At 66.7% G+C, this 113083-nt stretch carries 99 protein-coding genes and 4 tRNA genes (1 of these 103 running past the window's edge); 39 read left to right on the top strand and 64 right to left on the bottom strand.

Annotation, left to right across the window (positions count from 1 at the left end):
• Window positions 1–206: 206 nt before the first annotated feature.
• The 3 genes from PSm6_RS24170 to PSm6_RS24160 all read right to left on the bottom strand — a co-directional run bounded on the left by PSm6_RS24170 (window position 207) and on the right by PSm6_RS24160 (window position 14291).
• Complete coding sequence (locus tag PSm6_RS24170; protein ID WP_265168444.1) at window positions 207–13229, bottom strand: non-ribosomal peptide synthase/polyketide synthase; 13023 nt, start codon at window positions 13227–13229, stop codon at window positions 207–209.
• 83 nt (window positions 13230–13312) lie between these two features.
• A complete protein-coding gene (locus tag PSm6_RS24165) occupies window positions 13313–14071 on the bottom strand; it encodes a thioesterase II family protein (RefSeq protein WP_021220747.1) in 759 nt (252 codons plus the stop codon).
• 1 nt (window position 14072) lies between these two features.
• On the bottom strand, window positions 14073–14291 hold the full coding sequence (locus tag PSm6_RS24160) for an MbtH family protein (RefSeq protein WP_021220748.1): 219 nt from the start codon (window positions 14289–14291) through the stop codon (window positions 14073–14075).
• A 312-nt stretch (window positions 14292–14603) separates the two neighbouring features.
• Between PSm6_RS24160 and PSm6_RS24155 the strand changes: the two genes are divergently transcribed.
• Window positions 14604–15182, top strand: a complete 579-nt coding sequence (locus PSm6_RS24155) for an RNA polymerase factor sigma-70 (protein WP_043244691.1) — start codon at window positions 14604–14606, stop codon at window positions 15180–15182.
• A 267-nt stretch (window positions 15183–15449) separates the two neighbouring features.
• On the opposite strand, the gene PSm6_RS24150 is transcribed toward PSm6_RS24155, so the two are convergent.
• Together PSm6_RS24150 and fusA are read right to left on the bottom strand one after the other, a co-directional pair.
• Window positions 15450–16448, bottom strand: coding sequence for a GNAT family N-acetyltransferase (locus PSm6_RS24150; RefSeq protein WP_265168443.1), 999 nt, complete (start codon window positions 16446–16448; stop codon window positions 15450–15452).
• Between the two features lie 174 nt (window positions 16449–16622).
• Window positions 16623–18725 carry an elongation factor G gene (fusA, locus tag PSm6_RS24145; RefSeq protein ID WP_043244693.1) on the bottom strand — a complete coding sequence of 701 codons (2103 nt, stop codon included), beginning with the start codon at window positions 18723–18725 and terminating at the stop codon, window positions 16623–16625.
• A gap of 246 nt (window positions 18726–18971) precedes the next feature.
• Here fusA and PSm6_RS24140 point away from each other — a divergent pair, with 246 nt between their 5' ends.
• From PSm6_RS24140 to PSm6_RS24120, 5 genes are all read left to right on the top strand, one after another.
• Window positions 18972–19619: a DsbA family oxidoreductase gene (locus PSm6_RS24140; protein ID WP_043244695.1), complete on the top strand. Its 648-nt coding sequence runs from the start codon at window positions 18972–18974 to the stop codon at window positions 19617–19619.
• 55 nt (window positions 19620–19674) lie between these two features.
• Window positions 19675–20307 (top strand): acrylate utilization transcriptional regulator AcuR, encoded by a 633-nt coding sequence (acuR, locus tag PSm6_RS24135; protein ID WP_043244697.1) that lies wholly within the window; start codon window positions 19675–19677, stop codon window positions 20305–20307.
• A gap of 38 nt (window positions 20308–20345) precedes the next feature.
• Window positions 20346–21329: an acrylyl-CoA reductase (NADPH) gene (gene acuI / locus PSm6_RS24130; protein ID WP_043244699.1), complete on the top strand. Its 984-nt coding sequence runs from the start codon at window positions 20346–20348 to the stop codon at window positions 21327–21329.
• 150 nt (window positions 21330–21479) lie between these two features.
• Entirely contained in the window at window positions 21480–21719 is a 240-nt protein-coding gene (locus tag PSm6_RS24125) for a hypothetical protein (RefSeq protein WP_265168442.1), read from the top strand.
• Between the two features lie 587 nt (window positions 21720–22306).
• Entirely contained in the window at window positions 22307–22534 is a 228-nt protein-coding gene (locus PSm6_RS24120; protein ID WP_021220756.1) for a hypothetical protein, read from the top strand.
• Between the two features lie 460 nt (window positions 22535–22994).
• Here the strand turns inward: PSm6_RS24120 and PSm6_RS24115 are convergent, their stop codons facing one another.
• From PSm6_RS24115 to PSm6_RS24090, 6 genes are all read right to left on the bottom strand, one after another.
• Window positions 22995–23852: an SDR family oxidoreductase gene (locus PSm6_RS24115; RefSeq protein ID WP_043244704.1), complete on the bottom strand. Its 858-nt coding sequence runs from the start codon at window positions 23850–23852 to the stop codon at window positions 22995–22997.
• 80 nt (window positions 23853–23932) lie between these two features.
• On the bottom strand, window positions 23933–26497 hold the full coding sequence (gene ligD, locus PSm6_RS24110; RefSeq protein ID WP_265168441.1) for a DNA ligase D: 2565 nt from the start codon (window positions 26495–26497) through the stop codon (window positions 23933–23935).
• Window positions 26498–26525: 28 nt separating this feature from the next.
• Entirely contained in the window at window positions 26526–27407 is an 882-nt protein-coding gene (gene ku / locus PSm6_RS24105; protein ID WP_265168440.1) for a non-homologous end joining protein Ku, read from the bottom strand.
• A gap of 20 nt (window positions 27408–27427) precedes the next feature.
• Window positions 27428–27670 (bottom strand): hypothetical protein, encoded by a 243-nt coding sequence (locus tag PSm6_RS24100; protein WP_021220760.1) that lies wholly within the window; start codon window positions 27668–27670, stop codon window positions 27428–27430.
• Window positions 27671–27738: 68 nt separating this feature from the next.
• Window positions 27739–28233, bottom strand: coding sequence for an MgtC/SapB family protein (locus PSm6_RS24095; RefSeq protein WP_031288210.1), 495 nt, complete (start codon window positions 28231–28233; stop codon window positions 27739–27741).
• Window positions 28227–28379: a PSPA7_2676 family Cys-rich small protein gene (locus PSm6_RS24090; protein WP_021220762.1), complete on the bottom strand. Its 153-nt coding sequence runs from the start codon at window positions 28377–28379 to the stop codon at window positions 28227–28229. Before PSm6_RS24090 ends, PSm6_RS24095 begins: the two co-directional genes overlap by 7 nt.
• Window positions 28380–28565: 186 nt before the next feature.
• Here PSm6_RS24090 and PSm6_RS24085 point away from each other — a divergent pair, with 186 nt between their 5' ends.
• The gene (locus PSm6_RS24085; RefSeq protein ID WP_265168439.1) at window positions 28566–29195 is read left to right on the top strand and encodes an NAD(P)H-binding protein; all 630 of its coding nucleotides are present in this window, start codon (window positions 28566–28568) and stop codon (window positions 29193–29195) included.
• Window positions 29196–29234: 39 nt separating this feature from the next.
• Here the strand turns inward: PSm6_RS24085 and katE are convergent, their stop codons facing one another.
• Window positions 29235–31370: a catalase HPII gene (gene katE / locus PSm6_RS24080; protein ID WP_043244713.1), complete on the bottom strand. Its 2136-nt coding sequence runs from the start codon at window positions 31368–31370 to the stop codon at window positions 29235–29237.
• 145 nt (window positions 31371–31515) lie between these two features.
• Window positions 31516–31689 (bottom strand): con-10 family general stress protein, encoded by a 174-nt coding sequence (locus tag PSm6_RS24075; RefSeq protein ID WP_081672301.1) that lies wholly within the window; start codon window positions 31687–31689, stop codon window positions 31516–31518.
• A gap of 381 nt (window positions 31690–32070) precedes the next feature.
• On the opposite strand from PSm6_RS24075, the gene PSm6_RS24070 reads away from it, so the two are divergent.
• Both PSm6_RS24070 and PSm6_RS24065 read left to right on the top strand, forming a co-directional pair.
• Entirely contained in the window at window positions 32071–32328 is a 258-nt protein-coding gene (locus PSm6_RS24070) for a hypothetical protein (protein ID WP_265168438.1), read from the top strand.
• Window positions 32325–32750, top strand: coding sequence for a hypothetical protein (locus PSm6_RS24065; protein ID WP_265168437.1), 426 nt, complete (start codon window positions 32325–32327; stop codon window positions 32748–32750). The genes PSm6_RS24070 and PSm6_RS24065 overlap by 4 nt, the downstream gene beginning before the upstream one ends.
• A 386-nt stretch (window positions 32751–33136) precedes the next feature.
• Here PSm6_RS24065 and PSm6_RS24060 read toward each other — a convergent pair whose 3' ends face one another.
• Both PSm6_RS24060 and PSm6_RS24055 read right to left on the bottom strand, forming a co-directional pair.
• The gene (locus PSm6_RS24060) at window positions 33137–35605 is read right to left on the bottom strand and encodes a glycogen/starch/alpha-glucan phosphorylase (RefSeq protein WP_043244714.1); all 2469 of its coding nucleotides are present in this window, start codon (window positions 35603–35605) and stop codon (window positions 33137–33139) included.
• Between the two features lie 32 nt (window positions 35606–35637).
• The gene (locus tag PSm6_RS24055) at window positions 35638–36033 is read right to left on the bottom strand and encodes a DUF2513 domain-containing protein (RefSeq protein ID WP_021220768.1); all 396 of its coding nucleotides are present in this window, start codon (window positions 36031–36033) and stop codon (window positions 35638–35640) included.
• Between the two features lie 329 nt (window positions 36034–36362).
• On the opposite strand from PSm6_RS24055, the gene PSm6_RS24050 reads away from it, so the two are divergent.
• The 6 genes from PSm6_RS24050 (at window position 36363) to PSm6_RS24025 (ending at window position 39734) form a co-directional block, all read left to right on the top strand.
• Entirely contained in the window at window positions 36363–36740 is a 378-nt protein-coding gene (locus tag PSm6_RS24050) for a Rho termination factor N-terminal domain-containing protein (protein ID WP_043244715.1), read from the top strand.
• Window positions 36741–36811: 71 nt separating this feature from the next.
• Complete coding sequence (locus tag PSm6_RS24045) at window positions 36812–37072, top strand: hypothetical protein (protein WP_021220770.1); 261 nt, start codon at window positions 36812–36814, stop codon at window positions 37070–37072.
• 39 nt (window positions 37073–37111) lie between these two features.
• A complete protein-coding gene (locus PSm6_RS24040) occupies window positions 37112–37537 on the top strand; it encodes a hypothetical protein (protein ID WP_021220771.1) in 426 nt (141 codons plus the stop codon).
• Between the two features lie 27 nt (window positions 37538–37564).
• A complete protein-coding gene (locus PSm6_RS24035) occupies window positions 37565–38677 on the top strand; it encodes a DUF3182 family protein (protein ID WP_043244716.1) in 1113 nt (370 codons plus the stop codon).
• Entirely contained in the window at window positions 38664–39434 is a 771-nt protein-coding gene (locus PSm6_RS24030) for an alpha/beta hydrolase family protein (RefSeq protein WP_265168436.1), read from the top strand. The genes PSm6_RS24035 and PSm6_RS24030 overlap by 14 nt, the downstream gene beginning before the upstream one ends.
• A gap of 78 nt (window positions 39435–39512) precedes the next feature.
• A complete protein-coding gene (locus PSm6_RS24025) occupies window positions 39513–39734 on the top strand; it encodes a DUF3203 family protein (protein ID WP_021220774.1) in 222 nt (73 codons plus the stop codon).
• Window positions 39735–40042: 308 nt separating this feature from the next.
• Here PSm6_RS24025 and PSm6_RS24020 read toward each other — a convergent pair whose 3' ends face one another.
• The 6 genes from PSm6_RS24020 to PSm6_RS23995 all read right to left on the bottom strand — a co-directional run bounded on the left by PSm6_RS24020 (window position 40043) and on the right by PSm6_RS23995 (window position 48093).
• Window positions 40043–41491, bottom strand: a complete 1449-nt coding sequence (locus PSm6_RS24020; protein WP_043244719.1) for an outer membrane protein transport protein — start codon at window positions 41489–41491, stop codon at window positions 40043–40045.
• A 195-nt stretch (window positions 41492–41686) separates the two neighbouring features.
• Window positions 41687–42172, bottom strand: coding sequence for an alkane oxidation protein activator PraA (praA, locus tag PSm6_RS24015; protein WP_031288216.1), 486 nt, complete (start codon window positions 42170–42172; stop codon window positions 41687–41689).
• A gap of 1285 nt (window positions 42173–43457) precedes the next feature.
• Complete coding sequence (locus PSm6_RS24010; RefSeq protein ID WP_021220777.1) at window positions 43458–44711, bottom strand: efflux RND transporter periplasmic adaptor subunit; 1254 nt, start codon at window positions 44709–44711, stop codon at window positions 43458–43460.
• The gene (locus PSm6_RS24005) at window positions 44701–46188 is read right to left on the bottom strand and encodes a TolC family protein (RefSeq protein WP_021220778.1); all 1488 of its coding nucleotides are present in this window, start codon (window positions 46186–46188) and stop codon (window positions 44701–44703) included. Before PSm6_RS24005 ends, PSm6_RS24010 begins: the two co-directional genes overlap by 11 nt.
• Entirely contained in the window at window positions 46181–47392 is a 1212-nt protein-coding gene (locus PSm6_RS24000) for an ABC transporter permease (RefSeq protein WP_265168435.1), read from the bottom strand. The genes PSm6_RS24005 and PSm6_RS24000 overlap by 8 nt, the downstream gene beginning before the upstream one ends.
• Complete coding sequence (locus PSm6_RS23995; RefSeq protein ID WP_031288220.1) at window positions 47389–48093, bottom strand: ABC transporter ATP-binding protein; 705 nt, start codon at window positions 48091–48093, stop codon at window positions 47389–47391. Before PSm6_RS23995 ends, PSm6_RS24000 begins: the two co-directional genes overlap by 4 nt.
• A 426-nt stretch (window positions 48094–48519) precedes the next feature.
• Between PSm6_RS23995 and PSm6_RS23990 the strand changes: the two genes are divergently transcribed.
• The 5 genes from PSm6_RS23990 to PSm6_RS23970 all read left to right on the top strand — a co-directional run bounded on the left by PSm6_RS23990 (window position 48520) and on the right by PSm6_RS23970 (window position 52817).
• The gene (locus PSm6_RS23990; RefSeq protein ID WP_021220781.1) at window positions 48520–50373 is read left to right on the top strand and encodes a type VI secretion system family protein; all 1854 of its coding nucleotides are present in this window, start codon (window positions 48520–48522) and stop codon (window positions 50371–50373) included.
• A complete protein-coding gene (locus PSm6_RS23985) occupies window positions 50370–51002 on the top strand; it encodes a DUF2931 family protein (protein WP_265168434.1) in 633 nt (210 codons plus the stop codon). The genes PSm6_RS23990 and PSm6_RS23985 overlap by 4 nt, the downstream gene beginning before the upstream one ends.
• A gap of 88 nt (window positions 51003–51090) precedes the next feature.
• Window positions 51091–51723 carry a DUF2931 family protein gene (locus PSm6_RS23980; RefSeq protein WP_265168433.1) on the top strand — a complete coding sequence of 211 codons (633 nt, stop codon included), beginning with the start codon at window positions 51091–51093 and terminating at the stop codon, window positions 51721–51723.
• Window positions 51724–51799: 76 nt separating this feature from the next.
• Window positions 51800–52270 carry a hypothetical protein gene (locus tag PSm6_RS23975; RefSeq protein WP_265168432.1) on the top strand — a complete coding sequence of 157 codons (471 nt, stop codon included), beginning with the start codon at window positions 51800–51802 and terminating at the stop codon, window positions 52268–52270.
• A gap of 37 nt (window positions 52271–52307) precedes the next feature.
• The gene (locus PSm6_RS23970) at window positions 52308–52817 is read left to right on the top strand and encodes a demethoxyubiquinone hydroxylase family protein (protein ID WP_265168431.1); all 510 of its coding nucleotides are present in this window, start codon (window positions 52308–52310) and stop codon (window positions 52815–52817) included.
• A 129-nt stretch (window positions 52818–52946) separates the two neighbouring features.
• On the opposite strand, the gene PSm6_RS23965 is transcribed toward PSm6_RS23970, so the two are convergent.
• Together PSm6_RS23965 and PSm6_RS23960 are read right to left on the bottom strand one after the other, a co-directional pair.
• Entirely contained in the window at window positions 52947–53276 is a 330-nt protein-coding gene (locus tag PSm6_RS23965) for a BRO-N domain-containing protein (RefSeq protein WP_021220783.1), read from the bottom strand.
• 461 nt (window positions 53277–53737) lie between these two features.
• Window positions 53738–54961: a DUF1444 domain-containing protein gene (locus PSm6_RS23960; protein WP_265168430.1), complete on the bottom strand. Its 1224-nt coding sequence runs from the start codon at window positions 54959–54961 to the stop codon at window positions 53738–53740.
• A gap of 208 nt (window positions 54962–55169) precedes the next feature.
• Between PSm6_RS23960 and PSm6_RS23955 the strand changes: the two genes are divergently transcribed.
• Window positions 55170–56072 (top strand): hypothetical protein, encoded by a 903-nt coding sequence (locus PSm6_RS23955; protein ID WP_265168429.1) that lies wholly within the window; start codon window positions 55170–55172, stop codon window positions 56070–56072.
• 385 nt (window positions 56073–56457) lie between these two features.
• Here the strand turns inward: PSm6_RS23955 and PSm6_RS23950 are convergent, their stop codons facing one another.
• The 6 genes from PSm6_RS23950 to ptsP form a co-directional block, all read right to left on the bottom strand.
• Window positions 56458–57594, bottom strand: coding sequence for an IS481 family transposase (locus PSm6_RS23950; RefSeq protein WP_265168428.1), 1137 nt, complete (start codon window positions 57592–57594; stop codon window positions 56458–56460).
• A gap of 167 nt (window positions 57595–57761) precedes the next feature.
• A complete protein-coding gene (locus tag PSm6_RS23945; protein WP_021222880.1) occupies window positions 57762–58157 on the bottom strand; it encodes a GFA family protein in 396 nt (131 codons plus the stop codon).
• 22 nt (window positions 58158–58179) lie between these two features.
• Window positions 58180–58998, bottom strand: coding sequence for a shikimate 5-dehydrogenase (locus PSm6_RS23940; protein ID WP_021222879.1), 819 nt, complete (start codon window positions 58996–58998; stop codon window positions 58180–58182).
• A 108-nt stretch (window positions 58999–59106) separates the two neighbouring features.
• Window positions 59107–60822, bottom strand: coding sequence for a fructose-specific PTS transporter subunit EIIC (locus PSm6_RS23935; RefSeq protein WP_265168427.1), 1716 nt, complete (start codon window positions 60820–60822; stop codon window positions 59107–59109).
• On the bottom strand, window positions 60819–61775 hold the full coding sequence (pfkB, locus tag PSm6_RS23930) for a 1-phosphofructokinase (protein WP_265168426.1): 957 nt from the start codon (window positions 61773–61775) through the stop codon (window positions 60819–60821). Before pfkB ends, PSm6_RS23935 begins: the two co-directional genes overlap by 4 nt.
• Window positions 61775–64645 (bottom strand): phosphoenolpyruvate--protein phosphotransferase, encoded by a 2871-nt coding sequence (ptsP, locus tag PSm6_RS23925; protein WP_265168425.1) that lies wholly within the window; start codon window positions 64643–64645, stop codon window positions 61775–61777. Before ptsP ends, pfkB begins: the two co-directional genes overlap by 1 nt.
• A gap of 210 nt (window positions 64646–64855) precedes the next feature.
• Between ptsP and cra the strand changes: the two genes are divergently transcribed.
• A complete protein-coding gene (gene cra / locus PSm6_RS23920) occupies window positions 64856–65845 on the top strand; it encodes a catabolite repressor/activator (protein WP_265168424.1) in 990 nt (329 codons plus the stop codon).
• A gap of 818 nt (window positions 65846–66663) precedes the next feature.
• On the opposite strand, the gene PSm6_RS23915 is transcribed toward cra, so the two are convergent.
• From PSm6_RS23915 to zwf, 5 genes are all read right to left on the bottom strand, one after another.
• A complete protein-coding gene (locus tag PSm6_RS23915; protein ID WP_265168423.1) occupies window positions 66664–67065 on the bottom strand; it encodes a DUF4952 domain-containing protein in 402 nt (133 codons plus the stop codon).
• Window positions 67065–68687, bottom strand: coding sequence for an NADP-dependent glyceraldehyde-3-phosphate dehydrogenase (locus PSm6_RS23910; protein WP_265168422.1), 1623 nt, complete (start codon window positions 68685–68687; stop codon window positions 67065–67067). Before PSm6_RS23910 ends, PSm6_RS23915 begins: the two co-directional genes overlap by 1 nt.
• 106 nt (window positions 68688–68793) lie before the next feature.
• Window positions 68794–69471: a bifunctional 4-hydroxy-2-oxoglutarate aldolase/2-dehydro-3-deoxy-phosphogluconate aldolase gene (locus PSm6_RS23905; protein ID WP_263403051.1), complete on the bottom strand. Its 678-nt coding sequence runs from the start codon at window positions 69469–69471 to the stop codon at window positions 68794–68796.
• Window positions 69472–69487: 16 nt separating this feature from the next.
• Complete coding sequence (pgl, locus tag PSm6_RS23900; RefSeq protein WP_265168421.1) at window positions 69488–70204, bottom strand: 6-phosphogluconolactonase; 717 nt, start codon at window positions 70202–70204, stop codon at window positions 69488–69490.
• Window positions 70191–71660: a glucose-6-phosphate dehydrogenase gene (gene zwf / locus PSm6_RS23895; protein ID WP_021222870.1), complete on the bottom strand. Its 1470-nt coding sequence runs from the start codon at window positions 71658–71660 to the stop codon at window positions 70191–70193. The genes pgl and zwf overlap by 14 nt, the downstream gene beginning before the upstream one ends.
• Before the next feature lie 174 nt (window positions 71661–71834).
• On the opposite strand from zwf, the gene PSm6_RS23890 reads away from it, so the two are divergent.
• Complete coding sequence (locus tag PSm6_RS23890; protein WP_021222869.1) at window positions 71835–72704, top strand: MurR/RpiR family transcriptional regulator; 870 nt, start codon at window positions 71835–71837, stop codon at window positions 72702–72704.
• 578 nt (window positions 72705–73282) lie between these two features.
• On the opposite strand, the gene PSm6_RS23885 is transcribed toward PSm6_RS23890, so the two are convergent.
• The 7 genes from PSm6_RS23885 to PSm6_RS23855 form a co-directional block, all read right to left on the bottom strand.
• Window positions 73283–74179, bottom strand: a complete 897-nt coding sequence (locus PSm6_RS23885; RefSeq protein ID WP_265168420.1) for a D-hexose-6-phosphate mutarotase — start codon at window positions 74177–74179, stop codon at window positions 73283–73285.
• 22 nt (window positions 74180–74201) lie between these two features.
• On the bottom strand, window positions 74202–75422 hold the full coding sequence (locus tag PSm6_RS23880) for a maltoporin (protein ID WP_371876965.1): 1221 nt from the start codon (window positions 75420–75422) through the stop codon (window positions 74202–74204).
• Window positions 75423–75505: 83 nt separating this feature from the next.
• The gene (locus PSm6_RS23875; protein WP_021222509.1) at window positions 75506–76666 is read right to left on the bottom strand and encodes an ABC transporter ATP-binding protein; all 1161 of its coding nucleotides are present in this window, start codon (window positions 76664–76666) and stop codon (window positions 75506–75508) included.
• Between the two features lie 46 nt (window positions 76667–76712).
• Window positions 76713–77558 (bottom strand): carbohydrate ABC transporter permease, encoded by an 846-nt coding sequence (locus PSm6_RS23870; RefSeq protein WP_021222508.1) that lies wholly within the window; start codon window positions 77556–77558, stop codon window positions 76713–76715.
• Window positions 77551–78459 carry a carbohydrate ABC transporter permease gene (locus PSm6_RS23865; RefSeq protein WP_263403046.1) on the bottom strand — a complete coding sequence of 303 codons (909 nt, stop codon included), beginning with the start codon at window positions 78457–78459 and terminating at the stop codon, window positions 77551–77553. Before PSm6_RS23865 ends, PSm6_RS23870 begins: the two co-directional genes overlap by 8 nt.
• Window positions 78460–78602: 143 nt before the next feature.
• Window positions 78603–79856, bottom strand: a complete 1254-nt coding sequence (locus PSm6_RS23860) for an ABC transporter substrate-binding protein (RefSeq protein ID WP_021222506.1) — start codon at window positions 79854–79856, stop codon at window positions 78603–78605.
• Window positions 79857–80004: 148 nt separating this feature from the next.
• The gene (locus PSm6_RS23855) at window positions 80005–80901 is read right to left on the bottom strand and encodes a helix-turn-helix domain-containing protein (RefSeq protein WP_265168419.1); all 897 of its coding nucleotides are present in this window, start codon (window positions 80899–80901) and stop codon (window positions 80005–80007) included.
• A 136-nt stretch (window positions 80902–81037) separates the two neighbouring features.
• On the opposite strand from PSm6_RS23855, the gene PSm6_RS23850 reads away from it, so the two are divergent.
• Window positions 81038–81991, top strand: coding sequence for a phytanoyl-CoA dioxygenase family protein (locus PSm6_RS23850; RefSeq protein WP_265168418.1), 954 nt, complete (start codon window positions 81038–81040; stop codon window positions 81989–81991).
• Between the two features lie 20 nt (window positions 81992–82011).
• Here PSm6_RS23850 and PSm6_RS23845 read toward each other — a convergent pair whose 3' ends face one another.
• From PSm6_RS23845 to edd, 4 genes are all read right to left on the bottom strand, one after another.
• Window positions 82012–83430, bottom strand: a complete 1419-nt coding sequence (locus tag PSm6_RS23845; protein ID WP_021222503.1) for an ATP-binding protein — start codon at window positions 83428–83430, stop codon at window positions 82012–82014.
• A 16-nt stretch (window positions 83431–83446) separates the two neighbouring features.
• Window positions 83447–84178 (bottom strand): response regulator, encoded by a 732-nt coding sequence (locus tag PSm6_RS23840; RefSeq protein WP_021222502.1) that lies wholly within the window; start codon window positions 84176–84178, stop codon window positions 83447–83449.
• Window positions 84179–84368: 190 nt separating this feature from the next.
• Complete coding sequence (locus tag PSm6_RS23835) at window positions 84369–85328, bottom strand: glucokinase (protein WP_021222501.1); 960 nt, start codon at window positions 85326–85328, stop codon at window positions 84369–84371.
• Window positions 85325–87151 carry a phosphogluconate dehydratase gene (gene edd / locus PSm6_RS23830; RefSeq protein ID WP_265168417.1) on the bottom strand — a complete coding sequence of 609 codons (1827 nt, stop codon included), beginning with the start codon at window positions 87149–87151 and terminating at the stop codon, window positions 85325–85327. Before edd ends, PSm6_RS23835 begins: the two co-directional genes overlap by 4 nt.
• 281 nt (window positions 87152–87432) lie before the next feature.
• Between edd and PSm6_RS23825 the strand changes: the two genes are divergently transcribed.
• Window positions 87433–87597, top strand: coding sequence for a hypothetical protein (locus PSm6_RS23825; protein ID WP_021222499.1), 165 nt, complete (start codon window positions 87433–87435; stop codon window positions 87595–87597).
• A 19-nt stretch (window positions 87598–87616) separates the two neighbouring features.
• Here the strand turns inward: PSm6_RS23825 and PSm6_RS23820 are convergent, their stop codons facing one another.
• The gene (locus PSm6_RS23820) at window positions 87617–88423 is read right to left on the bottom strand and encodes a dienelactone hydrolase family protein (protein ID WP_031288956.1); all 807 of its coding nucleotides are present in this window, start codon (window positions 88421–88423) and stop codon (window positions 87617–87619) included.
• A gap of 168 nt (window positions 88424–88591) precedes the next feature.
• Here PSm6_RS23820 and PSm6_RS23815 point away from each other — a divergent pair, with 168 nt between their 5' ends.
• Entirely contained in the window at window positions 88592–89605 is a 1014-nt protein-coding gene (locus PSm6_RS23815; protein WP_021222497.1) for an MBL fold metallo-hydrolase, read from the top strand.
• A gap of 59 nt (window positions 89606–89664) precedes the next feature.
• The gene (locus tag PSm6_RS23810; protein WP_265168416.1) at window positions 89665–90132 is read left to right on the top strand and encodes a copper chaperone PCu(A)C; all 468 of its coding nucleotides are present in this window, start codon (window positions 89665–89667) and stop codon (window positions 90130–90132) included.
• 15 nt (window positions 90133–90147) lie between these two features.
• Here the strand turns inward: PSm6_RS23810 and PSm6_RS23805 are convergent, their stop codons facing one another.
• A complete protein-coding gene (locus PSm6_RS23805) occupies window positions 90148–90771 on the bottom strand; it encodes a trimeric intracellular cation channel family protein (protein WP_021222495.1) in 624 nt (207 codons plus the stop codon).
• 7 nt (window positions 90772–90778) lie between these two features.
• Window positions 90779–92137, bottom strand: a complete 1359-nt coding sequence (gorA, locus tag PSm6_RS23800; protein WP_265168415.1) for a glutathione-disulfide reductase — start codon at window positions 92135–92137, stop codon at window positions 90779–90781.
• Between the two features lie 95 nt (window positions 92138–92232).
• On the opposite strand from gorA, the gene PSm6_RS23795 reads away from it, so the two are divergent.
• Window positions 92233–92655, top strand: coding sequence for a VOC family protein (locus tag PSm6_RS23795; protein WP_265168414.1), 423 nt, complete (start codon window positions 92233–92235; stop codon window positions 92653–92655).
• Between the two features lie 95 nt (window positions 92656–92750).
• Here PSm6_RS23795 and galU read toward each other — a convergent pair whose 3' ends face one another.
• The 3 genes from galU to plzR all read right to left on the bottom strand — a co-directional run bounded on the left by galU (window position 92751) and on the right by plzR (window position 95373).
• Window positions 92751–93590, bottom strand: a complete 840-nt coding sequence (galU, locus tag PSm6_RS23790; protein WP_021222492.1) for a UTP--glucose-1-phosphate uridylyltransferase GalU — start codon at window positions 93588–93590, stop codon at window positions 92751–92753.
• A 49-nt stretch (window positions 93591–93639) separates the two neighbouring features.
• Complete coding sequence (locus tag PSm6_RS23785; RefSeq protein ID WP_265168413.1) at window positions 93640–95001, bottom strand: UDP-glucose dehydrogenase family protein; 1362 nt, start codon at window positions 94999–95001, stop codon at window positions 93640–93642.
• Window positions 95002–95088: 87 nt separating this feature from the next.
• A complete protein-coding gene (gene plzR / locus PSm6_RS23780) occupies window positions 95089–95373 on the bottom strand; it encodes a PlzR type 4 pili assembly inhibitor (RefSeq protein ID WP_021222490.1) in 285 nt (94 codons plus the stop codon).
• Window positions 95374–95713: 340 nt separating this feature from the next.
• On the opposite strand from plzR, the gene PSm6_RS23775 reads away from it, so the two are divergent.
• Window positions 95714–95902: a carbon storage regulator gene (locus PSm6_RS23775; RefSeq protein ID WP_021222489.1), complete on the top strand. Its 189-nt coding sequence runs from the start codon at window positions 95714–95716 to the stop codon at window positions 95900–95902.
• A gap of 178 nt (window positions 95903–96080) precedes the next feature.
• Complete coding sequence (locus tag PSm6_RS23770) at window positions 96081–96392, top strand: hypothetical protein (RefSeq protein ID WP_184490247.1); 312 nt, start codon at window positions 96081–96083, stop codon at window positions 96390–96392.
• 184 nt (window positions 96393–96576) lie between these two features.
• Here PSm6_RS23770 and PSm6_RS23765 read toward each other — a convergent pair.
• The 8 genes from PSm6_RS23765 to PSm6_RS23730 form a co-directional block, all read right to left on the bottom strand.
• A tRNA-Leu gene (locus PSm6_RS23765) sits at window positions 96577–96663 on the bottom strand.
• A gap of 223 nt (window positions 96664–96886) precedes the next feature.
• Window positions 96887–96960, bottom strand: a tRNA-Cys gene (locus tag PSm6_RS23760).
• A gap of 43 nt (window positions 96961–97003) precedes the next feature.
• Window positions 97004–97079, bottom strand: a tRNA-Gly gene (locus PSm6_RS23755).
• Window positions 97080–97147: 68 nt separating this feature from the next.
• Window positions 97148–97708, bottom strand: coding sequence for a CDP-diacylglycerol--glycerol-3-phosphate 3-phosphatidyltransferase (pgsA, locus tag PSm6_RS23750; protein ID WP_021218990.1), 561 nt, complete (start codon window positions 97706–97708; stop codon window positions 97148–97150).
• Between the two features lie 32 nt (window positions 97709–97740).
• On the bottom strand, window positions 97741–99564 hold the full coding sequence (uvrC, locus tag PSm6_RS23745) for an excinuclease ABC subunit UvrC (RefSeq protein ID WP_031287553.1): 1824 nt from the start codon (window positions 99562–99564) through the stop codon (window positions 97741–97743).
• 1 nt (window position 99565) lies between these two features.
• On the bottom strand, window positions 99566–100210 hold the full coding sequence (gene gacA / locus PSm6_RS23740; RefSeq protein ID WP_031287554.1) for a response regulator transcription factor GacA: 645 nt from the start codon (window positions 100208–100210) through the stop codon (window positions 99566–99568).
• 740 nt (window positions 100211–100950) lie between these two features.
• Window positions 100951–102105, bottom strand: coding sequence for an alpha-hydroxy acid oxidase (locus PSm6_RS23735; RefSeq protein ID WP_265168412.1), 1155 nt, complete (start codon window positions 102103–102105; stop codon window positions 100951–100953).
• An 84-nt stretch (window positions 102106–102189) separates the two neighbouring features.
• Window positions 102190–103113, bottom strand: a complete 924-nt coding sequence (locus tag PSm6_RS23730; RefSeq protein WP_265168411.1) for a LysR substrate-binding domain-containing protein — start codon at window positions 103111–103113, stop codon at window positions 102190–102192.
• A 203-nt stretch (window positions 103114–103316) separates the two neighbouring features.
• On the opposite strand from PSm6_RS23730, the gene PSm6_RS23725 reads away from it, so the two are divergent.
• Complete coding sequence (locus PSm6_RS23725; protein ID WP_371876961.1) at window positions 103317–104345, top strand: ABC transporter substrate-binding protein; 1029 nt, start codon at window positions 103317–103319, stop codon at window positions 104343–104345.
• A gap of 109 nt (window positions 104346–104454) precedes the next feature.
• Entirely contained in the window at window positions 104455–105234 is a 780-nt protein-coding gene (locus tag PSm6_RS23720) for a hypothetical protein (protein WP_265168410.1), read from the top strand.
• A 110-nt stretch (window positions 105235–105344) separates the two neighbouring features.
• On the opposite strand, the gene PSm6_RS23715 is transcribed toward PSm6_RS23720, so the two are convergent.
• A tRNA-Ser gene (locus PSm6_RS23715) sits at window positions 105345–105432 on the bottom strand.
• A gap of 130 nt (window positions 105433–105562) precedes the next feature.
• Between PSm6_RS23715 and PSm6_RS23710 the strand changes: the two genes are divergently transcribed.
• The 7 genes from PSm6_RS23710 (at window position 105563) to PSm6_RS23680 (ending at window position 109794) form a co-directional block, all read left to right on the top strand.
• On the top strand, window positions 105563–106231 hold the full coding sequence (locus tag PSm6_RS23710; protein ID WP_265168409.1) for a Bax inhibitor-1/YccA family protein: 669 nt from the start codon (window positions 105563–105565) through the stop codon (window positions 106229–106231).
• A 105-nt stretch (window positions 106232–106336) separates the two neighbouring features.
• On the top strand, window positions 106337–106729 hold the full coding sequence (tusD, locus tag PSm6_RS23705) for a sulfurtransferase complex subunit TusD (protein ID WP_021219002.1): 393 nt from the start codon (window positions 106337–106339) through the stop codon (window positions 106727–106729).
• 1 nt (window position 106730) lies between these two features.
• On the top strand, window positions 106731–107090 hold the full coding sequence (gene tusC / locus PSm6_RS23700) for a sulfurtransferase complex subunit TusC (RefSeq protein ID WP_265168408.1): 360 nt from the start codon (window positions 106731–106733) through the stop codon (window positions 107088–107090).
• Window positions 107090–107392 (top strand): sulfurtransferase complex subunit TusB, encoded by a 303-nt coding sequence (gene tusB / locus PSm6_RS23695; RefSeq protein ID WP_265168407.1) that lies wholly within the window; start codon window positions 107090–107092, stop codon window positions 107390–107392. Before tusC ends, tusB begins: the two co-directional genes overlap by 1 nt.
• The gene (locus PSm6_RS23690) at window positions 107389–107724 is read left to right on the top strand and encodes a TusE/DsrC/DsvC family sulfur relay protein (protein ID WP_021219005.1); all 336 of its coding nucleotides are present in this window, start codon (window positions 107389–107391) and stop codon (window positions 107722–107724) included. The genes tusB and PSm6_RS23690 overlap by 4 nt, the downstream gene beginning before the upstream one ends.
• The gene (locus PSm6_RS23685) at window positions 107721–108704 is read left to right on the top strand and encodes a glycosyl transferase family protein (protein ID WP_265168406.1); all 984 of its coding nucleotides are present in this window, start codon (window positions 107721–107723) and stop codon (window positions 108702–108704) included. Before PSm6_RS23690 ends, PSm6_RS23685 begins: the two co-directional genes overlap by 4 nt.
• 88 nt (window positions 108705–108792) lie before the next feature.
• Window positions 108793–109794, top strand: coding sequence for a glutathione S-transferase family protein (locus tag PSm6_RS23680; protein ID WP_265168405.1), 1002 nt, complete (start codon window positions 108793–108795; stop codon window positions 109792–109794).
• On the opposite strand, the gene cysG is transcribed toward PSm6_RS23680, so the two are convergent.
• The 4 genes from cysG to PSm6_RS23660 all read right to left on the bottom strand — a co-directional run.
• Entirely contained in the window at window positions 109782–111176 is a 1395-nt protein-coding gene (cysG, locus tag PSm6_RS23675) for a siroheme synthase CysG (RefSeq protein ID WP_265168404.1), read from the bottom strand. The genes PSm6_RS23680 and cysG overlap by 13 nt on opposite strands.
• A gap of 116 nt (window positions 111177–111292) precedes the next feature.
• Complete coding sequence (gene serS, locus PSm6_RS23670; protein ID WP_021219009.1) at window positions 111293–112573, bottom strand: serine--tRNA ligase; 1281 nt, start codon at window positions 112571–112573, stop codon at window positions 111293–111295.
• Window positions 112574–112589: 16 nt separating this feature from the next.
• Window positions 112590–112964: a fluoride efflux transporter CrcB gene (gene crcB / locus PSm6_RS23665; RefSeq protein ID WP_021219010.1), complete on the bottom strand. Its 375-nt coding sequence runs from the start codon at window positions 112962–112964 to the stop codon at window positions 112590–112592.
• Window positions 112961–113083, bottom strand: partial view of a replication-associated recombination protein A gene (locus PSm6_RS23660; RefSeq protein WP_021219011.1) — the final stretch only. The gene runs 1200 nt beyond the window's last position; only the last 123 of its 1323 coding nucleotides appear in the window; its start codon lies beyond the right edge, outside the window — the gene reads right to left on this strand; the stop codon is at window positions 112961–112963. The genes crcB and PSm6_RS23660 overlap by 4 nt, the downstream gene beginning before the upstream one ends.

Raw genomic sequence — 113083 nt, 5'->3', positions numbered from 1 at the left:
GTGGCCACAGGCATTGTCGGCGTCCGGTCGGCAATCGACCGGGCACGGACGCAGGGCCGTCCCCTGCTATCGGCGTTAGCACGTTCTTCTTAAGCGGTTTATCAGCCATTTATGTGCGGGCGTTCAGGTATTTTCTGAAAACACCGTGCACCACTCGTCCGGCCCGAGCACGCGGAGCCCTCCCCGCTCCGCGTGCCCTGCTGCCGTTACAGCATCTCCAGCTTGGCCATCAGGTCTTCCAGGCGTGCGGCCTTTTCTTCGGTGACGACGCTGCCTTCCAGCGAGTCGATGTAGCTCGCCAGTTCCTCCACCGTGCAGCACTCGAACATGGCCCGCAGGGGCACGTTGCGTTGCAGGGTTTTCTGCACGCGGGAGGCGATCTGGGTGGCGAGCAGGGAGTGGCCGCCGAGTTCGAAGAAGTTGTCGCGCACGCCGACCCGTTCGACCTTGAGCACCTCGGCCCAGATGCCGGCCAGAGTGGTTTCCAGTTCGCTGCGCGGGGCCAGGTAGTCCTGGGCCTGCAGCGGGCCGAATTCCAGGGGTGGCAGGGCCTTGCGGTCGAGCTTGCCGTTGGCGTTCAGCGGCAGGCGCTCGAGCACGAGCCAGTGCAGCGGCACCATGTAGTCCGGCAGGTCGCCACGCAGTTGCTGCTTGATGGCTTCGAACCAGGCGCCCTCTTCCGCCAGGCGGCTGGCCGGCGAGCTGGCGCTGGCGAAGCGCTCGGCCTCGCGTGGCACCAGGTAGCCCACCAGGTATTTGCCGGTGGGGCCTTCCTGCACGCTGACGGCGGCGTCGCGCACGTCCGGGCGTTCGAACAGGCGGGCTTCGATCTCGCCCAGTTCGATGCGGTAGCCACGGATCTTCACCTGGTGGTCGACGCGGCCGACGTACTCCAGCACGCCATCGGCGCGGCGGCGGGCCAGGTCGCCGGTGCGGTACAGGCGCTCACCCGGCGCGCCGAAGGGGTTGGGCACGAAGGCCTGGGCGGTGCGCAGCGGGTCGCCGACGTAGCCACGGCCGACACCGGTGCCGGCGACGCAGAGTTCGCCCACGGCGCCCAGGGGCGCCAGTTCGAAGGCGTCGTCCAGCAGGTACAGGCGGTTGTTGTCGGTGGGGCTGCCGATGGGCAGGTAGGTGCCTTCGGTGGAGGCGGCGTCGACGCGGAAGAAGGCCACGTCGTCCGAGCACTCGGCCGGGCCGTAGGCGTTGACCAGCCCCACCTGCGGGTAGCGCTCCAGCCACTGGCGCGCCAACTCCGGCGGCATGGCTTCACCGGTGGGCAGCATCCAGCGCAGGGCGCCGAGTACGGCAAGGGCCTCGGCGAGCATGCCCTGGATCAGCGAGGGCACGCTCTCCAGCACCGTGATGCCGCGCTCGCGCACATGGGCCAGCAACGCCTGCGGGTCGTGGGCGATGGCGTTGGGGACGATCTCGGTGCAGGCGCCGAACAGCGGTGCGGCGAGGAACTGCCAGACCGAGATATCGAAGCTCTGCGAGGCGGTCTGGGCGATCACGTCCGCCTCGGTGAGATCCAGGTACGGCACCTTGCTCAGCTGGTTGTTGAGCATGCCGGCCTGCTCGACCATCACGCCCTTGGGCAGGCCGGTGGAGCCGGAGGTGTAGATGACGTAGGCGAGGTTGGCCGGGCCGCTGTGGATGCCCAGGTCCTGCTCCGGCCAGGCGCCCTGCAGCACGTCCTCCCACACCAGCAGGCGCGGACGCTGGCCGCAGCCGAGCTCCTCCAGCAACGCCATCGCCTGGTCGCGGCAGGCGCGGGTGGCCACCAGCGCCGGGGCACGGCTGAGTTCGAGGATGCGCGTCAGGCGCGGGGTGGGCAGCGCCGGGTCCAGCGGCAGGTAGCCGGCGCCAGCCTTGAAGGTGCCGACCATCATGCCCAGCAGGTCGAGCCCACGCTCACCCAGCAGCGCCACCGGCTGGTCGAGGCTGACGCCGGCGGTGCCCAGGGCGTGGCCCAGGCGGTTGGCGTGGCGGTTCAGCTCGGCGTAGCTCCACTGGCGGTCGAGGCAGCGGACGGCGATGCGCGCTGGGTGCGCGGCGACGCGGGCCTCGAACAGGCGCACGTAGCCCTGCTCCAGCGGGTAGTCGCGGGCGCTTTCATTGACGCCGTTGAGCAGCAGCTCGCGCTCGGCCTCGCCCAGCAGCGGCAGCTCGCTCATGTCGCCTTCGATGCGCTCGCCGAGGGCCAGCAGCAGGCGTTTGAATTCGCCCAGCAGGCGGTCGATGGTCGCTTCCTCGAAGTAGCGCTGGTCGTAGGACAGGTGCAGGCCCAGGTCATCGCCCGGGTAGCAGACCACGGTGAGCGGGAAGTTGGTGTGGGTGCGGCCGGAATCCGAGCTGGCGGAGAGGCTCTGCGCACGGTCCAGCACCGCGACTTCCACCGGCGCGTTTTCGAACACGAAGAGGCTGTCGAACAGCGGCTGGCCCTTGGGCAGCTCGCTGCATTCCTGGATGGCCACCAGCGGCAGGTACTCGTGCTCGCGCAGTTCCAGGTTGCTGGCCAGCAGCCCCTGCAGCCAGTCACGCACGCTCAGGCGCTGACCCGGCGCGGGCAGCTTCACCCGCAGGGCGATGCTGTTGATGAACAGGCCGACGGTGCGCTGCATCTCCGGCAGGCCCACCGGGCGCCCGGCCACGGTGACGCCGAACACCAGGTCGCGCTCGCCGCTGTAGCGCGCCAGCACCAGGGCCCAGGCCGCCTGGGCCAGGGTGTTGATGGTGAGCTGGTGACGCTGTGCCAGTTCCCGCAGGCGCGCGCCGTCGGCGGCGTCCAGGCGGGTGATGCGGTCGCCCACCTGCATGCCGCCGCTGTCGTTGGCGTGCTCGCGGAGGATCGGCCGGTCGCTCGGCAGGTGGGTGGTGCGTTCGAAGCCCGCCAGGTTGCCCTGCCACCAGGCGCGGGCCTGGCCCAGGTCCTGGCGCTGCAGCCAGCCGATGTAGTCGCGGTAGCGCGGCGCCAGCGGCAGTTGCGGCTCGCGGCCCTCGCCGAGGGCGGCGTAGACCTCGAAGAAGTCGCTCATCAGCAGGCCACGGCACCAGGCGTCGATGAGGATGTGGTGGTTGCTCATCATGAACCAGTAGCGCGCCTCGCCCAGGCGGATCAGGCGCAGGTGGAAGGGCGGCTGGTGCAGCAGGTCGAAGCCGGCCTCACGCTCCGTGCGGTGCAGCGCCTGCAGGCGCTCCTCGTGGCCGTCCTCGGGCAGGTCGCTCCAGTCCAGCAGGTCCACCTCAGTGGTGCCGGGCTTGTGGATCACCTGCAGCATGGTTTCGCCGGCGTTCCACACGAAGGAGGCCCGCAGCGCTTCGTGCCGCGCCACCACGGCGCGCCAGGCGCGGGTGAAGCGCTCGACGTCCAGCGCGCTGTTGATGCGGTAGCGGTCCTGCATGTAGTAGATGCCGGTGCCCGGCTCCAGCAGGGTGTGCAGCAGCAGGCCTTCCTGCATGGGCGTGAGCGGGTAGATGTCGTCGATGGCGGCGGCCGGTACCGGCAGCTGGTCGATCTGCTCCTGGGCCAGGTGCGCCAGGGGGAAGTCCGACGGCGTCGGGCCACCGGCGCCCTCCTCCAGGCAATGGGCGACCAGACCCTGCAGCTCGGCGATAAAGGCCTCGCCCAGGCCCTGCACCGTGGCGCGGTCGTAGCGCGCCTGGCTGTAGGTCCAGTTGAGCAGCAGTTCGCCGCCGAACACCTGGCCGTCCACGCTCAGCCAGTTGGGCAGCGTGGCGTCGGCGTCGTGGGCCGGGCCGGCGCTTTCTTCCAGCGGGCGCAGCAGCGCGCCCTCGGCGAAGCTGCCGTCGAACTGGCCCAGGTAGTTGAAGGTGATGCGCGCCGGCGGCAGCGCGGCCATGGCGGCACGGGTGACCGGGTCGGCCAAGTAGCGCAGCACGCCGAAGCCGAGGCCCTTGTGGGGCACCTGGCGCAGCTGCTCCTTGATCGCCTTGATGGAGGCACCGAGCCCGTCGGCGGGCGCCAGGCGCAGCGCATAGGCACTGGTGAACCAGCCGACGGTGCGGCTGAGGTCGATGTCGTCGAACAGCGGTTCGCGGCCATGACCTTCCAGTTGCACGAGCACCGAATCACGCGAATCCCAGCGGCACAGCACACAGGCCAGGGCGGTGAGCAGCAGGTCGTCGACGCGGGTGCGGTAAGCGGCGGGCGCCTGTTGCAGCAGTTGGCGGGTGCGCTCGGCATCCAGGCGCAGGGTGATGCGCTGGGCGTCGCGCTCCAGGTCCTGTTCGGCGTTGCGGTCGCAGGGCAGCGGCGCGTCCTGGCCGCCGAGCTGCGCCTGCCACCAGCCCAGTTCCTCGCGCAGGGGTTCGCTGCCGGCATAGGCCGCCAGGCGTTCGCCCCAGTGTTTGAAGGCGCTGGTACGCGCCGGCAGCGCCAGGGGCTGCCCGGCCTGCAGCTGGCGATAGGCGGTTTGCAGGTCGTCCAGCAACACGCGCCAGGAGACGCCGTCCACCACCAGGTGGTGGATGGCCAGCAGCAGCTTCTGGCGCCCGTCCGGGCCTTCCAGCAGCAGGGCACGCAGCAGCGGGCCCTGGGCCAGGTCGAGGCTGCGCTGGGCATCGGCCAGCAGGGTTTCCGCCTCGGCGAAATCGTCCACCTGTGCCTGCCACAGCAGGCCGTCGGCCTCGCTGGCGGGGGCGCGGTGCTCGGCGTGCCAGGTGTCGCCGTAACGGCTGAAGGACAGGCGCAAGGCGTCGTGGTGCTGCACCAGGCCTTGCAAGGCCTGCTCAAGATGACCCGCATCCAGGCGCTCGCCGGCTTCCAGCAGCAGCGACTGGTTCCAGTGGGCGACGTTCTCCGGCGCCTGCTGGAAGAACCAGTGCTGGATGGGCGTCAGCGGCATGCTGCCGGTTACTGGCCCCTGGTCCACCTGGGTCAGCGCCTCACGCCGGGCGACGGCAGCCAGGGTCTGCACCGTCTGGTGCTGGAACAGGTCGCGCGGGCTGAAGTGGATGCCCTGCTGGCGGGCACGGCTGACCACCTGGATGGAGAGGATGGAGTCGCCGCCCAGCTCGAAGAAGTTGTCGGCGAGCCCGACCTGCTCGACGTTGAGCACCTCCCGCCAGATGGCGGCCAGGCTTTGCTCCAGCTCGCTGGTCGGTGCCAGGTACTGCTGGCGGTTGTGCTCCGGGGCCGGCGCGGGCAGCGCGCGGCGGTCGAGCTTGCCGTTGGGGGTCAGCGGCAGGCTGGCAAGCAGCACCAGGTGCGCGGGCACCATGTGCTCCGGCAACTGGGTGCGCAGGTGCGCCTTGAGGGTTTCGCGCAGGGCCTGTTGTGCATCGGCACCCTCTTCTGCGGCGGCACAGGCCACGTAGCCGGCCAGTTGCTTGCCGCTGGGGCTGTCCAGGGCCAGCACCACGGTTTCGCGCACCGCCGGGTGTTCCAGCAGGCGTGCTTCGATCTCGCCCAGCTCGATGCGGAAGCCGCGCACCTTCACCTGCTGGTCGATGCGGCCGAGGTATTCCAGCTGGCCGTCGTCGCGCTGGCGCACCAGGTCACCGGTGCGATACAGGCGCCCGCCGTCGGTGGCGAAGGGGTTGGGCACGAAGCGCTCGGCGGTGAGGCCCGGGCGCTGGTGGTAGCCACGGGCGAGCCCGGCGCCGCCGACATAGAGTTCGCCGATGGCGCCCGGTGGCACCAGCGCCAGGTCGGCGTCGAGGATGCAGGCCACCCGCGCACCGACCATGCGGCCGATGGGGACGCTGGCGGCGCCCTCCTCCAGCTGCGCCGGGGCCAGGGCGGCCAGCGGCATCACCACCGTCTCGGTGGGGCCGTAGGCGTTGAAGAAGGCCTGGGGCGCGAAGCCCGCGCGGATGCGCTGCAGGTGCTCGGCGGTCAGCGCCTCGCCCCCGGTGATCACCAGGCGCACCGGCAGGGTTTCGCCCCGGGCGCCGAGCCACTGGGCCAGCTGGCTGCCGTAGCTGGGGGTGAAGCCGAGGATGGTGACGCCCTGCTCGCGGATCAGCTGGCAGATATCCTCGGCGCCCCACTGGCCCTGGGCCCGCAGCACCAGGCGCGCGCCGCACAGCAGCGGCGTCAGCAGGCGCTCGCTGGCGGCGTCGAAGTTGATGGAATAGAAGTGCAGCTCGCAGTCGTCGGCACGCATGCCGAAGCGACGGATCACCGCCTGGCAGTGCATGGCGATCTCGCCGTGGCTGACCGCCACGCCCTTGGGCTTGCCGGTGGAGCCGGAGGTGTAGATGAGGTACGCCTGGTGTTGCGGCAGCGCGAGGTCGACCGGTGCGTGGGCGGGGTAGCCGGCCAGTGCGGCCTCGTCCTCCTCCAGGCACCAGCGGCCGACGCCGGCCGGCAGTTCACCGAGGGTGTCGAACAGCGCAGCCTGGCCCAGCAGCAGGACGATGCCGCTGTCTTCGATCATGTAGTGCAGGCGTTCGGTGGGGTATTCCGGGTCCAGCGGCACGTAGGCGCCGCCAGCCTTGAGGATCGCCAGCAAGCCGACCACCATGGCCGCCGAGCGCTCCAGGGCCAGGCCGACGCGCACCTCGGGGCCGACGCCGCGCTCGCGCAGCAGGTGAGCCAGGCGGTTGGCGCGGGCGTCCAGGGTGGCGTAGTCGAGGGTTTCCCCGGCGAAGGTCAGCGCCGGTGCCGTGGGCGTGCGCGCGGCCTGCTCGGCGAACAGGCGGTGGATGCTGCCGTCGAGGCGGTGCTCGCCGGGCTCTTCGCCCAGGCTGGCGAGCTGCGCCAGGCGCTCGTCGTCACTTAGCAGCGGCAGTTCGGCCAGGCGTTGTGCGGGGTCGCCCAGCAGCGCTTCCAACAGGTTGCACAGGTGAGTGGCCATGCGCGCGATGCGCGGCTCGTCGAACAGGTCGGAGCTGTAGGTGAAGCAGCAGCCGAGGCGATGGTCGAGGTCGGTGACCTCCAGGTTGAGGTCGAACTTGGTGGCGCGGGCGTCGTTGGCGATGTACTCGACCTTCATCCCGGCCAGCTCGCGGGTTTGCTGGAACTCCCAGCGCTGCACGTTGCACATCACCTGGAACAGCGGGTTGTAGGCGCTGCTGCGCGGCGGCTGCAGGGCCTCGACGAGCTGGTCGAAGGGCAGGTCCTGGTGCGACTGGCCCTCGATCACGGTGTGGCGCACCTGCTCCAGCAGCGCGGCGACGCTCATCTGCCCGTCGAGCTGGCAACGCAGCACCTGGGTGTTGAGGAAAGCGCCGATCAGCCCTTCGCTTTCCGGGCGGATGCGGTTGGCCACCGGCGCGCCGATGCGCAGGTCCTGCTGGCCGCTGTAGCGGTGCAGCAGCACAGCCAGGGTGGCGGTCATGGTCATGAACAGGGTCAGGCCGTTGGCCGCGTTGAAGGCGCGCACACGCTCGGCCAGCGCGGCCGGCAGGTCGAAGCGGTAGAGCTCGCCCCGGTGGCTCTGGGCCGGCGGGCGTGGGCGATCCGAGGGCAGTTCCAGCAGCGGGTGCTCGTGGCCCAGCTGGGCCGTCCAGTAGTCCAGCTGGCGCTGGCGTTCGCCGGCTTCCAGCCATTGGCGCTGCCAGGCGCTGTAGTCGAGGTACTGCACCGGCAACGGCGCCAGGGGCGACTCACGGTCATCGAGGAAGGCCTCGTAGAGCGCGCCCAGCTCACGGGCGAAGATGTCCATCGCCCAGCCTTCGGTGACGATGTGGTGCAGGGTCACCACCAGGTGGTGCTCGCGCTCGCCGCCCTTGACCATCACCACCCGCAGCAGCGGGCCGGTCTCCAGGTCGAACGGCCGATGGGCCTCGTCATCGGCCAGGGCCTGCAGGTGGGCCTGGCGGGTGTCGGCATCCAGAGCGGAGAAATCCTCCCAGCCCATCACCAGGGACGATTGCTCGGCCACCTGCTGGCGGGCCACGCCGCTCTCGCTGGGGAAGGTGGTGCGCAGGGTTTCGTGGCGCTGTACCAGGGCCTGCAACGCGGCCTCGAAGCGGGCCACATCCAGCGGGCCGCTGAGGCGTGCCAGGCCACCGACGTTATAGGCGGGGCTGTCCGGCTCCAGCTGCCAGAGGAACCACATGCGTTGCTGGGAGTAGGACAGCGGCACCGGGCGGCTGCGGTCGACATGGGCGATCACGCCCTGGCTGTCCACCTGGCCGCTGGCTTGGATGCGCGCCACCTCGGTGCAGAAGCCTTCCAGGGTGCTGGCTTCGAACAGCGCGCGCAGCGGCAGCTCGACGTCGCAGGCCTGGCGGGTGCGGGAGACGATCTGGGTGGCCAGCAGCGAGTGGCCGCCGAGGGCGAAGAAGTCGTCGTCCAAGCCCAGACGCTGGATGCCCAGCACCTCGCGCCAGATGGCGGCGACCTGCTGCTCCAGTGCGCTGACGGGCTCGCGGTGCTCGGCCTGCTGCCAGGCCGGCTCGGGCAGCGCGCGGCGGTCCAGCTTGCCGCTGGGGCCGACGGGCAGTGCTTCCAGGCGCATCAGTTGCGCCGGCACCATGTAGTCCGGCAGCTCGCCGCGCAGGGCCTGCAGCAGGCGTTCGGTCTGCCGGGCTTCATCCTCGGCAGCGCCGTTGACGCAGTAGTAGCCCACCAGGCGCGGGCCGCCGGGGCCGTCGCGCAATACCACCACCGCCTGGCCGACACCGGGTTGGGCCAGCAGGCGGGCGCGGATCTCTTCGGGCTCGACGCGGAAGCCGCGCAGCTTCACCTGGCTGTCGAGGCGGCCAAGGTACTCCAGGGCGCCATCGGTGCCCCAGCGGGCACGGTCGCCGGTGCGGTACAGGCGTGCGCCCGGTTCGCCGAAGGGGTCGGGTACGAAGCGTTCGGCGGTCAGCGCCGCGCGGCCCAGGTAGCCACGGGCGAGGCCGGCGCCACCGATGCACAGCTCGCCCGGCACACCGACCGGCAGTGCCGAGAGCTCGGCATCCAGTACGTGGCAGAGCACATTGCCCAGGGGCTGGCCGATGGGCGAGCGCTCGCCGTCATCATTGCGGCATTGCCAGTGGGTGACGTTGATGGCGGTTTCGGTGGGGCCGTAGCGGTTGTCCAGGCGCACCGCCGGCAGGCGCTGCAGCACCCGGTCGCGCAGGGCGGCGGGCAGCGCCTCGCCACCGGAGAACAGGCGGCGCAGGGAAGTGCATTCGCTAACCCCCTCCTCCTCGATGAACAGCTGCAGCAGCGGCGGCACGAAGTGCAGCGTGGTCACGCCGTGCTCGCGCACCAGTTGCACCAGCCGACGCGGGTCGCGGTGCTCACCGGGCGCGGCCAGCACCAGGCGTGCCTCGGTGACCAGCGGCCAGAAGCATTCCCAGACGGACACATCGAAGCTCACCGGCGCCTTCTGCAGCAGCACGTCGCTGGCATCCAGGCGGTAGTGCGCCTGCATCCAGGCCAGGCGTTCGACCAGGGCCGCGTGGGTGTTGCCGACGCCCTTGGGCTGGCCGGTGGAACCGGAGGTGTAGATGACGTAGGCGAGGTTGTCGCCGTGCACGCCGGAGGTCGGCGCGCGCTCGGGCCAACCGCCCTCCTCGCGGTCCAGGGCGATGGCGCTGACGCCGTCGTGGATGGGCAGGCGTTCCACCAGGTGCGACTGGGTCAGCAGCAGGCGCGCGCCGCAGTCCTGCAGCATGTAGGCGATGCGTTCACGGGGGTAGTCGACGTCCAGCGGCACATAGGCGCCGCCGGCCTTGATGATGGCCAGCAGGCCGACCAGCAGTTCGGGCGAGCGCTCGGCGGCGATGGCCACCGGCACGTCGGGGCCGACGCCGAGGGCTTGCAGGCGGTGGGCCAGGCGGTTGGCGCGGCGGTGCAGCGTGGCGCTGTCCAGTTGCCCTTCGGCCCACTGGAGGACAATGCGCTGCGGGTCGGCGGCAGCCTGCCGTTCCAGCAGCTCGGGCAGCCAGCGGCTGGCGACGGGCTGCGGTGCGCGGGCCCAGCCGGCCAGTTGGCTGCGCTCGGCCTCGTCCAGCAACTGGATATCGCCCAGGGCCCGCTCAGGTTGCTCGACCACTTGGCGCAGCAGGCTGACGAAGCGCTCGGCCAGGCGGCGCACACTGCCGGCGTCGAACAGCTCGGCGGCATAGTCGAAGGCCAGGGTCAGGCGGCCACGGGCGTCTTCCTCGCTGTGCAGCTGCAGGTCGAACTTGGCCTCGCGGCTGTGCCAGGGCAGCTCGTCGGCGAGCAGGCCGGGCAGGCGCCGCAGCGCCGAGAGGTCACGCTGCTGGTGGTTGAACATGACCTGGAACGGCTCGCCGCCGAGGGCGTCCACCAGGCGGTCGAAGGGCAGGTCCTGGTGCGCCTGGGCGCCGAGGGTGGCCTCGCGGGTCTGGGCCAGCAGTGCACTGAAGGTGCGGCGGCCGTCGAGCTGGCCACGCAGCACCAGGGTGTTGATGAAGAAGCCGACCAGGCCCTGGGTTTCCAGGCGCTGGCGGTTGACGCCGGGCACGCCGACGCGGATGTCCGCCTGCCCGCTGAGGCGGAACAGCAGGCCCTGGAAGGCCGCCAGCAGCACCATGAACAGGGTGGAATGCTCGGCCTGGGCCAGCCCGCGCAGGGCCTTGGCCAGGTCGTCGTCCAGGCGCAGGCTGTGGCGCGCGGCACCGTGGCTGCGCTGGGCAACGCGCGGGCGATCGGTGGCCAGTTGCAGGGCCGGGGCCTCGTCGCCCAATTGTTCGCGCCACCAGGCCAGCTGGCGCTCGGCCTCGCCGTCGGCCAGCCACTGGCGCTGCCAGGCGGCGAAGTCGGCGTAGCCCAGGGGCAAGGGCGCCAGGTCCACTGCGGGGCCACCGCAAGCGGCGCCGTAGAGGCGGGAGAATTCGTCCAGCAGCAGGTTCAGCGACCAGCCGTCTGCGACGATGTGGTGCAGGGTCAGCCATAGCTGGTGCTGTTCATCGTCCAGGCGCACCAGGGTCAGGCGCAGCAGCGGCCCCTGCTCCAGGTCGAAAGGTACCTGGGCTTCCTCTTCACGCAGCTGGGCGACACGGGCGTCGCGCTCGGCGCCGTCGAGGTGGCTGAGGTCGATGCGCGACAGGCTCAGCTCCAGGGACGGCAGGATGCGTTGCAGGGCGACGCCGTCCCGTTCGAGGAAGCGGGTGCGCAGCGCTTCATGGCGCTGCACCAGTTGCTGGAAGCTGCGCAGCACGGCGCCTTCGTCCAGCTCGCCACGCAGGCGCAGGCCACCGGGGATGTTGTAGGCGGCGCCTTGCGGGTCCAGCTGCCAGAGGAACCAGAGGCGGTTCTGCGCCGGGGATTGCGGCAGGTCCTGGTTGCGCGGCAGGCGCGGGATGGCGCCCTGGCGCGGCACACCGGCGGCCTGCTGGGCTTGCACGGCAGCGGTGAATTCGGCCAGGGAGCGGGCTTCGAAGAGCTGGCGCAGTTCCAGCTCCAGGCCCAGTTCGTCACGCAGGCGCGCCATCACCTGGGCGGCGCCGATGGAGTTGCCGCCCAGCAGGAAAAAGCTGTCGTCGGCATTCACTGCCGGCACCTGCAACTGCTCGGCCCAGAGGGCGGCGATGCGCTGTTGCAGCTCGCCGGCGGCTTCGGCCGGGGCAGTGGATGCTGTGGTGGAGTCGATGGCGGGGAAGCAGGCGTAGGCGTCGAGGCTGCCGTCTTCCAGGCCACTGCGGCAGGCGGAGCGTTGCAGCTTGCCGCTGGAAGTCTTGGGCAGCGCGCCGGGGTTGAGCAGCACCACCACGCGCGGCGCCTCCTGGCAGGCTTCGGCCACGGCCTGGCGGATCATGCGGATCAGGGTTTCCGGCGCATGGGCCTTCTGCACGCTGCGGCCGATCTCCACGGCGATGCCGATGCCCTCCTCGCCGTCCTGTTCGACGGCGAAGGCGGCGACGCGACCCTTGCGCACCAGCTCCACCTCGGTCTCGACGGTGCGCTCGATGTCCTGCGGGTAGAGGTTGTGGCCACGGACGATGAGCATGTCCTTGAGGCGGCCGCTGACGAACAGCTCGCCGTCGCGCTTGAAGCCCAGGTCGCCGGTGCGCAGCCAACTGGTGCCGTCGCGGTCGACGAAGGCCTTGGCGGTGGCTTCCGGGTTGCGCCAGTAGCCGTGGGCGATGCTCGGCCCGCTGGCCCAGATCTCGCCCACCTGGTTCTCGCCGAGCGCGGCGCCGGTGGCCGGCTCGACGATCATCACGGCGTGCTCGGGCTGGCCGAAGCCACAGCTCAGCAGCAAGCTGTCGGCGCCTGGTTCGATGCGGTTCTGCGCCAGCGCGGCGCCGTCCACGCCAAGGGCGGGAATGCCCTGGCCACGCACGCCGCCGGTGACGAACAGGGTGGCCTCGGCCAGGCCGTAGCAGGCGAGGAAGCTGGCGGCGTCGAAGCCGCAGGCAGCGAACTTGCCGGCGAAGCGTTCGAGGCTGTCCTGGCGGATCGGCTCGGAGCCGGAGAAGGCCACGCGCCAGCCGCTGAGGTCGAGGCGCGCCAGGGCCGCCGCACTGACCCGCTCGCAGCACAGGCGATAGGCGAAGTCGGGACCGCCGCTGACGGTGCCGCCGTATTGGGCAATGGCTTCCAGCCAGCGCACCGGGCGTTCGAGAAAGTAGCGCGGCGACATGAGCACGCAGGGTACGCCGCTGAAGATGGGTTGCAGCAGGCCGCCGATCAGGCCCATGTCGTGGTAGAGCGGCAGCCAGCTGACGATCACGTCGTCGGCACCGATGCCGAAGCCGCGGCGGATCAGCAGTTCGTTGGCCACCAGGTTGCCGTGGCTCACCTGCACGCCCTTGGGCAGCGAGGTGGAGCCGGAGGTGTACTGCAGGAAGGCGATGTCGTCGGCGGCCAGCACCGGTTCGCGCCAGGCAGCGGCCAGCTCGGCTTGCAGGCCGTCGACACAGAGCAGCGCGGGACCGGCAGTGCCCAGGTCGGTGCTCAGCTGCTGCAGGGGTTCGCGCAGGGCGGCGCTGGTCAGCACCAGGGCCGGCTCGGCGTCGTCGATGATCGACAGCAGGCGCAGCTGGTGATGGCGGCGCGCGGACTCCGGCGGGTAGGCCGGCACGGCGATGACGCCGGCGTAGAGGCAGCCGAAGAACGCCGCGACGTAATCCGGGCCGCTGTCGAACAGCAGCACCGCGCGGTCGCCGAACTCCGCTTCCGCCTGCAGGGCGGCGGCGATCACGCGGGCGCGCTGGTCCAGCTCCCGGTAGCTGATGACCACGCCGTCGCCTTCGTCCTCGAGAAAACGCAGGGCGATGCGTTCCGGCTGCTCGGCAGCGCGGCGCTGCAGGGCCTGGACCAGGGTGCTGGGGAGTTCGAAGGCGTCCATCATGTTGTCGTCCTGCCTAGTGCGGCTTGAATTCGGGGTTCGGAACAGCGAAGGGGCGCAGCCGGCAGACGGCCGCGCCAGGCGGCTCAGCCGGCCGCCAGTGGTACCTGGCGCAGGGTGCGGGTGCGCAGGCGCAACAGGTGCTGCTCGGCGTAGCGCTTGAGGGTGCGCAGCACGGCGGCTTCCTGTTGCTGGAGGAAGAAGTGGTGCCCCTCGAACATGTCGAGGGAGAAGCCGGTGGCGGTCTCTTCCTGCCAGTCCAGCAGTTCGTCCACGCGCAGTTCGTCGGCCTTGCCGCCGAGCACGTGGATGGGCGCCTGCAGCGGCTGGCGCCGGCGGTAGGCGTAGCTGCCGGCGACGAGGAAGTCGGCCCGCAGGATGGGCAGCGTCAGGCGCAACAGCTCCTCGTTGGCGAGGGCCTCCTCGGGGGTGCCCTGGAGGTTGCGCAGCTTGGCGATGAGTTCGGCGTCGCTCTTGGCTTCGCGGTAGTCATCGACGTTGCGCCGAGCCGGGCCGGCGGTGGCCGAGGGGAACAGCGCCAGGGGCTCGGGCAGCCCCTTGTCACGCAGGGCGTGGGCCAGCTCGAAGGCGAGCAACCCGCCCAGGCTGTGGCCGAACAGCGCGTAGGGCTGCTGCACCTGGGGCGCGACTTCGCGGGCGAGCTGCGCCACCAGCGTGTCGAGCCGGGTGTGCAGCGGCTCGTCCATGCGCATGCCGCGCCCGGGCAGCTCCAGCGGCTGCACCACCAGCCAGGCGGGCAGGATGCGCCGCCAGCGGTTGTAGGTCATGGCGCTGGCGCCGGAATACGGCAGGCAGAACAGACGCAGGCTGATCGGCGCGTCCACCTCAGGCCACCACTTTGTCCTGGTCCATCTTCTGCCGCAGGCTCAGCGGGCGCATGTCGGTCCAGTTCTGCTCGATGAACTCGAGGCAGTCCTTCTTCAGGCCGCTTTTGCCGGCGGCGCGCCAGCCGGCGGGGATGGCCTTGTAGTCCGGCCAGATCGAGTACTGCTCCTCCTGGTTGATGACCACCTGGAAGATCACATCGTCACGATCGAAAACCATGTCGTTCTCCTGTCTGCGAAACCGTTGCAGCGGGGCCAGCTGCCCGCGCTTTCACAGAGGAGAACGGATGGAGACGGAAAATAATTAACGGAATTACCCGGGGCCGGGAGCGCTTTCACCGTCGATCGGAAGGGTCTTCGCGGGGCGGAGCTGCAACAGCCCTGAAGCCTTTCCGTGCTCTTCTTCGGATATATGCATATTAATTATTCATCGCATTTGACAATGATTATCATTGGACATAATTTGTTACCCCGCTGAACAGGTCGCCCTTTTTCCGGCGCCCTTTGCCTACCCAAGCGCAAGGTGATTTCCATGACGGATCAACTGTCCACAAGCAGGTGCGATTCACCCTTACTCCAGGCATTCATCGATAACCGCACGATCCTTGTGAAGATCGCCGCGCGTATCACCGGATGCCGCTCCCGCGCCGAGGATGTGGTGCAGGATGCGTTCTTCAGGCTGCAGTCGGCTCCGCAGATCACCTCGTCGTTCAAGGCGCAGCTCAGCTACCTGTTCCAGATCGTGCGCAACCTGGCCATCGACCATTACCGCAAGCAGGCGCTGGAGCAGAAGTATTCCGGCACCGAGGAGGAAGGGCTCAACGTGGTGGTCACCCAGGGTGCTTCGCCCGAGACCTCGCACATCAACTACGCGACCCTCGAGCACATCGCCGATGCCCTGGCCGAGTTGCCGGCGCGTACCCGCTATGCCTTCGAGATGTATCGCCTGCACGGCGTGCCGCAGAAGGACATCGCCAAGGAGCTGGGCGTCTCGCCGACCCTGGTCAACTTCATGATCCGCGACGCCCTGGTGCACTGCCGCAAGGTGACCCGTGCCGAAGCCGAGAAGGCCGCCGGCAACGACCAGGAACGCAGCGAAAAATCCGCCTGACCTCTCCCCCGTTTTCCGCCCCGGGCGCGACTCGTGTCCCGTAGCCCGGACTTCAGTCCGGGGACTCCTTCGACGCCGATCCCGGGCTGAAGCCCGGGCTACGCACAGACTCGATATCCACCTCGGGCATACGCAGCGGCTTTGCCGGAGCCTTGCCGGACACACCCCTGCCGATAGAACCCCGTAGCCCGGACTTCAGTCCGGGGATTCCTGCGACGCCGGTCCCGGGCTGAAGCCCGGGCTACGCATTGAGAACGCGGCTCGGCCTCAGGCCAGCACGCAATGATCGAAGAAGCGTTCGCGGCCGATGGCCATGAGCGCGGCGCGCTTGTGCGGGAAGTCGAATTCCTTCTCCCGGTAGTAACCCAGGTTCTGCATGTGGCCGATCATCCGCGCGTTGTCGGCACGGGGTTCGGCCACCACGCGGCGGGTGCGCGGGTCGTCGAGGAACAGGAAGTGTGTCAGCGCCGACAGCCAGCTGGTCACCTTGTGCGGGCCGCGGTGGCTGTCCTCGCCCACCAGCATGTGGATGCCCCGGTCGTAGTCGTCTACCGCATAGAAGGGTGCGATGCGGTCTTCCTTGGCCCAATAGGCTTCGAAGTAGGCGAAGGGCTGGTCGTCGAAGCAGCCGATCAGGGTCAGCGCATGGGGGTCGTTGTGCAGCTTCTGCAGGTAGGCGCGGTGCTGGTCGAGGTCGCCGCCCTCCTGCCAGAACGCCAGCACGCGGGGCGAGTTCTGCCAGCGGTTGAAGCGTTCCAGATCGCTGTCGATATCCAGCGCGCGCAGGGAGATCCAGCTGCCCAGGCGCGCGTCGAAACGGCGGTAGAGCTCGCCCGTGGGCTTGGGCGGACGCTGCGGGTGGCGCTTGCCGTCATTGATGACCATGCGCTCCGGGTAGGGGCTGGCGGCAGTGATCCAGGGTGCCGGCAGTTGCCAGAACTGGCCGCGCTCGCAGCGGTACTCCCCTGCCCCGGCCGCCACCAGCAGGCCGCTGGCCAGGGCCTCGGCCGGTGCCTGCAGCAGTTGCCAGTGCAGGCGCTGGCAGGCCGGGTCGCGGGCCAGCGACCAGTAGCAGGCGGCGTGCAGCGCCTGCACGGACGGTTGGGCGCCGAGCACCTGCAAGCGCGGTTCGGCGCCACGTTGCAGCGCCAGGTCGATCAGCGGCTGGCCATCGAGGGTCAGGTGCAGGCGGGTGTCGGTTTCGTCGGCACCGAGGCTGCGCCCATCGGGCAGCGGGAGGTTCGACAGGGGGTTGTGCTGGGACATGGGCGGCTCGCGAAATGGGAGGTCTGTGCAACAGATGACGTCGGGGCGCGAGGGAAAATTAGGGGAATTTCGCCGGTGGTCGTGGCGGTTGGCGCGGGTTTCGGCGTGTGAAGGTCCCGGGCTGAAGCCCGGGCTACGGCGGCCCTCTCATGGAGAGAGGGCCGTGCGCAGGGGCTAGCCCTGTTTCTTGACGATGGTCTCGGCGATGTTGGCGGGGGCTTCGGCGTATTTGGAGAACTCCATGGAGTAACTGGCGCGGCCCTGGGACATGGAGCGCACGTCGGTGGCGTAGCCGAACATCTCGCCCAGCGGCACCTCGGCTCGGATGATGCGCCCGGCGGGGGCCTCGTCCATGCCCTGGATCAGGCCGCGACGGCGGTTGAGGTCGCCCATGACGTCGCCCATGTAGTCCTCGGGGGTGACCACCTCGACCTTCATGATCGGCTCCAGCAGCACCGCGCCGCCCTTCTGCGCGAGCTGCTTGGTGGCCATGGAGGCGGCGATCTTGAACGCCATCTCGTTGGAGTCGACGTCGTGGTAGGAGCCGTCGAACACCGTGGCCTTGAGGCCGAGCAGCGGGTAGCCGGCGAGCACGCCGTTCTTCATCTGCTCCTCGATGCCCTTCTGGATCGCCGGGATGTATTCGCGCGGGATCACGCCGCCCACCACTTCGTTGACGAACTCGAGGGTGTCCTTGCCGTCCTCGCCCGGTTCGAAGCGGATCCAACAGTGGCCGAACTGGCCGCGACCGCCGGACTGGCGCACGAACTTGCCTTCGATCTCGCACTTGTTGCGGATCTTCTCGCGGTAGGCCACCTGGGGCTTGCCGATATTGGCCTCGACGTTGAACTCGCGCTTCATGCGGTCGATGAGGATGTCCAGGTGCAGCTCGCCCATGCCGGAGATGATGGTCTGGCCGGATTCCTCGTCCGAGCGCACGCGGAAGGACGGGTCCTCCTGGGCCAGCTTGCCGAGGGCGATGCCCATCTTCTCCTGGTCGGCCTTGGTCTTGGGCTCCACCGCCACGGAGATCACCGGCTCGGGGAAGTCCATGCGTTCGAGGATGATCGGCTTGTCGAGGTCGCAGAGGGTGTCGCCGGTGGTGACGTCCTTCATGCCGATCAGTGCGGCGATGTCGCCGGCGCGTACCTCCTTGATCTCCTCGCGGGTGTTGGCGTGCATCTGCACCATGCGGCCGACGCGTTCCTTCTTGCCCTTGACCGAGTTGAGGATCGAGTCGCCGGAGCTGAGCACGCCGGAGTACACACGGGTGAAGGTCAGGGTGCCGACGAAGGGGTCGGTGGCGATCTTGAAGGCCAAGGCCGAGAAGGGTTCATCGTCGTCGGCATGGCGCTCGTCGTGGCGCTCCTCGTCGTCCGGGTGGGTGCCCTTGATGGCGGGGATCTCGATGGGCGCCGGCAGCAGTTCGATCACCGCGTCCAGCACCAGGGGCACGCCCTTGTTCTTGAAGGAGGAGCCGAGCACGGCGGGGACGATCTCGCAGGCGATGGTGCGCTGGCGCAGGCCGGCCTTGATCTCCTCGATGCTCAGCGCCTCGCCTTCGAGGTATTTGTTCATCAGTTCTTCGCTGGCCTCGGCGGCGGCTTCCACCAGCTTCTCGCGCCACTCCTCGGCTTCGGCCAGGAGGTTGGCGGGGATCTCTTCCTCGCGGAAGCTGGTGCCCTGGTCGGCGTCGTTCCAGTAGATGGCCTTCATCTTCAGCAGGTCGATCTGGCCTTCGAAGTTCTCTTCGGCGCCGATGGGCAGCTGGATGGGCACCGGGGTGTGCCCGAGGCGCTGCTTGATCTGCCCGACCACCCAGAGGAAGTTGGCGCCGGCGCGGTCCATCTTGTTGACGTAAGCGATGCGCGGCACGCCGTACTTGTTGGCCTGGCGCCACACGGTTTCAGACTGCGGCTCGACGCCGTCAGCACCGCTGAACACCACAACCGCGCCGTCGAGCACACGCAGGGAGCGCTCCACCTCGATGGTGAAGTCGACGTGCCCGGGGGTGTCGATGATGTTGAAGCGGTACTTGTCGAACTGCTTGGCCGAGCCCGACCAGAAGGCGGTGGTGGCGGCCGAGGTGATGGTGATGCCGCGCTCCTGCTCCTGCACCATCCAGTCCATGGTGGCGGCGCCGTCGTGCACTTCGCCCATCTTGTGGTTGACCCCGGTGTAGAACAGGATCCGCTCGGTGGTGGTGGTCTTGCCCGCATCCACGTGGGCCACGATGCCGATGTTGCGGTAGCGGTTGATGGGGGTCGCACGGGCCATTGTCTACACCTCGTAATGGTCGGGATGGGTTCGGAACGGGAACGGCACGGCCGCTCGGGGACGCGAGCGGCGAAGCAGCCGGGGCGGATTACCAAGCATGGTTGAAGATGCCGCCGACGCAAGCCGCGAGGCGCTGCCGGGGCGGTGTTTTTTTAACCCGGGCCGATGACAGTCGTGCGATGCGTCGCCGCGCACGCCTTCGAGGCATAGACTGGGCGGCATCTTTCCATCACCGGAGCATTTCCCATGAGCAAGACCATCAGCATCGACTTCGTATCCGACGTGGTCTGCCCCTGGTGCGCGGTGGGCCTGGGCGCGCTGCAGCAGGCCATCGCCAACCTCGGCGACGAGGTGCGGGTGGAGCTGGCCTTCAAGCCCTTCGAGCTGAACCCGGACATGCCACCCGAGGGCCAGGACATCGTCGAGCACATCCAGCAGAAGTACGGCAGCACGCCGGAACAGGTGGCCGCCAACCGCGAGCACATCCGCCAGCGCGGCGCCGAGGTGGGCTTCCGCTTCGACATGCAGGCACGCGGGCGCATCTACAACACCTTCGACGCCCACCGCCTGCTGCACTGGGCGGAGCTCGAGGGGCGCCAGCTGGAACTCAAGCAGGGCCTGCTGGCCGCCTACTTCACCGAGGGGCGCAACCCCAGCGACCGCGCGGTGCTGGTGGAGGTGGCCGCTGCCGCCGGGCTGGACGCCGAAGCGGCGCGCGAGGTGCTGGAATCCGGCCGCTTCGCCGAGGAGGTGCGCGAGGAGGAAAACTTCTACACCAGTCACGGCATCCGCTCGGTGCCGTCGGTGATCCTCAATGGTCGCCACCTGATCAGCGGCGGCCAGCCGGCGGAGTATTTCGAGCAGGCGATCCGCCAGCTCGTTGCCACCGAATAGAGGCCTTCGCGCAGCACCCTTGATTTTATAGACGATCGGTCTAATATCCTCCGCCATGACCGATTCCACTCCCCCGCCCCGTCGCGGCCGGCCACCCAAGGTCGCCCGCGACAACCTCGACACCCGCGACGCCCTGGTGCGTTGCGGCACCGAGATACTCACCGAACAGGGCTTCCTCAGCACCGGCATCGACACAGTGCTGAGCCGCGTCGGCGTGCCCAAGGGCTCGTTCTATCACTACTTCCAGAGCAAGGAAGACTTCGGCCACGCGGTGCTGGAGAACTACGCCGGTTACTTCGCGCGCAAGCTCGACCGCTGCCTGCTGGACGCGTCGCGCCCGCCCCTGGCGCGCATCGCGGCCTTCGTCGAGGAGGCCAAGGCCGGCATGCAGCGCTTCGAGTACCGCCGCGGCTGCCTGGTGGGCAACCTGGGCCAGGAGGTGACCCAGTTGCCGGAGGCCTTCCGCGAATCCCTGGAGGCCATCCTGCTCAGCTGGCAACAGCGCCTGGCGCTGTGCCTGGAGGCGGCCAAGGCCGCTGGCGAGCTGGCCCCGGAGACGGATTGCGCGCACTGGGCGGCGTTCTTCTGGATCGGCTGGGAAGGCGCCGTGCTGCGCGCCCGGCTGGTGCGGGACAACGGGCCGCTGGACTGCTTCATCCAAGGATTTATCGCCGGGCTGCCCCGCTAGCCCGTCCCTTTCCACTGCTTCCCATGAGGAGACAACCGATGTTCAAAGGCATCCTGATCGACAAGGTCGACGCGGGCTACCGCGCCACGCTGGCCGAGCTGGACGAGGCGCAGCTGCCCGAGGGCGACGTCACCGTGCAGGTCGACTACAGCACCCTGAACTACAAGGACGGCCTGGCCATCACCGGCAAGGGCCCGGTGGTGCGCAAATTCCCCATGGTCGCCGGCATCGACCTGGCCGGCACCGTGGAAGCCAGCGACAACCCCGCCTTCAAGGCCGGTGACCGCGTGCTGCTCAACGGCTGGGGCGTGGGCGAGACCCACTGGGGCGGCCTGGCGCAGAAGGCGCGCCTCAACGGCGACTGGCTGATCCCCCTGCCTGCTGGCTTCACCCCGCGCCAGGCGATGGCCATCGGCACCGCCGGCTACACCGCGATGCTTTCGGTGCTGGCCCTGGAGCGCAACGGCGTGACCCCGGACAAGGGCCCGGTGCTGGTGACCGGCGCCAACGGCGGTGTCGGCAGCTTCGCCATCGCCCTGCTCGCCCGCCTCGGCTACCAGGTGGCGGCCTCCACCGGCCGGCCCCAGGAAGCGGAGTACCTCAAGCACCTGGGCGCTGCGGAGATCATCGACCGCGCCAGCCTCTCCGAGCCCGGCCGGCCGCTGGGCAAGGAACGCTGGGCCGGCGCCGTCGACTCGGTGGGCAGCCACACCCTGGCCAACGTCTGCGCCGGCATCCGCTACGGCGGCGCCGTTGCCGCCTGTGGCCTGGCCCAGGGCATGGACTTCCCCGCCAGCGTTGCGCCCTTCATCCTGCGCGGCGTGACCCTGGCCGGTATCGACAGCGTGATGCGCCCGCGCGCCGACCGCATCGAGGCCTGGGACCGCCTGGTACGTGACCTCGACCTGGCGCTGCTGGACGAGATCACCAGCGAGATCGGCCTGGGCGAGGCCGTGCTCAGCGCCAGCGAACTGCTCGAAGGCCGCGTGCGTGGCCGCGTGGTGGTGGACGTCAACCGCTGACCCTTCCGGGCGCCGCCAGCCTGGCGGCGCCCTCTGCGGCGCACGATGCGCTGCCCCGATAATCACTATCAAGCTTGATGATTTCTGCCCCGACCGCCGCTTGGCTAATCTGCGCCCATCGCAACGCAGACAGCCGAACAGGAGGGCCAGATGCACACGTCGATCGTACTCATCGCCCTGCTCGCCACCCTCGCGCTCGCTGGCTGCGCCTCGCCGCAACACAGCGAGGAAACGCCCTACACCGATGCGCAGGTCCGCCAGTTCGCCCTGGAGATGTTCGGCAAGAGCGGCCTGCCGCCCGAGCAGTTGGCCAAGGTCCGCCGGGCGCTGCTGAAACAGGATCAACGGATGTCCAACGCCATCCGCGACGTGCAGCCGAGCAAGGGCTGAGTCACCCCAGATTGCATGCTCCTCCCATGGCCACTCCCCCCTTTGGCCAATATGCAGCTCACCCCCCGAGCTGCTTTTTTTTGCCCGCGAATCGGACGCGTCCGCTGGGCGGTCACAGGGGCGGGAAGCAGAATCGACGGATTGTCATGAAGAAGGGGTAGAAAAAGGAAAGATTCGGATACATCTGGGCCCGGGTGGCCCTATCCAATCAACGGAGCTTGCCGTATGATCGCGCACCTAGTACCAAGCTGTAAGTCAATCCGGCCAGTCGCAGCCAGCGCTTCTCATGCGCATCGCGACGCCGGTCTCCTCGATGGTTACCTGACCCATGCCTCCCGCCAATCACTGGCAGCGCATTCGTCCTGGCCTCCCATCCAGAAGTCTGATCAGGACAATCACCGGGCCGGAACCTTGCCCACGATTACAACCTGGCATCCAAAGTACTTGGCTGGCACGCTCCGCTCACAGGCGGAACTTTCCGCCAGCTCATTCGCTCCGATAAGGATCATCCGGTGTGCCCAAGGTGGGCGACGGATTCGGAGTTTTATTACGCGGCCTGATTGCCGCACTTTGCAGGACCTAACAATATGACTATCCACCACCAGGCCGAACAAGCCATTACCACCCTTACCCGCGCATTTGCGCCGCTCCAGTGCCAGATCAACGCGCCTTCCCGCAAGGGCGGCTTCAGCTTCACCATCGTCAGCGAGTACGGTGTCGCCTGCCACAGCCAGCGCATCTACCCGGAGCAGTACAGCAACTCCAGCCAGCTTCAGCAGGTGATCGATCGCGCCCAACGCGCCCTCGCCGCCTGACGCCAGGCACGTCGACCCAAAGCCCCGCATAAGCGGGGCTTTTTCTTGCCTGCGATTTACCACGGTTGGTGCCGTCGGGTGTGGCACCACTTGTTGTAGGAGCGAATTCATTTGCGATGGAGTGTCCGGCCAACTCGTGGCCCAGTGCCTGCTGCAGGTCTTTCGCGGCTCAAGCCGCTCCCACGGGAAGGGCCTGCAGCGGGGCCGAACATCGCTGCGTTGGGCCTCACTACGCTCGGCGCCAACCTACGGCACCGTGCCCAGCCCGAACCACGAAGCCAACCGGGGTGTAAGGTGGATGGCGCTCTTCTCATCCACCAAGCGACCTTGCAGCCCACACGCATGCCCACCTCGTGGGAGCGAATTCATTCGCGATGGAGTGTCAGGCCGGCTCGTGACCCAGTGCCTGCTGCAGGTCTTTCGCGGCTTAAGCCTCACACGAACATCGCCGCGTGACGCCCTAGCCGTTCACCACGATGCCGCCGTTCACGTGCAGCACTTGGCCGCTGACATAGGCGGAATCGGCACTGGCGAGGTAGACGTAGGCCGGGGCCACGTCCGCCGGCTGGCCGGGGTGGCCGAGGGGTGTTTCGGCGCCGAAGTGGCTGACCTTCTCGGCATCGAAGGTGGACGGGATCAACGGCGTCCAGATCGGCCCCGGGGCCACGGCGTTGACGCGGATGGCGCGCTTGGCCAGGTTCAGCGCCAGGGAGCGGGTGAAGGACGTGATCGCGCCCTTGGTGGAGGAATAGTCCAGCAGCGTCGGGTTGCCCTTGTAGGCGGTCACCGAGCTGGTGTTGATGATGCTGGCCCCCGGGCGCAGGTGTGGCAGCACGGCCTTGGTCAGCTGGAACATGGCGAAGATGTTGGTGCGGAAGGTCTGCTCCCACTGCTCTTCGGAGATGTCCTCCAGGCGTTGCTGGGGATGCTGCTCACCGGCGTTGTTCACCAGCACGTCCACCCTGCCCCACTTCTCGATCACCGCCTCGATGACCCGGCGGCAGAACTCGCCATCGGCCGCATCACCGGCGAACAGCAGCGCCTCGCCCCCCGCCGCCTGCACCTCCAGGCGCGTGCGCTCGGCATCCTCCACCTCGTTCAGATAAAGCACCGCCACGTTGGCACCCTCGCGGGCGTAATGCACCGCAACGGCACGGCCGATGCCACTGTCGGCCCCGGTGACGATGGCGGTCATGCCGTCGAGCTTGCCGGCGGCCTGGTAGTACTCACCGATGGTCAGCGGCTGCGGGCGCATCTCGGTTTCCTGGCCCGGTTGCTGGTCCTGGTGCTGGGGCGGAAGGGTCTGTTCGTCGCTCATGGTCGTCTCCCGTATCAGTGCCTGTTACTCAACAGGACTGGCCCTGGCGCGGCCGGTTCAGAGAAATTCACCCAGCGGCCTCAGTCCTCCGGCACCGCTTCCAGGCGCTCCCACATGGCGCGGGTGATGCGCTGGCGGGCGACGTAGTCGTGCCAGGGGTCTCGATCCAGGCCGTCCAGGCGCTGACGCAGGTTGCCCAGGGTCCATTGCGCCGAGCCCTTGAGCCGCTCCAGCTCATCGCGCTCGACGGGCACCGATACCGGTAGCCCCGGCCGAGCCCGCACCGAGTAGGCGCACACGGTACTGGCGCCACGCTGGTTGCGCAGATAGTCGACGAAGATGCGCCCGATGCGGTTCTTCGGCCCCATCTTGTCGACGAAGCGCTCCGGCAACTGGCGGGCGAGGAAGCTGGCGATGGCCTTGCCGAACCCCTTCACCTCGTCCCAGCCGGCATGGCGCGCCAGCGGGACGACCAGGTGCATGCCCTTGCCGCCGCTGGTTTTCAGCCAGGCCTGCAGGCCCAGTTCATCGAGCACCGATAGGGTCAGGCGCGTGGCCTCCTGCATGGTCTTCCAGGGCAGCTTGGGGTCCGGGTCGAGATCGAGGATCAGGCGGTCGGGTCGCTCGATGCGGTCGCTGGTGGCGCCCCAGGTGTGCAGCTCGATGGCACCCATTTGCACCGCGCCCACCAGGGCCTCCAGCGTGTCGATCTCCATCAGCCGCGCGTGCCCGGGGTCCAGCGACGGGTCGAGGTGACGGATATTGGGAATCGCCAGGCGCTCGGCATGCTTCTGGAAGAACAACTCGCCGCCGACGCCCTCCGGCGCCCGCAGCAGGGATACCGGGCGCCCCTTCAGGTGCGGCAGCACCCACTCGGCCACGTCCGCGTAGTAGCGCGCCAGTTCCAGTTTCTGGGTGCCGCTCTGGTCGTCGATGACCCGCTGCGGATGGCTGATGGACACCTTGGCCAGGGTCTGGCGGCCACCCTCCCCGGCTTGCCCGGCCGTCTCGGCGACCGCCGCGGGGGCCTTTCTCAGGCTGGAGGCGCTACGCGGCTGCTCGCGGATGATCTGCTCCGCCGGCTTGTCGCTGCGCAGGGCGATGAACGCCGCCTGGCGCACAATGGCGTCAGCGGTCCACTCGGCGAATTCCACCTCGGCCACTAGTTGCGGCTCCACCCAGCGCACACCTCGGCGCTGGCTGGCGGTCAGGGCCTTGGTCAGCGGGCTGTCCTTGCGGGCGATGGCCTGCAGGCGGCCGAGAATGTCGGCCAGCCGTGCCTCGTCGAAACCGGTGCCCACCCGGCCGGCGTAGCGCAGCTCCGCCCCGCCCGGCTCGTCGTGCACCGCCAGCAGCAAAGCGCCGAAACCGCTACGGCTGCCCTTGGGCGCGGTGTAGCCGACGATGACGAACTCCTGGCGCCGACGGCACTTGAGCTTGATCCAGTCCGGGCTGCGGGCCGAGCGATAGGGGCTGCCCGCGCGTTTGCCGATCACCCCTTCCAGGGACATGGAACAGGCGCTTTCCAGGATCGATTCGTGGCTGGCGACAAAATCCTGGGAGAAACGCAGCAGGCTGCGCTTGTGGCCCTTGAGCACCTGCTCCAGGGCGGCGCGGCGGTCCTCCAGCGGCTGCTGGCGCAAGTCGCGGCCGTCGAGGTACGGCGCGTCGAACAGGTAGTAGAGGATGCTGTGGCTGCGGCCGATCTCGAAGGCGTTCTGCAGGCCCTGGAAGCTCGGCAGGCCGTCCTCGTCGAGCACCACCACCTCGCCGTCCAGCCAGCTGTCGCCCAGGTCCAGCGCCGCCAGGTCGCGGGCCTGCAGCGGCAGGCGTGCGGTCCAGTCGTTGCCGTTGCGGGTGTACAGGCGCACCTCGCCGTCGCGGAGGCGGGCGAGGATGCGGTAACCGTCGAACTTGATCTCGTAGCGCCAGTCGCCGGAGGGTGGCGCATCCACCAGGGTCGCCAGTTGCGGCGCCAGGGTGTCGGGCATGCCCGGTTCGGTGCCCTCGCCCTTGCGCGCCTTGGCCGCCTTGCCAGCCCCCTTGGAAGCACGCGGCCGAGCGGCCGGCGCATCGCTGCCCACATCGGCACCACTGATCACGCTGGCCGGCTCGGCGGAGACGATGTCGTACTCGTCCGCCGGGCGCGCCACCTCATCGTCCTGCTTGATCAGCAGCCACTGCTCCTTGTCACCACTGCCACGCAGGCGGGTACGCACCAGGCTCCATTCGCCGCTGAGCTTCTCGCCCACCAGGGTGAAGGTCAGCTTGCCGGCGGCGTAGGCGGCGCGCGGGTCGCCATGGGGCTGCCAGATGCCGCGATCCCAGACGATCACATCGCCCGCGCCGTATTGCCCGGCCGGGATGCTGCCCTCGAAGTCGGCGTAGCCCAGCGGGTGGTCCTCCACATGCACGGCCAGGCGCTTGTCCTTGGGGTCCAGGCTCGGCCCCTTGGGCACCGCCCAGCTCTTCAGGGTGCCGTCCAGTTCGAGGCGGAAGTCGTAATGCAGATGGCGGGCGTCGTGCTTCTGGATCACGAAACCCAGCGCGCCGGCCCTGGACCGGCCCTTGCGCCCAGCCTCATGGGGCTCGGAGGTGACCTCGAAATTGCGCTTGCGGTTGTATTCGCTGGAACGGCGGGCCATGGCGGATCACCTCGGCGTGGATGCGGATTCAGCCAGCCTTGGCCTTGCTCCGTGATGGCTTGGCGCTGCTCTTGCGCGCCGGTTTGGCGGCCGCCTTCGCCGGCTTGGCCTTGCTGGCGGGCTTGCCGCCGAGGCTGCGCTTGAGCAGATCGGTAAGGTCGATGACATCGGCGCTGCGCCGCTCCTCCTCGCCCGCTGGCGACTCCACCGCCTCGATGCGGCCCTGGCTGGCCTTGCGCTCCACCAGTTCCATGATGCGGTCGGTGAAGCTGTCGACGTACTCGTCCGGCTGCCAGTCGGCGCTCATGTCCTTGATCAGCCGCTTGGCCATGTCCAGCTCGGCCTTGGCCAGCTTGGCGTCGGTCACCGCGCTGCCCAGCTCCAGGCTGTCCAGCCCGCGTACCTCCGCGGGCCAGCGCAGCATCACCAGCACCAGCGCGGACTCCAGCGGCATCACCGCCGCCAGGTGCTGGCGGGTGTGCAGCACCACATTGGCCAGGGCCACCTTCGCGGTGCCCGAGAGCGCCTCGCGCAACAAGGCGTAGACCTTCTCGCCGCGTTTGACCGGTGCCAGGTAGTAGGGGGTATCGATGTTCTGCAGGGGGATAGCGGCGCTGTCGACGAAGGCGAAGATATCGATGGTCTGGGTCGCCTCGGGGTGGGCGGCGCGGATTTCCTCCTCGCTGATCACCACATAGCGGCCCTTCTCCAGCGCCACGCCCTTGACGATATCGTCCTTGGCCACTTCCTTGCCGGTGCGCTTGTTGACCCGCTTGTAGCCCACCGGGTCCATGTTGCGCTTGTCCAGCCAGTCGAAGTCCACGCCCTGGGACGAGGTGGCCGAAACCAGGCCCACCGGGATGTGCACCAGGCCGAAGCTGATAGCGCCCTTCCAGATCGCACGCGCCATGGGTCACCTCTCGGGCGGGCCTAGAGCGCCACGCCGTCGCTGTAGATCACGCTGCCTTCCACGGTGATGTCGCGGATCTCGCGCAGCATGTTGTCGGCGGCGGTCTCCGCCTCGTTCTCGCACACACAGCCCGGCGTCAGCACCCAGAGCACGCGCACGCCGGCGCCTTCGCGCTTGGGCTGGTACTCGATGAGGCCGACGTAGTTCTGCCCTTCCCTCATGGCATCGGTCCATGCGGTGCAGTGTTTGAAGTCTCTGAACATGGCGAAAAGCTCCTTGTTGCTGACTGCCACACAAGGTTCTGAGTGGCGTCGGCGGAAAAGAGTTTCGCCTATCGCTTGTCCAACTTTTCCAGGCGGGCCACCAGGTGCGGCACCAGGTTGAGGATCACCAGCGCCACCAGGGTCGCCAACACCGCCGTGGCTTCGCGGCCGAGGCCGACGGTGACGCCGATGGCGGTGGTCAGCCAGAGGCCGGCGGCAGTGGTCAGGCCCTTCACCTCGGCCACGCTGTCGCGCTTGAGGATGGTGCCGGCGCAGAGAAAGCCGATGCCCGCGACTATGCCCTGGATCACCCGGCTCATCGCATCGTGTTCGGCGCCGGCCATTTGCGGCACCAGGACGAAGAGCGCGGCGCCCAGGGCCACCAGCATGTGGGTGCGGATGCCGGCCGCCTTGCCGTGCTGCTCGCGCTCGAAGCCGAGCAGGCCGCCGAGCAACGCGGCCAGCAGCACGCGCAAGGTCACCCGGGTCGCCTGGGTGGGGTCATCGAGGTCGGAGAACTCGCTGGCGAGGGTCGCCAGGACCTGGTCCCACCAGGTCACGATCCACCGCGCTCCAGGGCGCCCGTCAGGGGCAGGTAGCGATAGGCACCGCAGCGGGCGCACACCTGGCAGAGCAGGTCTTCCTTGCCGATGTGCACCGAGGTGCTGGGCGACCAGGAACAACCACCGATCAGACAGAAGAGCGTCATGTCACCTCCACCGGCGGGGTGCCGTATGAATACCGGACTCATGTTTTTCGACTGTGGCACTTCGCCAAAGGTTTGCTGTTTTTTGCCGCCAGGCCACGGGCAAAGCCGCTCGGAGCGATTCATGAACCCTTTGCGCCGTGCCCCGGGTCTAGATGGCAAGCCCCGCAACACTGCCAAGGAATTTCCATGAAGAACCTCGAATCACCCGCCTACAAGCTGGCCCTGTTCGGCGCCCTCGGCAGCCTGGGCAGTGCCGTGCTGGTGGAGGCCCTGAGCCGGCAATGGGAAGCCACCGCACTGCTCGACGACCTCAACGCCGTCCCCTCGCGCCCCGGCATCCGCACCAAGCTCGGCGACCCCTTCGATGCCCTGGCCGTAAGCCATGCGGTGGCAGGCATGGACGCCGTGCTGTGCAACCTGTGCAGCCAGCCGCTGCTGGCCAGCGCCCGGCAACCAGCGGTGAGGTTCGAGGTGGAATTCCGCAGCATCACCGCCCTGCTCGACGGCCTGGCACTGGCCAAGGTCAAGCGCCTGCTGGTGATCGGTGACTTCCGTTGGCTGGATGAAACCGCCGGCTACCCGGACGGGCCCGGTGCGCAGTTGCAACAGCGCCTGCTGGACAGCCCCCTGGGCTGGACCCTGGTGGACGCACCGAGCGTGGGTGGCGAGGACCTGTTCGGCCTGGACGACTTCCTCGCCCCCACCCACAGCAACGAGCCCGATGCCGTGACCGCCCTGCGCCGCTTCGCCGCTGCCGTGCTCGACGAATGCCAGCTGGCGGCCCACCGGCACCAGCGGGTGCGCATCCAGGGCTGATCGGCCAGGCGGGGCGCCCTCCCTGGCGCCCGGCATGGCTTAGGCCGGTACCTTCCTGGCCTTGGGCTCCCGCGCCCAGACCCGGTGCTTGGCGATGGCATCGAACAGCGGCTTGGTGACGTCCTTGGCGGCGGCACCGCTGAGCAGTCCTTCGTCCACCTCAAGGTGCAGCTGGCTGGCCAGATCGCCCGCCGCGCCGCACAAGGCGATGGCCTTGAGGTGCTTGTAGGCCTCCTGCAGGTAGTGCAGCGCATCGCCATCCCCGCCGAAGGTTTTCGCCGCACTGTCGCCACCGGGCACGAACACCGCATCGAACGCGATGGAAGGCAGCCCGGCGATGGTGGCATCGGGCACCAGTTGCTTGCCCTCCGCGGTGCTCACCGGTGCCGAACTCGGTGCCAGCAGCTTGGCGCTGGCGCCGGCCTTCTTCAGCTCGCCCTGGATGAACTCCACATCACTGCCCTTCACGCCATTGGCGATGAGGATGGCCACCTTGCGCGACTTGATATCGCCTGGCAGCAGGTTCATCTGGCTCAGTGCGGGCGAGGCCTTGAGGCCGATCTCCGGCACCTGCACCGTGGGCGCCTGGGGCGGTGTGAGGCCGAGGTTCTCGGCCACCTGGCGGGCCAGGTCGAGGTCGATATTGGCGAGGATTTCCTTCACCTGGCGCTCACGGATGTGCACCCGCTCCACCTTGCCCAGCTCGAAGCTGTAGGCCGCCACCACATGGCCTTTCTCCGTCTCGCTGAGGCTGTTGTAGAACAGCCGCGCCTGGGAGAAGTGATCGGCGAAGGAGTCGGCGCGCTTGCGCAGCTTGGTGCCCGACAGCGGCTCGTGGTAACTGCTGAAGCCACCGCTGCGCGCGGCGGGCGGCGTCTCCTTCGGCCAGCCGCCGTCGATGGAATTGGGCTCGTAGGCAGCACGCCCCTTGTTCACCGTCTGCCGGTGCTGGGCGTCACGCTGGTTGTTGTGGAACGGGCACAGCGGGCGGTTGATGGGAATCTCGTTGAAGTTCGGCCCACCAAGACGCGAGAGCTGCGTGTCGGTGTAGGAGAACAGCCGCCCCTGCAGCAGCGGATCGTTGCTGAAGTCGATGCCGGGCACCAGGTGGCCGGGGTGGAAAGCGGCCTGCTCGGTCTCGGCGAAGAAGTTGTCCGGGTTGCGGTTGAGCACCAGCTTGCCCACCTTGCGCACCGGCACCAGTTCCTCGGGCACCAGCTTGGTGGGGTCGAGCAGGTCGAAGTCGAACTTATGCTCGTCCTCCTCGGGGATCACCTGCAGGCCCAGCTCCCATTCCGGGTAGTCGCCTTTTTCGATGTCTTCCCAGAGGGTGCGGCGCTGGAAGTCCGGGTCCTTGCCGGCGAGCTTCTGCGCCTCGTCCCAGACCAGCGAGTAGACGCCCGACAGGGGCCGCCAATGGAACTTGACGAAGACGCTGCGGCCCTCGGCGTTGATCAGGCGGAAGGTGTGCACGCCAAAGCCCTGCATGCCCCGGTAGCCCACCGGGATGGCGCGGTCGGACATGGTCCAGAGCACCATGTGCGCCGACTCGGGCACCAGGGAGACGAAGTCCCAGAAGGTGTCGTGGGCCGAGGCACCGGTGGGGATTTCGTTGTGCGGTTCGGGCTTCACCGCGTGCACGAAGTCGGGGAACTTGATGGCGTCCTGGATGAAGAACACCGGCATGTTGTTGCCCACCAGGTCGAAGTTGCCCTCGTCGGTGTAGAACTTCACCGCGAAGCCGCGCACATCGCGCACGGTATCGGCCGAGCCACGCGGGCCCTGCACGGTGGAGAAGCGCACGAACACCGGGGTTTTCTTCGCCGGCTCGTTGAGGAAGTCGGCCTTGGTCAGCTCGGCCAGCGGCTCGTAGACCTGGAAGTAGCCATGGGCCGCAGCGCCACGGGCATGGACGATGCGCTCGGGAATGCGCTCGTGGTCGAAGTGGGTGATCTTCTCCCGCAGGATGAAGTCTTCCAGCAACGAGGGGCCGCGCTCGCCCGCCTTCAGGCTGTTCTGGTTGTCGGCGATGCGCGTGCCGGTGTTGGTGGTCAGGGCCTGGTCGGTAGCGTCTTCGCGAAAGCCCTCCAGTTGGTCGAGCTTGCGGTTGCTGTTTTCACGGTCGGGGGTGTCGGTACCGGCGAGTTGGCTGCCGGTCTTCTTCTGGGTGGGCATCGGGCTTTCTCCTGGCTTGGAATCGACGCCCAGGCAGGCGCCGGGCCTGACGACGCATTGCGCGTGCGCAGGTAATCACGGGTGTGGCAGGTAATGCAGCAAGGGTGGGGAGCGACGGCCGCATGCCGCCGCCCCCCGTTAGGCGTCAGTCACTGTTATTGCTGTGGCTGCGCTGTCCTCCCTTGCGGCCGGCTGCGGATGCGCGTGCCGGGTCGTTCCTGAAATTGCCACCACTCACATGTCCGCCCTTCTTACCGGCTTCGGATGCGCGTTGTGGGTCTTCTGCGAAGTTGCCTTTGCCGCCTCGATGTTGAGCCATTGCACAGGTCCTCTCTGGTCGTTGATCTGACGTTGGTGGAGCAGGCGCCAAACCGGCGCCTAGAAGGTCTGAGGGCAGCATTGCGGAGAGGTTCTAACTATTTGCGCCCCGTTCGGCGCGGGCTGCGGGGCTGTCGATTGAGTGCGGCTATGAGCCTGACTAGGGTGTCGATAGCGAGCGCCAATCAGAGAGATGGTCGTCAATTAACTGCCGGGACATATTTCGCGGGCGCAGGCTGATGTAATCACGGGCAATTCCCGGCCCATGCCGTACCTGGGCCGTTGGCCAGTATTTACGCGTGTCGGCAGGGGTTTAAGGTGAAAACAGGCAAGACACCGGAGCGGAGTTGCCGCCCCTATCCTGCGACCGGAGGTAGTCACCGTGCCCAGCAGCCAACCCCGTGCCCGCGATATCGAGATTCACTTCAACCAGCGCCTGCAGCCAAGTACCCACGGCCACTGCGTGATGGAGGCGGATGGCACCCTGACCATTCACCTGCACGATGGCGAACGGCAGCTGACGGTGGTGGGCATTACCCGTGCAACCTATGGCAATCAGGAGGCTCTATTCGAATTGGGGCCCGCGCTGCTGGAAGAGTGGTCGGCCCTGTGTTCGCAACCCGATGGAGCCTTGCCATGAATCCAGCCGCACCCGAGCCGACCTCGCCCAGCAAGACCCATGAGTTTCTCCGCGACGTCGAAACGGCCCTCGCCAGCCAGGCCCTGCCGCTGTTCGAGGAAGCGGCGCGCCATGCCCGCCGGGGCGGCATCGAAGTGACGGTGGAGATGGACAGCAGCGACCCGCTGCACCCGCAGCTGAGCCTGGCCGCCAGCAACCCGGGGACGCGCACCAGCCACTACCGGATCATCGCCGACGCGGCCAACCTGGGCCTGGTGCATGAAGAGTTCTACGCCTTCAACGACGAAACTCGCACCCTGCCGGCGCAGTTGGCTTCGATCAACGAAACGGTGATCGACACCCGCCTCGCCGCCTTCTTCCTCAAGGCCTTCGCCCTGCCCCTGGATTACGTCACCGAACGCCGCCAGGCGGGGTTCTGGTAGGGCCGTCGCGGATGCTCCGCGTGGTGGACGGGTGAAGCGTCGTCCACCCTACCGCTGCACCTCACCCATGAGCTCGCTCTCACACACGGGTGTGGGGTGGAGGTCGCTTTTCACCTCCACCAGGCGGTGTCGCAGGTGAGCACGATGGTTGAGCGACAGGTAGGTCGGGTGAAACCCGGCACGCGGTGCCCCTCGATCGCGAATGAATTGGCTCCTACACAGAGCGGCGGCGCTGCGCGTCGCTTGGCGACTGAAGTCGCCCCTACACAGGGGAGCTCGCCGGAAGCACCGTGTGGAGGTGCGCACGGCACACCCTACGACACGCGTTCATCCTGCAGTCGTAGGTCGGGGGCAACCCGACGGGCTGCCCCTCCCCTCTCCTCCGATCAATCCCGGTTGGTGGGCACCTTCCAGATGTCGGCGGCGTATTCGCCGATGGTGCGGTCCGAGGAGAACCAGCCGGCGCGGGCGGTGTTGAGCACGGCCGATTTCCACCATTGCGCGGGCTTCTGCCAGGCGGCGTCGACACGGCGCTGGGCGTGCCAGTAGGCGTCGAAATCCGCGCAGACCATGAAGCGGTCGTCCCGCACCAGCCCCTCCACCAGGGCTTCATAGCGGTGCGGGTCATCCGGCGAGAACACGCCCCGGCGCACCGCCTCCAGGGCACCGCTAAGGCGCTCGGAGCCGGCGATCACCGCGCTCATGTCCAGCTCGCCGGCACGCTTGCGCTGCTCCACCTGGCCGGCGGTCATGCCGAAGATGAACATGTGCTCGGCGCCGATCAGCTGGCTCATCTCCACGTTGGCGCCGTCCAGGGTGCCGATGGTCAGCGCGCCGTTGAGGGCGAACTTCATGTTGCTGGTGCCGGAGGCCTCCAGCCCGGCGGTGGAGATCTGTTCGGACAGGTCCGCCGCGGGAATGATCACCTCCGCCAGGCTGACGTTGTAGTTGGGGATGAACACCACCTTGAGCAGCCCGCGCACGGTGGGGTCGGCGTTGATGGTACGGGCGATGTCATTGGCCAGCTTGATGATCAGCTTGGCCTGGTGATAGCTGGCCGCCGCCTTGCCGGCGAAGATCTTCACCCGTGGCGCCCAGTCGGTGGTCGGCTCGTTGCGGATGGCCTGGTACAGCGCCACGGTGTGCAGCAGGTTGAGCAACTGGCGCTTGTACTCGTGGATGCGCTTGACCTGCACATCGAAGATCGCCTCGGTGTCCAGGTGAATGCCCAGGCGCTCGTGCACCAGACGCGCCAGGGCCGCCTTGTTCTGCTGGCGGTGGGCGGCGAACTGCTTGCGGAAGCCGGCCTTGTCGGCATGGGGCTCGAGGTTGCGCAGCAACTCCTCGGGGGCGTCCAGCAGGTTTTCGCCGAGGGCGTCCACCAGGGACCCGGTGAGCAGCGGGTTCACCTGGTACAGCCAGCGGCGGAAGGTCACGCCGTTGGTCTTGTTGCCGATGCGCTGTGGGTAGAGCCGGTGCAGGTCGCGGAACACGGTTTCCCGCATCAGGTCGGTGTGCAGCGCCGAAACGCCATTGATGCTGTGGGAGCCGAGGAACGCCAGGTTGCCCATGCGCACCCGGCGCCCGTGGTCTTCCTCGATCAGCGACACCGAGCGCAGCAGGGCGAAGTCGTGGATGTCCTGCGCGCGCAGGGAATCGATGTGGTAGGCGTTGATCAGGTAGATGATCTGCATGTGCCGGGGCAGCAGGCGCTCCATCAGCGACACCGGCCAGGATTCCAGCGCCTCCGGCAGCAAGGTGTGGTTGGTGTAGGACAGCGTCGCCACGGTCATTTCCCAGGCCGCGTACCACTCGATCTGGTAGACATCCACCAGCTGGCGCATCAGCTCGGCCACGGCGATGGCCGGGTGGGTGTCGTTGAGCTGGATCGCCGCCTTCTCCGGCAGCGAGCGGATGTCGCCGTGGCTGGTCATGTGGCGGTGCAGCAGGTCCTGCAGCGAGGCGGAAACGAAGAAGTATTCCTGGCGCAGGCGCAGCTCCTGCCCGGCCTCGGTGCTGTCGGCCGGGTACAGCACCCGCGAGATGCTCTCGGCACGCACCACATCGGCCACCGCGCCGAAGTGGTCGCCGGCATTGAAGCGCTCCAGCTGCAGGTCTTCGATGGCCCGTGCGCGCCACAGACGCAGGGTGTTGACGCTGGCACCGCGCCAGCCCACCACCGGCGTGTCATAGGCGATGGCGCGCAGGGTTTCGTTGGGCTGCCAGACCTGGCGCGGCACCTCGCCCTCGCCATCCTCGGTGAGCACGCTGCCGCCGAAGCCGATGTTGTAGCTGACCTCGGGCCGCTCGAACTCCCAGGGGTTGCCGAAGTCCAGCCAGGTTTCGGTGTGCTCCTGCTGCCAGCCATCACTGACCACCTGCCGGAACAGGCCGTGCTCGTAGCGGATGCCGTAGCCGTGGGCGGCGAGGCCGAGGGTCGCCATGCTTTCCATGAAGCAGGCCGCCAGGCGCCCCAGGCCACCGTTGCCCAGGGCCGCGTCGGGCTCCACCTGGCGGATGGTGTCCAGGTCCACGTCCAGCTCGGCGAGGGCCGCGCGGGCGGTTTCCAGCAGCCCGAGGTTGCTCAGGCAGTCCACCAGCAGGCGGCCGATGAGGAACTCCAGGGACAGGTAATAGACGCGCTTGTGCTGCTTGCGGTCGACCTGCGCCTCGGCCTCTTCCCAGTTGTCCACCAGGTGGTCGCGGGCGGCCAGGGCCACGGCTTCGAACCAGTCGTGGCTGTAGGCATTGCGCGGGTCCTTGCCGACCGCGTACTTGAGCTTGGCGAGGATGTTCTGCTTGAAGGCCTCGACCGGCGTGGGGCCGGCCGGGGTGGCGGCTTTCTCGGTGGACATGTCCTGCTCCTTGGCTGATGAGGCGCGAGCCCTCAGTTGAACAGTGCGTCGTTGTGCGCCAGGCGCAGGTGACGCGCGGTGTCGCCCGTGGCAGGCGGCCGGGCCGTGGAGCGCAGCGTCTCCAGGCTGATGCCACCCATGCGCTGCTGCAGGAAGGCCTTGGTCGCCTCCCAGGCGTCGTCATCACGGATGGGGTCGAGCAGGTCGTGGCCGGCCAGGGTGAGGCCCTTGGCGATCATCACCGGGTCACCGTTCCAGGGGTGATGCGCGGTGCACTCGGCGAGGCCCGCCTGGCACATCAGGTGGAGGTGGTGGCTGACCGACTCCAGTGTGTGCCCGGCGTAGGGCTGGGGGTGGAAGTGCTGGCCGGTTCCGAGTGATTCGATCTCCAGCAGCAAGGCCCTGATCAGGTCCCAGTCTCTTTTCATGTCGCGGTGTCCTTATGCCCTATCGGTGCGCGATTGCATGCGTGCGAGGAGGTGCAGCCCGGCACAGTTCGGCCGGAGCTGCGCAACGTCGTGCGGTGGCGCACCGGAGCCGGTGCGGAGCGCGCTTCCATCCCCTAGGAGGTGAGTCCGCCGGGGGGCGGCGAGAGTTCAACCTAATCGTGCATTTCGCACGTTGCACCGCGACCGCCGGTCATGGCCCGCCGGCAAAAACCTGAACTCTGCTCGCACGGGCCATTCAGAAAACCTGAGGGCCCCCGGAGCGGCACAGGCCGCACGGGGCGAGTCGAACGCGACGCACGGAGGTTCATATGCCACGCGGAAGCAAAGACAAGTACACCGAAGCCCAGAAGCGCAAGGCCGCCCATATCGAGGAAGGCTACGAGCGTCAGGGCGTATCCCAGAGCGAAGCCGAAGCCCGCGCCTGGGCTACGGTCAACAAGCAATCCGGCGGTGGCGAAAAGGCCGGCGGCTCGGGCCGCAGCACCTCGCAGGCGAGCAAGGCGGCGGCGCGTCGTTCCTCGGCCCGTCGTGCCGTGGCGACCAAGCATGGCGCCCCACGCCCAGGCACCCGCCTGGAGGACACCAGCAAGGCCGACCTGATGATCCGCGCCCGGGCGCTGAAGATTCCCGGCCGTTCGCGGATGCGCAAGAGCGAGCTGGTCAAGGTCCTGAAGAAAGCCGCCTGACCGCCACCCTGATCACGCACGACGATCACGCGCGGCCGGCCTTCCCGGCCGCGCCCACCAAGGAGAACCCCATGGCCGAACCGTCCAACATGGAACGCCTGGTCGCCATCGGCGGCGGCATCCTGCTGATCCGCAAGGGCGTCGCCACCCGTGGCCTGCTCGGGCTGGCTGACATCATCGTCGGCGCCGCCGTCATCTACCGCGGCATCAGCCGTACCCGCCCCCGCGCCAGCGTGCATCAGCTGCACCCGCTGCCAGTGGTGGAGCGGGTGCCGCCGGGCAAGCAACTGGTCAACCCGGCCAGCCTGGTGAAAACGCCCTTCCAGCAGTAGCCGCACACGGCGCGCCAAGGGTGCGCGAGGAGAACCGTCATGACCCTGAGGATGCCCCTGCTGCTGGCCGCCTGCCTGGCCTCGCCCCTGGCGCTGGCCGATGCCTGCCAGGTGGAGACCCACCCGGTGAGCCGCCAGGTACCCGGCGTCGAAACCGAGACCTGCTACGAGTACTCCGGCATGCCAGCCGGCGCTGTCGACTGGTCCTGCAGCAACGAAAGCAAGGACATGCTGCAGAGCGACAAGCGCAAGGTAGCCAATTGCAAGAGCGGCTGGTTCGGCCGCTGTACGGGCGCCCTCACCCAGGAGGCGCTGGCCAACCCGCAGTCCAGCGGCGAAGAAGGCAGCGACCCGGCCAACATCCCCGCCGACGCCAAGGTGGTCACCTACCACTACACGGCCAAGGACCCGGCGCAGGCGAAGATCGATTGCGAAAGCGGCGGCGGCACCTGGCAGGCCCCCTAATCACCCGTCGCCACGAGGAGCAGCCCCATGCCTGAATCCCCACCACTGCGCGAAGGCGTCGCCCTGCTCGATGTCCGCCATGACGCGCCCGAGCATGAACGCCGCGTGCACCACTGGCTCGGCGAACATATCGCCGCCCTGCTCGACACGCCCTTCCTGGCAGATCGACAGGACAGCGCTACGCGGGCGCGCTACTTCATCCCCAACGACACCCTGATCGGCCGTGGCCAGGCCCGCGAACTGGGCATCCGTTCGGATGCCGACTTCTTCGGCGGCATGGTCGCCGAGCCTTTCATGGCCACCAAGGCCATCACCCATCCCCTGCCCGGCCCTTCCGCCCATGCGCCGCCGGGCTGGTCGGAAGGCTTCTTCCACCTGGCCGGGCGCGCGGTGCTCAGCGGCTACAGCGCCTTCAACATCGACGACGCCATGCAGGCCGGCATCCGCCTGCTGCTGTCCGGGCCAGTGCGGGTCAAGCCGGTGCGCGCCACCGCCGGGCGCGGCCAGTGCCGGGTGACCGACGAGAACCAGCTGCGCGAAGCCGTCGCCGCCCAGGACCTCGACGAGATCGCCACCTGGGGCCTGGTGCTGGAAGAGCACCTGGACGACGTCCTCACCTACAGCGTCGGCCAGGTGCAGGTGGCCGGCATCACCGCCAGCTACTTCGGCACCCAGGGGCTGACCGAGGACAATGGCGGTGTCTCCGTCTACGGCGGCTCGGAACTGCTGGTGGCACGCGGTGGCTGGAAGGATCTGCTGGACCTGGCCGGTGACGAGCCGGTGTACCTGGCCATCGAACAGGCCCGGGCCTATGAGCAGGCGGCGCAGGCATGCTTCCCGGGCTTTCTCGCCTCGCGGCGCAATTACGACATCGCCCAAGGCATCAATGCCCGGGGCCATTTGCGCTCGGGGGTGCTGGAGCAATCCTGGCGCATTGGCGGGGCCAGCGCGGCGGAAATACTGGCGATCGAAGCCTTCGCCACCGACCCGCAGCTGACGTGCATCCGCGCGGCGACCGTCGAGCGCTACGGCGCGGGGTTCGAGATACCGGGCGGGGCCGCCCTGCTCTACCAGGGCGACGATGCCGAAGTCGGCCCCATCAGCAAATTCGCGAGGGTGGAACCTTATGGCGTCGCGTAGCGAAAGCGTGGATATCCAGGTCGCCAACGAACAGATCGCCGGGACCTTCCTCACCCCCGCCGCCAAGGTGCCGGGCATCCTCTTCGTCCACGGTTGGGGCGGCAGCCAGCAGCGCGACCTGGCGCGTGCCAAGGGCATCGCCGGGCTCGGCTGCGTGTGCCTGACCTTCGACCTGCGCGGCCACGAGAAGACCGAGGTGCAGAAACAGACGGTGACCCGCGCCGACAACCTCGACGACCTGATCGCCGCCTATGACCTGCTGGCCAGCCACCCCGCCACCGACACCTCGGCCATCGCGGTGATCGGCAGCAGCTACGGCGGCTACCTGGCGACCATTCTCAGCACCCTGCGCCCGGTGCGCTGGCTGGCCCTGCGGGTACCCGCGCTGTATTGGGATGATGAGTGGGACACGCCCAAGCACGCCCTCAACCGCCAACGCCTGGCGAGCTACCGGCTGACCGCCGTGCGCCCGAGCGAGAACCGTGCCCTGGCGGCCTGCGCCGCCTTCGAGGGGGATGTGCTGATCGTCGAATCCGAACACGATGACTTCGTGCCGCACCCGACCATCATGAGTTACCGCGCCGCCTTCGAGCGCGCCCACTCGCTGACCCACCGCATCCTCGACGGCGCCGACCACGCGCTGAGCGGCGACCGCAGCCAGAAGGCCTACACCGGCCTGCTGACCGACTGGATCAGCGAGATGGTGATCGGCGAGCGGGTGGGCGACTTTCCCCACCATTCGGCCTTCTACTCCTGAGCCCCCGGTCGCCCGGCCTGAACCTTTACGGGCGCGAGCGCTTCTACCCAACAGGCTCAGCCATGCAAGGAGAACGACATGTCCGTGAACATCGATCTGGAAGGCGGCACCTGCGCCATCGAACTGAACGGCAACCACAGCGAGATGCCGATCCGCGACATCGTCATCAGTACCGATGACGGCCTGCGCGCCTCGGTGATCCGCAGCCCGGCGGGCGACGCGCTGATCAGCGAAGACGAAGCCCAGGTGCTGGTGGGGGCTGGCGCCAAGGATGATCGACACAACGTCATCGCTGATTGAGCTTGCCGCCGTGTTGCCCATAGGGGTGGAGGGGCTGAGAGCCCAGGCGCTCCCTCGCAAAGACACCCTGCACGGGCACAGGAAATGCCCCGAGGGAAAAGAGAATGGCCGCTGATTCCTTCCGGCGGCCGACGTAAAAAGGGGGCAGGCCCACCCGTGGTGAGGACACGAGCCCGGACCCGCCCCAACTTCCCCACCTGTTCTGATCGGCCCGATGCCCCGGGAACCGGGTGACGATCGAGAGCACAGGTGGGGAATTTCCAGTCTTTGCAGGCAATTGAAAAACTGACTGCGTTTTCAACGGCCTGTTAGAACATGTAGGTGGCCGAGAGGCTGACGATCTGCCCTTTGGATTCCACCTTGCCATCGATGCTGCCGCCGCCCAGGCGATCCTGGTTCTGGGTGCGCAGGCGACCTTCGTCGACGAACTGGCGGGAATAGGCCACATCCACGCTCAGGTTCGGATCGGAGGCAAAGCGGTAGCTGCCGCCCAGGGAGACGAAGGTGCGGTCGCCGTCGGGGATGCGCGCATCGCGGGTGGAGTTGCGGGTCGGCGTCTGGTCCAGCGCCACACCTGCCCGCAGGGTCAGCTGGTCGTTGAAGCGGTAGTCACCGCCCACCGAGTACATCCAGGTGTCCTTGTAGTTGTAGGGAATGTCGACGATCAGGTTGCCGTGGGACTCCAGCTTCAGGGACTTGAAGGACGACCACTCGGTCCAGGTCACGCTAGCGCCCAGGCTGAAGCTGTCGTTGAAATCATGCACCCAGTCCAGGGTGGCCATGGCCGGGATGTCCATGCGCGACTCGGCGTGATCGCCACCGCTCTTCAAGCTCAGGCCGGGATAGATCAGATCGATGATGCCGCTGTCGATCAATGCCGGAGAGTCAAAGCCTCCCAGCCCGTCCGCATCACTGAAGTGGAAGTTGTAGTCGCCATCCAGCTCGTTCTTGATCTTGGCGTGATAGGCCAGGCCAAGCGTATCGACCTCTGTCGGCTTCCAGGCCACGCTGGCGAACCAGCCGGGCGAAACGTTATCCACCTTGACCCGCATTTTCGCTCTCGTCAGGCCAGCCGGTGCGCCTGGCAGACCGCCACCGGCACCAGCAGCGGCATACAGGTCGACGTTCTGACTGACGAAGCCTTGGGTGCGCTGGACAACCACACCGGCCCCAACCGCCCATTGGTCATCGATCTTGAACGACAACGAGCCGGCCAGGGCGGCTGTCTCGATCTTGGTGTCCAGGGCGAAGTCCTTGCCCTTGAAATTCTTGTCCCAGGTGCTGCGCATACCCATGGGGACGACTTGGCCGAGACCAAAGGCGAAACGGTCGCCAACCGGGATCACCAGGAACTGAGTAGGCAGCCATTTACTGAAGCCGCCGTTGCCACCATCCCCCAACTCCTGGGTGGTGCCAGCAATGGCATCGAGTGTGTCGACGCGCGGGTTGCCTTGATAGTCATAGGCCTCCCCTTTGAATTTCATGTCGATATCGGCATAGATCGCCGACACCTGGCCAATGGGGCGCTCGATAAAGGCCATGGCCGCCGGGTTGTTGAAGGCGGCGCTGGGGTCGTTCTTCCACACCGAGCCACCGGCAAAGGCACGGCCCCAGCCGGGAGTGCCATAAGTGGGTACGGCGAAAGCGCCCGCTTCGGCTTGTTGAACACCGATAACGGCACTGAGTACGGCCAAACTCAGCAAACTGCGTTTGCACGTGAAATTGAAAAGAGAGGGGCGCTTCGAATACGTCTTCATGACAACTCCTTGCTTATTATAATTTTCTGCCTCACGGGGCGCGTCCTGCACAACTAATAGTTCAGAAAATCAAACTTCCTCACTAATGGCTCGAAACTTTTCTTACTTGCCGAATGTGCTGAACCCATATCGCGACAGTATTCCAATCACAATGAAAACGGCCTTCCCATACGGGGACGGGAAGGCCGCTCACTCTTACGGAACCAGAGTGAATGCCGGGGTCGGGCTGACCCACAGGCTTTGGATGGTGCAGGAGCCAACCGGCTGGTTCGGGGTCAGGGTCAGGGTGTTGGTAGCGTTGCTCCAGCCACCGTTCACGGTCACCGGAGTGGAGCTGCAGTTGATACCAGCGACGGTGAACTTGACGCCGCTGACATTGCCAGCGGTGAGGCTGGAAGCGGTCAGGGTCCAGGGCAGGCCTGCAGCGCTGGCTGCACCGCAGAAGCCGCCGCCAGTGATGTTCACGGCAGTGATGGTGGCTTTGTCAGCGCCGCCCACGGAGGTGGTGCCGATGAATTCCACGTTGCAGGTCACAGCGGGCAGGATGCCAGGCTTGACCACCGAAACGCCCTTGGCGGAGAAGGCGGTGTTAGCCGGGGTGATGGTTACGGCCATGGCCGAAGAAGCGCCCATGCACAGAGCCAGAGCAGCGGTAGCAACGGAGATTTTGGACATTTTCATTGTTTTCGTTCCTTGGTTGAATAAGCAAAACATGGTTTTGTTTTTGGTCACTGGGAATACACCACGAAGACCTTCCTGTTTAACCCATGACCGCTTTTCAAACTTGCCCAGTCACCCGCTGCTTCAAGTTTCCGGCGGACGTTATTCCAATTCCGGTTTCAATCGGCGACGCCACACTGTTTCCGGGCAAGTTCCCAGGCCAACGTCCGTTGTGGATACATAACAATCGAAGTGCAGCTATCCAGGCTGCGTCATGTCATCCATCCAACAACGTCCGCATGGCACTGATCGGGCCGGTACCTGCCGAAGCAAGTGCCGGACGAGTTCCTCAACGCTGTTGTTCAGTCACGCTCGTTTCGATGCAGGGCCATGGACACACAACGGCCTGCGAGAAGGTTTCCACCGCTTCCGCCACCAGGGCGAAAAGGACGCATCGGCTCGGGCACAAGGCTCGATACGAGGCGAGGGAGCCGGGCGGCAGATTCCCGGCAAGTGATAGGGGCGTTGCCTGATACAGGCGAAAAATGGAGCATCCGTTGCCACCTCCCTGCTGCGTTCCAATGCGTAGCGATTTTCGGATTACCGACTCGCCAGGGTTTTGTTACTCATGGGCGCTACGTTCTGAGGCACTGGGCTTGTGCCCTTGTAGGTGCCTTCCCAGTGGGTAGCGCCGGAAACGAGATTAGGTTGCTGGACCGCATTTCATACCTAGCAAAAGGTTGGGTACCCCCGCTCCAGAGCCTGCCAGCGAAGCCGCAAAAGCGGGAACTTCCTACACACCTGCGTCAAAGGTCGTGCGCCATATAGCTGACTATCCCGACAACTCGGGGCTTGACGGGTGTTTCCATCACGGACACTCGCCCATCCGCCGCATCGTTCTGGTGCATGAATTGATTGTTCGAAAAATGAATCCGCGTCCATCCACGGCGAATCTGCGGGCAGAAAGCCGGGTAATACGCGCGATCGTGCGAGTTGGAGGCATAAAACCGATGCATCTCGCCGGTTGAATTGAGCGACGAAGCCCAACGCATCGGTGCCTCGATGGGCTCGGCAGCGTTGGGCCTCGCTGCGCTCGGCGCCAACCTACGGGGATTGCATGAGGGTTCGGCGTGGGCCGGGTATGCACGCCTTGTAGGTTGGGCTGAGGCACGAAGCCCAACACATCCGCGCCTCAATGGGCTCCACGGCGTTGGGCCTCGCTACGCTCGGCGCCAACCTACGGGAATTTGCATGAGGGTTCGGCGTAGGCCGGGTGAAACCCGGCGGGGATGGCGAAACGCAGAGGTCAGCCGGAGACGCCGACGAAGCCGGGCTCCAGGCCGAAGACTTCGACACCGGCGGGGGTGGAGCGGCCGGTGCGCACTTCCACTTCGCGCTCGGGTTGTTCGAGGGTGGGGCGGTAGTCCAGCAGCCAGCGCCCTTCTGCGTTGCGCAGAGCCTCAGGCGGCACCACCATGGCCGCTTCGTTGCGGTAGGCAAGGATCGACAGCCGTGCGCTCATGCCCAGGCGCACCCGGCGCATCTGTTCCTCGCTGAGGTCGGGGATGGCGACCATCACTTCGAACTGTGCGCCACCCTGGGTGCTCGGCAGCGCCTGGCCGCCGACCACGCTCACCTGCCCATGCAACGCCTCACCCTCGAAGCCATCGCCCTGCACGTCCACCGCCATGCCTTCGCGCAGCTGGTTGACGTCCAGCTCGGAGACCCGCGCGACGATCTTCAGTTGCTCGATGCTGGCCAACCCGAACAGCGGCGCGCCCTGGGTCACCTGGGAGCCGGCCTGCACCGGGCCGCGCGCGGCGTCCTCCAGGCTCAGGCCGGGGGCCGCGACAACGATGCCGGAGAACGGCGCCTTGATGTCCTTGGCTTCCAACAGCTTGCGCAGGGCCTGGTGCTTGACCTCGGCATTGGCCAGCTCCATTTCGGCGATCTGCAGGTATTCGCCACTGCCGCGCGCCTGGGAACGGGCCAGGTCGCGCTCGGCGGCGCTGAGGTCCAAATGCTGCAGGCGCTCCTGCTGTTCCAGATCTTCCAGCTCGTTGCGCGGGATGATGCCGCGGTCGAACAGCGCGCGGGTCTGGCCGAGCTTCTTCTCGGTGCTGGCCACGGCCAGCTGGGCGCTGCGCAGGGTACGGCGGGCGCGGGACATCTCCTCGCCGCTGTCCCAGTCCTTCAGCTCCTGCACCGCGCGCCGCGCCTTGAGCAGGGCCGACAGCGCATCGCGCTGCTGCACCTCGGTTTCAGCCACATCCATGCGCAGCAGCAACTGCCCGGCCTTGACCCGTTGCCCCGCCTCCACCAGGGACTCGGCCACGATGCCGGCGAAGGGTGCGCCCAGGGCCAGGGTCTTCTCCGGCTCGATGCGCCCCACCAGGCCGATGCTGTGCTCCAGCGGTGCCGGGTCCACGCGCTGCCAGCGCAGGGCGGCCGGTGCCGCGCCCGGCGCATCACGCAGGCCCCAGGTGATGCCGGCAATGGCCAGCACGGCGACGGCGAGCAGCAGGCCACGGCGGGCCAGCGGAGAGCGGTCAGTAGTCATTGAGCGAGATGTCCCATCTGTCGAGCGTCATGCCCAGGGCCAGGTCCAGTTGCGTCTGCGCGTCGAGGTAGGCGATCAGCGCATTGAGGCGGGCGTTCTCGGCACTGCGCAGGTCGCTCTCGAAGCTGAGCACCTGGAAGTTGCTGGAGCGTCCGGCGTTGAGCTTGTCGCGCTCGATATCCAGCTTGCGCCGCGACAGGTCCAGGGCGCGGCTGGCGATCTCCAACTGGCGCCAGCGGGTGCCGACGTCGCGCACCACATCGGTGACGTTGCGTTCCAGGGCCTGGCGCGCATCGGCCACCTGCAACTCCTGGTCCTCGACATTGACCCGCGCCTGCACCTCGCCCTGGCGCCGTGTCAGGTCGCCGATGGGGATGTCCACGCGCACCCCGGCGTAGCTGTTCCAGGAGCGGTTGCTGCCACTGCTGTGCGGGTAGTCGTAGCGGTCCTGGGTCTGGCTGCCCCCCACCTCCAGGGAAACGTCCCAGAGCCGTTGGTTCTTCGCCACCACCAGGTTGATGTCCGCCTGCTGGCGGTTGATCAGTTGCCGCAGGTAGTCCGGCTGCTGCTGCTCGGCCAGCTTCACCGCCTGCTCGCGGTTGACCTCGATGCGCTCGGCCTCCAGGGCGTCGCTGGCGCGCACCTGCGAGGACAGGTCCAGGGCCAGCAGGCGCAGCAGTTCCAGGCGCGAGGAATCCAGCTGGTTGGCGGCCTCCTCCACGCTCAGCTCCTGGGTGGCGAGGTCGGCTTCGGTCTGCACGATCTCGAACTCGGCCATGCGCCCAGCCTCGATCATCGAGCGGTTGACCGTAACCAATTGCTGGGTGCGCTCCAGGGCGGCGCGGGCGATGCGCTGCTGCTCCTGGGCGCGCAGCAGGTTGCGGTAGGCACTGATGATGGCGGTGACCGTCTGCGAGACGCTGGATTTGAGGTTGAGCCGGTTGGCCTGTTCCGACAGCTGGGCCAGGCGCACCGGTGCGGTGTTCACCTCGCGCCCGGCGCCACGCAGCAGCGGCTGGATGATGCTCAGGTCGACGCCATCGTTACGCGTGCGCCCGGCCCGGTCGGCATCGTTGTAGCCCTTGCTCCAACCCAGGGCGAACTGGGTGCCGTACTCGTTGAGAACGGTCGCGGTGGGGCCGATGCGGCCGTCGCGGTAGCGGTCCTCGTGGTTGCGGTTGGCCCGGTAGCTGCCGGTGATATAGAGCTTGGGGTTGAACACGTCTTCGGAGACGCGCAGGTCGAACTTCTCGGCGATGCGCCGCAGGTAGCTGCTCTGGATGCTGCGGTTGTTGCGCAGGCCGAGGAATACCGCATCCAGCAATGACAGGTCGGCCATCTGCTCGCTGAGCAGCGGGCCGTTACCCTGGCGCTCCATGGTCGGCGCCGAGGGGTCCAGGCGCTCCTCGCCCCAGGGCTTGGCCTGGACCGGGAGGATGATCATCAGCATGGCGAAGGGCAGCAGGCGGCTACGCATCACGCAGGGCCTCCACCGGTTGCAGGCGCGCGGCCGAAATGGCCGGGTGCAGGCCGAAGAACAGCCCCACCAGCAGCGTGCTGCCAATGCCCAGCGGCAATGCCGAGGACGCCAGGGCGAAGTCCCAGCCACACAGGCGTGCGTAGCACCAGGCGGCAGCCACGCCGAGCAAGGCGCCGGAAACGGCGCCGGCGGCGGTGAGCGTCACCGCCTCCAGCAGGAACAGGTTGCGGATGTCGCGGCGCCGCGCACCCAGGGCCATGCGCACACCGATCTCGCGGCGCCGCTCGCTGACGTTCATCAGCATCACGTTCATCACCCCCACCCCGCCGCCCACCAGGGAGATGCCGCCCAGGGCCGCCAGCAGGTAGGTGAAGGTGCGGGTCTGCTGCTGCATGGCGTCGATCATCTGCTGGGCCACCTGCAGGGTGCCCTTCTGCTCGCCGGCGATCTCACGGTTGACCCGTTGCAGCAGGCGCTCACCGATGGTGGCCACGTCCTTGCCCGGCACCACCCGGGCGATCAGCGTGCTGATGCTCGGCGCCGGGTTGATGCGCGCCATGCCCGCCGGCGGCAGGAACAGCGCGTCGTCGGCGGTAAAGGGAATGATGCCGCCAGCGCCCTGGGGCTTGAGGATGCCGATCACCTGGAACTGGTAGTCATCGATGCGCACACGGTCGCCCAGCTGCAGCGGGTCGCCCGGAACCCCCAGCGCCAGGGCCGCCTGGGCACCGACCACAACGAAAGTCTGGCGGGCATCGAAAGCCGACAGATAACGCCCCTGAGCCACCCGCAAGCGCGCTGCATCGCCCAGGGACGCATCGGCGCCCACCAGGGCCAGGCTGCGGGTGCGGCCGTGGAACACCACCTGGCTGCTGTAGAGCACCAGCGGGCTGACATGCTCGATGCCGGGCACGCTCGCCTCGATGGTCGGGCCGTCCAGCACCAATGGCAGGCCGTCGCTCCCCCGCGCCACGGAAGGCAGCTGCACCACCACCGCCTCGGTGCCCATCTCGCGGAACACGCTCATGGCCTGGTCGGCGGCGTTCTGGCCGATGTTCAACAGGGCGATCACCGAGCAGCTGCCCATGACGATGCCCAGCAGCGCCAGCAACGAGCGCCGCCCGAGGTTGCGCAGGCTGCCGAGCGCCTCGTGCAGCAACTGCGTCAGCGAGGGGGCCGGGGCCGACTCCAGCAGCGTCATGCCGGGACCGCCTCGTCCACCACCCTGCCCTCGCGCACGCGGATGCGCCGTTCCAGGCGGGCGGCGATGCCGGGGTCGTGGGTGACGATCACCAGGGTCACGCCATTGGCGCGGTTGAGCTCCAGCAGCAGCTGCATGATGTCTTCGGCGGTGGCGGCATCGAGGTTGCCGGTGGGCTCGTCGGCGAGGATCAACGCCGGCTCGCCCACCAGGGCGCGGGCGATGGCCACGCGCTGGCGCTGGCCGCCGGAAAGGTCCGCCGGCAGGTGCCCGGCACGCGCCGCCAGGCCCACCCGTTCGAGCATGGCATGGGCCCGCTCACGAGACTCGCGCAGGGCCACGCCGCGGTAGCTCAGGGGCAAGGCGACGTTGTCCAGCGCGCTGAGCCGGGGCAGCAGGTTGAAGCTCTGGAAGACGAAGCCGATCAGGCGGTTGCGCAGCGCCGCCAGGTCATCCGGGCTGGCCGTGAATACATCGTGGCCACCCAGGTGGTAGAAGCCGCTACTGGGCAGGTCGAGCAGGCCGAGAATGTTCAGCAGCGTGCTCTTGCCCGAACCGGAACTGCCGAGAATGGCGCAGCTCTCGCCCCGGGCGATCTCCAGGGAGACCCCACTGAGGATGCGCAGCTCCTGCTCGGCGAGCCGATAGCGCTTTTCGATATCCCGCAGGCGGATGAGCCGCTCGTTATTGTTGTTCAACATGTCCATGTTTCCGCTGACCTGCATCCTTTAGCGGACCGATACAGGGGTTCCGTTCCCATCCCGTGGAAAAAGGCAGGCCACTCGGGATGCCAGAGCCCTGGCTCAGATAATTAACACCCGCCAGTAAGGCCAGGAACCCACAGCAGGTATAGCCAATCTTTAGTTTGGCGAAGGGTCGGAATTGCCCCACTCAACCTGACAGCCAACCCTTCAGCTCATTGCGTGCCTTCCAGGCCCGGCCAGATGCGTCGAGCCTTTACGGACAGGACACGCCCCACCTTCAGCCCTTTCCGATTTCCTTTCCTTTGCCACATCCCGAGCCTTGAGCCCTCGCGCCCTGCCCCGATTTCGGGCTGCTGGCGCGGTTCACGGCCAGGCGTACCAGGCGCTTGGGCACCGTTCAACGACAACGGAAAGGGAATCGACATGGCAACCGGCTATTTCATCCGCCGAGGCGACAAGACCAGTTGTGGCGGTGTGGTGATCGAGGCGGACAACCTCGTCAACATGTTCGGAATTGCTCACGCTCGCATGGGGGACCGCGTCACCTGCGGCAAACACCCGGGCATCTACACGATCATGGGAGGGGTCTCGTTCATCCAAAGCAGCGGTCGGTTGGTGGCGGGCAGCCTGGACAGCATCAGCAGTTGCCCCTGCCGTGCCACCTTCATCCCCACGCTGTACGACGCGGTCTACCGCAAGGAGACCACCGCCAGCCCGGCCGCAGCACGCGCCGCTCCCGCTCTGGCCGCAGCCCCGCTTGCCACCGTGCGCCCTGCAGGCCTTCCGCCCAGGAACAACCAACTCGCGGAAAAGACGGCAGAGAAAGAACAGAAGGATGTCGGCATCACGCTGCGCCTGGGTCTGTTCTTCGATGGCACCGGTAACAACCAAGCCAACTCGGCACTCACCGAACAGTGCAGGCGCGAGGATCGCCAGCAGTTCGACGAAGGGGCACTGAGCGCCATCATCAGCCACTGCGCCCGCTACGGTTACCGTGACCCTGACGAGGGCGGTTTCTTCCGCAAAGTGCCTGACGACAGCTATGGCAATGCGCCGAGCAATGTGGCGCATCTGAGCAGGCTGTATCAGGACAACACGACCATACACTTGGGGCCAGAAGCCGATACCGGCTACGTCCCTGTGTACCTGGAAGGCATTGGCACTACCAGCGGCGGGTCGGACTCCGTACTGCCGGCCCAGGCCAGCGGGCGGGGGGATACCGGTATCCTGCATCGGGTGGCACAGAGCCCGACATTGATAGCCGATCAACTCGATCGCTTTGATAAAACCAACCCAGGCATCCAGATCCGTGCGCTGGAATTCGATCTCTTCGGTTTCAGTCGTGGCGCGGCGGCAGCTCGCCACTTCGCCAACGAAGTGCTCAAGCCCGATGGAGGCGTGCTGGCCGAGGTGCTCCAGGCCGGCCGGTTCGGCCTGGCCAGAGGCTTCGACTGGCAGCGCGATAGCCGCCTCAACTTCATCGGCCTGTTCGATACAGTGGCGGCGACGGTCGACCCGCTGCGGGGCGACTGGAGCCCGGCCAACGCCGCCAACCCCGGCATCAACCTCTACTTGCCTCCCGGCTGCGCGCGCAAGGTGGTCCAGCTGGTGGCAGGTTCCGAGCGGCGCTGGAACTTCGCGCTCAACAGCGTGGCCCCGCATCACCAGGAAATCAGCCTGCCAGGCGTCCATTCGGATATCGGGGGCGGCTATCCGCCGCTGATGGAAGAGCGCCTGATGGCCTCCCAACCGCGCCTGGCAACGGAACGCCCCGGCCAACCGCTGGAAGCCACCCCGGCCTGGCTGGAGGCCCAGCACGAAGTCAGCCGCCTCCAGTCCCTCGGCCTGCCCGGCGATGGCGAAATCCGGATCAACGCCTGGCCGGTCCAGGGCACCCACCCCGATCAGGAGCGAACCGGCCTGCAAGCCCTGGTCGGTGTCGTGCTACAGCGAAAGGTGCGTGGCGAGTTATCGCGGGTGGCCTTGCGCGCCATGCGTGAGCTGGGGGTGAAGCATGGGGTGCCTTTCGATGCGATCAACGACGATGACCCGCGTTTTGGACTGCCTGCCGATCTACGCCCAATCGCCGAGAAAGTCCTCGCCTATGTTCAAGGTGCCCCGTCCCAGCTGGGCCCGGACGACCTGCACCACCTGTGGGCACGCTACATCCACCTGTCCGCCCACTGGACACCGAACAAGGGGCTACTGATCAGTAAACCTGCACCCAACCTGCGGCTGGTCTTCAACAACCGACCGCAAGCGGGGTACCCGCAATGAGGCGCCTGCTGCTGGCCCTTGTCATCCTTGCCCTGGCCGGTTGCGCGGCAGGCTCCGGCCGGCCGAGGCTGCCCTATGACTACTGGTATGTCGGGATAGGCGCACCCCGCTTCATGGAGGTCTGGGTAGAAAGCGTGGATGTCATCGATCGCCGTGGTTATGCGTACTTCGATATCCACGGCGGTGTAGTGGCCTACAACGACAAGACGCCCGGCTGGTACGACGGTGGCGGGAAGATGATGCCGGTCAGCAATGTCGACTTGCCCGAAACGCTGTTCGTGCGCTGGCAGTCCCTGGTGGAACCGCAGACCTACAAGCTGCGCATCGATATCCCGCAGTGGGTGCGCGACGAGATGGTCAAGCCACAACGGGCTTACTGCTCGGGACGAAAGCAATGGCGAGACAACCAGTATCGTTTCGACATCTCCATCGGCATGGCCCCCGGTGGCATCGCCAAGGCCTGGGTGGGTGGGCCATGCCTGTCGAATATCGAGATCGGGCGCTACCGGGCCAAGGTCGATACGAGGGGCCCCTACGAGGGCCACTCCAATGGGCGCTACTACCGCCCACCCACTGATACCGCGCAGGCCTATATCAAGCAACACGGCATCCCTTATGAGTCCTGGTAATCGCTGCCTGGGCAGGGGGCCGGCTGGCAGACCGGCTCCCCGACGCCCGCTTCATCCTCGACAACAAACCGCAAGCGGGGTACCCGCAATGAAGCGCCTGTTGCTGGCCCTTATCATCCTTGCCCTGGCCGGTTGCGCGGCAGGCTCCGGCCGGCCGAGGCTGCCCTATGACTACTGGTACGTTGGTCTTGCCGCGCCGCGTTTTATGGAGGTCTGGGTCGAAAGCGTGGATGTCATTGATCGCCGAGGACTGGCGTACTTCCGCATTCGTGCCGGGGTACCCGCCTATACCAACAACCCGCTGGGTTGGCACAAAGGAGGGGGTGGTATGAAGCAAGTTTCAAATGTCGACTTGCCCGAAACGCTGTTCGTGCGCTGGCAGTCCCTGGTGGAACCCCAGACCTACAAGCTGCGCATCGATATTCCGCAGTGGGTGCGCGATGAGATGGTCAAGCCGCAACGGATCTACTGCCAAGGCTCCAAAAGCTGGGAGACCGACTACCGCAAGATCGTCTCCATCGGCATGGCCCCCGGTGGCATCGCCAAGGCCTGGGTGGGTGGGCCGTGCCTGGCGAACATTGAGATCGGGCGCTACCAGGCCAAGGTCGAGCCACTGGGGCCGTCACAGGGCGAAACCAATGGGCAGTACGCCTGGCCCGCACTTGAGCCTGAATCGGCGGCCTATATCAAGCAACACAGCATCCCTTATGAATCCTGGTAATCGTTAGCGATCCAATTCTCCGGCGCCTGGCTGCCGGGTATAGTCACGCCCGGCACTACCTCTTCAAGGATGAACCATGCGCCCTCTCCTGCTGCTCTGCTACCTGCTGCTCACCGCTTGCCAAAGCAAACAGATCCCCGCCAACCAGACCTGGCCGGTTCCGCCAGAGCGGTTGTTCGCCTATCAGGAAACACCGGCCGAGCCGAGCCAGTACCTGATCGTCAACCGCGACGATGCCTGGTGGGGGCGCAAATGCCTGGCCAGCGTCTACATCAATGGCCAGCTCGCCGTGCAGTTGGAGATTGCGGAGTCGGCCGCTTTCCAACTCCCCTACGGCCAATGGGACCTGGCCGTCGAAGCCGGCGATTGCGGCCGCGCCCAGCTCATGGTGCCGCTGTCCAACCTGGCCGCCAGCCGCTACCGAATCGCCTTCGACGCCGAGGCCAACGTGCAGCTGCTGCCCACCGAGGCGGGCAACAGCATCCTGTGCAGGTACGGTGGCTGTGGCGGTGGCCGCCCGGTATTCCGGCCGCGAGTGGTGTTCTGAACCGACCTCATCTCACCGCCCGCCTCTCGGAGCCCCTGTGTTGAACACCGGCAGCCGCTTCCTCAAGGTCAACCACGCCGGCGAAATGGGTGCGGTATGCATCTACAGCGGGCAGATATTCATGGCGCGCCTGATGGCGCCGTCCCTGGTCGACCGGTTGCGGGAGTTCCGCGAGCACGAGCGCGGCCACCGTGAAGTGTTTCGCGCCGAACTGGCACAGCGCGGCGTTTCACGCTGCCGCAGCTACTGGCTGTGCGCAGGAGGTGGACTGCTGCTCGGGCTGATCACCGGGTTGCTGGGCCAGCGGGCCATCGCCACGACTACGGCGGCTGTGGAGCATGTGGTGCTGCGGCATCTCGACGAACAGTTGGCGACCCTGGCCGATCAGGACCCCGCCGCCAGCGCCTGTATCGGCTCGATCCTCGCGGAAGAACAGCAGCATCACGATGAGTGGGAAGAGCTCGCCGGCGGTCATTGGACCTATTCGCTGGCGCCACTGGTGCGGCTGAGCACCGAAGCGGTCATCCAGCTCGGCCTGCGCCTCTGATCGACGCACCGCTGCGTTGGGCCTCGCAGGCTCGGCGCCAACCTATGTGCCAAGCCGGCGACGTAGTCCGGGCTTCAGCCCGGGGCAGGCTTGGCAACGCACCGCTGGGTGCATTGCCTGGGAGGCCGCTCAACCGACGCGCAGCACCGCGACCACTTCCTGGCTGACCCAGCGCCGCAGCATGCGGTTTTCCGGGTGGAAGCAGTAGACGCTGAGCAGATCATGCAGGCCGGATTCGCTCACCACCGCCTCCTCTTCGAACCAGCCGTTGGCGGTGCGCAGGCGCACGCGGCGGTGTTGGTCGTCGCAGAGGCGGAACAGGGTCCGGCGGTTGATATCGGTGTTGAGCAGGCGGCGCAGGTCGCGGGTGGAAAACCAGGCTTCGTGGCCCATGAGGAAAGCGCGCAGTTGACGCTGGTGACGCAGGAAGATGCGAGGGGTGATCTCGGGAAGGGTCATGGCAGTACTCCATCCTGTGATAGAGCCGCCACCTACTGCATGAAGGGTGGCGGACCGTGCGAGGTGGAAGTACCGGGGAAATCACGCGAAAACCGGCTGGGCGCGAGCCCACTCACACGGTCCGCCATAGACTGCCGACGCCAGACGTCGCTATGGCGCGCACAATTTCCATTGTTACCCAGGCTTCCACACCCGACCGCTTTCTGTGGAAAGCAGCGGCGGAACCCTATCCAAGCCCTTTGTAGGCTCGCAACGGCGTTGCCTTGTAGGCGTTTTCCATAAGGCGCTTTCTGCGTTCGCTGTTGGTTGTGACGCCTGCCCTCAAACACGGTGCTGTTCGGTCGCCCGGGGGTTGCTGCCACCGCCGCCGCATGGGTTTCGCTTCGCTCTACACCATCCTACGAAAGCCGCCAGCCGCGGCGCGCCCCCACATCGAGCGCAGCAGTGTTGGGCCAGGCCGGCTAGTTCACCTCATCCAGCAGCTCGGCGCGGCTGGGTTCGGGGAAGCCGAGGGTGCGGTAGCGCGGCGGGTAGAAACCGGGGGCTTCTTCGAGCAGGTCGCCCAGCAGCGCCATGGCCTGTTCCCAGGAAACGGCGCGGGTCTCGGCGTCGCTGCAGTCTTCGTTGGGGCGCACCAGCACCAGGCGGTCGACACGGGGCAACAGGCTGTCCACGCCCTCGGTCCAGCTGGCGATGGAAAACAGCTGGTCGGGGTCTTCCTGGGCGGCGTACAGCTGGTAGTTGGCAACGAAGATGTCGGTGCTGTTCTCCTGGTGGATCAGGTCCAGCGCGTGCTTCTGGGTGTCGTATTCGTTCTTGGTGGTGAGGTAGCGCATGCGCGCCAGGCGGGCCTGCAGCAGCGGATGCTGCACCGGGTAGGTCGCCACCTTGCCGTCCTCGTAGCAGTACAGCCCGGTGGAGATGGCGCGGCCTTCGCTGGCCGCCTGCAGGCCCAGCTCGACCATGGCGGCGAGCGCGTGACCGTCGTGATCCCCGGTCACCAGCAGGGTTTCGCGGCTGGGCACCATGAACACGGGCCGGCCCTTGAGCGGCAGGCGCTCGAGCACATCGGGCAGGAAGATGCGGCTGATGTCGTAGCTGTCATTCCAGTCGCCCCGGAACAGCCCCGGCACCACCTCGACGAAGTTGTCGGCGGTGGTGTCGCGCAGGTTGGTCAGGGCGATGGCCAGGCCCTCTTCCAGGGTGATGCCCCAGCTCTTGTCGGGGCCCTGCACCAGGGTGGCGGTGGATTCGGGGTGGTCGATGGCCAGCAGCACCACGGCGTCATCGCCCATGGGCAGGTAGACGGGGCTGAAGTCCAGGTCGTCGCCTTCGGTGCGCACCTGGTGCAGGCGCAGCTCTTCGATCATGCCGCGACTACGGATCACCGGCAGCAGCAATGGGCGCGCCTCGTCCAGGGGCAGCGCGCGGCTGCGCTGGTTTTCGCAGAGTGCGGCGATGTAGTTGTTCAGGGTTTCGCGGCGCCGCGCGCCACGCTGGCTGCAGTACTCACGGTAGGCGTTGTGCAGGTTGAAGAAGGCGCTTTCGCCATACACCAGGCGGAACTCCCGGGGGCGATAGGTCAGCTCACCCTTGAAGCCGGCCTTGCGCGCAGCCGACTCGAAGAGCACGGCGAAGTCATCCGGGGAGGGCTTGCGGTTGAACAGGAAATCCAGAAATCCCATGGCGATACCAAACGATGAAAAAGCGTCGCCGAACTTTAGAGGAGCGGATGCCGCCGCACCAGCACGCCGATGCATGGGGCGCACGCAAGATAATCCCTGAACCTTTGTTCGCCTTCCGGCACCCAAAGCCATGAGTGCCATACAAAAAGGTACGGCGGCCGCCGCCCCTGGCGGTCACGGCGTTGAGCCTCCGAACAAGGACACGACGATGAACACCACCACTTCTGATGCCTACGCAACCGCCCTGGAAGTCACCGACGCTTCGGGCGTCTCCTGGAGCGCGGTATTCGCTGGCGCGGCGGCTGCCGCCGCGCTGTCCCTGATCCTCGTGCTGCTGGGCTTCGGCCTCGGCTTCGCGGCCATCTCGCCCTGGCAACACGAGGGCATCAGCGCCGAGGGGCTGGGCTTTGCCAGTATCGCCTGGCTGGCCTTCACCCAACTGGCCGCCGCCGGCTTGGGCGGCTACCTCGCCGGGCGCCTGAGGTTGCGCTGGAGCCGCCTGCACGGTGATGAGGTGTTCTTCCGCGACACCGCCCACGGCTTCCTCGCCTGGGCCGTGGCGACCCTGGTCACTGCTGCCTTGCTGGTGGGTACCGTCGGCAACCTGGTGGGCGGCGGCGTGCAGGCCGGCGCGGCCGTGGCAGCCGGTGCCAGCGCCGGTAGCGCACCCGGTGCCAGCGACGATGCGCAGAACCCCTATGGCTACTACGTGGACACCCTGTTCCGCGACGATCGCCCCGCCCCCACCGTGGACGATGCCGCCCACGGCGTGGTGTCGCGCATCTTCGTGCGCAGCCTGGCCGAAGGTGGTCAGCTGAGCCCCGAGGACCACGACTACCTGGTGCGCCTGGTGGCCCAGCGCACCAACCTCTCCCAGGCCGAGGCCCAGGCCCGTGTCGAGCAGGTGCACGCCATGGCCCAGCAAGCGGTGACCGACGCCCGCCAGGCTGCCGACGCCGCCCGTAAGGCCGGCATCCACGCCTCGCTGTGGATGTTCGTCGCCCTGCTCATCGGAGCCTTCACCGCCAGCTTCGCCGCCACCCGCGGTGGCCGCAGCCGCGACACGGTGACCGACAGCCTCGCCTACCACCGCCCCGCCCCCCTTCGCTGAACGAGGAAACGACCATGCGCTCGCTACTGCTCTGGTTCCTGGGTGTCCCGATCCCGATCATCATCCTCATCGCCCTGCTCACCTGAGCCGCGATGACAACGAAAAGGCCGCTGCTCCGGGAGGACAGCGGCCTTTGTGTTTTGTGCGTGGAGCGGAGTCGCATCACGATGCTGACACCCGCGTTTGGGGAACGTGGCTTCGCTTTTGGCGTTCTGGAAGCGGCACAACCCAACCTTGGAGTGTGAAGCCACCCCTTACTCCGGACGTAGGGTGTGCTGCGCGCACCTGGGACTCGCCGGAGGCACCGAGCGGCGGTGCGCACGGTGTTTAGCCGGGATACATGGGTAACGCTTGTCGGGAGACATGGGTAACGGGTTGATGGTCGTTACTTCTTCTCTCTCAGGTCGAACTGGCGGATTGTCTTATGGATGAAAATCACATCGTAGACACCATCCACACCGGTGGGGCGTATTGCGATTCGCTCGCCCAATAACCCACCACCGACGAACCGGCTTTTCCCTTTGAATTGCACCTGTCCGGTTCCCCCTACCTTGAGCACCTTGTCCTCCGGCTCGTACTCGATTTCCGGCAATTGCTCCGGGTACGCCCTTAGGCTTGGCTGATAGCGCGATATCGGTGGTAACTGGCCCAGCGCCTCATGAGGTCGTTGTTGGTTGTACTGGTCTCGCCATTGGTCCATCACGCGCTGGCAGTGCTCCATGTCACTGAAGCTGCGATGCAGCAGCTCATGCTTGAGGGTTTGATGGAAACGCTCAAGCTTGCCTTGGGTCTGTGGGTGGTAAGGGCGGCTATGACTGACGTCGATGCCTAGGCGCATCAGCCAGACCTCCATCGCAGATAGGCCGCCCTCGATGTTTGAGCCCCAGGGCGGGCCGTTGTCGGCCGTTATCCGGCATGGCAGCCCATAGCGACGGAAAACCGTGGCCAGCTTGGGGCGCACCAGCTCCAGGCGTTCCCCTTCACAGCCCTCCAGGCAGAGCGCAAAGCGTGAATGGTCATCGAGTACCGTCAGCGGGTGGCAACGTGGTGAGTTGCGGTCCGAAAGATGGAAGTTGCCCTTGAAGTCGATCTGCCAGAGCTCGTTTGGCCGCTTGTGCTCGTAGCGATGGGTAGCTGGCGCCTGTACGTCCTCGGCGTGATAGCGCACCTGGCAGCCATGGCGCCGAAGAATCGCATCGAGGGTGCTGTGATGAGGGCGATCCATGGCCTTTGGCAACAGATGGAGCAGCTTGCGAGCGCCCCAATAAGGGAATTGGTGATGCAGGCGCACCACCTCTCGCTCCAGCTCGGCGCTGCTGCGTCCAGGACTCGTCAGCGGACGACGGGATTGGTCCTGCAGAGCGGAATCACCCAGTTCTTGATATCGCTCCAGCCATTTGTAAGCCGTCTTGGGGCTGATGCCGTAGCGTCGACAGAGCTCCCGGATGTTGCTCTGCGGGTGTTGGGCCAACAGTACGAATTCACGTCGTATCGACATGGTGGTGCACTCCTGCCACGGCATCGCTCGAACTCCTCTTCGAAGGATTCCGTAAGCCTAAATGCGTTACCTATGTCTCCCGACACCTGTCACCTATGTCCCCCGGCTGAACACGCAGCACACCCTACGGCACGAGCTCATCCTGCCGAATCCTCAGCTCGAATCATCGCAGGCACAGCAGACGGTCCCATTCAGCGATCGGCCGGGTGGTTGACCCCGTCGCTGGTGGGCACTTCGCCCAGGTCGAAGGGGTTGACCCCCTCCAGGCAGCCGACGTTGAAGCCGTACTGATGCGGGTTGGAGCGGCGCTGGTGGTGGGTGTGGATGCCGCAGCGGGAGCAGAAGTAATGCCGTGCAGCGAGGGTGTTGAACTGGTAGAGCGTGAGCACGTCGGCGCCCTGCACCACGCGCAGCCCGGCCAGCGGCACGCTGGCGACGATGGCGCCCTTGCGCCGGCACATGGAGCAGTCGCAGCGGCGCGGGTCCACCACCCCGTCCGGCAGGGTCAGCTCCAGCACCACGGCGCCGCAGTGGCAGCTGGCGCGGTGGATGGGGAGGATCGGGGTGTTGCCAAGCTGCTTGATCATCGACGTGCTCCTCGTGGCGGCCTCAGCTGCGCGCGAAGGCGGCGGCCTCGGCGATCTGTTCGGCGCTGGGGCGGATGCCGGTGTATAGCACGAACTGCTCCACCCCTTGCAGGACGATGACTTCGCCACCGGTGATCACCCGCTTGCCGAGGGCACGGGCGGTGCGGATCAGCGGGGTTTCCACGGGAATGGCGACCACGTCGAAGATCACCTCCGCGGCGTCGATGGTGGCCTCGTCGAAGGCCAGCTGCCCGGCCTCGGGGCCGCCCTCCATGCCGATGGGGGTCACGTTCACCAGCAGGCGCGGGCGCAGCTCGCCCTGCTCCGCCTGCCATTCGTAGCCGCACGTCGCGGCCAGGGCCTGGCCCCGTGACGCGTTGCGCGCCACCAGGGTGCCGTTGGCGAAACCGCTGTCACGCAGGGCGAAGGTCACCGCCTTGCCCATGCCGCCGCTGCCGCGCAGGGCGAAGTCCGCCTGCGGGTCGACGCCGTGGCTGCGCAGCAGGCTGGCCACCGCCAGGTAGTCGGTGTTGTAGCCCTTGAGGTGGCCGTCGTCGTTGACGATGGTGTTGACCGACTGGATCACCGCCGCCGAGGAATCCAGCTCATCGAGGTGGGCGATGCAGGCTTCCTTGAACGGCATCGACACCGCGCAGCCCCGGATGCCCAGCGCGCGGATGCCGCCGATGGCGGCCGGCAGGTCTGCCGTGGTGAAGGCCTTGTAGACGTAGTCCAGGCCCAGTTGCTCGTAGAGCGAGTTGTGGAAGCGCGTACCGAAATTGCCGGGGCGGCCCGACAGCGACATGCACAGGCGGGTGTCCTTGTTCAGGGTGCGGGGCATTGCGTGGCTCCGTGGGGAAGGTGGACGAGTCCGTAGGATGGGTAGAGCCCGGCGAAACCCATCGGGTGCGAGGCACCGCCGCATGGGTTTCACTCCGCTCTACCCATCCTACGAGGGCACTAACTCCTGGCTATCGCCGCGCTTGAGCGCGGCATAGAGCAGGCCGGTGACCAGGCTGCCGGCGACGATGGCCAGCAGGTAGGCGAGCACGTGGTTGATGGCGTTGGGGATGAGCATGACGAACAGCCCGCCGTGGGGCGCCATGAGCTTGCAGCCGAAGTACATCGACAGCGCGCCGGTGAGCGCGCCGCCGGCGATGCTGGCGGGGATCACCCGCAGCGGGTCCTTGGCGGCGAAGGGAATGGCACCCTCGGAGATGAAGCACAGCCCCAGCACCAGCGCCGCCTTGCCGGCCTCGCGCTCGCTCTGGGCGAACTTGCGCCGCGCCAGCAGGCAGGCGATGCCCAGGCCGATGGGGGGCACCATGCCGGCCGCCATGGTGGCGGCCATGGGCGCGTAGCTGTGGGAGGCCAGCAGGCCGACGGAGAAGGCATAGGCGGCCTTGTTGATCGGCCCGCCGAGGTCGACGCACATCATCCCGCCCAGCAACACGCCCAGGAGGATGGCGTTGGTGCTGCCCATGCCGTCGAGGAACTGGGTCAGCGCGGCGAGCATGCCGGCCACCGGTTTGCCGACCACGTAGATCATCACCAGCCCGGTGATCAGGCTGGCCAGCAGCGGGATGATGAGGATGGGCTTGAGCGCCTCAAGGCTCTGCGGCAGCCTCACCCAGCGGCTGATGGCCTTGGCCGAGTAGCCGGCGAGGAAGCCCGCGATGATGCCGCCGATGAAGCCTGCGCCCAGTGTGGCGGCCAGCAGCCCGCCGATCATCCCCGGCGCCAGGCCCGGGCGGTCGGCGATGGAATAGGCGATGTAGCCGGCCAGCAGCGGCACCATCAGCTTGAAGGCGGTGTCGCCGCCGATCTGCATCAGCGCGGCGGCCAGGGTGCCCTGCTCCTTGAAGGCCTCGATGCCGAAGACGAAGGACAGGGCGATCAGCAGGCCGCCCGCCACCACCATCGGCAGCATGAAGGACACGCCCGTGAGCAGGTGCTTGTACACGCCTTTGGCTTCGCCCTGGCCCTCGGCCTGGGGGCTGCCGGGCTTGCCGGCCTGCTGCACCTGGGCATCAGCCAGGGCCTTGCGCAGGGTGGCTTCGGATTGCTTGAGGGCGACGCCGGTGCTGCAGCGGTAGACGCGCTTGCCGGCGAAGCGGGCGGTGTCCACTTCGATATCGGTGGCCAGCAGCACCACATCGGCAGCGGCGATGGCTTCGGCCGGCAGCGGGTCGCGGGCCCCCACCGAGCCCTGGGTTTCCACCTGCAGTTCCATGCCCAGGCGCGCGGCGGCCTGCTTCAACGCTTCAGCGGCCATGAAGGTGTGGGCGACGCCCGTGGGGCATGCGGTGACGGCGACCAGGCGTGGCCGCTCACTGGCCACGGCAGGCACGGGCGCGGCCTGCTCGGCCCGTACCTGGGCCTCGCGCTCGGCACGCTGGAGGAAGGCTTGCGGCTCGTGCAGGGCCTCGGCCGGGGTGGCCAGGTAGAGGCGCTTGCCGGCGAAGCGCGCGAGGTCCAGCGGGCCGGTCTTCACCACCAGCACCCAGTCGGCATCGGCCACGGCCTCGGCGGACAGGGGCTCGCCGCCGGGCATTTCCACCCCGGGTGTCCAGCCCAGGCGGCGGGCGGCGCCTTCCAGCAGGCGCGCGCTGATCAGGCTGCTGACCGCGCCATTGGGGCAGGCGGTGACAAGGGCGAATTTCATCGGGGTACCTCGTGTTGTTCTTCTACGGGCTGCACGCGCACCGCGCTTTCCAGCGCGGCCAGTTGCGCCCGGTCATTGATGCCGAAACCGATCTGCGTCACTGCCTGGGCGGCGATGGCGGTGGCGTGGGCCAGGGTGCGCTCGGCGGGCCAGCCGGCCAGCAGGCCGTGGACCATGCCCGCCAGCAGCGAATCGCCGGCGCCCACGGTGCTGGCCACCTTCACCTTGGGCGGGCGCGACTGCAGGGCCTGCCCCCGGTTGAACCAGCGCACGCCCTCGGCACCCATGGACAGCACCAGGTGTTCGATGCCGGCGGCCTGCAGGCGCGCGGCCTCCTCGGCCTGTGCGGCCAACTCGTCGAGAGGGCGGCCACAGGCGTCGGCCAGCTCCTCGGCGTTGGGCTTGACCAGCCAGGGCGCGCTGGCAAGCCCGGCGCGCAGGGCCGCCCCGCTGCTGTCCAGCGCCACCCGTGCGCCCAGCCCATGCAGGCGCCGCAGCAGCGCAGCGAACCAGTCGGCGTCCACGCCCCGTGGCAGGCTACCGGCCACCACCACCAGGTCGTGCCCGGGCACCAGGGCGTCGATGCGGCGCAGCAGTTCGTCTTTTGCCGCTGCGTCCACCTCCGGCCCGGGGCCGTTGATGTCGGTGATGCGGCCGTCGTCTTCGGCCAGCTTGAGGTTGCTGCGGGTTTCGCCCTCGACGCGGACGAAAGCGTCGTGGAAGCCGCGCCGGGCGAACAGCGCTTCGAAGGGCTGGGCGTTGCCGGCGCCGAGGAAGCCGCTGACGCTGAGGGAGTGGCCCAGGTCGGCCAGCACCTGGGCGACGTTGAGGCCCTTGCCGGCGGCGTGGCTGACCAGCGCCTGGCCCCGGTTGACCGCACCGGGCTCCAGGCGCGGCAGGCGCAGGGTGAGGTCCAGCGCCGGGTTGAGGGTGAGCGTGAGGATGCGTGCCATCAGAATTTCTCCGCCAGGGCGCGTACCGCTTCGGCGCTTTCCGCCGCCAGCGCCACGCCCGCCAGTTCCTGGGCGTCGGCCAGGCTGAGCTCGCGGATGCGCGCCTTGACCTCGGGCACGCTGCGCGCCGCGACGCTGAGTTCGTCCACCCCCAGCCCCACCAGCAGCGGCACCGCCAGCGGGTCGGCGGCCAGCTCGCCGCACACGCCCACCCATTTGCCCCGCGCATGGGCGGCGCGCACGGTGAGCTCGATGAGTTGCAGCACGGCCGGGTGCAGGCCATCGGCCTGGGCCGAGAGCGTCGGGTGGCCACGGTCGATGGCCAGGGCGTACTGGGTCAGGTCATTGGTGCCGATGCTGAAGAAGTCCACCTCGCGGGCCAGCACTGGGGCCAGCAACGCCGCGGACGGCACCTCGACCATGATCCCCAGCTGCAGGTCGGCCTGGGGGATTTCCTCCGCCAGGCGCAGGGCCATGTCGCGGGCCTGGCGCCATTCGGCAACGCTGCCGACCATGGGGAACATGATGCGCAGCGGGCGACCGTCGGCGGCACGCAGCAAGGCGCGCAACTGGGTCTCCATCACCTTGGGCCGCTGCAGGGTCAGGCGCACGCCGCGCAGGCCGAGGAAGGGGTTTTCCTCATGGGCGATGGGCCAATAGGGCAAGGGTTTGTCGCCACCCACATCGAGGGTGCGCGCCACAAGCGGGCGGCCGTCGAGGGCGTCGAACACCTTGCGGTAGTCGGCCTCCTGGCTCGCCAGGTCGGGCGCCTGGGAATGGGCCATGAAGATGAATTCGGTGCGCAGCAGGCCGACGCCTTCGGCGCCCTGCTCCACCGCCGCCACGGCGCCGGCAGCGTCGCCCAGGTTGGCGCAGACCTCCACCCGGTGGCCGTCGCGGGTTCGGGCCGGTTCGTTCTTGTGCGCCTCGGCCTCGCGCAGCAGGCGCTCGCGGTCCTGGTGCTCGGCACGGGCGCGCTCCAGCAGGGCCTGCTCCGGTGCCACCACCAGGCGGCCACGGCCGCCGTCCAGCAGCAGCGGCGTGCCCGGCTCCAGGGCCAGCACCCCGGCCCCGGCGCCGACCAGGGCGGGAATGCCCAGGGCGCGGGCGACGATGGCGCTGTGGGAGGTGGCGCCACCGCGCGCGGTGAGGATGCCGGCCACGCGGGTGCGGTCCAGCCGGGCGACATCGGAGGGCGCCATTTCGTCCAGCACCAGCACATAGGGCTGCTCGGGCTCGGCCTGGTCCTCGACGCCGCAGAGCTTGGCCAGCACGCGGTGGCCGACGTCGCGCAGGTCGGCGGCGCGCTCGGCCAGCAGCGCATCCTGCAGGGATTCCTGCTGGGCGGCGGCGGTGCCGATCACGCTGGCCCAGGCGGCAGCGGCACTCTCGCCGCGTTGCAGGCGTGCCTCCACCTCATCGCCCAGGCCCGGGTCGGCGAGCATTTCCAGGTGGGTGATGAAGATCTCGCGGATGGCCTTCACCTCGCTGCGCTCCACCAGGGCCTCGATCTCCGCGCGCACCTGGGCCAATGCCTGGTGCAGGTGCTTGCGCTCGCTGGCCGGGGATTCGCCACGGGCGGGGTAGTCGAAGGCCCGCGCGACACGCACATGGGCCGGGCCGATGGCGATGCCGGGCGCGGCCGGCACGGCGTTGAGCAGGCTGCCCGGAGCGGGTGCGCCGGGAGTGGTTTCCTCGGTCTCGGATTCAGGCTGTTCGGTGCTGGCGGTCGAACCGGCGGCCAGGGGCTCCACCTCCTCGCCCAGGCCTTGCTCCACCGCCTGGCGCAGCACCGGCAGGGCCTGGTCGGCGATGCCCGGTTCGGCCAGCAGCTCCAGCACCTGGCCACGGCGGATACCCAAACCCAGCAGCTTGCTCAGGCTGCGCGCACTGACCGCGGGCAGGCCGCTGTCGGCGATGCGCACCCGCACCTCCCCGGCGAAGCCCTGGGCCAGTTGCGCCAGCTCCTTGGCCGGGCGGGCGTGCAGGCCGTGGGCGTTGGCCAGGGGTACGCGCAGGCTGGGCCACTCGGCGGTGGCGTCGCCGGCCAGAGTTTCCAGCACCCGGCGGCGGTCGGCGGCCTGGGCCAATTCGGAACCGCGCCCTTCGATAAGCAGTGCGCAGAGCCGCTCCAGCAGCGCCACGTGGGCGTCACCTCGGCTGGCCAGGCAGAACAGCCCGGCCAGCGACTGGCCCTGGTGGCGCAGCGGCGTGCGCGGCGCGACGAAGGCCAGCCCGGGGCGGTTCACTGCGTGGCTGCTGTCCAGCCACCAGAGGCCTGCGCCCAGGGGCAGCGCGTCGCCCTGCAACAGCTGGGTGGCATAGCCCTTGTCCACGCAGCCGGCACGACGCAGCAGGCGCGCGCCTTCCAGGGCCAGTTCGTCGAAGTCTTCGGCGGCGCTGCCGAGCGTCACCAGCTGTTCGTCCAGCGCCAGCTCGCCGGGGCCGCCCTGGAGCAGCGCGATGATGGCGTCGGCGGTTTCGGCGCGGCGCAGCTCGGCGCCCAGGTCACCTTCGCCCAGGGCACGGGTAAGCAGTTGCAGCAGGCGCAGGTGTTCGTCGGATTTCGCGGCGATGCCGATGGCCAGGTACACGCGCTGGCCGTCGCCCCAGTCCACGCCCTCGGGGAAGTGCAGCAGGCGCACGCCGGTGGCGTGGACCATGTGCCGGGTTTGCGGGGTGCCGTGGGGAATGGCCAGGCCCTGGCCGAGGTAGGTGGAGCCCTGCCCTTCACGGGCTTGCAGCGCGGCCAGGTAGCCTTCGGCGGCGAGCCCGTCGTCCACCAGGCGGCTGGCCACCAGTTGCAGGGCTGCGGCCTTGTCCGCCGCCGCCAGGCCCATGGACACCAGAGCCGGGGTCAGTTCGAGCATGCCGTTTCCTCCACGCGGGCCTTCAGGCCCTGTTGTCGTTGTGCGATGAACCTTCAGCTTAGGCGCTGCCCAACCCTTGGCAGAGGGTGGTTGCTATCTGGACAAAAGCCGTGCTGAATCGTTTCACTAATCCAGGGCGGCACGTTACTCGATATTCTTCGCCGCTTGAAGCCCGACCGATGAAACGCGCACCCCACGAGGAGTCGCCCCTTGAAACTCAGTGACATCGCCCGGCTGGCCGGGGTTTCGGTCACCACCGCCAGCTATGTGGTCAACGGCAAGGCCGAGGAGAAACGCATCTCCCCCGCCACCGTGGAGCGGGTGCGCGCGGTGGTCGATGCCCACGGTTACCGCCCCGATCCCCATGCCGCCGGCTTGCGCCGTGGGCAGACGCGCACCCTGGCCTTCATCCTCCCGGACCTGGAAAACCCCAGCTATGCGCGCCTGGCCAAGCTGCTGGAACAACAGGCACGGACCCGGGGCTACCAGTTGCTGATCGCCAGCTCCGACGACGAGCCGGAGAGCGAGCGCCAGCTGCTGCAGCTCTTCAGTGCGCGGCGTTGCGATGCGCTGATCGTCGCCAGCTGCCTGCCACCCCAGGACCCGAGCCTGGGTGCATTGCTGGATGCCGGGCTGCCGGTGATCGCCGTCGACCGCGAGCTGGCCCCGGGGCGTTTCTGCTCGGTGGTGAGCGATGACCACCAGGCGGCGCAACTGCTCACCCGCAGCCTGCTGAACCCGCCGCCGCGCCAGGTGGCGTTGCTCGGCGCGCGGCCGGAGCTGCCCATCAGCCGCGACCGCGAGGCGGGCTTCCGTGCCGCGCTCGCCGGCTTCGGGGGCGAGGCGCGGGTGGAACATGGCGCCGAGTTCAGCCGCGAGTGCGGCCGACAACTGATGCTGGGCCTGCTGGAGCGCCAGGGCCACCTGCCGGATGCACTGGTGACCACCGCCTACGTGCTGCTGGCCGGCGTGCTGGATGTGCTGCGCGAACGGGGCGCCTGGCCGCAGCAGCTGCAACTCGCCACCTTCGGCGACACCCAGCTGCTGGACTTCCTGCCGCTGCCAGTGAACTCCATGCGCCAGCAACACGAGCTGATCGCCGAACAGGTGCTGGATCGGACGCTGCAGGCCATCGCCGGGGACTACCAGCCAGGGGTGCTGGCGATACCGCGAAGGTTGCAGGTGAGGCGCGGAGGCTGAAGGATGCATCGCGTTACCCGGTGTGGTTTAGCGGGGCTCACCCGCCCTGCACGGCTGCCGTAGCCCTGGCTTCAGCCCGAGACGGGATCATCGCGAATGAATTCGCTCCCACAAAAAACCGCCCACCGTGGCACGACCCCGTAGGGGCGACTTCAGTCGCCAAGCAGGCCGCAGGACTGCCTTGACTCCGCGCTTCCCGACCACACCGCCGGTGGATGAAAAGAGCGTCATCCACCCTACGCCCGGACCACCTCCCGAGGTTGGCGTCGCAGCGGGCTCTCCTTGTGGGAGCGGCTTCAGCCGCGAAGACCCGCAGCCGGCACGTGGCTGCGGCTGCCCAAACGCCCCATCGCGAATGAATTCGCTCCCACAAGAAATCCCCTTGGCACGACCTTGTAGGGGCGACTTCAGTCGCCAGGCAGGCCGCAGGACTGCCTTGACTCCGCGCTTCCCGACCACACCGCCGGTGGATGAAAAAAGCGTCATCCACCCTACGCACGGACCACCTCCCGAGGTTGGCGTCGCAGCGGGCTCTCCTTGTGGGAGCGGCTTCAGCCGCGAAGACCCGCAGCCGGCACGTGGCTGCGGCTGCCCAAACGCCCCATCGCGAATGAATTCGCTCCCACAAGAAATCCCCTTGGCACGACCTTGTAGGGGCGACTTCAGTCGCCAGGCAGGCCGCAGGACTGCCTTGACTCCGCGCTTCCCGACCACACCGCCGGTGGATGAAAAAAGCGTCATCCACCCTACGCACGGATCTGCTCCGGAGGTTGGCGCCGAGCGTTGCGAAGCCCAACGCAGCGATGCTCGGCGGCTGACTATGGGTCTTCGAGATAGAGGGTGACACTGACGTGGAAGCGGTCGATGCGCGCCCAGTCCTTCTCCAGGGTTTCCCCTGAGCTCATGCGGATTTCGTAGGGCCGGCCGCTGGCGTGGGGCGCGCTGGCGGGCCGGGTGTCCCAGCCGCAACACATGAAGCGCAGCGGCTGCAGGCCGAAGCGCTGGTGCAGCAGGCTTTCCACGCCATGGGCCTGGGGGCCGGGCACCTGGTACTCGGCCACCAGCTGGCGCAGCTGGCCGCCCTCCTCCAGCTTGCAGCCTTCGAAGTGCAACCCGGGCGACGCGACCCCGAGCTGTTCGAGGAAGTCGCCGCAGGCCGGTTCCGCCGCCTGTGCGGCACCGGCCAGGAGCAGCAGCGCGAGGATCGGGACGCCGCGCATCAGAAGATGTAATCGGTGCTGATGAAGCTGGATTCGCGGTTGCGGATGATCTCGCTGATCAGCGTCTTGTTGTCTTCCTGGAAGCGCGTGGCCACCAGGGTGCGGATGGAGAAGGTGCGCAGCGCGTCGTGCACGGACAGGGTGCCCTCGGCGGAGTTCTTGCGCCCGTTGAAGGGGAAGGTGTCCGGCCCGCGCTGGCACTGGGCGTTGATGTTGATGCGCCCCACCTGGTTGGCGAAGGCGTCCACCAGGCGGCCGACCTCGGCGGAGTCGTTGCCGAAGATCGACAGCTGCTGGCCGTAGTCGGAATCCAGCACGTAGTCGATGGCGACCTGCACGTCGCGGTACGGCACCACGGGCACCAGCGGGCCGAACTGCTCTTCCTGGTAGGTGCGCATGTCCGGGCTCACCGGGCACAGCAGCGCCGGGTAGAAGAAGCTCTCGCGGCTCTGGCCGCCGCCCTCGTTGACCACCTGGGCGCCCTTGGCGGTGGCGTCCTGCAGCAGGGTGGTGAGGTAGTCGACCTTGCCCGGCTCCGGCAGCGGCGTCAGCGCCACGCCGTCTTCCCAGGGCATGCCCGGCTTGAGCGCGGCGAGCTTGGCGCTGAAGCGCGCGAGGAAGGGTTCGAGCACGTCTTCATGGACGAAGAGGATCTTCAGCGCGGTGCAGCGCTGGCCGTTGAACGACAGTGCGCCGGTGACGGCCTCGTTGACGGCGTTGTCCAGGTCCACCTGCGGCAGGACGATGCCGGGGTTCTTGGCATCCAGCCCCAGGGCGGCGCGCAGGCGGTGCGGGCGCGGGTGCAGTTTCTTCAGGTCGCTGGCGCCCTTGTTGGTGCCGATGAAGGCGAAGACGTCGACCTTGCCGCTGGCCATCAGCGCGCTGACGGTCTCGCGGCCACGGCCGTAGATGATGTTGATGACGCCGGCCGGGAAGCTGTCGCGGAAGGCTTCCAGCAGCGGGCGCATCAGCAGCACGCCGAACTTGGCCGGCTTGAAGACCACGGTGTTGCCCATGATCAGCGCCGGAATCAGCGTGGTGAAGGTTTCGTTCAATGGGTAGTTGTAGGGGCCCATGCACAGCGCCACGCCCAGGGGTACGCGGCGGATCTGGCCGAGGGTGCCCTGCTCCAGCTCGAAGCGGCTGGAGCGGCGGTCGAGCTCCTTCAGGGCGTTGATGGTGTCGACCATGTAGTCACAGGTGCGGTCGAACTCCTTCTCGGAATCCTTGAGGTTCTTGCCGATCTCCCACATCAGCAGGCGCACCACCTCGTGGCGCCGCTCGCGCATGCGCGCCAGGAACAGCTCGACATGGTGGATGCGCTCACCGACACGCATATTGGGCCAGGCGCCCTGGCCGTTGTCATAGGCACGCACGGCGGCGTCCAGCGCCTCCAGCGCGGCGTCGGCATCCAGCAGCGGCGTGCTGCCGAGGATGACCTGTTCCTCGCCCTGCTCGCCCTTGAGGAAGATCGGGCTGCGCACCGTGGCCAGGGGACCGTCCCAGCGACGCAGTTCGCCCTCCACCAGGTATTCGCGCTGCTCCACCGGTGCGCCGAGGCGCCAGGCTTCGGGAATGTCGGCGGGGCTGGGGAACAGGGCTTCGGGGGCGAAACGGGACATGGGGCGATCCTCGGGGCAGCGTGAATGGCAGTGATGGCGCGGCGATCTGACTCTTCCTTGCACCGCCAGTGCTCCCGCACGGGCGGCTTGCATCTTCCGGCTGCCCTTATTCCAGCAGCTTCAAGGCTTCGGCTGTGGCGGCTTCGATGCGCGCCCAGTCGCCGGCGCGCACCCAGGCGCTGTCCATCATCCAGGTACCGCCTACGCACATGACGTTGGGCAGGGCCATGTAGTTACGCACGTTGTCCGGCTTGACGCCGCCGGTTGGGCAGAAGCGGATGCCCGGGAAGGGTCCGGCGAATGCCTTGAGGGCCGCCGCACCGCCCACCACTTCCGCCGGGAACAGCTTGAAGCGCCGGTAGCCGCGAGCGTGGCCGAGCATGATTTCCGAGGCGCTGCCGACACCGGGCAGCAGCGGCAACGGGCTTTCGCGGCCGGCGTCGAGCAGCTCGGCGGTGCAGCCGGGGGTGACGATGAACTGCGCGCCGGCGGCTTCGGCGTCGGCGAGCATGTGTTCATCCAGCACGGTGCCGGCGCCGATCAGCAGGTCCGGGCGCTGCTCGCGCAGCAGGCGGATGGCGGTGAGGCCGTGCTCGGAGCGCAGGGTGATTTCCAGGGCGCGCAGGCCGCCGGCGGCCAGGGCGTTGGCCAGGGGCAGGATGTGTTCCTCGCGCTCGATGGTGATCACCGGGAGGATGCGCGCTTCGGCGCAGAGGCGGTCGATCATCTCGACCTTCTCGGCCATGCTCGGCACGTTGCGCGCGGGGGAGGAATTCGCGGTCATGACAGGTCCTTCGGGCTCAAGGGCACCAGTAGATCTCGAGGGGCTGGTGGAGGAAGGCGCGGATCGGCATGGCCGCCACGTCTTCACCGGCCAGCGCGGTGGCCAGGGTGTCGAGCTTGCCCTGCCCCTGCACCGCCAGCAGCGTGAGGCGCGCGCCGGCCAGCAGCGGCAACGGCATGGACAGGCGCTGGCGCGGCACGCTCGGCGCCTGCATGGGCACGCAGCGCCGGGTGCACGAGTGGCTCAAGGCGTCGTCCAGGCCGGGGCTCTTGGGGAACAGCGAGGCGGTGTGACCATCCTCGCCCATGCCCAGCACCAGCACGTCGATGGGCTGCGGCAGCTCGGCGAGCGCGGCATCGGCCAGGCGCGCCGCCTCGTCCAGGCTGGCGGCGGAATGGTAGAGGCCGATGAAGCGTGCCTTGGCCGCCGGGCCTTGCAGCAGGTGAAGACGCACCAGGCCTTCGTTGCTGTCGGCGTGGCCCACCGGCACCCAGCGCTCGTCGGCGAGGCTGACGGCGACGCGGGACCAGTCCAGTTCCTGGGCGGACAACCGCTCGAGGAAGGCGATGGGGCTGCGCCCGCCGGAAACCACCAGGGAGGCCACGCCGTGGGAGTCGATGGCCGAGCGCAAGGCGCCGGCCACGTGCAGGGCCAGTTCGCCGGCCAGTTGTTCGGGGCTGCCGAGGCTGACCCCGGTGACCTGCGTGGGCAGGTCGAGATTACAGATCGCCATACCAGCTCCTGCCGTCACGGGTGATCAATGCGATGGATGCGACCGGCCCCCAGGTGCCGGCCGCGTAGGGTTTGGGGGAGTCGCCCAACTGCTTCCAGCCGTCGATCAACTGGTCGCACCATTGCCAGGCGTACTCGATTTCGTCCTTGCGCACGAAGAGGTTCTGGTTGCCCTGCATCACCTCCAGCAGGAGGCGTTCGTAGGCATCGGGGATCCGCGCGCTGCGGTAGGTGTCGGAGAAGCTCAGTTGCAGCGGGCCGCTGCGCAGCTGCATGCCCTTGTCCAGGCCCTGGTCCTTGGTCATCACCTGCAGGGAGATGCCTTCGTCGGGCTGCAGGCGGATGATCAGCCGGTTGCTGATCAGCGGGCGCTGCTCGGGGGCGAAGATGTAGTGCGGCGGCTCCTTGAAGTGGATGACGATCTGCGACAGCTTCTGCGGCATGCGCTTGCCGGTGCGCAGGTAGAAGGGCACGCCGTTCCAGCGCCAGTTGCGGATGTCGGCACGCAGGGCGACGAAGGTTTCGGTGTCGCTCTGGGTGTTGGAGTTCTCTTCTTCCAGGTAGCCCGGCACCGGGCGGCCCTGGGTGCTGCCGGCGATGTACTGGCCGCGCACCACCTGCTGCGCCACCTGGGCGGCAGTGATGGGCGCCAGGGCCTTGAGCACCTTGACCTTCTCGTCACGGATGCTGTCGGCGGAAAGGTCGCTGGGCGGGTCCATGGCGATCAGGCAGAGCAGCTGCAGCAGGTGGTTCTGGATCATGTCGCGCAGCTGGCCGGCTTCGTCGAAGTAGCCCCAGCGGCCCTCGATACCCACCTGCTCGGCCACGGTGATTTCCACGTGGGAGATGTGGTGCTGGTTCCACTGGGTTTCGAACAGGCTGTTGGCGAAGCGCAGGGCGATGAGGTTCTGCACCGTCTCCTTGCCCAGGTAGTGGTCGATCCGGTAGATGCGGTTCTCGGGGAAATGCACGGCCACCGCGTCGTTGACCCGACGCGAGGATTCCAGGTCGTGGCCGATGGGCTTTTCCAGCACCACGCGGGTGTGGCGGGCGCGCTCGACGCGGGCCAGGCCCTCGCAGATGGCGCCATAGACCGAAGCCGGCGTGGCGAAGTAGGCGATCAGCCGCTCCTCCGGGCCGACGCGCTCGGCCAACACCTGGTAGCCCTCGGCGTGGAGGAAATCCATGGGCAGGTAGCTCAGCCGTGCCATGAAGCGCTGCAACACGGCTGCGTCGATCTCCCGCTCCGGCACGTAGCCACGCAGGTGTTCCTCGATGGATGCCAGGCGAGCGCCGCCCTCCTCGCTTTCGCGGGCCAGGGCGAGGATGCGCGTGTCGCCATGCAGCAGGCCGGCGCGGTCCAGTTGGTAGAGCGCCGGGAACAGCTTGCGCAAGGCCAGGTCGCCGAGGGCGCCGAACAGGGCGAAGGTGCAGGGTTCTACGGATAAGGAAGCCATAATGATTGTTCTTTTACGAGGTTGAACTAGAAATACACGGTGATAATGGCCATTTCAAGAATAAATGTAGTAATAAGAACAACATTTTGTCACCCTCCTGTTACCTCTGGCTCTGGCCGGTGCCCCTCATTACGATAGGCCACCGATTTTGCAGGCCCCTTGCAAGGAACCTACATGGACCGCGTACGCAATCTTCTGGAGCAGATCCAGGGACGACTCGAAGACCTCAACAAGGCCGAACGCAAGGTCGCCGAAGTCATTCTCCAGGACCCACAGCAGGCGACGCGCTTCAGCATCGCCGCCCTCGCCCAGGCCGCCAGCGTCAGCGAGCCTACGGTGAACCGCTTCTGCCGCTCCTTCGGCGTCAACGGTTACCCGGAGCTGAAGATGCAGCTGGCGCAGAGCCTGGCCAGCGGCGCCGCCTACGTCAGCCGCGCGGTAGAGGCGGACGACGGCCCCGAGGCCTACACGCGCAAGATCTTCGGCAGCGCCATCGCGTCCCTGGACAGCGCCTGCAACGCCCTCGACCCGCAGCTGATCAGCCGCGCCGTGGACCTGCTGATCCAGGCCCGGCAGATCCATTTCTTCGGCCTGGGCGCCTCGGCACCGGTGGCCCTGGACGCCCAGCACAAGTTCTTCCGCTTCAACCTCGCCGTGTCGGCCCATGCCGATGTGCTGATGCAGCGCATGCTGGCTTCGGTGGCCCACACCGGCGACCTGTTCGTGATCATTTCCTACACCGGCCGCACCCGCGAACTGGTGGAAGTGGCGCGCCTGGCGCGGCAGAACGGCGCCTCGGTGCTGGGCCTGACCGCCGCCGGCTCGCCGCTGGCCCGCGCCAGCACCCTGAGCCTGGACATCCCGCTGCCGGAGGACACCGACATCTACATGCCGATGACCTCGCGCATCATCCAGCTCACCGTGCTCGATGTGCTGGCCACCGGCGTGACCCTGCGCCGCGGCGTCGACTTCCAGCCGCACCTGCGCAAGATCAAGGAAAGCCTCAACGCCAGCCGCTACCCCGCGGACGAAGAGCCGGGCTGAGCCCCTTTCAAGGGCAGACCCATGGTTGCGGGATTGATTCGGGGCCGGTGGTCGGGGGATGGCGTTGCTTTTAGCCCTCCTGGAAGGGAGCCCAACCAGGCCTCGGAGCATGCAGCCGCCCCTTACTCTGGACGTAGGGTGTGCTGCGCGCACCTCGAACTCGCCGGAAGCACCGAGCGGAGGTGCGCACGGCACACCCTACGGCACGCGTTCATCCTGCCGAGTTTCGTAAATGCCTGCTCCCGGGCTGAAGCCCGGGCTACCTGCTCTCGCGGCATCCATGCCGCTCGCCCCCCTGCGCAACGACTGCGTTCGGCCTCCTGGAGGGGCGTTGGCGGCTGCTCCAACTTTCTTCGTCCAGCGCATCGCCACGTGGTGCGCACAGGCATTCGTAGGATGGGTAGAGCGGAGCGAAACCCATGCGGTGGAGGTGGAAGAAATCCCTAAATGCCCGGAAAGCACCGTGCTTGAGCGCTTGCATTAGAACCACAACAGCTAACGCAAACAGAGCCAATGAATTCGCTCCTACAGGGAGTGCCCCGCCGCTCCCGGGCTGAAGCCCGGGCTACCTTAGGGATTCATTCCACTCGCGCCTTGAGCTGAATGCGTGCTTCTTCCCCGGGCGCGAGGATCTGGCTGCCGGTGCCGCAGGCGGCGGCTTCGATGCTGGCGAAGCCGAGGCCTTCCTTCCAGCTGACATCGCTGAGTGGGCGGCTGCCGGGGTGCCAGACCACGGTATTGGGTGAACCGCCGGTGTCGATGCGCACACGGCGTTGCCAGCCGGCGTCCTGCAGGTGCAGCGGGCCGGCGTGATCGAAGATGCGATGACAGCCTTCCACCGGGCGCAGCTCGCCCTGCTGGGTGAAGCGCTGGCGGCTGAGCAGGTCCTGCCCGCTGGCGCCCTCCAGTCCCAGCACGGCGACCCGGGCGATGTCGCTGATGCTCCAATAGGCATGCAGCGCCTGGCTGAGCACGCAGGGTTCCTGGTCGCCATGGCGGGTGGTCAGGGTCAGCGCCAGTTCATCGCCCAGCTCCGCCTGCAGCTCCACCTCCCAGTCATGCAGGGCCAGGCGCCAGCGCAGGCGCACGCCGGCGTCCGAGCTTTCGCGCTCCTGCAGGCGCCAGTCCGTGAGGCGTGCCCAGCCGTGGTGGGGCCAGCCGCTTTCCTGCGGGTGGCGACCGAACCAGGGCCAGCACACCGGCACGCCGCCGCGTATGGCGCCGAGCCTGGGCCAGCGCGCGGCGCACCAGAGCAGCGGGCGTTCGCCGCGCGGCTGGAAGTGCAGCAGCTGGCCGCCCTGGCGGGCAAAGATGGCGCGGCAGCGCGGGTGATCGATCAGCAGCAGCTCGCGCCCCTGCTCGCTGCCCCAGCGGAAGACCTGGCGCACACCGGGAACGAAGAGCCCGGCGAGCGGATGCTCCACGGGCTCGGTCGCCAGTTCCAGGCCATGGCGGCGCGGTTCGCCACGACTCATCGCAGGGCCGCGCCGCGCAGGCTCACTTCCACCAGTACTCGATCTGCACACCGACGTTGGAGCCGTGCAGGTCGGTGCCGTAGGCGCCGGTGTCGGAGAGCGCCGAGCCGGCCGCCAGCAGGCTGGCCGAACGCTGCGCCGCTTCGTTCCAGCTGGCGTAGGTGTAGTAGAGGCGAATTTCCGGGCGCTCCCAGAAGCCCGGGCCGGCGGGCGACCAGGTGGGGGCGATGGTGAACTTGGTCAGTTTGCGGGTGCCGCCAGGGGCTTCCACCTGGTCGCGACCCAGCTCGGTGACCAGCTTGAACTGCTCGGTGATGGCGTAGACCGGACGCACGCCGACCGACAGCCAGTTCTGGTCGGCGCCGTCGGGGCGCTTGTCCTTCTGGTAGACGACCTCGAACTGGCCACCGAAGCGCGGGGTGATCTGCCAGTCGAAGAACTCCACGGCGCGCCAGCTGGAGGCGCTGTTGTCCAGGGTCGGGTCACCGGTGTAGCCGAGGCCGGTGCCCGGGCCGCGGCCGTACTGCAGGGCGAAGGTGTTGGCGCCGCCGGCGAAGGGATTCTGTTTGTGCTGCGCGGTCACCGCCCAGCCACTGTGGGAGTCGGTGCTGTCGGGCTTGTCGATGTAGCTGAAGCCCACTTCCATCTCGCCGCCGGGGTTGGTCTGGAAGCCGCCGACGTTGAAGTCGTGGCGGTTGATGTAGGGCTTCTGGTCGTAGTTGTCCTTGCGCGAGAAGACGTAGCTGTACTTCAGGTCGCCGATGGCCACTTCGTCGAAGCCGAAGCCGGTGGCGCTCTGGTTCCAGTAGTAGAAGTCGGAGATGTGGATGTCGTTACGCTTGTAGAAACGACGCCCCGCCCAGAAAGAGCCGCCATTGAGGGCGGGCATGTTGCTCCACTCGGCGTACATCTGGTTCATCCGCGCGAAGCCGTAGTCGCCGGTGAACTTGGGCGTATGGCCGTACTGGTTGTACAGCTGGGCCATGCCTTCGAGGCTGATCACCGAACCGTCGTCGAGCTTGAACACGTCCTGGCGCAGGTCCAGCTCGATGTACTGCTCGCACTCGTTGCCGAGGCGGTACTTGGACTGCGCCCCCGGCAGCTGGAAGCACGACTGGGTGCCGCCGTCGGTGGAGCTGCCGGCGCCACTGCGCATGTAGCCGGTGAACTCCAGTGCATTGGCCGCTCCGGGCAGCGCCAGCATGGCGCAGGGCAGCATCCACCAACTCTTCTTCACGTTCATATCCACTCCAGTTTTTATTGTTGTATTGCCTTGGATATCAGGGCCGTCCCTGGGCTCGGATGGCAGCCGGGGCGGCCTTCCTTTCAACGCCCCTTGAACTGCGCGACATTGCCCGCGCGCTCAACGGTTCGTGACTTTCCCAGCCCACCCAGCCGTTCACCGCTCTGCGCGTCGAAGAGCAATACCTTGCTGGGATCGAAATACAGCGAGAGGGTTTCACCTATCTGCGGCGCGGCGTCCGGCGCCAGGCGGCAGCAGACCTTGGTCTGGTTGAGGCTGGTGAACACCAGGGTGTCGGGGCCGGTGGGTTCGGTGACTTCGATTTCGGCGCGGATGCTCGGCAGGCTGGCGTCGGCCGGCGCACTGGCGAGGATCTGCTCGGGGCGCACGCCGAGGATCACCTCGCGCCCTTCGATGCCCTCCCCCAGCTCGCCCAGGGGCAGCTCGCAGCGGGCCTGGCCGCTGTCCAGCAGGGCCCACAGCTGGCCGTCGCGGCGCTGCAGGCGCAGGGGGATGAAGTTCATCGGCGGCGAGCCCATGAAGCCGGCGACGAAGAGGTTGGCCGGGTCGTTGTAGATCTGCTGCGGGGTGCCGAACTGCTGGATGACGCCGTCCTTCATCACCGCCACCTTGTCGCCCAGGGTCATGGCTTCGATCTGGTCGTGGGTGACGTAGACGGTGGTGGTCTTGAGGCGCTGGTGCATGAGCTTGATTTCGGTGCGCATCTCCACCCGCAGCTTGGCGTCGAGGTTGGAGAGCGGCTCGTCGAACAGGTAGATCTTCGGCCGCCGTGCCAGGGCCCGGCCCATGGCCACGCGCTGCTGCTGGCCGCCGGAGAGCTGGCCGGGCTTGCGCTCGAGCAGGTGCTCGATCTGCAGCAGCTTGGCCACGCGGCTGACTTCGGCCTCGATCTCGGCGGCAGGCAGCTTGCGGATCTTCAGGCCGAAGGCGATGTTCTGGCGCACGCTCATGGTCGGGTACAGGGCGTAGGACTGGAACACCATGGCGATGTCCCGGTCCTTGGGGCTCATGCCGCTGATGTCGGCACCGTCCACGAGTATGGCGCCACCGGTGATGTCCTCCAGCCCGGCGATGCAGTTCATCAGGGTGGATTTGCCGCAGCCCGAGGGGCCGACGAGGATCAGGAATTCACCCGAGTCGATGGACAGTTCGATGTCCCGGAGGGTGTCGGCCAGGCCGCTGCCGTAGCGTTTGTTGACGTTGCGCAGTTCGAGGGTTGCCATATCAATCTCCACAAATGAGTAGCGTCGCGGGCACGCGCAACGGCGTTCAGCCCTTGACCGCACCGGCGGTCAAACCCCGGAGGAAGTACTTGCCGGCGAACACGTAGACGAGCAGGGTCGGCAGGCCCGCGATCATCGCGGCGGCCATGTCGACGTTGTATTCCTTGGCCCCGGTGCTGGTGTTGACCAGGTTGTTGAGGGCCACGGTGATGGGCTGGCTGTCGCCGCTGGCGAACACCACGCCGAAGAGGAAGTCGTTCCAGATCTGGGTGAACTGCCAGATCAGGCAGACCATGACGGTGGGCACCGACATGGGCAGCAGGATGCGCCCGAAGATGGTGAAGAACCCCGCGCCGTCGAGCCGCGCCGCACGCACCAGGGCGTCGGGGATGCTGACGTAGAAGTTGCGGAAGAACAGCGTGGTGAAGGCCAGGCCGTAGACCACGTGCACCAGCACCAGGCCGGCAGTGGTGTTGGCCAGGCCGAACTGGCCGAGGGTGAAGGACGCCGGCAGCAGCACCACCTGGAACGGCAGGAAGCAGCCGAACAGCAGCGCGCCGAAGAACAGCTGCGAGCCACGGAAGCGCCACATGGACAGCACGTAGCCGTTGAGCGCACCGAGCAGCGTGGAGATCAGCACCGCCGGCACGGTGATCATCACCGAGTTCCAGAAGTAGCCGCCGACCTGGGTCCAGGCCTTGGCCCAGCCGATCAGGGTGAACACGTCCGGCAGCGACAGCAGGTTGCCGGTGCGGATGTCGTCGGGGGTCTTGAAACTGGTCAGCAGCATCACCACCAGCGGCACCAGGTACAGGGCGCAGGCGAAGATCAGGGTCGCGTGGATGGCCAGGCGGCTGAGGCTGAACGGGGGTTTTCCGGCCAGGCTAGTCATGGCGCTTGTTCCTCAGTTCGGAATACAGGTAGGGCACGATGATCGCCAGCACGGCGCCGAGCATGAGCATGGCGCTGGCCGCGCCGAGGCCCATCTGCCCACGGGTGAAGGTGCTGGCGTACATGAACATCGCCGGCAGGTCGGAGGAGTAGCCGGGGCCGCCGGCGGTCATCGCCGCCACCAGGTCGAAACTCTTGATGGCGATGTGGGCGAGGATCATCAGCGCACTGAAGAACACCGGGCGCAGGCTCGGCAGGACGATGCGCAGGTAGATGGTGGGCAGGCTGGCGCCGTCCACCTGGGCGGCGCGGACGATGGATTGGTCGACCCCGCGCAGGCCGGCAAGGAACAGCGCCATGACGAAGCCGGAGGATTGCCACACGGCGGCGATCACCAGGCAGTAGACGACGCGGTCCGGGTCCACCAGCCAGTCGAGGCGGAAGCCTTCCCAGCCCCAGTCGCGCAGCAGCTTGTCCAGCCCCAGGCCGGGGTTGAGCAGCCACTTCCAGGCGGTGCCGGTGACGATCATCGACAGCGCCATGGGGTACAGGTAGACGGTGCGGATGAAGCCTTCGCGGCGGATGCGCTGGTCCAGCAGCACGGCGAGGAATACGCCGATCACCAGGCTGATGGTGATGAACAGCCCGCCATAGACCAGCAGGTTGTGGCTGGCGACCCACCAGCGGTCGTTGTCCCACAGGCGCTCGTACTGCTGCAGGCCCACCCACTTGTAGCTGGGCATGAAGCGCGAGTTGGTGAAGGACAGCAGGAAGGTCCAGAGGATGTAGCCGTAGAAGCCGACCAGCACGATGAGCATGCTCGGCGCCAGCACCAGCTTGGGAAGCCAGCGTTGCAGCGCATCCAGCGGCGATGCCTTGGCGAAGACTGCGGTTGAGCTCATGGGGCACTCCGTATGACAGGTGACGCGAACAGCCCGCTCTCCCGGAGGGAGCAGAGAGAAATCGAGGCAGCAGGAACCCGTGGCGCCTGCCGGCACCTGGAAAATCGTCGGTAAGGGAGGGGCCGCTTACGCGGCCCCGGAGGTCACTGCACGGCCTGGATGGCGGCAGCCAGCTGCTGGGCGGCTTTCTTCGGGTCCGCCGAGGGGGAGTTGAAGAAATTGGTGACCACATCGAACACGGCGCCCTGGACGTAGCCCGAGGAGGCCATCAGGTGCGCCATGCTCGGCTGCAGCCCGCCGTTGCCGACGGCTTCCTTGAAGTCCTTCATGGAGGCCTGGGCGCAGCTGTCGAAGCCGCTCATGTCGACGTCCTGGCGCACCGGGATGGAGCCCTTGTTCTGGCTGAACAGGGTCTGGAACTCGGTGCCCATGACGATGCGCGCCAGGTCTTCCTGAGCACTGCGGTTGGCTTCGTCCTTGAGCTTGAACATCGTCAGCGAGTCGATGTTGTAGTCGAAGCTGCCCTGGGTGCCGGGGAACGGCACGCAGAGGTAGTCCTTGCCCGCCACCTTGCCGGCGGCAGTCCATTCGCCCTTGGCCCAGTCGCCCATGATCTGCATGCCGGCCTTGCCGTTGATGACCAGCGCGGCGGCGGAGTTCCAGTCGCGGCCGGCGGCGTTGGCGTCGATGTAGCCGTGGAGCTTCTGCAGGGTGGCGAACACCTTGACCATCTTGTCGCCGGAGAGGGTCGCCGAATCCAGCTCGACGAAGGCCTTGTGGTAGTCCTGCGGGCCGAGAATGCTCAGGGCGATGTTTTCGAAGGTGGTGCCGTCCTGCCAGGGCTGGCCACCGTGGGCGACGGGGATGAAGCCGGCGGCCTTGAGCTTGTCGGCGGCGACGAAGAATTCGTCGAGGGTGGTGGGCGGCGTGGCGCCGGCCTTCTTGAACACCTCGGGGTTGATCCACAGCCAGTTGACCCGGTGCACGTTGACCGGCACGGCCACGTAGTGGTCGTCGTATTTCATGATGCCGGCGACCTGCTTGGGCAGCAGTTGGTCCCACTTGCCCTCCTCGGCCACGTTGTCCATCTCGGTGAGCAGGCCGAGTTCGCCCCACTCCTGGATGTCCGGCCCCTTGATCTGCGCGGCGGACGGCGGGTTGCCGGATACGGCGCGGGTCTTGAGCACGGTCATGGCCGCCTCGCCACCACCGCCGGCGACGGCGAAGTCTTTCCAGGTATGGCCTTTCTTCTCGACCAGTTCCTTGAGGGTATCGGCGGCGCGTTTTTCGCCACCGGAGGTCCACCAGTGCAGAACCTCCACTTCACCGGCTAGGGCGGAAAGGGGGAAGAGCGAAGCGAGGGATACGACAACGGCCAGGCGAGAGAACGCATTCATGAGGGGATCACCTTTTTGTTTTTATGGCTGTGCAAGTCGGTGCTTGCGCATGCCAGGAGTCTAAACAGGATGGTCGGAACGCCGGGTAACAAAGGGATGCCCGAAGGTCACAGCTCGGTTACACAGAACGGAAACTGCCTCGGTTGGTTCAACCCATCGCCGACACCACCCGGGGCGGGTTCGGCGCCTTGCGGTGCAGGCGGCGGAAGTCCCTCGGGGTGCTGGCCTTGAGCGCGAGGAACTGGCGGTTGAACAGCGAGAGGTTGGCATAGCCCACCTGCTCGGCGATGCGTACCACGGCCAGGTCGGTAGCGATCAGCAGCGAACAGGCGCGACCGATGCGCAACCGCGTGACGTATTGCACGGCGGTCATCCGCGTGTGGCGGCGAAACATCCGATGGAAAGCCGAGACGCTGACGCAGGCGAGTTCGGCCAACTCGGGGATGGAAAGCGGCTCGGCAAAGCCCTGGTGCAGCCGGTCCAGCACCCGCTGGATGCGCGGGTCGGCCGTGGGCATGGCGGCAGGCGTGGCCGGTGCGTTGGCGAGGTGCAGCACATCCGGGTCGCGACAGAGTTGCAACAGGACGTCCAGCAACAGCATCAGGCGCCGGCCCGGCTCCGCCCCCCGCATCGCTTCGATCAGCGGGCGCACGCCGGCGCGGGTCGCCGCACCGAAACTCAACCCCTGCTCCGCACCCGCCAGCAGCACGCCGATGTCGCGCAGCTCGGGGAACATGGCCAGCAGGCCATTGGCCCAGTCACGGTGGAACCAGATGACCAGCGCCACATGGGGCGACCCGGCGTCGATCCGCTCGCGGGAGCACCAGCTGTGGGGCAACCCGGGGCCGACCAGCACCAGGTCGCCATCGTCGTAGGGCTCGATGTCGTCACCGATGTAGCGATGGCCACGGCTGTTGAGGGTGAGGGTCAGCTCGTACTCCGGGTGGTGGTGCCACTCGAAGGGGATGCCCTCCTCCAGGCGCCGGTTCAGCAGTGCCCAGGAGGCCCCGTCGTCGGGAGTGATGGTTTCGAGGAATGCACGCATGCCGGCACGATAGCGCAACCGGTGAACGCACTCACGCCATAAAAGTATCGGTTTCCACCTCTAACCGCGGCATCGGCGCCGCGCCCCGCTGGATAGCCTGCGAAGCGTTCCCATAACAACAACGCAGGAGAACGACATGGCGACCCTCTACACCGACGGGCACGGCAACCACCCTGGCGCGGGGAGCGCCACCACCCCACTGCACGCCATCGACAAGCGGCGCCCGCTGCGGGTGCTGAGCGAGGCCGACTGGCAGCACTGGACCCGCAAGGGCTATGTGATCGTGCGCAACGCGGTCAGTGCCGCCGAGGCCGACGCGGTGGTGGCGATGCTCTGGCGCTTCCAGGAGATGGACCCGCACGACCCGAGCACCTGGTATCGCCCGCAACTGCGCGAACACCGCATGACCGAGCTCAACAACACCGGAATGGTGGAGGTCTACAACCACCAGAGCCTGTGGGACACCCGGCAGAACCGGCGCATCTACGACGCCTTCGTCGACATCTGGGACCGCGAGGACCTGTGGGTGGCCATCGACCGCGCCAACCTCAACCCACCGAACAAGGCGGCCCGCGCGGCCGGGAAGAAGGACGGCTTCATCCACTTCGACGTCGATGTGTCGCAACGGCCGCTGCCCATCGCCGCCCAGGGCGTGCTGTCCCTGGCGCCGCAGGACGACGAGGTCGGTGGCTTCCAGTGCGTGCCCGGCATCTTCGAAGCGATCGAGCAGTGGTGGTCGCGCCAGCCCGAAGGCGCCAACCCCTTCAAGCCGGATATCGGCACGCACGCCATCGAAAACATCCGCCTCGACAAGGGCGACCTGTTGATCTTCAACAGCCTGCTGGCCCACGGCGTGCGCCCCAACCGCTCGGAGGATCGCGTGCGCCTGGCGCAATACATCTCGATGTTTCCGGCGGATTTCGACAACGAGGCCCTGCGCCAGGCGCGCATCCGCACCTGGGCGGAGCAGACCCACCCGCTGGGCGACCCCTTCCCCGGCGACCCGAGGGAGTACGAACGCCGCCACTTCGCCCGTGCCGAGCTCAGCGAACACGGGCGCCGCCTGCTGGGGCTGGAGCCCTGGCCCTGATGCGCAGTGGCGAGCGGTGCTCAGTCGGCGACGCGGGGCAGCTCCAGGGTCACCCGCAGCCCGCCCTCGCGCAGGTTGCGCAGGCTGACCTCGCCGCCATGGCTATGGGCGATGTTGCGGGCGATGCCCAGGCCCAGCCCGTAGCCCTGCTGCTGGCCGGAGAGACGGAAGTGCGGCTCGAAGACCTGCTCCAGGCGCTGCTCGGGCACACCGGGGCCTTCGTCATCCACGTGCAGCACGAAGGCGTCGCGGCCGTCCTCGATGTGCAGGTGGGCGCGCTGGCCGTACTTGAGGGCGTTGTCCACCAGGTTGCCGATGCAGCGCCGCAACGCCAGGGGCTTGCCCGGGAAAGGCCGGCGCGCGGTGCCTTCCAGGGTGACGCGGCCATTGCCCAGGTAGGGGTCCACCAGGCAGTGCAGCAGGTGGTTGAGGTCCACCGGCTCGATGTTCTCGTGGATGTCGGTGTCCTTCACACATTGCAGCGCACCCTTGACCAGCAGTTCCAGGTCGTCGAGGTCGCGGCCGAACTTGGCTTGCAGGGCTTCGTCCTCCAGCAGTTCGACACGCAGGCGCAGGCGGGTGATGGGGGTGCGCAGGTCGTGGGAGATGGCGCTGAACAGCTGGCTGCGCTCGCTGAGGTAGCGGCTGATGCGCTCGCGCATGCTGTTGAAGGCGCGGCTCACCTCCACCACCTCGCTGCCGCCCGCCTCCGCCAGCGGCTCCACGGTGGCGCCCAGGGACATGTCCCGCGCCGCCGCCGCCAGGCGCTTGAGCGGTCGGCTCTGCCAGTGCACCAGCAGGCCGATGAACAGCAGCAGGAAGCTGCTGGTGAGGATGATGAACCACAGCTGCTGCGCCGGCAGGCCCTGGTCTTCGAGGCTGACGTAAGGTGCCGGCATCAGCGAGGCGAGGTAGAGCCATTCATTGGGGGCGATCTGGATCTGCGTCACCAGCACCGGCGGGTTGAGCGGCTCCAGGCTCAGGGCGTAGTGGGCCCAGGAGCGCGGCAGCTCGTCGAGCTTGAGCTCGCCGTTGAAGATGCGCAGGTCGTCCGGGCTGACGAACTGCACCGAGAGGTCCACCTGCTTGCCCAGGCGCTCGCGCAGCACGTCGTCGACCACGTCGAGCACCGCGGCCTTGCGCGGCGTGGCGGGCAGCACCTGCATGTCCAGCGGTTTGTCGTTGAGGGAGACGAAGAAGCGCGTGCCGCCCATGCTGCGCAGCTGGTCCAGCACCAGCGGCCGGTAACCCAGGGGCAGCGAGCGGAAGTAGGCGACGCTGGCGGCCATGGAGTGGGCCAGGCTACGCGCGCTGGTGAGCAGGCCTTCCATCTGGCTGGCGCGCAGCTGCGAGACCCAGATGACGCTGGACAGCGCCTGGGCCATCAGCACCACCAGCAAGGTGAGGAACAGCATGCGCCCGAGCAGCGAGCGCGGCATGGGGTTCCAGCGGCGCTTAGGCATGGGGTGAGACCTGGGCCGCCAGCAGGTAGCCCGAGCCGCGCACGGTGCGGATCAGCCGCGGCGCCTTGCCAGTGTCCCGCAGGCGCTGGCGCAAGCGGCTCACGGCCATGTCGACGATGCGTTCCAGGGGCATCACCTCGCGGCCACGGGTGGCGTTGGCGATGGTGTCGCGGTCGAGGATCTGCTGCGGGCGGTCGAGGAACAGCTTGAGCAAGGCGAAGTCGGCGCCGGAGAGGATCACCTCCTCGCCGTCGATGTGGAACAGGCGGTGGCTGACCATGTCCAGCCGCCACTCATCGAAGGCCAATACCTGGGCCTCGCCGGCACCCCGTTCCTGGGCGAAGCCGACGCGGCGCAGCAGCGCCTTGATGCGCGCCTGCAGTTCACGGGGGCTGAAGGGCTTGCCGATGTAGTCGTCGGCGCCCAGTTCGAGACCGATCACCCGATCGGCTTCGTCGGAGCTGGCGGTGAGCATGATGATCGGCACCTGGGCCAGGCGCTGGTGCTGGCGCACCCAGCGGCACAGGCTGAAGCCGTCTTCGTCGGGCAGCATCACGTCGAGGATGACCAGGTCGGCAGCCACCTCGCCCATGGCCTGGCGGAAGGCGGCGCCGTCGCCCACGGTGCGCACCTGGAAGCCGGCGCGGCTCAGGTAGGTGTGCAGCAGGTCGCGGATTTCCTCGTCGTCATCGACCAGGAGGATGGTTTTACCGGCTTGGCTCACGTGGGCCTTCCTTTGTTGTTATGGGTCATGTCCATTTGGATGCAGGGCGTTGGCGTAGGGTGGATGACGCTCTTTTCATCCACCTGTCGGCGTCGGTGCATAACCATCGGTGGACCGGTGAAGCGTGGTCCACCCTACATCAGGCGCCGTGCCGGGAACGTGCAATGCGTCCGTTTCCCGTATTTGCGCCTCAGGGCTGCAACGCTTGCTGCAAGGCCACGCCCGCGCCTTCCAGGCCCGGGTATTCGGCGGTCACCAGCCACACCGGCACGCCGCTGAAGTAGTCGCTCATGCAGCCCTTGCTGGCGAAGGCAGCGGCGAAGCCACTGGCCTTGAAGAACTCGGCGAAGCGCGGCACCACGCCACCGACCACATAGACCCCGCCTCGGGCGCCGAGGGTCAGCACGTTGTTGCCCGCGACGCGGCCGAGCCAGACGCAGAACTGCTCCAGCACCGCCCTCGCCTCGCTATCCCCGGCCAGGGCCGCCGTGGTGATGGCTGCAGGGCTGTCCAGGTGCGGCTCGACGCCATCGAGGGCGCAGCTGGCGCGGTAGAGCTGCAACAGGCCACCGCCACTGAGGATGTTCTCGGCACTGACATGGCCCTGGCGCTCGTGCAGGTGGCGCCACAGTTCGGCCTCGCGGGCACTGCCGATGGGCAGGTCGACATGGCCGCCCTCCCCTGGCAACGCCGCCCAGCGCCCTTCGCCCAGGGGTAGCAGGGTGCCGACGCCGAGCCCGGTGCCGGCACCGATGACCACGGCCGGGCGCTCGGCATCGGCCTCGCCCGCGCAGATGGTCATGCGCTCGCCGGGCTGCAGGCGGGTCATGCCCAGGGCCATGGCGGAGAAGTCGTTGATCAGCAGCAGCCGCTCGACCTTGAGCGTTGCGCAGAAGCTGCGGCGATTGAGGCGCCAGTGGTTGTTGGTGAAGCGGAAATCCTCGCCCCCCACCGGCCCGGCGCAGGCCAGGCAGACGGCGGCGATGGCACCCGGCGCCAGGCCGAGGCCCGCCAGGTAGTGTTCGATGGCCAGTTCCGGGGTGGCGAAATCCACCGTCGCCAGGACCTTGACCGACTCCAGCCGCTCGTCACGCCACAGGGCGAAACGTGCGTTGGTACCTCCGATATCGCCGACCAGCGCCAAGGTCACTTCAGGCTCTCCAGGCTGGATGTAAAGGCGCTCGCCCCCTGCTCCGCCGTGCTGAACGCGGCGCGCATGAAGGCGAACATCTCCCGGCCACAGCCGATCTCGGCGTTGTGCTGGATCGGCGCGAGCTCGCGGGCGGCGAACGCGTCGGCATCCACCAGCACCCGCAGGGTTCCGGCCTGGCCATCGACACGGATGATGTCACCGTCGCGCACGCGCGCCAGTGGACCTCCGTCGTATGCCTCGGGGCACACATGAATGGCCGCCGGGATCTTGCCGGAGGCACCGGACATGCGCCCGTCGGTGACCAGCGCCACCTTGAAGCCGCGGTCCTGCAGCACACCGAGGAAGGGAGTCATCTTGTGCAGTTCGGGCATGCCGTTGCAGCGCGGGCCCTGGAAGCGCATCACCGCCACCATGTCGCGCTCCAGCTCGCCCGCAGCGAAGGCATCGGCGAGGGCCTGCTGGTCATGGAAGACCCGCGCTGGCGCCTCCACCACCTGGTGCTGCGGCGCGACGGCGGACACCTTCATCACCCCGCGCCCGAGGTTGCCCTCCATCACCCGCAGCCCGCCTTCCGGCGAGAACGGATTGGAGACGGGGCGCAGGATGTTTTCGTCCAGGCTCGCCGCCGGGCCGTCGCGCCAGGCGATGCGGCCGTCTTCGAGGAAGGGCTCCTGGGTGTAACGGCGCAGGCCCGGGCCGGCAACTGTGTTGACGTCTTCGTGCATCAACCCGGCATCGAGCAGCTCGCGCACCAGGAAGGCGACGCCGCCCGCCGCGTGGAAGTGGTTGATGTCGGCCTTGCCGTTCGGATAGACGTGGGCCAGGGTCGGCACCACTTCGGAGAGGTCGGCCATGTCTTGCCAGGTGAGCTGGATGCCGGCGGCCTGGGCGATGGCGGGCATGTGCAGGGTGTGGTTGGTGGAGCCACCGGTGGCGTGCAGGGCGACGATGGAGTTGACCAGCACGCGTTCGTCCATCAGCTCGCCGATGGGCATGAAGCCGCCGGCCTGCTGGGTCAGCCGGGTGACCTGGCGCGCCGCCTCTTCGGTGAGGGCGTCGCGCAGCGGCGTGCCGGGGTTGACGAAGGAGGCGCCGGGCAGGTGCAGGCCCATCATCTCCATCAGCATCTGGTTGGTGTTGGCGGTGCCGTAGAAGGTGCAGGTGCCGGGGGCGTGGTAGGCCGCCATCTCCGACTCCAACAGCTCGTCGCGGGTGGCCTTGCCTTCGGCGTAGCGCTGGCGGACGTCGGCCTTTTCCTTGTTCGACAGCCCCGAGGGCATGGGCCCGGCGGGGATGAACAGCGTGGGCAGGTGGCCGAAGCGCAGCGCGCCCATCATCAGGCCGGGGACGATCTTGTCGCAGATGCCGAGGAACACCGCCGCGTCGAACATGTTGTGCGACAGCGCCACGGCGGTGGACATGGCGATGACTTCGCGGCTGGCGATGCCCAGCTCCATGCCCGGCTCACCCTGGGTGACGCCGTCGCACATGGCCGGCACCCCGCCGGCGACCTGGCCCACGGAGCCGATCTCCCGCAGCGCCTGCTTGATGCGCTCGGGGTAGTGCTCGTAGGGCTGGTGAGCGGAGAGTATGTCGTTGTAGGCGGTCACGATGGCGACGTTGGCGGCGTCCATCAGGCGCAGGCGCTGCTTGTCCTCGCCACCGCAGCCGGCCACGCCGTGGGCGAAGTTGGCGCACTGCAGCTTGCCGCGCTGCGGGCCCTTGCTGGCGGCCTCGCGGATCATCGCCAGGTAGCGCTCGCGGGTGGGGCGGCTGCGGGCGATAAGGCGTTCGGTTACTTCGATAATGCGGGGATGCATATCAGCGGCTCCAGGCGATATCTTGTTTTAATCGCATCAAGATAACTCAGAATCACGGAATCACGCCATTTCATAAGCGCTATTTTGTTATTAGAACAACATTAAGCAGATTCGGCGTGCAGGTCCTGCTTTGGACCGGTGGCCGGGGCGAAGGTGCGCCCAACCAGGGCCCCGTCAAAGCATAGGTTGAACCCGACCCAGCCCCTTGTACTCCACCGCCATGACCAATACACCCGCGACGGGTTCACGGGCTGCACAGAGATCATGGCGAGGAGGCTTCGATGACAGAGCGCAAGCGCAACAACCTGAACGACCCGCAACAGACACCGGCGGAAGTCGCCGATCACGAGGCACTGATAGAGGAAGCGCGCCGCGAACAGGGCCGCACCGGCCAGCGCAACGACAACCAGGGCCATACGCCGCGCCTGCGCCGCCCGTCACGCTGAGGGCGGCGCAAACCCGGTATCAGCGGGGGAAGAGGTCCTTGAAGAAGCTTTGCATGTCGGCCCAGGAGTTTTCATCGGCGACCTGGCTGTAGCCGATATCCGGGCCCTTCTCGCTGCCGTGGCCGGCGTGGCTGAGGCGATCCGCATCCGGGTTGGTGAAGCCGTGCTTGGCCTTGGCCTGGAGGACGAAGCGGTAGTCGGCCTCGGCCTTGTCCATCTCCTCCTTGAAGGCGGCGACGTCGGCCTTGGTGACCATGCTGTCCTGGCCGCCGTGCTCCACCAGCACCTTGGCCTTGACGCTGCCCTTGGTGGCCGGGGTGGCGGTGGCCAGGGCGCCGTGGAAGCTGACCACGCCGGCCAGGGGCACGCCTTGGCGCGCGGCGTCCAGCACCACCTTGCCGCCGAAGCAGTAGCCGATGGCGGCGAGCTTGGTGGCATCGGTCTGCGGCTGCTTTTTCAGCAGGTCGAGCCCGGCGAGGAAGCGCGCCTTGGCGGCGGGGGCGTCCTTCAGGGCGGCCTGCATGAAGGCCAGCGCGTCGGCCGGGTGCTCGGTGTTCTTGCCTTCGCCGTACATGTCGATGGCCAGGGCGCTGTAGCCCAGTTCGGCGAGGTCACGGGCGCGGCGCTTGGCGTAGTCGTTCAGGCCCCACCACTCGTGCACCACCACCACGCCAGGGCGCTTGCCCTCGATGGCGTCGTCGTAGGCGTAGTAACCCACCAGCGCCGTGCCGTCGGCGGCCTTGTAGGGGATCTCCTGGGTGCGGATTTCCGCCTGGGCGATACCCGCGCAGGCCAGCAAGGCGAAAATGAGCGGCAATCTGGGCATTTCTATCTCTCCCTGGGTGAAGCGAAGCGCTTGGAAAGCATGCAGTGTCGCGGTTTTCCCGGCATTCGCCAATCGCCGATAGGGTCGCACCCGCGTAGCGCCCTCCTTATGGCAGGTGAAAGCACAGCGGCGAGACTCCATACTCGCGCGCCCACTGGAGGAATCAGCATGCCCCGATACGCCCTGTTGCTCCTGCTTGCACTGGCCGGCTGCGCCCGCGACCCGGTCGGCCTGCCGCTGACCACCGAGCGCAATGCCTCGCCGCCGAAGCTGCAGTACCTGGGCGTGGGCGGCTACCTGATGCACTGGCGCGGCGAGGGGCTGCTGATCGCCCCGTCCTTCAGCAACCCGTCCTTCCTGGGCCTGCCACCGCTGCGGGTGAAGGCCGACGAGGCGACCATCGATGCGCGCATGCCGCCCGCCGATGACGTCAGCATGCTGCTGATCGGCCATGCGCATTACGACCACCTGCTGGACGTGCCCCGGGTGATGCAGAAGCAGGCGCCGAACGCCATCGCCTACGGTTCGGCCACCGCCGGGCACATCCTCCGGGCGGTGCTGCCGGCGGAACGCATCGTCAACGCCGAGCCGGCCATGGCCAACGTCAAGGAAGCCGGGGAAACCGGACCTGCCGCGCAGCCGGGAACCTGGCTCTACTCCAGGGACCGACGCTTCCGCGCCATGCCGATCCAGAGCATGCACGCCCCGCATTTCGCCGGGATAACTTTCCTGCGCGGTAGCTACGACCAGGACCTGAAGGAACTGCCGACCGCGGTGTGGAACTGGAAGGAAGGCCAGACCCTGGCCTGGCTGGTGGACCTGCTGGATGAAGCCGGGAAGCCCGTGTACCGCATCCACTATCAGGATTCCGCCAGCACCCCGCCCTATGGCTTCCCGCCGATACTCGAAGACGGCAAGGCCATCGACGTGGAGATTCTTTGCGTCGGCTCCTGGAACCAGGTGCAGCATTACCCCGACGCCCTGCTCAAAGTCAGCCGCCCGCGCCTGGTGGTGCTCGGCCACTGGGAGGACTTCTTCGGCAACGACCCGCAGCGGCCGCAGACCATCCGCCTGCTGGACGAACAGGGCATGGTCGAGCGCACCCGCGCCGCATTGCCTGAAGGCACCCCCGTGGTGATGCCGGTACCGTTCTCGGAAGTCGCCCTGCCGGCGACGCCCTGAGGCCTCAGGGCATGGCGGTGGTATCGTGCGCAGCCACCACCGCCTGCCGGACTCTGCTGATGCACCCTCTTCCCTTTCGTTCACTGCCCTGGAAACGCCACGCGCTGCTCCTGCTGACGCTGCTGGCCTGCACCACCAGCCAGGCGGGCGAGCTGTCGCTTGGCGAGGCGCGGGCGCAGCCGTCCGACTGGGATGCCACCGCCGCCGTGGTTTCCCTGGCTATCACCGATACCGGCGCCCAGGGTGATCGGCTGGTGGGCGCCAGCACGCCCTGTGCCTGGCGGGTGGATTTGCAGACGACGGTGCGCATCGGCGAGGCGCGACGGGTGATGACGCTGGCGTCCTTCGGCGTGCCGCCCGGTGGCGTGCTGAAGCTGGCGCCGACGGGCAGCCACCTGACCCTGGTAGGCCTCAAGGGCGCACTGAAGGATGGCGAGCGCTTTCCGCTGACGCTGCGCTTCGCCCGGGGTGGCGAGATGACGATCGAGGTGCGGGCCGAACGGCCCGCGACGACTCAATCCAGGTAGCGGCTGGGCGCGAGGTCAGTCGCGGTCCAGCAGGTGGAAGCGTGGCAGCGAGAGCCCCCAACGGATCGCCGCCAGGCGCGTGCCGAGCACCACCAGCATGGCGACGCCGGTGTCCAGCCAACGGGGCAGCCCGAGGTGAAGCATGCCGATGAACACCAGGGAGCCGGCGACACAGGCGATGGCGTAGATCTCCTTCTGGAAGATCAGCGGGATCTCGTTGCAGATGACGTCACGCATCACGCCGCCGGCAACGCCGGTGATAACCCCCATGATGATGGCGGTACTGAACGGCACCTGGTGCTGCAGGGCCACCTCGGTGCCGTAGACGGTGAACACCGCCAGGCCGAAGGCGTCTGCCACCAGCAGGCCGGTTTCGTTGATCGGCCGGGTCAGCCGCACCCAGAGCACGGTGCCCACGGCAGCCAGGGAGGCGACGAGGATGTAGGTGTCGTCGCGTATCCAGCTCACCGGGTGGTTGCCGAGGATGACGTCCCGCAGGGTGCCGCCGCCCAGCGCGGTGATGATGGCGATCACCAGCACGCCGAACAGATCCATGGACTTGCGCCCGGCCATCAGCGCGCCGGTGATGGCGAAAACGGCAACGCCGAACAGGTCCGCCAGGTAGAAGAGCTGGGCCATGTCCGCGTCAGCTCCCCACGGGGGTACGCATGGTGACGAACTCCTCGGCGGCGGTGGGGTGCACGCCGATGGTCTCGTCGAAGATGCGCTTGGTGGCGCCGGCCTTGAGCGCCACGGCCAGACCCTGGACGATCTCGCCCGCCTCGGGCCCGACCATGTGGCAGCCGAGCACGCGGTCGCTTTCGGCGTCGACCACCAGCTTCATCAGGGTGCGTTCCTGGTTCTCGGTGAGGGTCAGCTTCATGGGGCGGAAGCGGCTCTCGAAGACCTTGACCTTGTGGCCGCGCGCGCGGGCGTCTTCCTCGCTGAGGCCGACGGTGCCGATATTGGGCAGGCTGAAGACAGCAGTGGGGATGTGGTCGTAATCCACCGGGCGGTATTCGGCGGGCTTGAACAGGCGGCGGGCGACGGCCATGCCTTCGGCGAGTGCGACCGGGGTCAGCTGCACGCGGCCGATGACGTCGCCCAGGGCGAGGATGGAGGGTTCGGTGGTGCGGTATTCGTCGTCCACCTTGATGAAGCCACGGTCGTCCAGCTCGACGCCGGTGTTCTCCAGGCCTAGGTCGTCCAGCATCGGGCGGCGGCCGGTGGCGTAGAACACGCAATCGGCCTCGAGGGTGCGGCCATCCTTGAGGGTGGCGAGCAGGCTGCCGTCGGCCTGCTTGTCGATGCGGGCAATGTCGGCATTGAACTGCAGGTCGAGCCCCTTGCGACTCAACTCGTCACGCAGGTGGGTGCGCACGGCGCCGTCGAAGCCGCGCAGGAACAGGTCCTTGCGGTAGAGCAGCGTGGTCTTGGCGCCCAGGCCGTGGAAGATCGAGGCGAACTCGACGGCGATATAGCCGCCGCCCACCACCAGCACGCGCTGGGGCAGTTTTTCGAGGAAGAAGGCTTCGTTGGAGCTGATGGCGTGCTCGCGGCCCGGCAGATCAGGAATCTGCGGCCAGCCACCGGTGGCGACGAGGATGTGCTCGGCGCTGAAGCGCTGCTCGCCGACCTGCACGGTGTGGGCATCCACCAGGCGCGCATGGCCCTCCAGCAAGGTGACGCCACTGTTGACCAGCAGGTTGCGGTAGATGCCGTTGAGGCGCTGGATCTCGCGGTTCTTGTTGGCGATCAGGGTGGGCCAGTCGAAGCCCGCCTCGCCCAGGTTCCAGCCGTAACCCTGGGCCTGCTCGAAGTCTTCGGAGAAGTGGGCGCCGTACACCAGCATCTTTTTTGGCACGCAACCGACGTTGACGCAGGTGCCGCCCAGGTAGCGGCTTTCCGCTACCGCGACGCGGGCACCGAAACCGGCGGCGAAGCGCGAGGCACGTACACCGGCGGAACCGGCTCCTATGACGAAGAGGTCGAAATCGTAGGCCATGGCAGGGTCTCCAGAAACAGGCGGCCAGCATACCTGAACGGGCGCCGCTGACCAGTTGCCGGGCCTATGCTTGAGCCAGCGAAGGAGGAATCGTCATGCGCCCTGCCCTCACCCATCTCGCCCTGCACGTTCCCGACCTGGAGCCGTGCATCCACTTCTATGAACGGTTCTGTGGCATGCGGGTGATCCACGAGCGCGCCGGCAAGGGCTCGCGGATCGTCTGGATGGCCGAGCCCGGGGAGGAGCACCGCTTCATCTTCGTGATCATGCCCGGCGGCCGACCGCGCGACCTGGCGCCGGACGACTACAGTCACTTCGGCTTCGCCCTGGAAAGCCGCGAGGCGGTGGACGCGATAGCCGCCCGCGCCCGGGCCGAGGGCTACCTGGTGTGGGCGCCACGGGACGAGCCCTACCCGGTGGGCTACTACTGCGGGCTGCGGGACCCGGCGGGCAACTACGTGGAGTTCAGCTACGGGCAGCCATTGGGGCCGGGCTCGGAGGGGATGGTGATTCCCTGAGCACGACCTCCCGGGCTGAAGCCCGGGCTACGGGAGGATGCCGGAAACGACAAGGCCGCCCGGAGGCGGCCTTGGCTAGTACTGGCGGGGCCTGATCAGTAGGCCTTGCCGGTCTTGTAGAGGTTTTCGAAGCAGTAGTTGGTCGCGTCGATGTAGCCTTCGGCGCCACCGCAGTCGAAACGCTTGCCCTTGAACTTGTACGCCAGCACGCAACCGTCCTGGGCCTGCTTCATCAGGGCGTCGGTGATCTGGATCTCGCCACCCTTGCCCGGCTCGGTTTCTTCGATCAGCTTGAAGATGTCCGGGGTCAGGATGTAGCGGCCGATGATCGCCAGGTTGGACGGGGCGTCTTCCGGCTTGGGCTTCTCGACCATGCTGTTCACGCGGTAGATGTCGTCACGGATCATCTCGCCCGCGATCACGCCGTACTTGGAGGTCTCTTCCGGCGGTACTTCCTGGATGGCGACGATGGAGCAGCGGAACTGGTTGTACAGCTTGACCATCTGGGTCAGCACGCCGTCGCCTTCGAGGTTCAGGCAGAGGTCGTCCGCCAGGACCACGGCGAAGGGCTCGTCGCCGATCAGCGGGCGGCCGCTGAGGATGGCGTGGCCGAGGCCTTTCATTTCCACCTGGCGGGTGTAGGAGAAGCTGCACTGGTCGATCAGGCGGCGGATGCCGACCAGGTATTTCTCCTTGTCGGTGCCCTTGATCTGGTGCTCCAGCTCGTAGCTGATGTCGAAGTGGTCTTCCAGGGCGCGCTTGCCGCGGCCGGTGACGATGGAGATCTCGCTGAGGCCTGCGTCGAGGGCCTCTTCAACGCCGTACTGGATCAGTGGCTTGTTCACCACTGGCAGCATTTCCTTGGGCATGGCCTTGGTGGCTGGCAGAAAACGGGTACCGTAACCAGCGGCCGGGAACAGGCATTTCTTGATCATGTTTAACCTTGAAAAGGTGGGGTGTTGGGCAAACTGCCGCGCAGTCTAATCAGGCCGCAGTCGCCTTACAATGCCCAGCTGCTGGGCGTCCGATGCCGCGATAAAGAAACCCCAGATCGGCCAGTTGCGCCGGGTCATAGAGATTCCTGCCATCGAAGATGACCGGCATTTTCATCAGACCGCGAATCCGCTCGAAGTTCGGCTGGCGAAACTGCTTCCATTCGGTCACCAGCACCAGGGCGTCGGCATTTTCCACCGCCTGGTACGGCGAGTCGCTCAAGTGTAGCTGCCCGCTGGCGAGCTGCTCCGGGTAGCGCGCCGCCACCGCCGGTACCGCCACGGGGTCACAGGCGCGAACGCGCGCGCCCGCAGCGAGCAGCGCATCCAGCAGCACCAGGCTCGGCGCCTCGCGCAGGTCATCGGTACCGGGTTTGAAGGCAAGGCCCCATACCGCAACGGTGCGCCCCCGCACGAAACCATTGAAGTGCTCGCGCACGGACTGGAACAGCAGGGTCTTCTGCAGCGCGTTGCGCGCCTCGACCGCCCGCAGGATGCCGGGCTCGATGCCTTCCTGCTCGGCACAGTGGATCAGCGCGCGCACATCCTTGGGGAAGCACGAGCCACCGTAGCCGCAGCCGGCATAGATGAAGTGGGTGCCGATGCGCCGGTCACTGCCGATGCCGCGGCGCACCTCCTCCACATCGACACCCAGGCGCGCGCAGAGGCCGGCCATCTCGTTCATGAAGGAGATGCGCGTGGCGAGGAAGGCGTTGGCAGCGTACTTGCTGAATTCGGCGGCACGGGTGGCCATCAGCAGCACCCGGTCATGGTTGCGCGAGAACGGCGCGTAGAGGCGGCGCAGCAATTCGCCGGAGGCCGGGTCGTCACAGCCGATGATGATGCGGTCCGGCCGCATGAAGTCGTCGATCGCTGAACCTTCCTTGAGGAATTCGGGGTTGCTCGCCACTGGCACGGTGAATGCCAGGTCACGCCTGGCGAGCGCCATGTGGATGCGATCCGCTACCCGCTCCGCCGTACCCACCGGCACCGTGGACTTGTTCACCACCAGGCAGGGACGTCGCAGCAGGGTGCCCAACTGATCGGCCACCGCCAGCACGTGGGAAAGGTCGGCAGAGCCGTCCTCGCCGCTGGGGGTACCGACGGCGATGAAGATGATCTCCGCCCGGTCGACGCTCTCCTCCAGCTGCGCACTGAAGCTCAACTGGCCGCTGGCGAGGTGCATCTTCAGCATGGTTTCCAGGCCGGGCTCGTAGATCGTCGGCTCGCCACGCTGCAGGCGCGCAAGGCGCCAGGGATCGCGCTCGACGCAGACGACCCGATTGCCCATCTCGGCGAAACAGGCCGCCGCCACCAGCCCCACGTAACCCGCACCGACGACGCAAAGCTGCATGGCTCATCCTCCCTGTATGGATACAGGGATTGCAGCGGACTCCGGTGGCAGAACGGTGACAGCGGGATGACCGCGCCGTGATGGCGCTCAGCGTCCGTCGGCGGGAAGGTTGAGCTCGACCTCGACCAGGGTTTCGGTGGACTCATGGACCACAGGCTCGCCGGCGTAGGTGCCGAGGGTTTCCCAGTGCTGATCGAGGCCGGCGCCGATGGCCGCCAGGTGGTCGATCATGCGCTGCCCGGCCTGTTTGATGGCCTGGTCGTCGCTGCGCATCATCTCGAACGACATTTCGGTCATCGCGGCGGTGAGGTGGGTGAGACTGCGGGTAGTGAGACTGAGCAGGCGAACCAACTGCTGTTCCTTGGATTCCATTCATTCACCTCTTGAACCTGACTCCTTCAGGCAGCACTCAGGCTAGCTGAAAAGCATGGCGACACATGCGCGGAGCCCGGTACTGCAAGAAAAATTTCAAATTTGAGCAGCCCGCCCGCGCAGGGGTTCAAACCCGGCGGGTAAATCGGACAAGCGGAACCGCCCCTATCCTTCGTACGGAAGAGGCAGGCACACAACCACGCATCCAGAAGGATGGAACTTCGAAACAAGGCGATAGGTCAGGAGATCAGGTAGCTGCAATCCATGTCAGTCGGGACGTCATGCCGATTTCCGGAAGCGCTGCCGGAGTGCCCCACGACAACCCTATGGGAGATCCGTCATGCAGCTGTTCATCAATTCGGTCGGCGAACGCTTCGTCATAGAAGGCGGCATCACGGTGGAAGTGATCAGCATCCACGGGCATCAGGTGAAGTTCGGCATCGTCGCGCCGAAGAACGTTGCCGTGCATCGCAAGGAAGTCTACGAACGCATCCAGGCTGGCGTGCCGCACCCCAAGCTGACGGCTTGAGCCGGTCCTTTCACCCGTAGAACGAGGGCGCGTGCGCCCTTTCCCGGCTGCAGCAATGCGGTCCAGCCAACCTATGAACGCAGTCAGGGGTATCTCGTCGAACCGATCGAAGGTTCTTTGCGTTGAGGCCAGGTCACTTCTACGCTCCCTGAACATTTACTCCATGGAGGGCATCGCCATGTCATACGACCTCAATCGGGCGTACATCCAGGTTAGTGATATGCCGATTTTCGAAGCGTTCAAGGGCGCGCCAGTGGCTGGCCACTTGATAGTCCGGGCTTGCGAGCTGTCGAATCGCGAATACGGCCACCGCCACCAGAAACTCGCAAAATCCAACAACATGAAGCATCCGCCCAGCGCTGACCGCATCTTCGCCGGCTACCTCGTAGTGCGGAACATCGACACCCCCGCACAATACGAAACCTGGATGCCCGGGCACGTCTTCGAAGACCTTTACAGACCAGCCAAGGCAGCACGCGGCGCCGCATAGCATTGAATGCCCTGCGGCCTCATCCAGGCGCAGGGCTTTTCACTTGCGGAATACCCAGATAGGGCTGAGTGCCCGGCTACCGCGTCGTCGTCTCGACGCGCTGAACTGCGCAACAACCCTGGAATTGCGGAACAAGAAACGACAAGGGCCTGCGCACATGATGCACGCAAGCCCTTGATTCGTATGGTGCCCGAAGCCGGGGTCGAACCGGCACGCTGTTACCAGCGAGGGATTTTAAGTCCCTTGCGTCTACCGATTTCGCCATTCGGGCGGTAGCGCTGAGCGATGGGAAGAGTGCCCTCCCTTTCGCGAGGGCAGGACTATATACAGCCACTCCTCCCCACGCAAGCCGACGAAAATACCCCGCCGAAAACCTTAAAGCATGCAGATCGGCGATCTCGGGCTCACCCAAAGTCACCCACCCTGCGCGCTCAAACAAAGAACAACGCATAAAAGAAAAAGCCCCACAGGCGTGAGCCTGCGGGGCTTTGTATTGGAGGCCAGAGTCGGAATCGAACCGGCGTACACGGATTTGCAATCCGCTGCATGACCACTCTGCCATCCGGCCTCAAACGAAGACGCCGCTTGGGGCGGCGTCTATCGTGACAATCTGGAGCGGGAAACGAGACTCGAACTCGCGACCCCGACCTTGGCAAGGTCGTGCTCTACCAACTGAGCTATTCCCGCTTTGTCTTGGTGACGGGCGCCATTCTATAGATTCATAAGCGCCCGTCAACCCCTTGATTCAAAAAAGTTTATTTCTTTTTCGGCTCGGTACTGAGATGCGGCCAGGCGGCCAGCAGGTAGTGCAGCATCGACCACAAGGTCAGGCCGGCAGCGATGATCAGCAGCACATAGCCCACCAGCACCCAGAAGGTGAAATGCGGCGGGTTGGCCAGCAGGATCACCAGTGCCAGCATCTGCGCGGCAGTCTTCCATTTACCGAGATTGGATACCGCCACATGGGCGCGGGCGCCGATCTCGGCCATCCATTCGCGCAGCGCGGAGACGACGATCTCGCGGCCGATGATGATGGCGGCCGGCAGGCTCAGCCACAGGTTGTGATGCTCCTCCACCAGCAGTACCAGCGCCACGGCGACCATCAGCTTGTCGGCTACGGGGTCGAGGAAGGCGCCGAAGGGGGTGCTCTGCTCCCAGCGCCGGGCCAGGTAGCCATCGAACCAGTCGGTCACCGCTGCAACAGCGAACACCGCACTGGCTGCCAGGTAGCTCCAGGAAAACGGCATATAGAAGAGCAGGATGAAGACGGGAATCAGCAGAACGCGCAGAACGGTGAGGAGATTAGGAATATTCATCGTGACAGCTGAACCGGAAATGAGCGGGCATTCTACTCGCTGTGCAGGGCTGCATAAATCGACTCTGCGAGCTTTTTGCTGATACCAGGCGCCTTGGCGATTTCCTCGATGCTGGCGCGGGACAGTTCCTGCAGCCCACCGAAGTGCTTGAGCAGCTCGCGCCGACGCTTTGGCCCCACGCCCGCCACCTCTTCCAGGCTGGAAGTCCGCCGAGCCTTGCCACGACGCGCGCGATGGCCCGTGATAGCAAAACGGTGGGCTTCATCGCGGATCTGCTGGATCAGGTGCAACGCGGGCGAGTCCGCCGGCAAGGTGAACTCATGGGCCGCATCGTTCAGGTAAAGGGTCTCGAAGCCAGGCTTGCGGGTCACACCCTTGGCGACACCCAGAAGGATGAGCTCGGGCACAGCCAGCTCCTGGAGCACTTCCTGCGCCATCGCCATCTGGCCCTTGCCGCCGTCCACCAGCAGGATGTCGGGGAGCTTGCCCTCACCTTCCTTGAGCTTGCTGAAACGGCGGGTCAGCGCCTGGTGCATGGCGGCATAGTCGTCGCCAGCGGTGACGCCTTCGATGTTGTAACGGCGGTAGTCCGACTTCAGCGCGCCTTCCGGCCCAAAGACCACGCAAGAGGCAACGGTCGCCTCACCACTGGAGTGGCTGATGTCATAGCACTCCAGCCGTTGCGGCGGTTCGTCCAGGTCCAGCACCTCGGCCAGTGCTTCGAACTTGTCAGCCATGTGCTGACGATTGGCGAGGCGCGCAGCCAGGGCCTGCTCGGCGTTGGTGACGGCCAGTTGCTGCCAGCGGGCGCGGTTGGTCCGTACCCGATGGCTGATGCTCAGCTCCCGCCCACGCAGTTCGGCGATGGCCTGGATCAGCGTGGGGAAGTCCTCATGCACGGTATTGACGATGAGCTCCTGGGGCAGGTCGCGCTCCATGTTGCTCAGGTAGTACTGGGCGATGAAGGCCACCAGTACATCACCCACCTCCTCCTCAATAGCGACCTGGGGGAAGAAGTTCTTGCTGCCAAGCACTCGCCCGCCGCGCACGCTGATCATGTGCACACAGGCACCGCCCGGGTTGACGATGGCAGCGACCACATCCACATCCCCGGTACCGCCCTCGATGCTCTGCTGATCCTGGACGCGACGCAGAATGGCGACCTGATCGCGCAGCTCGGCGGCTCGCTCGAACTCCAGCCGCATCGAGGCCTGCTCCATGCTGCTGGACAGCTCCTCGGCCAGCGCATTGCTACGCCCCTCGAGGAACATCACCGAATGCCGCACGTCCTCGGCGTACTCGGCCGGCTCGACCAAATCCACGCACGGCCCCTTGCAACGCTTGATCTGGTATTGCAGGCAGGGCCTGGTGCGATTGCGGAAGTAGCTGTCCTCACACTGGCGCACGAGAAAGGCCTTCTGCAGCAAGGCGAGACTCTCGCGAATGGCCCCGGCGCTTGGATAGGGCCCGAAATATCGCCCCTTCCGCTTCTTCGCACCACGGTGGATGCTCAGGCGCGGATACGGGCCATCGGACAGGTGCACGTAGGGATAGGATTTGTCGTCGCGCAACAGGATGTTGTACGGCGGGCGCCACTCCTTGATCAGGGTCTGCTCGAGCAGCAGCGCCTCGGTCTCGTTGGCGGTGATGGTGGTTTCAATCTGCGCGATCTTCGCCACCAGAGCGGCGGTCTTAGGTGCCAGCCCGGTCTTGCGGAAGTAGCTGGCGAGGCGCTTCTTGAGGTTCTTGGCCTTGCCCACATAGAGGAGCTTGCCGCCCTCTTCGAACATCCGGTAAACACCCGGGCGCCCGCTGCAGGCGGCAAGGAAATCAGTTGCGTCAAAAATGTCGGGCATCTTAGCTGACGGCGTCCACCATGCCGTGGCGCACGGCCAGGAGGGCCAGCTCGACGTCACTGGAAATGGAGAGCTTGTCGAAGATCCGGTACCGGTAGGTGTTCACGGTCTTTGGCGACAGGCACAGCTTGTCGGAGATGGTCTGCACCTTCTGGCAGTTGGCGATCATCAGGGCGATCTGGATCTCGCGCTCAGAGAGCAGGTCGAAGGGCGAGCCACTGGTTTGCGGCTGAAAGGATTTCAGCGCCAACTGCTGAGCGATCTGCGGGCTGATATAACGCTGCCCACCGAACACCTGGCGAATGGCCTGGACCATCTCTTCCAATGCAGCGCCCTTCGTCAGGTAACCGGCAGCACCGGCCTGCAGCAAACGCGTGGGGAACGGGTCTTCCTCGCAGACGGTAACGGCCACAACCTTGACGTCCGGATGGCTGCGCAACAGCTTGCGGGTCGCCTCCAAGCCGCCGATGCCCGGCATCTTCACGTCCATGAGCACGACATCCGGCTTGAGCTCGCGCGCCTTCTTGAGCGCCTCTTCGCCGCTGTCGGCCTGCCCGATCACCTGCAGGCCGTCTATATCGGCCAGCATGCGCGTTATACCTGTACGAACCAGATCGTGGTCATCGACCACCAGTACCCTAATCAAGCGACACCTCGCAGTGCATCGCAGACCGCCTGGGCGGCTGGATTGTAGAAAGGCAGATACATTATCAAGACAGCCTCACAAGACCTAGCTTGATTCATCGCCGTCAAATAGCAAGCGCCAGGAAAACACAGTCCATAGGGGCTGACAATCGAGCACCAGGCAGGGAGACGCACTCTCAAGGTGGCACATCACAGCACCGCCTGAAAGTTATGGCTGCAATCGGGCGACCAGCGAACCGAAAGCGCGTGGCCGGCCTCGCCTTAGCGAGAATCTGCGGCCTCGATGCGTTGCTGCAAAACCTGCAATACGCCCCCAGGCTCGGACATCTGCGGGAAATGCCCACTGCGGGCCGCCAGCAACCGCTGACCACAAGGAGAAAGCGCGGACAACCCAAGCTGGTTGCATGTCCACAAGGCGACGGCTTCGGCGGACATCAGCCAGGCAGGAGGCCGCCGCGCGCCCGATAGCGCCCGCAGCGGGATCGGCGAAAAGCCAGGCGCCGCCGCAATCTGCGCCAGCGTCTCGCGCTCGTTGCTTATTTCGTCTTATGGAGTGCGCCGTGTCAGCCAGCCTGGCGCTGCCCATCCAGCGTTGCTTCACGCTTTTCCGGCATGTGTTTCATGATCATCCCTGCATGCGACATCGCGCTCCGATGCGACGATCCGAGGCAAGGATTCTCCACGCCGGCTCGACCCGGAAGCCAGTCATGGCAGGAGGCTATGTCTTACCGGGCATTTCATCTACGGCAATGGGAAGCTTCCCGGAACCAGGATGCGATGATCGAGTTCACGGACATCCTGGTAGCCACATAGCGCCAGCGTCAGGTCCATTTCTCGGCCGATGATTTCCAGCACCTTGTCGACCCCCTCCTCCCCCAAGGCGCCGAGGCCATAGAGATGCGCCCTACCGATCAATGCGGCGCGAGCGCCGAGGGCCAGGGACTTGATCACGTCCTGCCCGCTGCGAATGCCGCCATCCAGCCAGACCTCCGACTGCTCACCCACCGCCTCGGCTATGGCGGGCAACGCACTGATGCTCGAAGGTGCTCCATCCAGCTGACGGCCACCGTGGTTGCTGACGATCAAGCCGTCGGCGCCGAGGCTGGCGGCGATACGAGCATCCTCCGCGTCGAGAATACCCTTGAGCACCAACTTGCCGCCCCAACGCTGCTTGATCCAGGCGATATCGCTCCAGCTGAAGCTCGGGTCGAACTGCTCCAGGGTCCAGTCGGCCAGCCGATGCAGATCATCCACCCCTTTCACATGGCCCATGACATTGCCGAAGTGATGACGCCGGGTACGCAACATACCCGCAGCCCAGCGGGGCTTGCAGAGGATATCCAGCAGATTGGCGGCGGTTAGCCGAGGCGGCGTGCTCAAGCCGTTTTTCAGATCCTTGTGCCGCTGACCGCTCAGCGGCAGGTCGAGGGTCAGCACCAGCGCGTCGCAGCCAGCAGCCTTGGCCCTGTCGATCAGGCTACCGACGAACCCACGGTCCCGCATGACATAGAGCTGGAACCAGAACGGCGCACCGACCGCGTCGGCAATGTCCTCCAGGGAGCAGATGCTGACCGTCGACAAGGTGTAGCGGATACCCGCACGCGCTGCTGCTCGTGCCGCCAGTATCTCGCCGTCGGCGTGCAGCATGCCGGCCAGGCCGGTGGGCGCGATGGCCAGCGGCATGGCCATGTCGACGCCAAGCATCCGGGTCGCCAACGAGCGATGCTCGATATCGCGGCCGACACGCTGGCGTAACTTGATCCGAGCGAAGTCAGCCTGGTTCTCCCGGTAGGTGGTCTCGGTCCAGGAGCCGGCATCGACATAGTCGTAGAACATTCTCGGAACGCGTTGACGGGCCAGCGCACGAAGGTCTTCGACACAGGTGATGGTGGGCATGCAATCCTCCTCGGGCAATCGGGGAGGATGCTAGCGAGCCAGCCTGTGGCGAATGAGGAAAAGAATTCCCGCTACCCAGGCGGATTATTCCGCGAGCAGCTCATTCATCCGCGCCTGCGACTGGGTCACCGCCTCTCTGCAGATCGACCTCAGCCACACCAGGAACGCATCGGCAGCCGGTGAGGCCTTCAGCAGCACCGCTTCGTAGTGGTAGGAAGGCCGACTGCGCACACGCCCAAGGGGTACCAGTTGCCCGTCCGCCAACCACGGGCGAGCCAGCGAAGGCCGGGCGAGGACCACGCCCTGACCATTGGCCGCAGCCTCCAGCATCATGCCCAGGTCGAGCAGCGCAGGCCCCTGGTCAGGCTCCGGCAGGGACAGCCCGGCAGCTGCCAACCAAGGCCGCCAGGGCTCCAGGGGAGAACGAAGAAGTGGCAGGCGATTGAAATCCGGTGCGCTGCCGGGCACCGAGAGCCGGGCCAGCAACTGCGGAGCAGCCAGGGGCTGCAGCCACTCATCGAGAAGCGGTAGAGCACATGAACCCTCGGGGCACCCGCCGAAGATATCGACATCACTCGCGCCATTCCCGGCGCCATTCAGCGGCGCCGTCACCTGGATTTCCAGATCGACACCGGGGTGGGCCAGGCAATGCTCCGCCAGGCGGGGAATAAGGATTTGCCGTGCGAAGGTCGGCGGGCAGGAAATGGCCAGGCGCTGCCGACGCTGCACCAGACGACTGTGCATGGGAATCGCCACGAGCTGCGTCATCACCGGCCTGATCTGCTCCAGGTAGACCTGCCCCTGTGCCGTCAATGACAAGGCGCCGTCACGGCGATTGAGCAACTGCACACCCAGCAACCGCTCGAGCCCGGAGACCCGCTTTCTCAGCGCACTGCCCGTCAGCGACAACTCCTCGGCGGCGCGCTCGAACGAGCCTAGGCGGGCAGCGGCCACGAATGCCTGCATGGCATCCAGGGACGGCAGTCGATAGTTGCCATAGTCACTCATGCTTGCCCCCTACCCTGCTCATCCTCGTCAAACACAGTGGAACTCACGAGCGCGAATGTATCGGAAAAAACCTCCCTGCCTGCGGGAGGCTATTTCCACGCACCGCCGACGGCTCATCACTAGGATGGCCCTGCATGCCGGACGGTGGACGAGAAGCCCTGATCTCCGCCTTGAAATGACAACAAGAACAAGGGATATCGATCATGCTCAAGCCTTCAGCAGTCGCTTTCTTCATTGCCATCTCGGCGCTCGAAGCCCACGCCTCCACTTTGACCGTCGTCTCGCTGGGTGGCCTGAACAAGCAAGCCCAGCAAGCAGCGTTCTACACGCCCTTTGAGCAAGCCCATGGCACCTCAGTGCGCTCGGACGACTACAACGGCGAACTGGGCAGGATCAAGGCCATGGTCGCAACCGGCTCCATCAGCTGGGACCTGGTCGAGGTGGACCACGCCGACCTGCAGCGAGGCTGCGAAGAGGGCCTTTTTGAGCCCCTGCCACCACTGCAGCAATTGAACGCCGAAGACCTGATCGACGATGCGATCAGCGAGTGCGGCGTGGGCATATTCATCTGGTCGACCGCCTTGACCTACGACGCCAAGGCGCTGGCAGCCGCCCCCAAAGGCTGGGCGGACTTCTGGGACCTGGATGCATTCCCCGGCAAACGCGCCCTGCGCAAGGGCGCCAAGCTCACCTTGGAAATCGCCCTGATGGCCGACGGTGTGCCCTCCGAGCAGGTTTACGAGGTGCTATCGAACCCCCAGGGCGTCGAGCGCGCATTCCGCAAGCTGGACCAGATCAAGCCCCATATCCAGTGGTGGGAAACAGGGGCTCAACCCTTACAGTGGCTGGCCTCGCGCGATGTCGTCATGACCTCCGGCTACACCGCCAGGGCGATAGGTGCGCGCAAGGATGGCTACGACTTCCCGGTGATCTGGGCCGGTAGCCTCTATGACATGGACAACTGGGCCATCGTCAGAGGCAGCCGCAATCAAACCGCCGCCCTGCAATTCATGCAGTTCACCAGCCAGCCCGATCAACAGGCACGCTTTGCCGAGATCATGCACAACGGACCAGTGAACCTTCGCGCACTCGACATGGTTACTCCGGCCACACGGGCGGACTTCCCCACCGCGCCAGAGAACATCGCACCGGCGCTGAAGGTCGATGCGCAGTTCTGGCTGGACCACGGCGAGGAGTTGGAGCAGCGCTTTATTGCTTGGTCGGCTAAGTAGCACCTGCCAAGGCCGCGGAGAACGTCATCCACGAGCAAGTACGGCGTGTTGCGTTGCAGGAGGAGCAACCGGGTCCCTACCATCGCCGTACTTGCAACGAGGAAACCCCATGAGTGACAACGAACTGATCCAGCAACGCTCAAGCTCCGCAACGGCCTACGCGAACAAGCCCAGCGTTCTCGTCGAAGCCTTCAAGAAGTACGAAGACAGCGTCCTGTTTCCCTATTTCGTCTGGGCGGTGAATCTATTGGGAGGCGGGACGATCGACCGAATCGCCTCCAATCATGTGGCCAGCTACAACATCAAGCGGCTGGACAACCTCTTCGAGCACCTGGCAAGAAGAGTGGATCGCAACGCCCCAGACCCTGAGTCAGAAGAATTCATGGCGGCGCTGCATGTATGCATCACAGCGCTCATGGGCAGCACGAGCCAAAGGAAGGCCAACTACTTCGCCGCCATCCTCGCGCATGCATGGATGAACAGCTCAACTGACTGGAACGAGCTTTCACAGGTGCTGAAACTCATCAGGGAGCTGGAAGACGTCCACATCATCATCCTTCGCGAAGCTGCAGCATTGGGGCAGGACGCACGCGGCAAGGCCATCATCTTCAGCGTGGGTCAGAGCGCCCCGAATGCAATACCGCTGGACCCCAAGCTCACAGCCTTCGACCCGAACCTGATTGCACTGTGCATCTCCGAGCTCATCGCCAAGGGCCTGCTCAACGACTCGTTCACCCAGAGAACCAGCTTCAGCAATAACGGCGGCCGCCAAGCCGCAGAGCTGGTCTATTCACTCTCCGAACTGGGCAGATGGTTCATCAGAAGGATCCAGGATCCCGACATCAAGGCTGGCAGTGGGGCGACATCGACCCTGTCGACCACGACCTGAGCGCCCGGCAATGCCTGAAGATGCAAGACCGCTAAGCGCAAGACGATCCAGGTAGCCAAGGCCCAGAAACGGCAAAGCCCCGAAGAACGGGGCTTTGCGGTGTAACTATATGGCGGAAGCGGTGAGATTCGAACTCACGGACAGTTTCCCGTCGGCGGTTTTCAAGACCGCTGCCTTCAACCACTCGGCCACACTTCCGCATTTGCGGGCCGCCATACTACCCGAACGCAACACGCTGTCAAACTCTCGCAACAGAGCCGATGCTGACCTCTGTTATCATTTCGCTCGACTGCGGTCACGGACCCAATTTCTTGCAGGAGTTTTGCAGATGAGCGATCAAGATTACGTACTGAACCAGGCGCAGGCCGGCGGGCTCGAAGTCAGCCGCGTGCTGCGCAATACCTACGGGCTGCTGGCGCTGACCCTGGCTTTCAGTGGCCTGGTCGCCTATATCGCGCAGCAGATGCGCGTCGCCTACCCGAGCATCTTCGTGGTGCTGATCGGTTTCTACGGCCTGTTCTTCCTCACCGTAAAACTGCGTAACTCGTCCTGGGGCCTGCTTTCCACCTTCGCGCTGACCGGTTTCATGGGTTACACCTTGGGCCCGATCCTCAACCGCTACCTGGGCATGCCCAACGGCGGCGAGGTGATCAGCTCGGCCTTCGCCATGACGGCCCTGGTGTTCTTCGGCCTGTCCGCCTACGTGCTGACCACCCGCAAGGACATGAGCTTCCTCGGCGGCTTCATCACCGCAGGCTTCTTCGTCCTGATCGGCGCCATGCTGGCGAGCTTCTTCTTCGAGATCAGCGGCCTGCAACTGGCGATCAGCGCCGGCTTCGTGGTGTTCGCCTCGGTCTGCATCCTTTATCAGACCAGTGCGATCATCCATGGCGGTGAGCGCAACTACATCATGGCGACCATCAGCCTGTACGTGTCGATCTACAACCTGTTCGTCAGCCTGCTGCAGATCTTCGGCGTGATGAGCGGCGACGACTGATAGCAACGCCTTGCAAGAGCCCGCTTCGGCGGGCTTTTTCTTGCCTGCAAAACCTGGACGCAAGCCGTATCATTGCGCCCAGCAATCCTGTGTCGAAGCACCCTCATGAAATTCGCCATCGCCCTCTTCGCCCCCGCTCATGCGCCCTCCTCCCGCCGCGCCCTGCGCTTCGCCGAGGCCGTACTGGACGGTGGCCACGAAATTACCCGACTGTTCTTCTATCAGGACGGTGTCCACAGCGCCTCCGCCAATGTGGTGACCCCGCAGGACGAGCCGGACATAGCCCGCGACTGGGCCAATCTTCTGGCCAAGCACCAGCTGGACGGTGTGGTTTGCATCGCTGCCGCCCTGCGCCGCGGCGTGATCAACCAGGAAGAGGCCGAACGCTATGGCCGCGTAGCCGCCAACCTGGCGCCGGGGTGGGAACTCTCCGGCCTGGGCCAGCTGCATGAGGCTGCACAGATGGCCGACCGCCTGATCTGCTTCGGAGGGAATTGATATGGCCAAGTCCATGCTGATCATCAGTCGCAGTGCGCCCTGGGCCGGCCCCGGTGCCCGTGAGGCGCTGGACATCGCGCTGGCGGGCGGCGCCTTCGACCTGCCGCTGGCAATGCTGTTTCTGGACGATGGCGTCTTCCAGCTCGCCAACAACCAGGCCCCCGCAAAACTGCAGCAGAAAGACCTGACCGCCAACCTCCAGGCCCTGCCGCTGTTCGGCGTGGAAGCCCTCTACGCTTGCGCCTACAGCCTGGACAAACGTGGCCTGACCGCCGACGGACTGAACCTTCCCGTCGAGGTCCTGGATGATGCAGCCCTGCGTTCCCTCATCGGGCGCCATGATCAGGTAATCACCCTCTGATGAGCACATTGCACGTTCTTTCCCATTCGCCATTCGGTGACGACCGCTTCGCCAGCTGCCTGCGCCTGCTGGGCGAACAGGATGCGCTGCTGCTCAGCGGTGAAGCCGTCCAGGCCCTGCGCCAGTCGACCGCTCCGCTTGAGCAGCTGGAAGCCCTCCCGGCCGGCATCGCCCTTTTCGCCCTGGAAGAAGATGTGGCCGCGCGTGCGCTCGGCGTCTTGCCCTCACGCATCACGCCGCTCGACTACCCGGGGTTCGTGGCGCTTTGTATCCAGCACGACAAGGTGAACAGCTGGCTATGAGCAGCCTCGACCTCAACGGACAGTGCATCCCGCTCGACAAGGACGGCTACCTGCAAGAGCTGGCGGACTGGTCCCCGGCGGTCGCTGAAGCCCTGGCCCTTCGCGAAGAAATCACACTACGGGCCGAGCATTGGGAAATCCTCGATTTGCTGCGGCGCTTCTACGCTGAATTCCAGCTGTCGCCGGCCAATCGCCCACTGATCAAGTACGTCGCCCAGCAGCTCGGCCCGGACAAGGGCAACAGCCTGCATCTCAACCACCTATTCAAGGGCGCCCCGGCCAAGCTTGCCGCCAAGCTCGCCGGCCTGCCCAAGCCGACCAATTGCCTATGACTCCCGCCGCCCCCGTTGAACACCCCTTCGCCCAGTTCGTGCGTATCCTCGGCAAGGGCAAGCGTGGCGCCCGCCCCATGACCCGCGAAGAAGCCCGCGAAGCCATGGGCATGCTGCTGGACGGCAAGACCGAAGACAGCCAGCTGGGCGCCTTCCTCATGCTGCTGCGGCACAAGGAAGAAAGTGCCGAAGAGCTGGCCGGCTTCACCGAAGCCTTTCGTGAGCGCAACGACGCCCCGGCCATCTCCGTGGACATCGACTGGCCCAGCTACGCGGGCAAGAAGCGCCACCACCCCTGGTTCCTGCTGGCCGCCAAGGCACTGGCCCATGGCGGCGTGCGCATCCTCCTGCACGGCGGCGGCCTGCACACGGCCGGCCGCATCTACACCGAGCAATGCCTGGAGCTGCTCGGCATACCCGACTGTGCGAACTGGCAGGAGGTCGCCCAGGCACTGGACGAGCAGAACCTCGCGTTCATTCCGCTGGGCGCCTGGTCGGTACCGCTGCAGCGCATGATCGACCTGCGCAACATCCTCGGCCTGCGTTCGCCGATCCACTCGCTGGCACGCATCCTCAACCCGCTGTGCGCACGCTGCGGGCTGCAGAGCATCTTCCATCCGGGCTATCAGACGGTGCACCGTGAAGCCAGCCGGCTGCTCGGCGACACGGCAATCGTGATCAAGGGCGAAGGCGGAGAGATCGAGGTCAACCCGGATGCCACCTCCCACCTCTACGGCACGATGGGCGGCAGCGACTGGGACGAGGAGTGGTCGGCCCTCTCCCCCCTGCGCCATGTCAAACCCGAGCGCATCGAGGCGGCACAGTTGCTGGGCGTGTGGGACGGCAGCATCGAGGACAGCTACGCCCGCCTGGCGATACTCAGCACCATGGCCCTGGCCCTTCGTGGCCTGGGCAAACCCCGGGAGGAAGCGTTCAGCGAAGCGGAAGCGCTGTGGAGCAATCGAGACCGTTCGTTTTAGTCGATCAAAGACACTTTGAATTTGCGCCATTCAATCGACTCAACACCATTAGACTCAGCCCAATTTCCAACTTCAGAGGGTCAGAGCCATGGGATTGCTGGTCGAAGGCAAATGGCAGGACAAGTGGTACGACACCGCCAAAGACGGTCGCTTTCAACGTGAAAGCGCGCGCCGACGCAACTGGATCACCGCTGACGGGTCGCCCGGCCCGAGCGGCAAGGGTGGCTTCACCGCCGAGCCCGGCCGCTACCACCTCTATGTGTCGCTGGCCTGCCCCTGGGCCCACCGCACGCTGATCTTCCGCAAGCTGAAAGGCCTCGAAAGCCTGATCGACGTTTCCGTGGTCAGCTGGTTGATGCTGGAGAACGGCTGGACCTTCGATCGCAGCCACGGATCGAGCGGCGATGCCCTCGACGGCCTGGATTACCTCCATCAGCGCTATACCCACGATGACGCCGACTACACCGGCCGCGTGACCGTGCCGCTGCTGTGGGACAAATTCGAAGGGCGCATCGTCAGCAACGAGTCCTCCGAGATCATCCGCATGTTCAACTCGGCCTTCGATGGCCTGACCAATGATCGCCAGGACTTCTACCCGGAACACCTGCGCAGCGAAATCGACGCGCTGAACGAACGCATCTATCCGGCGATCAACAATGGCGTCTATCGGGCAGGCTTCGCCACCACCCAGGACGCCTACGAGGAAGCCTTCGGCGAGCTGTTCAATGAATTGGATGCCCTGGAAGCGCTACTGGGCGAGCGCCGCTACCTGGCCGGAAGCCACCTGACCGAAGCGGACTGGCGCCTGTTCACCACGCTGATACGCTTCGACGCCGTCTACCACGGGCATTTCAAGTGCAACCTGCGTCGCCTCGCCGACTACCCCAACCTCTCCGGCTGGTTGCGCGAGCTGTACCAATGGCCCGGAGTGGCCGAGACGGAGGACTTCGAGCACATCAAGAGCCACTACTACGGCAGCCACCGCACCATCAACCCGACCGGGATCATTCCCGCCGGCCCGTTGCAGGACTTCAGCCAGCCCCATGGGCGCGACCACCTGCCGGGCAAGGGCGTGGCTCAGTCGGCCTGAGCCCCTTCGAACCAGGCGAGCTTGTCACGCAGTTGCACTACCTCACCCACGATTACCAGGGTGGGCGCGTGCACTTCGTGCTCGGCGACCAGCTGCGGCAGGTCGCCGAGGGTACCGGTGAACACTCGCTGGTTGCTGGTGGTGCCTTGCTGCACCAGAGCGGCCGGCGTATCCGCTGCGCGCCCGTGGCGGATCAGCTCGCTGCAGATACTCGGCAAGCCCACCAACCCCATGTAGAACACCAGGGTCTGCCCCGGCGCCACCAGATCGGTCCAAGGCAGGTCGCTGCTGCCATCCTTTAGATGTCCCGTGACGAAGCGAACCGACTGCGCATAGTCGCGGTGGGTCAGCGGAATCCCGGCATAGGCGGCACAGCCCGACGCTGCGGTGATGCCAGGCACCACCTGGAAGGGAATGCCATTGGCGGCCAACTCACCGATTTCCTCGCCACCACGACCGAAGATGAACGGATCACCACCCTTCAGGCGCAGCACGCGCTTGCCCTGGCGCGCCAGGTCGATCAGCTGACGATTGATTTCGTCCTGGGGCACGGCGTGTTCCGAGCGGCGCTTGCCAACGTAGATACGCTCGGCATCACGACGGCACATCTCGACGATGGGGCCCGCCACCAGGCGGTCGTAGAGCACCACATCGGCCTGCTGCATCAGACGCAAGGCGCGGAAGGTCAGCAGATCGGGATCACCCGGGCCCGCACCCACCAGGTAAACCTCACCCAATGCCTGCTTGGCTCCACCACCAGCCACGCGCTCCTCGAGCATGCGCTCGGCTTCGGCCGGTTGGCCGGCGAGCATGCGCTCAGCGATCGCCCCCTGGAAAACGTCCTCCCAGAACACCCGACGCTGCTGCACATCAGGGAAGAGCGCCTTGACCCGGCTGCGAAAGCGGCTGGCGAGCCCGGCGAGCTGGCCATAGGCGGAAGGGATCCAGGTTTCGATCTTGGCGCGGATCAGGCGTGCCAGAACCGGTGCATCTCCCGCGCTGGAGACGGCAACGATCAGCGGCGAGCGATCGACAATGGCGGGGAAGATCACGCTGCACAGGGCCGGCGCATCCACCACGTTCACCGGCACGCCGCGCGCCTGCGCATGCTGTGAAATCAGTGCATTGAGCGGTTCGTCATCCGTGGCGGCAATGGCCAGCACGCACTGATCGAGATCCGACTCTTCGTAACCACGGAGATGGGCCTGCCCCTGCGATGCCAGCACCAGCTCACTCAGCTGGCCGTCGATCTCCGGCGCCACCACACGCAGCACCGCACCGGCATCCGCCAGCAGGCGGGCCTTGCGCAGGGCGACTTCGCCTCCGCCGACGACGAGCACCTGGCGGCCCTGGAGGTTATGGAAGAGCGGGAGGAAATCCATGGGGAAGCCTTGCTGCAGTGGTTGCCGTGGAAAACGACGCCCGCATCCGGGGAGAACCGGAACGCGGGCGCCTGGGAGCACTCAAGCCACTCCCACCGAAGCGGGAGCGATGAGGGTCAACCGATGATTTCGATACCGCCCATGTAGGGCTTGAGTACATCCGGCACGCGGATGGTGCCATCCGCCTGCTGGTAGTTCTCCAGCACGGCCACCAGGGTACGACCGACTGCCAGGCCGGAACCATTGAGGGTGTGCACCAGTTCGGGCTTGCCGGTTTCCGGGTTGCGGTAACGGGCCTGCATGCGGCGAGCCTGGAAATCACCGCAGTTAGAGCAGGAGGAGATCTCGCGGTACTTGTCCTGGCTCGGCACCCAGACTTCGAGGTCATAGGTTTTGGTGGCGCCAAAGCCCATGTCACCGGTGCACAGGGCCAGGACGCGGTACGGCAGCTCGAGCAGCTGCAGGACCTTCTCGGCGTTGCCGGTCAGGCTCTCCAGCGCCTCGAAGGATTTGGACGGCTCGACGATCTGCACCATCTCGACCTTGTCGAACTGGTGCTGGCGGATCATCCCGCGGGTATCACGACCGGAGGCGCCGGCTTCGCTGCGGAAGCAAGGCGTGTGGGCGACGAACTTCAGCGGCAGCTGCTTGGCGTCGAGGATCGCGCCAGCCACGATGTTGGTCAGGGACACTTCAGCGGTGGGGATCAGGTACAGATCGGCCTCATCTTCGCGACCGATCTTGAACAGGTCTTCCTCGAACTTCGGCAGTTGGCCGGTGCCCTGCAGTGCGGGAGCCTGGACCAGGTAGGGCGTGTAGGCCTCTTCGTAACCGTGCTCGGCGGTGTGCAGGTTGATCATGAATTGCGCCAGGGCGCGATGCAGACGGGCGATGGGGCCACGCAGCAAAGCGAAGCGTGCACCGGAGAGCTTGGCGGCGGTCTCGAAGTCCAGCCAGCCATGGGTTTCGCCCAGGCTGACGTGGTCCTTGACCTCGAAATCGAAGCTGCGCGGAGTGCCCCAACGGCGAACTTCGACGTTGCCCTCCTCATCCTCGCCCACCGGCACGGATTCGTGAGGCAGGTTGGGGATGTTCAGCAGCAGGTTGTCCAGCTCGACCTGGATGTTCTCCAACTCGCGCTTGCCCTCTTCCAGCTCATTACCCATGCGGTCGACATCCGCCAGCAGCGGGGCAATGTCTTCGCCACGCTGCTTGGCCTGGCCGATGGCCTTGGAGCGGCTATTACGCTCGGCTTGCAGCTGCTCGGTGCGGGTCTGCACGGACTTGCGCTGGTTTTCCAGGGATTCGAGGCGCGCCACGTCCAGTTGGAAGCCGCGGCTGGCGAGGCGGTCAGCCACTTCCTGGGTCTGGGTACGTACCAGTTTGGAGTCGAGCATGTGAGGTTCCCGTCTATCAGAATTTGGTCAGAGTCAGGCCTGCCCAGGTGGCGAACAGGCCTCCCAGCACGCTTACCGCCGCATAGCCAAGGGCCAGGGGCAGTTGGCCGCTTTCCAGCAGGCGCAGCGTGTCGAGGGAAAACGAAGAAAACGTCGTCAGGCCGCCGAGGAAGCCGACCATCAGCCCGGCGCGGATCTCGACGGGCACTTCGGGCCTTTGCAGGAACAGGCCGTAGAGAAAACCGATGAGCAGGCAACCGACGATATTGACGGCAAGAGTACCGAGGTAGAAGTGGCGAGGCCAGTGGGCGTTCACCCAATTACCAGCGGCGAAGCGCAGCAGGGTGCCGGCGATGCCCCCCACCGCCACGGAAAGGACCAGGGGGATCATGGGCGCCTCTTCCTCGGGCTGCGGGCATCGAGCCCGGCCAGGTGCTCCAGCTTGTCGCGGATCTTCAGCTCCAGGCCACGCGGCACGGGCTGGTAGTACTGGCGCGGCTCGAGGTTTTC

The organism is Pseudomonas solani (genome assembly GCF_026072635.1).
GTDB classification, from domain to species: domain Bacteria; phylum Pseudomonadota; class Gammaproteobacteria; order Pseudomonadales; family Pseudomonadaceae; genus Metapseudomonas; species Metapseudomonas solani.
Note: the sequence above shows the minus strand (reverse complement) of the source record. Positions and strands in the feature narration are given on the sequence as shown.

Bases quoted from the DNA above. Each gene is read 5' to 3' on its own strand.
- PSm6_RS24170 (WP_265168444.1), bottom strand. From the start codon at position 13,229: ATGATGGACGCCTTCGAACTCCCCAGCACCCTGGTCCAGGCCCTGCAG.
- PSm6_RS24160 (WP_021220748.1), bottom strand. From the start codon at position 14,291: ATGGTTTTCGATCGTGACGATGTGATCTTCCAGGTGGTCATCAACCAG.
- PSm6_RS24155 (WP_043244691.1), top strand. From the start codon at position 14,604: ATGACGGATCAACTGTCCACAAGCAGGTGCGATTCACCCTTACTCCAG.
- PSm6_RS24150 (WP_265168443.1), bottom strand. From the start codon at position 16,448: ATGTCCCAGCACAACCCCCTGTCGAACCTCCCGCTGCCCGATGGGCGC.
- fusA (WP_043244693.1), bottom strand. From the start codon at position 18,725: ATGGCCCGTGCGACCCCCATCAACCGCTACCGCAACATCGGCATCGTG.
- PSm6_RS24140 (WP_043244695.1), top strand. From the start codon at position 18,972: ATGAGCAAGACCATCAGCATCGACTTCGTATCCGACGTGGTCTGCCCC.
- acuR (WP_043244697.1), top strand. From the start codon at position 19,675: ATGACCGATTCCACTCCCCCGCCCCGTCGCGGCCGGCCACCCAAGGTC.
- acuI (WP_043244699.1), top strand. From the start codon at position 20,346: ATGTTCAAAGGCATCCTGATCGACAAGGTCGACGCGGGCTACCGCGCC.
- PSm6_RS24125 (WP_265168442.1), top strand. From the start codon at position 21,480: ATGCACACGTCGATCGTACTCATCGCCCTGCTCGCCACCCTCGCGCTC.
- PSm6_RS24120 (WP_021220756.1), top strand. From the start codon at position 22,307: ATGACTATCCACCACCAGGCCGAACAAGCCATTACCACCCTTACCCGC.
- PSm6_RS24115 (WP_043244704.1), bottom strand. From the start codon at position 23,852: ATGAGCGACGAACAGACCCTTCCGCCCCAGCACCAGGACCAGCAACCG.
- ligD (WP_265168441.1), bottom strand. From the start codon at position 26,497: ATGGCCCGCCGTTCCAGCGAATACAACCGCAAGCGCAATTTCGAGGTC.
- ku (WP_265168440.1), bottom strand. From the start codon at position 27,407: ATGGCGCGTGCGATCTGGAAGGGCGCTATCAGCTTCGGCCTGGTGCAC.
- PSm6_RS24100 (WP_021220760.1), bottom strand. From the start codon at position 27,670: ATGTTCAGAGACTTCAAACACTGCACCGCATGGACCGATGCCATGAGG.
- PSm6_RS24090 (WP_021220762.1), bottom strand. From the start codon at position 28,379: ATGACGCTCTTCTGTCTGATCGGTGGTTGTTCCTGGTCGCCCAGCACC.
- PSm6_RS24085 (WP_265168439.1), top strand. From the start codon at position 28,566: ATGAAGAACCTCGAATCACCCGCCTACAAGCTGGCCCTGTTCGGCGCC.
- katE (WP_043244713.1), bottom strand. From the start codon at position 31,370: ATGCCCACCCAGAAGAAGACCGGCAGCCAACTCGCCGGTACCGACACC.
- PSm6_RS24075 (WP_081672301.1), bottom strand. From the start codon at position 31,689: ATGGCTCAACATCGAGGCGGCAAAGGCAACTTCGCAGAAGACCCACAA.
- PSm6_RS24065 (WP_265168437.1), top strand. From the start codon at position 32,325: ATGAATCCAGCCGCACCCGAGCCGACCTCGCCCAGCAAGACCCATGAG.
- PSm6_RS24060 (WP_043244714.1), bottom strand. From the start codon at position 35,605: ATGTCCACCGAGAAAGCCGCCACCCCGGCCGGCCCCACGCCGGTCGAG.
- PSm6_RS24055 (WP_021220768.1), bottom strand. From the start codon at position 36,033: ATGAAAAGAGACTGGGACCTGATCAGGGCCTTGCTGCTGGAGATCGAA.
- PSm6_RS24050 (WP_043244715.1), top strand. From the start codon at position 36,363: ATGCCACGCGGAAGCAAAGACAAGTACACCGAAGCCCAGAAGCGCAAG.
- PSm6_RS24045 (WP_021220770.1), top strand. From the start codon at position 36,812: ATGGCCGAACCGTCCAACATGGAACGCCTGGTCGCCATCGGCGGCGGC.
- PSm6_RS24040 (WP_021220771.1), top strand. From the start codon at position 37,112: ATGACCCTGAGGATGCCCCTGCTGCTGGCCGCCTGCCTGGCCTCGCCC.
- PSm6_RS24035 (WP_043244716.1), top strand. From the start codon at position 37,565: ATGCCTGAATCCCCACCACTGCGCGAAGGCGTCGCCCTGCTCGATGTC.
- PSm6_RS24030 (WP_265168436.1), top strand. From the start codon at position 38,664: ATGGCGTCGCGTAGCGAAAGCGTGGATATCCAGGTCGCCAACGAACAG.
- PSm6_RS24025 (WP_021220774.1), top strand. From the start codon at position 39,513: ATGTCCGTGAACATCGATCTGGAAGGCGGCACCTGCGCCATCGAACTG.
- PSm6_RS24020 (WP_043244719.1), bottom strand. From the start codon at position 41,491: ATGAAGACGTATTCGAAGCGCCCCTCTCTTTTCAATTTCACGTGCAAA.
- praA (WP_031288216.1), bottom strand. From the start codon at position 42,172: ATGAAAATGTCCAAAATCTCCGTTGCTACCGCTGCTCTGGCTCTGTGC.
- PSm6_RS24010 (WP_021220777.1), bottom strand. From the start codon at position 44,711: ATGACTACTGACCGCTCTCCGCTGGCCCGCCGTGGCCTGCTGCTCGCC.
- PSm6_RS24005 (WP_021220778.1), bottom strand. From the start codon at position 46,188: ATGCGTAGCCGCCTGCTGCCCTTCGCCATGCTGATGATCATCCTCCCG.
- PSm6_RS24000 (WP_265168435.1), bottom strand. From the start codon at position 47,392: ATGACGCTGCTGGAGTCGGCCCCGGCCCCCTCGCTGACGCAGTTGCTG.
- PSm6_RS23995 (WP_031288220.1), bottom strand. From the start codon at position 48,093: ATGTTGAACAACAATAACGAGCGGCTCATCCGCCTGCGGGATATCGAA.
- PSm6_RS23990 (WP_021220781.1), top strand. From the start codon at position 48,520: ATGGCAACCGGCTATTTCATCCGCCGAGGCGACAAGACCAGTTGTGGC.
- PSm6_RS23985 (WP_265168434.1), top strand. From the start codon at position 50,370: ATGAGGCGCCTGCTGCTGGCCCTTGTCATCCTTGCCCTGGCCGGTTGC.
- PSm6_RS23980 (WP_265168433.1), top strand. From the start codon at position 51,091: ATGAAGCGCCTGTTGCTGGCCCTTATCATCCTTGCCCTGGCCGGTTGC.
- PSm6_RS23975 (WP_265168432.1), top strand. From the start codon at position 51,800: ATGCGCCCTCTCCTGCTGCTCTGCTACCTGCTGCTCACCGCTTGCCAA.
- PSm6_RS23965 (WP_021220783.1), bottom strand. From the start codon at position 53,276: ATGACCCTTCCCGAGATCACCCCTCGCATCTTCCTGCGTCACCAGCGT.
- PSm6_RS23960 (WP_265168430.1), bottom strand. From the start codon at position 54,961: ATGGGATTTCTGGATTTCCTGTTCAACCGCAAGCCCTCCCCGGATGAC.
- PSm6_RS23955 (WP_265168429.1), top strand. From the start codon at position 55,170: ATGAACACCACCACTTCTGATGCCTACGCAACCGCCCTGGAAGTCACC.
- PSm6_RS23950 (WP_265168428.1), bottom strand. From the start codon at position 57,594: ATGCCGTGGCAGGAGTGCACCACCATGTCGATACGACGTGAATTCGTA.
- PSm6_RS23945 (WP_021222880.1), bottom strand. From the start codon at position 58,157: ATGATCAAGCAGCTTGGCAACACCCCGATCCTCCCCATCCACCGCGCC.
- PSm6_RS23940 (WP_021222879.1), bottom strand. From the start codon at position 58,998: ATGCCCCGCACCCTGAACAAGGACACCCGCCTGTGCATGTCGCTGTCG.
- PSm6_RS23935 (WP_265168427.1), bottom strand. From the start codon at position 60,822: ATGAAATTCGCCCTTGTCACCGCCTGCCCCAATGGCGCGGTCAGCAGC.
- pfkB (WP_265168426.1), bottom strand. From the start codon at position 61,775: ATGGCACGCATCCTCACGCTCACCCTCAACCCGGCGCTGGACCTCACC.
- ptsP (WP_265168425.1), bottom strand. From the start codon at position 64,645: ATGCTCGAACTGACCCCGGCTCTGGTGTCCATGGGCCTGGCGGCGGCG.
- PSm6_RS23915 (WP_265168423.1), bottom strand. From the start codon at position 67,065: ATGCGCGGCGTCCCGATCCTCGCGCTGCTGCTCCTGGCCGGTGCCGCA.
- PSm6_RS23910 (WP_265168422.1), bottom strand. From the start codon at position 68,687: ATGTCCCGTTTCGCCCCCGAAGCCCTGTTCCCCAGCCCCGCCGACATT.
- PSm6_RS23905 (WP_263403051.1), bottom strand. From the start codon at position 69,471: ATGACCGCGAATTCCTCCCCCGCGCGCAACGTGCCGAGCATGGCCGAG.
- pgl (WP_265168421.1), bottom strand. From the start codon at position 70,204: ATGGCGATCTGTAATCTCGACCTGCCCACGCAGGTCACCGGGGTCAGC.
- zwf (WP_021222870.1), bottom strand. From the start codon at position 71,660: ATGGCTTCCTTATCCGTAGAACCCTGCACCTTCGCCCTGTTCGGCGCC.
- PSm6_RS23890 (WP_021222869.1), top strand. From the start codon at position 71,835: ATGGACCGCGTACGCAATCTTCTGGAGCAGATCCAGGGACGACTCGAA.
- PSm6_RS23885 (WP_265168420.1), bottom strand. From the start codon at position 74,179: ATGAGTCGTGGCGAACCGCGCCGCCATGGCCTGGAACTGGCGACCGAG.
- PSm6_RS23880 (WP_371876965.1), bottom strand. From the start codon at position 75,422: ATGAACGTGAAGAAGAGTTGGTGGATGCTGCCCTGCGCCATGCTGGCG.
- PSm6_RS23875 (WP_021222509.1), bottom strand. From the start codon at position 76,666: ATGGCAACCCTCGAACTGCGCAACGTCAACAAACGCTACGGCAGCGGC.
- PSm6_RS23870 (WP_021222508.1), bottom strand. From the start codon at position 77,558: ATGACTAGCCTGGCCGGAAAACCCCCGTTCAGCCTCAGCCGCCTGGCC.
- PSm6_RS23865 (WP_263403046.1), bottom strand. From the start codon at position 78,459: ATGAGCTCAACCGCAGTCTTCGCCAAGGCATCGCCGCTGGATGCGCTG.
- PSm6_RS23860 (WP_021222506.1), bottom strand. From the start codon at position 79,856: ATGAATGCGTTCTCTCGCCTGGCCGTTGTCGTATCCCTCGCTTCGCTC.
- PSm6_RS23855 (WP_265168419.1), bottom strand. From the start codon at position 80,901: ATGCGTGCATTCCTCGAAACCATCACTCCCGACGACGGGGCCTCCTGG.
- PSm6_RS23850 (WP_265168418.1), top strand. From the start codon at position 81,038: ATGGCGACCCTCTACACCGACGGGCACGGCAACCACCCTGGCGCGGGG.
- PSm6_RS23845 (WP_021222503.1), bottom strand. From the start codon at position 83,430: ATGCCGCGCTCGCTGCTCGGGCGCATGCTGTTCCTCACCTTGCTGGTG.
- edd (WP_265168417.1), bottom strand. From the start codon at position 87,151: ATGCATCCCCGCATTATCGAAGTAACCGAACGCCTTATCGCCCGCAGC.
- PSm6_RS23825 (WP_021222499.1), top strand. From the start codon at position 87,433: ATGACAGAGCGCAAGCGCAACAACCTGAACGACCCGCAACAGACACCG.
- PSm6_RS23820 (WP_031288956.1), bottom strand. From the start codon at position 88,423: ATGCCCAGATTGCCGCTCATTTTCGCCTTGCTGGCCTGCGCGGGTATC.
- PSm6_RS23815 (WP_021222497.1), top strand. From the start codon at position 88,592: ATGCCCCGATACGCCCTGTTGCTCCTGCTTGCACTGGCCGGCTGCGCC.
- PSm6_RS23810 (WP_265168416.1), top strand. From the start codon at position 89,665: ATGCACCCTCTTCCCTTTCGTTCACTGCCCTGGAAACGCCACGCGCTG.
- PSm6_RS23805 (WP_021222495.1), bottom strand. From the start codon at position 90,771: ATGGCCCAGCTCTTCTACCTGGCGGACCTGTTCGGCGTTGCCGTTTTC.
- gorA (WP_265168415.1), bottom strand. From the start codon at position 92,137: ATGGCCTACGATTTCGACCTCTTCGTCATAGGAGCCGGTTCCGCCGGT.
- PSm6_RS23795 (WP_265168414.1), top strand. From the start codon at position 92,233: ATGCGCCCTGCCCTCACCCATCTCGCCCTGCACGTTCCCGACCTGGAG.
- galU (WP_021222492.1), bottom strand. From the start codon at position 93,590: ATGATCAAGAAATGCCTGTTCCCGGCCGCTGGTTACGGTACCCGTTTT.
- PSm6_RS23785 (WP_265168413.1), bottom strand. From the start codon at position 95,001: ATGCAGCTTTGCGTCGTCGGTGCGGGTTACGTGGGGCTGGTGGCGGCG.
- plzR (WP_021222490.1), bottom strand. From the start codon at position 95,373: ATGGAATCCAAGGAACAGCAGTTGGTTCGCCTGCTCAGTCTCACTACC.
- PSm6_RS23775 (WP_021222489.1), top strand. From the start codon at position 95,714: ATGCAGCTGTTCATCAATTCGGTCGGCGAACGCTTCGTCATAGAAGGC.
- PSm6_RS23770 (WP_184490247.1), top strand. From the start codon at position 96,081: ATGTCATACGACCTCAATCGGGCGTACATCCAGGTTAGTGATATGCCG.
- pgsA (WP_021218990.1), bottom strand. From the start codon at position 97,708: ATGAATATTCCTAATCTCCTCACCGTTCTGCGCGTTCTGCTGATTCCC.
- uvrC (WP_031287553.1), bottom strand. From the start codon at position 99,564: ATGCCCGACATTTTTGACGCAACTGATTTCCTTGCCGCCTGCAGCGGG.
- PSm6_RS23735 (WP_265168412.1), bottom strand. From the start codon at position 102,105: ATGCCCACCATCACCTGTGTCGAAGACCTTCGTGCGCTGGCCCGTCAA.
- PSm6_RS23730 (WP_265168411.1), bottom strand. From the start codon at position 103,113: ATGAGTGACTATGGCAACTATCGACTGCCGTCCCTGGATGCCATGCAG.
- PSm6_RS23725 (WP_371876961.1), top strand. From the start codon at position 103,317: ATGCTCAAGCCTTCAGCAGTCGCTTTCTTCATTGCCATCTCGGCGCTC.
- PSm6_RS23720 (WP_265168410.1), top strand. From the start codon at position 104,455: ATGAGTGACAACGAACTGATCCAGCAACGCTCAAGCTCCGCAACGGCC.
- PSm6_RS23710 (WP_265168409.1), top strand. From the start codon at position 105,563: ATGAGCGATCAAGATTACGTACTGAACCAGGCGCAGGCCGGCGGGCTC.
- tusD (WP_021219002.1), top strand. From the start codon at position 106,337: ATGAAATTCGCCATCGCCCTCTTCGCCCCCGCTCATGCGCCCTCCTCC.
- tusC (WP_265168408.1), top strand. From the start codon at position 106,731: ATGGCCAAGTCCATGCTGATCATCAGTCGCAGTGCGCCCTGGGCCGGC.
- tusB (WP_265168407.1), top strand. From the start codon at position 107,090: ATGAGCACATTGCACGTTCTTTCCCATTCGCCATTCGGTGACGACCGC.
- PSm6_RS23690 (WP_021219005.1), top strand. From the start codon at position 107,389: ATGAGCAGCCTCGACCTCAACGGACAGTGCATCCCGCTCGACAAGGAC.
- PSm6_RS23685 (WP_265168406.1), top strand. From the start codon at position 107,721: ATGACTCCCGCCGCCCCCGTTGAACACCCCTTCGCCCAGTTCGTGCGT.
- PSm6_RS23680 (WP_265168405.1), top strand. From the start codon at position 108,793: ATGGGATTGCTGGTCGAAGGCAAATGGCAGGACAAGTGGTACGACACC.
- cysG (WP_265168404.1), bottom strand. From the start codon at position 111,176: ATGGATTTCCTCCCGCTCTTCCATAACCTCCAGGGCCGCCAGGTGCTC.
- serS (WP_021219009.1), bottom strand. From the start codon at position 112,573: ATGCTCGACTCCAAACTGGTACGTACCCAGACCCAGGAAGTGGCTGAC.
- crcB (WP_021219010.1), bottom strand. From the start codon at position 112,964: ATGATCCCCCTGGTCCTTTCCGTGGCGGTGGGGGGCATCGCCGGCACC.